101 protein-coding genes, 1 tRNA gene and 2 pseudogenes (1 of these 104 cut by a window edge) are annotated in these 109,213 nt (G+C 71.5%); 46 read left to right on the forward strand and 58 right to left on the reverse strand.

All coding sequences use genetic code 11. The features are described 5' to 3' along the window. A protein-coding gene (locus tag ACWD3I_RS20020) for a S8/S53 family peptidase (protein ID WP_365405086.1) crosses the window boundary here: on the reverse strand, positions 1-515 show its beginning. Its footprint begins 904 nt before the window's first position; the window shows 515 of its 1,419 coding nt (coding positions 1-515); its start codon is at positions 513-515; its stop codon lies beyond the left edge, outside the window. Between the two features lie 147 nt (positions 516-662). Between ACWD3I_RS20020 and ACWD3I_RS20025 the strand changes: the two genes are divergently transcribed. Further along, entirely contained in the window at positions 663-3,227 is a 2,565-nt protein-coding gene (locus ACWD3I_RS20025) for a CHAT domain-containing protein (RefSeq protein WP_365405205.1), read from the forward strand. A gap of 89 nt (positions 3,228-3,316) precedes the next feature. On the opposite strand, the gene ACWD3I_RS20030 is transcribed toward ACWD3I_RS20025, so the two are convergent. After that, complete coding sequence (locus ACWD3I_RS20030) at positions 3,317-5,110, reverse strand: LuxR family transcriptional regulator AbsR2 (protein ID WP_365405089.1); 1,794 nt, start codon at positions 5,108-5,110, stop codon at positions 3,317-3,319. Positions 5,111-5,204: 94 nt separating this feature from the next. Here ACWD3I_RS20030 and absR1 point away from each other — a divergent pair, with 94 nt between their 5' ends. Beyond that, on the forward strand, positions 5,205-6,290 hold the full coding sequence (absR1, locus tag ACWD3I_RS20035) for a beta-glucuronidase AbsR1 (RefSeq protein WP_365405092.1): 1,086 nt from the start codon (positions 5,205-5,207) through the stop codon (positions 6,288-6,290). A 184-nt stretch (positions 6,291-6,474) separates the two neighbouring features. Then, on the forward strand, positions 6,475-6,723 hold the full coding sequence (locus ACWD3I_RS20040; protein WP_365405095.1) for a hypothetical protein: 249 nt from the start codon (positions 6,475-6,477) through the stop codon (positions 6,721-6,723). Here the strand turns inward: ACWD3I_RS20040 and ACWD3I_RS20045 are convergent. Beyond that, positions 6,717-7,667: a helix-turn-helix transcriptional regulator gene (locus ACWD3I_RS20045; RefSeq protein ID WP_365405098.1), complete on the reverse strand. Its 951-nt coding sequence runs from the start codon at positions 7,665-7,667 to the stop codon at positions 6,717-6,719. The genes ACWD3I_RS20040 and ACWD3I_RS20045 overlap by 7 nt on opposite strands. A gap of 97 nt (positions 7,668-7,764) precedes the next feature. Between ACWD3I_RS20045 and ACWD3I_RS20050 the strand changes: the two genes are divergently transcribed. After that, complete coding sequence (locus ACWD3I_RS20050) at positions 7,765-8,136, forward strand: hypothetical protein (protein ID WP_365405101.1); 372 nt, start codon at positions 7,765-7,767, stop codon at positions 8,134-8,136. Here the strand turns inward: ACWD3I_RS20050 and ACWD3I_RS20055 are convergent. The 11 genes from ACWD3I_RS20055 to ACWD3I_RS20105 all read right to left on the reverse strand — a co-directional run bounded on the left by ACWD3I_RS20055 (position 8,115) and on the right by ACWD3I_RS20105 (position 18,308). Then, positions 8,115-9,251 (reverse strand): LLM class flavin-dependent oxidoreductase, encoded by a 1,137-nt coding sequence (locus ACWD3I_RS20055; RefSeq protein WP_365405104.1) that lies wholly within the window; start codon positions 9,249-9,251, stop codon positions 8,115-8,117. The two genes, ACWD3I_RS20050 and ACWD3I_RS20055, sit on opposite strands and share 22 nt — an antisense overlap. Next, positions 9,244-10,317, reverse strand: a complete 1,074-nt coding sequence (locus ACWD3I_RS20060) for an LLM class flavin-dependent oxidoreductase (protein ID WP_365405107.1) — start codon at positions 10,315-10,317, stop codon at positions 9,244-9,246. The genes ACWD3I_RS20055 and ACWD3I_RS20060 overlap by 8 nt, the downstream gene beginning before the upstream one ends. Continuing rightward, positions 10,314-11,690, reverse strand: a complete 1,377-nt coding sequence (locus tag ACWD3I_RS20065) for an NtaA/DmoA family FMN-dependent monooxygenase (RefSeq protein WP_365405109.1) — start codon at positions 11,688-11,690, stop codon at positions 10,314-10,316. The genes ACWD3I_RS20060 and ACWD3I_RS20065 overlap by 4 nt, the downstream gene beginning before the upstream one ends. A 21-nt stretch (positions 11,691-11,711) precedes the next feature. Beyond that, positions 11,712-12,959: an LLM class flavin-dependent oxidoreductase gene (locus tag ACWD3I_RS20070; protein WP_365405112.1), complete on the reverse strand. Its 1,248-nt coding sequence runs from the start codon at positions 12,957-12,959 to the stop codon at positions 11,712-11,714. A 33-nt stretch (positions 12,960-12,992) separates the two neighbouring features. Next, positions 12,993-13,121: a putative leader peptide gene (locus tag ACWD3I_RS20075; protein WP_365405115.1), complete on the reverse strand. Its 129-nt coding sequence runs from the start codon at positions 13,119-13,121 to the stop codon at positions 12,993-12,995. After that, positions 13,118-13,834, reverse strand: a complete 717-nt coding sequence (locus ACWD3I_RS20080; protein ID WP_365405118.1) for a GNAT family N-acetyltransferase — start codon at positions 13,832-13,834, stop codon at positions 13,118-13,120. The genes ACWD3I_RS20075 and ACWD3I_RS20080 overlap by 4 nt, the downstream gene beginning before the upstream one ends. A gap of 35 nt (positions 13,835-13,869) precedes the next feature. Then, positions 13,870-14,892: an ABC transporter substrate-binding protein gene (locus ACWD3I_RS20085; RefSeq protein WP_365405121.1), complete on the reverse strand. Its 1,023-nt coding sequence runs from the start codon at positions 14,890-14,892 to the stop codon at positions 13,870-13,872. A gap of 111 nt (positions 14,893-15,003) precedes the next feature. After that, the gene (locus ACWD3I_RS20090; RefSeq protein ID WP_365405124.1) at positions 15,004-15,789 is read right to left on the reverse strand and encodes an amino acid ABC transporter ATP-binding protein; all 786 of its coding nucleotides are present in this window, start codon (positions 15,787-15,789) and stop codon (positions 15,004-15,006) included. Next, complete coding sequence (locus tag ACWD3I_RS20095) at positions 15,786-16,769, reverse strand: amino acid ABC transporter permease (protein ID WP_365405127.1); 984 nt, start codon at positions 16,767-16,769, stop codon at positions 15,786-15,788. Before ACWD3I_RS20095 ends, ACWD3I_RS20090 begins: the two co-directional genes overlap by 4 nt. A gap of 436 nt (positions 16,770-17,205) precedes the next feature. Beyond that, positions 17,206-18,075 (reverse strand): glutathione S-transferase C-terminal domain-containing protein, encoded by an 870-nt coding sequence (locus ACWD3I_RS20100; protein ID WP_365405130.1) that lies wholly within the window; start codon positions 18,073-18,075, stop codon positions 17,206-17,208. A gap of 110 nt (positions 18,076-18,185) precedes the next feature. Then, complete coding sequence (locus ACWD3I_RS20105) at positions 18,186-18,308, reverse strand: putative leader peptide (protein WP_323185116.1); 123 nt, start codon at positions 18,306-18,308, stop codon at positions 18,186-18,188. Between the two features lie 175 nt (positions 18,309-18,483). On the opposite strand from ACWD3I_RS20105, the gene ACWD3I_RS20110 reads away from it, so the two are divergent. The 5 genes from ACWD3I_RS20110 (at position 18,484) to ACWD3I_RS20130 (ending at position 23,790) form a co-directional block, all read left to right on the forward strand. After that, positions 18,484-19,287, forward strand: a complete 804-nt coding sequence (locus tag ACWD3I_RS20110; RefSeq protein ID WP_365405133.1) for a tetratricopeptide repeat protein — start codon at positions 18,484-18,486, stop codon at positions 19,285-19,287. A gap of 4 nt (positions 19,288-19,291) precedes the next feature. Next, positions 19,292-19,579, forward strand: coding sequence for a DUF1905 domain-containing protein (locus tag ACWD3I_RS20115; protein ID WP_365405136.1), 288 nt, complete (start codon positions 19,292-19,294; stop codon positions 19,577-19,579). A 206-nt stretch (positions 19,580-19,785) separates the two neighbouring features. Then, on the forward strand, positions 19,786-20,910 hold the full coding sequence (locus ACWD3I_RS20120) for a glycoside hydrolase family 19 protein (RefSeq protein ID WP_365405139.1): 1,125 nt from the start codon (positions 19,786-19,788) through the stop codon (positions 20,908-20,910). Positions 20,911-20,925: 15 nt separating this feature from the next. Then, positions 20,926-21,705 carry an NPP1 family protein gene (locus tag ACWD3I_RS20125; RefSeq protein WP_365405142.1) on the forward strand — a complete coding sequence of 260 codons (780 nt, stop codon included), beginning with the start codon at positions 20,926-20,928 and terminating at the stop codon, positions 21,703-21,705. A 162-nt stretch (positions 21,706-21,867) separates the two neighbouring features. Further along, positions 21,868-23,790: a right-handed parallel beta-helix repeat-containing protein gene (locus tag ACWD3I_RS20130; protein ID WP_365405145.1), complete on the forward strand. Its 1,923-nt coding sequence runs from the start codon at positions 21,868-21,870 to the stop codon at positions 23,788-23,790. 120 nt (positions 23,791-23,910) lie between these two features. Here the strand turns inward: ACWD3I_RS20130 and ACWD3I_RS20135 are convergent, their stop codons facing one another. Next, positions 23,911-24,807 (reverse strand): hypothetical protein, encoded by an 897-nt coding sequence (locus ACWD3I_RS20135; RefSeq protein ID WP_365405148.1) that lies wholly within the window; start codon positions 24,805-24,807, stop codon positions 23,911-23,913. Between the two features lie 184 nt (positions 24,808-24,991). Between ACWD3I_RS20135 and ACWD3I_RS20140 the strand changes: the two genes are divergently transcribed. From ACWD3I_RS20140 to ACWD3I_RS20235, 20 genes are read left to right on the forward strand one after another with little or no spacing between them, the layout of a single operon-like run. After that, positions 24,992-25,591: a DUF4255 domain-containing protein gene (locus ACWD3I_RS20140; protein ID WP_365405151.1), complete on the forward strand. Its 600-nt coding sequence runs from the start codon at positions 24,992-24,994 to the stop codon at positions 25,589-25,591. Further along, positions 25,588-26,466 carry a hypothetical protein gene (locus ACWD3I_RS20145; RefSeq protein ID WP_365405154.1) on the forward strand — a complete coding sequence of 293 codons (879 nt, stop codon included), beginning with the start codon at positions 25,588-25,590 and terminating at the stop codon, positions 26,464-26,466. The genes ACWD3I_RS20140 and ACWD3I_RS20145 overlap by 4 nt, the downstream gene beginning before the upstream one ends. A gap of 22 nt (positions 26,467-26,488) precedes the next feature. Further along, on the forward strand, positions 26,489-28,366 hold the full coding sequence (locus ACWD3I_RS20150) for a phage tail sheath family protein (protein ID WP_365405157.1): 1,878 nt from the start codon (positions 26,489-26,491) through the stop codon (positions 28,364-28,366). A gap of 36 nt (positions 28,367-28,402) precedes the next feature. Continuing rightward, positions 28,403-28,864: a phage tail protein gene (locus ACWD3I_RS20155; RefSeq protein WP_365405160.1), complete on the forward strand. Its 462-nt coding sequence runs from the start codon at positions 28,403-28,405 to the stop codon at positions 28,862-28,864. Then, the gene (locus ACWD3I_RS20160) at positions 28,861-30,813 is read left to right on the forward strand and encodes a phage tail sheath family protein (protein ID WP_365405163.1); all 1,953 of its coding nucleotides are present in this window, start codon (positions 28,861-28,863) and stop codon (positions 30,811-30,813) included. The genes ACWD3I_RS20155 and ACWD3I_RS20160 overlap by 4 nt, the downstream gene beginning before the upstream one ends. After that, positions 30,800-31,318 carry a phage tail protein gene (locus ACWD3I_RS20165; protein ID WP_365405166.1) on the forward strand — a complete coding sequence of 173 codons (519 nt, stop codon included), beginning with the start codon at positions 30,800-30,802 and terminating at the stop codon, positions 31,316-31,318. Before ACWD3I_RS20160 ends, ACWD3I_RS20165 begins: the two co-directional genes overlap by 14 nt. Then, entirely contained in the window at positions 31,315-32,664 is a 1,350-nt protein-coding gene (locus ACWD3I_RS20170) for a CIS tube protein (protein WP_365405169.1), read from the forward strand. Before ACWD3I_RS20165 ends, ACWD3I_RS20170 begins: the two co-directional genes overlap by 4 nt. Next, positions 32,661-32,834 carry a hypothetical protein gene (locus ACWD3I_RS20175; RefSeq protein ID WP_365405172.1) on the forward strand — a complete coding sequence of 58 codons (174 nt, stop codon included), beginning with the start codon at positions 32,661-32,663 and terminating at the stop codon, positions 32,832-32,834. Before ACWD3I_RS20170 ends, ACWD3I_RS20175 begins: the two co-directional genes overlap by 4 nt. Next, positions 32,827-33,915 carry a phage late control D family protein gene (locus ACWD3I_RS20180; RefSeq protein ID WP_365405174.1) on the forward strand — a complete coding sequence of 363 codons (1,089 nt, stop codon included), beginning with the start codon at positions 32,827-32,829 and terminating at the stop codon, positions 33,913-33,915. The genes ACWD3I_RS20175 and ACWD3I_RS20180 overlap by 8 nt, the downstream gene beginning before the upstream one ends. Then, a complete protein-coding gene (locus tag ACWD3I_RS20185) occupies positions 33,912-34,589 on the forward strand; it encodes a phage baseplate assembly protein V (protein WP_365405177.1) in 678 nt (225 codons plus the stop codon). The genes ACWD3I_RS20180 and ACWD3I_RS20185 overlap by 4 nt, the downstream gene beginning before the upstream one ends. Before the next feature lie 7 nt (positions 34,590-34,596). Next, positions 34,597-36,153, forward strand: a complete 1,557-nt coding sequence (locus ACWD3I_RS20190) for a hypothetical protein (protein ID WP_365405180.1) — start codon at positions 34,597-34,599, stop codon at positions 36,151-36,153. 12 nt (positions 36,154-36,165) lie between these two features. Next, on the forward strand, positions 36,166-39,663 hold the full coding sequence (locus ACWD3I_RS20195) for an eCIS core domain-containing protein (RefSeq protein WP_365405182.1): 3,498 nt from the start codon (positions 36,166-36,168) through the stop codon (positions 39,661-39,663). Between the two features lie 39 nt (positions 39,664-39,702). Then, entirely contained in the window at positions 39,703-40,599 is an 897-nt protein-coding gene (locus ACWD3I_RS20200) for a tetratricopeptide repeat protein (protein ID WP_365405185.1), read from the forward strand. A 23-nt stretch (positions 40,600-40,622) separates the two neighbouring features. Next, on the forward strand, positions 40,623-41,009 hold the full coding sequence (locus ACWD3I_RS20205; RefSeq protein ID WP_365405187.1) for a GPW/gp25 family protein: 387 nt from the start codon (positions 40,623-40,625) through the stop codon (positions 41,007-41,009). Between the two features lie 18 nt (positions 41,010-41,027). After that, on the forward strand, positions 41,028-43,226 hold the full coding sequence (locus ACWD3I_RS20210; RefSeq protein WP_365405190.1) for a putative baseplate assembly protein: 2,199 nt from the start codon (positions 41,028-41,030) through the stop codon (positions 43,224-43,226). Continuing rightward, the gene (locus ACWD3I_RS20215) at positions 43,226-45,319 is read left to right on the forward strand and encodes a phage tail protein (RefSeq protein ID WP_365405193.1); all 2,094 of its coding nucleotides are present in this window, start codon (positions 43,226-43,228) and stop codon (positions 45,317-45,319) included. Before ACWD3I_RS20210 ends, ACWD3I_RS20215 begins: the two co-directional genes overlap by 1 nt. Continuing rightward, positions 45,316-46,896, forward strand: coding sequence for a hypothetical protein (locus ACWD3I_RS20220; protein ID WP_365405196.1), 1,581 nt, complete (start codon positions 45,316-45,318; stop codon positions 46,894-46,896). The genes ACWD3I_RS20215 and ACWD3I_RS20220 overlap by 4 nt, the downstream gene beginning before the upstream one ends. Next, positions 46,889-48,865 (forward strand): ATP-binding protein, encoded by a 1,977-nt coding sequence (locus ACWD3I_RS20225; protein ID WP_451084127.1) that lies wholly within the window; start codon positions 46,889-46,891, stop codon positions 48,863-48,865. The genes ACWD3I_RS20220 and ACWD3I_RS20225 overlap by 8 nt, the downstream gene beginning before the upstream one ends. Positions 48,866-48,876: 11 nt before the next feature. Beyond that, positions 48,877-50,112: a hypothetical protein gene (locus tag ACWD3I_RS20230; protein WP_365404373.1), complete on the forward strand. Its 1,236-nt coding sequence runs from the start codon at positions 48,877-48,879 to the stop codon at positions 50,110-50,112. After that, the gene (locus tag ACWD3I_RS20235; RefSeq protein WP_365404370.1) at positions 50,109-51,812 is read left to right on the forward strand and encodes a hypothetical protein; all 1,704 of its coding nucleotides are present in this window, start codon (positions 50,109-50,111) and stop codon (positions 51,810-51,812) included. Before ACWD3I_RS20230 ends, ACWD3I_RS20235 begins: the two co-directional genes overlap by 4 nt. 54 nt (positions 51,813-51,866) lie before the next feature. On the opposite strand, the gene ACWD3I_RS20240 is transcribed toward ACWD3I_RS20235, so the two are convergent. The 4 genes from ACWD3I_RS20240 to ACWD3I_RS20255 all read right to left on the reverse strand — a co-directional run bounded on the left by ACWD3I_RS20240 (position 51,867) and on the right by ACWD3I_RS20255 (position 54,318). Beyond that, positions 51,867-52,655: an AfsR/SARP family transcriptional regulator gene (locus ACWD3I_RS20240; RefSeq protein ID WP_365404367.1), complete on the reverse strand. Its 789-nt coding sequence runs from the start codon at positions 52,653-52,655 to the stop codon at positions 51,867-51,869. 80 nt (positions 52,656-52,735) lie between these two features. Beyond that, the gene (locus ACWD3I_RS20245) at positions 52,736-52,939 is read right to left on the reverse strand and encodes a hypothetical protein (protein WP_365404365.1); all 204 of its coding nucleotides are present in this window, start codon (positions 52,937-52,939) and stop codon (positions 52,736-52,738) included. A 24-nt stretch (positions 52,940-52,963) separates the two neighbouring features. Then, positions 52,964-53,728: an AfsR/SARP family transcriptional regulator gene (locus ACWD3I_RS20250; RefSeq protein ID WP_365404363.1), complete on the reverse strand. Its 765-nt coding sequence runs from the start codon at positions 53,726-53,728 to the stop codon at positions 52,964-52,966. Next, on the reverse strand, positions 53,725-54,318 hold the full coding sequence (locus tag ACWD3I_RS20255) for a hypothetical protein (RefSeq protein ID WP_365404361.1): 594 nt from the start codon (positions 54,316-54,318) through the stop codon (positions 53,725-53,727). Before ACWD3I_RS20255 ends, ACWD3I_RS20250 begins: the two co-directional genes overlap by 4 nt. Positions 54,319-54,730: 412 nt before the next feature. On the opposite strand from ACWD3I_RS20255, the gene ACWD3I_RS20260 reads away from it, so the two are divergent. After that, on the forward strand, positions 54,731-57,505 hold the full coding sequence (locus ACWD3I_RS20260; protein ID WP_451084128.1) for an AAA family ATPase: 2,775 nt from the start codon (positions 54,731-54,733) through the stop codon (positions 57,503-57,505). A 121-nt stretch (positions 57,506-57,626) separates the two neighbouring features. On the opposite strand, the gene ACWD3I_RS20265 is transcribed toward ACWD3I_RS20260, so the two are convergent. Together ACWD3I_RS20265 and ACWD3I_RS20270 are read right to left on the reverse strand one after the other, a co-directional pair. Then, a tRNA-Pro gene (locus ACWD3I_RS20265) sits at positions 57,627-57,700 on the reverse strand. Positions 57,701-57,772: 72 nt separating this feature from the next. Further along, the gene (locus ACWD3I_RS20270) at positions 57,773-59,233 is read right to left on the reverse strand and encodes an MFS transporter (protein WP_365404355.1); all 1,461 of its coding nucleotides are present in this window, start codon (positions 59,231-59,233) and stop codon (positions 57,773-57,775) included. A gap of 174 nt (positions 59,234-59,407) precedes the next feature. Here ACWD3I_RS20270 and ACWD3I_RS20275 point away from each other — a divergent pair, with 174 nt between their 5' ends. After that, positions 59,408-59,986: a TetR/AcrR family transcriptional regulator gene (locus tag ACWD3I_RS20275; RefSeq protein WP_365404352.1), complete on the forward strand. Its 579-nt coding sequence runs from the start codon at positions 59,408-59,410 to the stop codon at positions 59,984-59,986. Positions 59,987-60,020: 34 nt separating this feature from the next. Continuing rightward, positions 60,021-60,938: an alpha/beta hydrolase gene (locus ACWD3I_RS20280; RefSeq protein WP_365404349.1), complete on the forward strand. Its 918-nt coding sequence runs from the start codon at positions 60,021-60,023 to the stop codon at positions 60,936-60,938. 54 nt (positions 60,939-60,992) lie between these two features. Here the strand turns inward: ACWD3I_RS20280 and ACWD3I_RS20285 are convergent, their stop codons facing one another. The 5 genes from ACWD3I_RS20285 to ACWD3I_RS20305 all read right to left on the reverse strand — a co-directional run bounded on the left by ACWD3I_RS20285 (position 60,993) and on the right by ACWD3I_RS20305 (position 67,440). Then, positions 60,993-62,051 (reverse strand): Ldh family oxidoreductase, encoded by a 1,059-nt coding sequence (locus ACWD3I_RS20285; RefSeq protein ID WP_365404346.1) that lies wholly within the window; start codon positions 62,049-62,051, stop codon positions 60,993-60,995. A 14-nt stretch (positions 62,052-62,065) separates the two neighbouring features. Further along, complete coding sequence (locus tag ACWD3I_RS20290; protein WP_365404343.1) at positions 62,066-63,775, reverse strand: thiamine pyrophosphate-dependent enzyme; 1,710 nt, start codon at positions 63,773-63,775, stop codon at positions 62,066-62,068. Between the two features lie 13 nt (positions 63,776-63,788). Then, positions 63,789-64,649: an amidohydrolase family protein gene (locus ACWD3I_RS20295; protein ID WP_365404340.1), complete on the reverse strand. Its 861-nt coding sequence runs from the start codon at positions 64,647-64,649 to the stop codon at positions 63,789-63,791. A gap of 135 nt (positions 64,650-64,784) precedes the next feature. Beyond that, a complete protein-coding gene (gene lhgO, locus ACWD3I_RS20300; protein ID WP_365404337.1) occupies positions 64,785-65,981 on the reverse strand; it encodes an L-2-hydroxyglutarate oxidase in 1,197 nt (398 codons plus the stop codon). Then, positions 65,974-67,440, reverse strand: a complete 1,467-nt coding sequence (locus tag ACWD3I_RS20305) for an aldehyde dehydrogenase family protein (RefSeq protein ID WP_365404334.1) — start codon at positions 67,438-67,440, stop codon at positions 65,974-65,976. Before ACWD3I_RS20305 ends, lhgO begins: the two co-directional genes overlap by 8 nt. A 135-nt stretch (positions 67,441-67,575) precedes the next feature. On the opposite strand from ACWD3I_RS20305, the gene ACWD3I_RS20310 reads away from it, so the two are divergent. After that, positions 67,576-67,863: a putative quinol monooxygenase gene (locus tag ACWD3I_RS20310; RefSeq protein WP_365404331.1), complete on the forward strand. Its 288-nt coding sequence runs from the start codon at positions 67,576-67,578 to the stop codon at positions 67,861-67,863. 80 nt (positions 67,864-67,943) lie between these two features. Here ACWD3I_RS20310 and ACWD3I_RS20315 read toward each other — a convergent pair whose 3' ends face one another. The 12 genes from ACWD3I_RS20315 to ACWD3I_RS20370 form a co-directional block, all read right to left on the reverse strand. Further along, complete coding sequence (locus ACWD3I_RS20315) at positions 67,944-68,930, reverse strand: methionine synthase II (cobalamin-independent)-like protein (RefSeq protein WP_365404328.1); 987 nt, start codon at positions 68,928-68,930, stop codon at positions 67,944-67,946. Between the two features lie 3 nt (positions 68,931-68,933). Next, positions 68,934-69,410 (reverse strand): GlcG/HbpS family heme-binding protein, encoded by a 477-nt coding sequence (locus ACWD3I_RS20320; RefSeq protein WP_365404325.1) that lies wholly within the window; start codon positions 69,408-69,410, stop codon positions 68,934-68,936. Continuing rightward, positions 69,407-70,210 (reverse strand): alpha/beta fold hydrolase, encoded by an 804-nt coding sequence (locus ACWD3I_RS20325; RefSeq protein ID WP_365404322.1) that lies wholly within the window; start codon positions 70,208-70,210, stop codon positions 69,407-69,409. Before ACWD3I_RS20325 ends, ACWD3I_RS20320 begins: the two co-directional genes overlap by 4 nt. Positions 70,211-70,236: 26 nt before the next feature. Beyond that, complete coding sequence (locus tag ACWD3I_RS20330; RefSeq protein WP_365404319.1) at positions 70,237-70,608, reverse strand: VOC family protein; 372 nt, start codon at positions 70,606-70,608, stop codon at positions 70,237-70,239. Beyond that, on the reverse strand, positions 70,605-71,375 hold the full coding sequence (locus ACWD3I_RS20335; protein WP_365404316.1) for a fumarylacetoacetate hydrolase family protein: 771 nt from the start codon (positions 71,373-71,375) through the stop codon (positions 70,605-70,607). Before ACWD3I_RS20335 ends, ACWD3I_RS20330 begins: the two co-directional genes overlap by 4 nt. Then, positions 71,372-72,820 (reverse strand): NAD-dependent succinate-semialdehyde dehydrogenase, encoded by a 1,449-nt coding sequence (locus ACWD3I_RS20340; RefSeq protein ID WP_365404313.1) that lies wholly within the window; start codon positions 72,818-72,820, stop codon positions 71,372-71,374. Before ACWD3I_RS20340 ends, ACWD3I_RS20335 begins: the two co-directional genes overlap by 4 nt. 62 nt (positions 72,821-72,882) lie before the next feature. Further along, positions 72,883-73,800, reverse strand: a complete 918-nt coding sequence (locus ACWD3I_RS20345; protein ID WP_365404310.1) for a VOC family protein — start codon at positions 73,798-73,800, stop codon at positions 72,883-72,885. 112 nt (positions 73,801-73,912) lie between these two features. Continuing rightward, positions 73,913-74,824, reverse strand: a complete 912-nt coding sequence (locus ACWD3I_RS20350) for a LysR family transcriptional regulator (RefSeq protein ID WP_365404307.1) — start codon at positions 74,822-74,824, stop codon at positions 73,913-73,915. A gap of 50 nt (positions 74,825-74,874) precedes the next feature. Continuing rightward, positions 74,875-75,828, reverse strand: coding sequence for a sugar ABC transporter substrate-binding protein (locus ACWD3I_RS20355; RefSeq protein ID WP_365404304.1), 954 nt, complete (start codon positions 75,826-75,828; stop codon positions 74,875-74,877). A gap of 28 nt (positions 75,829-75,856) precedes the next feature. Next, a complete protein-coding gene (locus ACWD3I_RS20360; RefSeq protein WP_365404302.1) occupies positions 75,857-76,849 on the reverse strand; it encodes an ABC transporter permease in 993 nt (330 codons plus the stop codon). Further along, complete coding sequence (locus ACWD3I_RS20365; protein WP_365404299.1) at positions 76,846-78,354, reverse strand: sugar ABC transporter ATP-binding protein; 1,509 nt, start codon at positions 78,352-78,354, stop codon at positions 76,846-76,848. The genes ACWD3I_RS20360 and ACWD3I_RS20365 overlap by 4 nt, the downstream gene beginning before the upstream one ends. A 20-nt stretch (positions 78,355-78,374) precedes the next feature. Beyond that, positions 78,375-78,938, reverse strand: coding sequence for a carboxymuconolactone decarboxylase family protein (locus ACWD3I_RS20370; protein WP_365404296.1), 564 nt, complete (start codon positions 78,936-78,938; stop codon positions 78,375-78,377). A gap of 234 nt (positions 78,939-79,172) precedes the next feature. Between ACWD3I_RS20370 and ACWD3I_RS20375 the strand changes: the two genes are divergently transcribed. Together ACWD3I_RS20375 and ACWD3I_RS20380 are read left to right on the forward strand one after the other, a co-directional pair. Then, positions 79,173-79,583, forward strand: a complete 411-nt coding sequence (locus tag ACWD3I_RS20375) for a cupin domain-containing protein (protein WP_365404293.1) — start codon at positions 79,173-79,175, stop codon at positions 79,581-79,583. A gap of 21 nt (positions 79,584-79,604) precedes the next feature. Beyond that, positions 79,605-80,348 carry an MBL fold metallo-hydrolase gene (locus ACWD3I_RS20380; RefSeq protein WP_365404290.1) on the forward strand — a complete coding sequence of 248 codons (744 nt, stop codon included), beginning with the start codon at positions 79,605-79,607 and terminating at the stop codon, positions 80,346-80,348. A 64-nt stretch (positions 80,349-80,412) separates the two neighbouring features. Here the strand turns inward: ACWD3I_RS20380 and ACWD3I_RS20385 are convergent, their stop codons facing one another. The 7 genes from ACWD3I_RS20385 to ACWD3I_RS20415 form a co-directional block, all read right to left on the reverse strand. Further along, positions 80,413-81,747 (reverse strand): MFS transporter, encoded by a 1,335-nt coding sequence (locus ACWD3I_RS20385; protein ID WP_365404287.1) that lies wholly within the window; start codon positions 81,745-81,747, stop codon positions 80,413-80,415. Between the two features lie 114 nt (positions 81,748-81,861). After that, a complete protein-coding gene (locus ACWD3I_RS20390; RefSeq protein ID WP_365404284.1) occupies positions 81,862-82,812 on the reverse strand; it encodes a catechol 2,3-dioxygenase in 951 nt (316 codons plus the stop codon). Next, complete coding sequence (locus ACWD3I_RS20395) at positions 82,809-83,867, reverse strand: 4-oxalomesaconate tautomerase (RefSeq protein WP_365404382.1); 1,059 nt, start codon at positions 83,865-83,867, stop codon at positions 82,809-82,811. Before ACWD3I_RS20395 ends, ACWD3I_RS20390 begins: the two co-directional genes overlap by 4 nt. A gap of 32 nt (positions 83,868-83,899) precedes the next feature. Then, the gene (locus ACWD3I_RS20400; protein ID WP_365404281.1) at positions 83,900-84,604 is read right to left on the reverse strand and encodes a 4-carboxy-4-hydroxy-2-oxoadipate aldolase/oxaloacetate decarboxylase; all 705 of its coding nucleotides are present in this window, start codon (positions 84,602-84,604) and stop codon (positions 83,900-83,902) included. 2 nt (positions 84,605-84,606) lie between these two features. Continuing rightward, positions 84,607-85,356: a PIG-L deacetylase family protein gene (locus ACWD3I_RS20405; RefSeq protein ID WP_365404278.1), complete on the reverse strand. Its 750-nt coding sequence runs from the start codon at positions 85,354-85,356 to the stop codon at positions 84,607-84,609. A 49-nt stretch (positions 85,357-85,405) separates the two neighbouring features. Beyond that, positions 85,406-86,056 carry a GntR family transcriptional regulator gene (locus ACWD3I_RS20410; RefSeq protein ID WP_365404276.1) on the reverse strand — a complete coding sequence of 217 codons (651 nt, stop codon included), beginning with the start codon at positions 86,054-86,056 and terminating at the stop codon, positions 85,406-85,408. A gap of 108 nt (positions 86,057-86,164) precedes the next feature. Further along, positions 86,165-87,019: a LysR family transcriptional regulator gene (locus ACWD3I_RS20415; protein ID WP_365404273.1), complete on the reverse strand. Its 855-nt coding sequence runs from the start codon at positions 87,017-87,019 to the stop codon at positions 86,165-86,167. A 68-nt stretch (positions 87,020-87,087) separates the two neighbouring features. On the opposite strand from ACWD3I_RS20415, the gene ACWD3I_RS20420 reads away from it, so the two are divergent. Beyond that, complete coding sequence (locus tag ACWD3I_RS20420) at positions 87,088-88,116, forward strand: EamA family transporter (RefSeq protein WP_451084129.1); 1,029 nt, start codon at positions 87,088-87,090, stop codon at positions 88,114-88,116. A 146-nt stretch (positions 88,117-88,262) separates the two neighbouring features. On the opposite strand, the gene ACWD3I_RS20425 is transcribed toward ACWD3I_RS20420, so the two are convergent. Together ACWD3I_RS20425 and ACWD3I_RS20430 are read right to left on the reverse strand one after the other, a co-directional pair. Continuing rightward, positions 88,263-88,970 carry a response regulator transcription factor gene (locus tag ACWD3I_RS20425; RefSeq protein ID WP_365404270.1) on the reverse strand — a complete coding sequence of 236 codons (708 nt, stop codon included), beginning with the start codon at positions 88,968-88,970 and terminating at the stop codon, positions 88,263-88,265. 36 nt (positions 88,971-89,006) lie between these two features. Further along, positions 89,007-89,498, reverse strand: coding sequence for a MarR family winged helix-turn-helix transcriptional regulator (locus ACWD3I_RS20430; protein WP_365404267.1), 492 nt, complete (start codon positions 89,496-89,498; stop codon positions 89,007-89,009). A 364-nt stretch (positions 89,499-89,862) separates the two neighbouring features. Here ACWD3I_RS20430 and ACWD3I_RS20435 point away from each other — a divergent pair, with 364 nt between their 5' ends. From ACWD3I_RS20435 to ACWD3I_RS20445, 3 genes are all read left to right on the forward strand, one after another. Further along, a complete protein-coding gene (locus tag ACWD3I_RS20435) occupies positions 89,863-90,903 on the forward strand; it encodes a zinc-dependent alcohol dehydrogenase (RefSeq protein ID WP_365404264.1) in 1,041 nt (346 codons plus the stop codon). Positions 90,904-91,058: 155 nt separating this feature from the next. Continuing rightward, on the forward strand, positions 91,059-92,246 hold the full coding sequence (locus ACWD3I_RS20440) for a sensor histidine kinase (RefSeq protein ID WP_365404262.1): 1,188 nt from the start codon (positions 91,059-91,061) through the stop codon (positions 92,244-92,246). Between the two features lie 35 nt (positions 92,247-92,281). Next, positions 92,282-93,763 carry an MFS transporter gene (locus ACWD3I_RS20445; RefSeq protein WP_365404259.1) on the forward strand — a complete coding sequence of 494 codons (1,482 nt, stop codon included), beginning with the start codon at positions 92,282-92,284 and terminating at the stop codon, positions 93,761-93,763. A gap of 73 nt (positions 93,764-93,836) precedes the next feature. Here ACWD3I_RS20445 and ACWD3I_RS20450 read toward each other — a convergent pair whose 3' ends face one another. The 3 genes from ACWD3I_RS20450 to ACWD3I_RS20460 form a co-directional block, all read right to left on the reverse strand. Further along, positions 93,837-94,895 (reverse strand): maleylacetate reductase, encoded by a 1,059-nt coding sequence (locus tag ACWD3I_RS20450; protein ID WP_365404256.1) that lies wholly within the window; start codon positions 94,893-94,895, stop codon positions 93,837-93,839. Then, a complete protein-coding gene (locus tag ACWD3I_RS20455; RefSeq protein ID WP_365404253.1) occupies positions 94,892-95,734 on the reverse strand; it encodes a dioxygenase family protein in 843 nt (280 codons plus the stop codon). The genes ACWD3I_RS20450 and ACWD3I_RS20455 overlap by 4 nt, the downstream gene beginning before the upstream one ends. Before the next feature lie 255 nt (positions 95,735-95,989). Then, positions 95,990-96,505: a hypothetical protein gene (locus ACWD3I_RS20460; protein ID WP_365404250.1), complete on the reverse strand. Its 516-nt coding sequence runs from the start codon at positions 96,503-96,505 to the stop codon at positions 95,990-95,992. 132 nt (positions 96,506-96,637) lie between these two features. Here ACWD3I_RS20460 and ACWD3I_RS20465 point away from each other — a divergent pair, with 132 nt between their 5' ends. Continuing rightward, a complete protein-coding gene (locus tag ACWD3I_RS20465; RefSeq protein WP_365404247.1) occupies positions 96,638-96,982 on the forward strand; it encodes a cupin domain-containing protein in 345 nt (114 codons plus the stop codon). Here ACWD3I_RS20465 and ACWD3I_RS20470 read toward each other — a convergent pair. Further along, a complete protein-coding gene (locus tag ACWD3I_RS20470) occupies positions 96,972-97,973 on the reverse strand; it encodes a LacI family DNA-binding transcriptional regulator (protein ID WP_365404244.1) in 1,002 nt (333 codons plus the stop codon). The genes ACWD3I_RS20465 and ACWD3I_RS20470 overlap by 11 nt on opposite strands. A 110-nt stretch (positions 97,974-98,083) precedes the next feature. On the opposite strand from ACWD3I_RS20470, the gene ACWD3I_RS20475 reads away from it, so the two are divergent. Beyond that, a complete protein-coding gene (locus ACWD3I_RS20475) occupies positions 98,084-99,235 on the forward strand; it encodes a Gfo/Idh/MocA family protein (protein WP_365404241.1) in 1,152 nt (383 codons plus the stop codon). On the opposite strand, the gene ACWD3I_RS20480 is transcribed toward ACWD3I_RS20475, so the two are convergent. After that, positions 99,225-100,256 carry a LacI family DNA-binding transcriptional regulator gene (locus ACWD3I_RS20480; protein WP_361491305.1) on the reverse strand — a complete coding sequence of 344 codons (1,032 nt, stop codon included), beginning with the start codon at positions 100,254-100,256 and terminating at the stop codon, positions 99,225-99,227. The genes ACWD3I_RS20475 and ACWD3I_RS20480 overlap by 11 nt on opposite strands. Positions 100,257-100,363: 107 nt before the next feature. On the opposite strand from ACWD3I_RS20480, the gene ACWD3I_RS20485 reads away from it, so the two are divergent. The 4 genes from ACWD3I_RS20485 (at position 100,364) to ACWD3I_RS20500 (ending at position 104,476) form a co-directional block, all read left to right on the forward strand. Next, entirely contained in the window at positions 100,364-101,530 is a 1,167-nt protein-coding gene (locus tag ACWD3I_RS20485) for a phytanoyl-CoA dioxygenase family protein (protein WP_365404237.1), read from the forward strand. A gap of 15 nt (positions 101,531-101,545) precedes the next feature. Continuing rightward, entirely contained in the window at positions 101,546-102,322 is a 777-nt protein-coding gene (locus tag ACWD3I_RS20490; RefSeq protein ID WP_365404234.1) for an SDR family oxidoreductase, read from the forward strand. Positions 102,323-102,452: 130 nt separating this feature from the next. Then, positions 102,453-103,457 carry a Gfo/Idh/MocA family protein gene (locus ACWD3I_RS20495; protein ID WP_365404231.1) on the forward strand — a complete coding sequence of 335 codons (1,005 nt, stop codon included), beginning with the start codon at positions 102,453-102,455 and terminating at the stop codon, positions 103,455-103,457. Then, the gene (locus ACWD3I_RS20500) at positions 103,454-104,476 is read left to right on the forward strand and encodes a Gfo/Idh/MocA family protein (RefSeq protein ID WP_365404228.1); all 1,023 of its coding nucleotides are present in this window, start codon (positions 103,454-103,456) and stop codon (positions 104,474-104,476) included. The genes ACWD3I_RS20495 and ACWD3I_RS20500 overlap by 4 nt, the downstream gene beginning before the upstream one ends. Here ACWD3I_RS20500 and ACWD3I_RS20505 read toward each other — a convergent pair. Both ACWD3I_RS20505 and ACWD3I_RS20510 read right to left on the reverse strand, forming a co-directional pair. Continuing rightward, the gene (locus ACWD3I_RS20505) at positions 104,425-105,567 is read right to left on the reverse strand and encodes a hypothetical protein (protein ID WP_451084130.1); all 1,143 of its coding nucleotides are present in this window, start codon (positions 105,565-105,567) and stop codon (positions 104,425-104,427) included. The genes ACWD3I_RS20500 and ACWD3I_RS20505 overlap by 52 nt on opposite strands. Continuing rightward, the gene (locus ACWD3I_RS20510; protein WP_365414013.1) at positions 105,456-106,094 is read right to left on the reverse strand and encodes a hypothetical protein; all 639 of its coding nucleotides are present in this window, start codon (positions 106,092-106,094) and stop codon (positions 105,456-105,458) included. Before ACWD3I_RS20510 ends, ACWD3I_RS20505 begins: the two co-directional genes overlap by 112 nt. A gap of 74 nt (positions 106,095-106,168) precedes the next feature. Between ACWD3I_RS20510 and ACWD3I_RS20515 the strand changes: the two genes are divergently transcribed. Then, positions 106,169-106,621: a GNAT family N-acetyltransferase gene (locus tag ACWD3I_RS20515; RefSeq protein ID WP_365414015.1), complete on the forward strand. Its 453-nt coding sequence runs from the start codon at positions 106,169-106,171 to the stop codon at positions 106,619-106,621. A gap of 97 nt (positions 106,622-106,718) precedes the next feature. Here the strand turns inward: ACWD3I_RS20515 and ACWD3I_RS20520 are convergent. From ACWD3I_RS20520 to ACWD3I_RS20535, 4 genes and pseudogenes are all read right to left on the reverse strand, one after another. Continuing rightward, a pseudogene (locus ACWD3I_RS20520) lies at positions 106,719-106,877 on the reverse strand (PhzF family phenazine biosynthesis protein); the annotation flags it as partial. A gap of 58 nt (positions 106,878-106,935) precedes the next feature. Then, positions 106,936-107,952, reverse strand: a complete 1,017-nt coding sequence (locus ACWD3I_RS20525) for a Gfo/Idh/MocA family protein (RefSeq protein ID WP_365414017.1) — start codon at positions 107,950-107,952, stop codon at positions 106,936-106,938. Between the two features lie 71 nt (positions 107,953-108,023). Next, positions 108,024-108,923 carry a sugar phosphate isomerase/epimerase family protein gene (locus tag ACWD3I_RS20530; RefSeq protein ID WP_365414019.1) on the reverse strand — a complete coding sequence of 300 codons (900 nt, stop codon included), beginning with the start codon at positions 108,921-108,923 and terminating at the stop codon, positions 108,024-108,026. Next, positions 108,920-109,213: pseudogene (locus ACWD3I_RS20535) on the reverse strand (sugar ABC transporter ATP-binding protein); the annotation flags it as partial. The gene ACWD3I_RS20530 and the pseudogene ACWD3I_RS20535, both read right to left, overlap by 4 nt.

The following is a 109,213-nucleotide window of genomic DNA, read 5'->3' on the forward strand; positions in this document are numbered from 1 at the left end:
TGGGTGAGGCCGTTGTCGATGACGAGGACGCCGACGGCGCTGTCCGCGTCGTAACCCGCCTCGGCGGGGGCCGGGTTGGTGCCCTGGTTGAGCGGGGCGGGCACGGGCTCGTCGCCGGGACAGGAGTTCACCGCGATCGACACCACGTGGTTGCGGCTGACGAGACGGCGTCCGGCGCGTCCCTCCGGCTCGCGCATGGCGCGCAGGGCGTTGGCGACGGCCCGGTCGGCGCGCCGGTCGCCGTGGCCGGGGTCGCCGACCTCGATACGGGTGATGCCGGAGCGGTTGGTCTGCGGCCCGGCCCGGCGCACTTGATCGCCGCTCAGACCGGTCGCGGCGGTGAAGTGGGTGCGCACGGTGTCCTCGACGAGTACCGCCTCCTCACCGTCCCGGGCAAGTACGACACCCTTCTCGTAGATGAACTCGGCCGAATCGTCGGGCCCCAGTGCCAGGGCGACGTCGGGCATCGAACGCTGGATCTGGTCGAACTGCTCGTTGAAACGCTGTGGTGCCATGGCGTGTCCTCCCACTGGGCGGTGGTCGTCAGTCAGAGTCGCGGGGCCGCTGATTGATACAGCGCCAAACCTGTGTGGCGCACTACCCGGAGCACTACCATCCGTTGAGTGACGGCGAGAAGCGACTCGGTTCTCGAACTGCTGCCCATGGTGTTCGCCGCCCCCAACCAGGCGCTGGCGAGGGCGGAAGAGGTACTCGGCTCCGATCCTCTACCGCTGCACGCCTCCGTCGCCCACCAGGTCATCGGTATCTGGCAACGGGACTGGGGCGACCTGAGGATCGCGCTGGAGCATCTGCGGCGTGCCCGCGATCTCGCGGCGCGGGCGGAGTCGGCCGACCGCGAGGCGGATGTGCTGGCCGCCCTCGGTGTGGCGCTGGTGCACGCGGGCCGGACCCGGGAGGGCCTGGACGCGCTGGAGCGGGGTGTCGCGATCGGCAGCGGACACACCCGTGCGCGTGTCCTGTTCCGCCGCGCCTTCGCCTCGTGGGTCCTCGGCCGGCACCGGGAGGCGCTGGAGGACGTACGCCGGGCGATCCCGGTGCTGCGGCAGGCGGACGACGTGATCTGGACCGCTCGGGCGCTCACCCTGCGCGCGACCGTGCATCTGGCGCTGGGCGCGGTGGAGCGGGCGGATGCCGACTTCGCCGCGGCCGAGACGCTGTGGGACACCACCGGGCAGGACCACGACAAGGCCGACGTGGTGGAGAGCCGGGGTCTGGCCGCGTTCCGGTCCGGGGACGTCCCGGTCGCGCTGCGGCTGCTGGACGAGGCCGAGGAGCGGTACGCCAAGCTCGGCACGCCGTCCTTCATGCTCTACATCCGGCGCTGCGAGGTCCTGATGGCCGCCGGGCTCGTCCCGGAGGCGCTGGCCGAGGCGGACGCGGCGATCGGGGTGCTCGACCGGATCGGCGGGCAGTCCACCCGCAAGGCGGAGCTGCTGCTGGCCGCCGCGCGCGCCGCCCGCCTCGCGGGCGATCCCCATACGGCGATCGCGCGTGCCGCGCTCGCCGTGCGGCTGTTCGCCGCGCAGCGGCGACCCTGGTGGGAGACGCATGCCCGGCTGGTGCTGATCGAGGCGCGGGTCATGGCCGGGCGTGGTTCGGGCCGGCTGGTCGCCGACGCGGCCGAAGTGGCCGAGCGGCTGGCCTCGTTCGGCGCACCGGCCGCGCCGGAGGCCTCGTTGCTCGCGGGCCGGATCGCGCTCGGGCTGGGCTGGACGGCCGACGCGGAACGGCATCTGGCCGTCGCGGCCCGCAGCAGGCACAGTGGTCCGCCGCTGGCCCGGATGACGGGCTGGGCGGCACAGGCGCTGCGGGCCCGGGCGGCCGGGTCGGGGCGGGGCGTACTGGAGGCCTGCCGGCGCGGCCTGGACGTGCTCGACGACCACCGGATGACGCTGGGCGCCGCGGAGCTGCGGGCCCGGGCCACCGCCCAGGGTGCCGAACTCGCCGCGCTGGCCCAGCAGGCCAGTCTCGACTCCGGTCCGCGCCGGCTGCTGGTGTGGAGCGAGCGCTGGCGGGCCACCGCGCTGTCCACGCCGCCCACCCGTCCGCCGGCCGATCCGACGCTCCTCGGCGATCTGACCGCGTTCCGCGAGATCGCGGCCCGCGCGGAGGGGGCCCGCATGGAGGGCCGCCCCGTGCCGGCGCTGGATCGCGAACAGCGCCGGCTGGAGCGGGAGATCCGCTCCCGGACCCTGCACATCCGCGGGGACGCACCCGGCTACGGCAGCCGGTTCGACCCGGCGAGGCTGCTGGAGCGGCTGGGGGACGAGATACGTCTGGTCGAACTCGCCGTGCTGGACGGGCGTGTCCAGGTGCTGCTGTGCGGGCAGGGACGCGTGCGGCGGTTCGAGGCGGGGCTGCTGGCGGACGCGGTGACCGAGGCCGAGCATGTGCAGGCGGGGCTGCGGCGGCTGGCCCACCCCGGGGCGGAGGCACGGCTTCCGCTGGTGGCGGAGGCGGGGCGCCGCCTCGAGGAGCTGTTGCTCGGTCCGGCGGCGGCACAGCTCGGGTCCGGCCCGGTCGTCGTCGTCCCCCCGGGCCGGCTGCACCGGGTGCCGTGGGCGCTGTTGCCGTCGTTGCGGGAGCGGGTGCTCAGCGTGTCCCCGTCGGCGAGCGGCTGGCTGCGGGCCCGGGAGACCGAGCCGCCGCCCGGTGGGCGCCAGGTGCTGGTGCGGGGGCCGGGGCTGGCGACCGAGGGCGCCGAGGTGCCCGAACTGGCGGACCGGTACGGCGGGTCGACGGTGCTGGAGGACGACGACGCGCGCGTGCCGCGGGTGCTGGAGGAGCTCGACGGGGCCGCTCTCGCGCATATCGCCGCGCACGGCACGTTCCGGGCCGACAGCCCGCTGTTCTCGTCGCTGCGGATGGCGGACGGCCCGCTCATCGTGCACGACTTCGAGCGGCTGGACCGCAGCCCGTACCGGATCATCCTGTCCTGCTGCGACACCGCCCGCTTCGCGTCGGTCGGCGCCGACGAGCTGCTCGGCCTGGTCACCGCGCTGCTGCCGCTGGGTACCGCGGGCGTGGTGGCGTGCACGGCGCCCGTCAACGACGCGGCGGTGGTGCCGCTGATGCTCGCGCTGCACAAGGGGCTCGACGCGGGGCTGTCCCTCGCGGAGGCGCTGCGCGACGCGCGGGCCGCGCTGCCCGGGGACGCCACGCATCAGGCCACGGGGTGGGCTTTCTCGGCGTTCGGTGCGGCCTGAGGTCCTGCGGGGACAACGTCGCGGCGAGGATGTGGCGGCCTGACCCCTCCCCCGATCACGGGGGTCAGACCGCCGGTCCGTGGGCCGGCTCAGGCCGGCTGTGCGTCGGGCAGTTCCACGAGCCACGGCAGTGCGCCCCGGCCGCCCGCGCCGAGCCGGGCGTACGCGCTGTAGAGGTGGTTGCCGACGGTGCGGATGGACAGGGTCAGCTTCTCGGCGATCTGCCGGTTGCTGAGGCCGGCGGCCGCGAGGGTGACGATCTGCCGCTGGCGGGCGGTGAGTTCACCGAGGACGAGACCGGACAGGGCCGGGGTGCGGGCCCCCTGGCAGCGGCGTGCCAGGGCGACCGCACGGGTGCGTGAGGTGCGGGCGGCCCGGGGGTCGCTGTGGACGTGCACGGCCTGGGCACAGGCCTCGGCGGCGAAGAGCAGGAACCCCCGCTCCTCCAGCCGCTCGGCCGCCCGGTCCAGGGCCGGACCGTCACCACGGGTGAGCGCGTCGGCGTGCAGCGCGAAGACCCCCGCGCCGGGCGACTCGCCGGGGGCTCCCAGGCGTACGGCGTCGTAGGCGTCGGTGACCGTCTCCAGGGCCGCGTCGAGGTCGCCGCGTGCGGCCGCCAGCCAGGGCGCCGTGCGGGGGTCGGTGCGCACCCGGGTGTCCGCGCCGGTGTCCGTCATCTCGCCGGACTGCAGGACGGCCAGGGCGAGTTCGGCACCGCAGGCCGGATCGCCCGCCGTGTCCCGCAGGCCCTCCCTCGCCCAGGCAGCCGCCTCCCGCAGCTCTCCCCGCAGCCGCGCGAACCCCGCGCGCACGGCCGCGTACCAGGACGGCACCGGCTCGCCCTCCGCGACGAGCCACTCCCCCACTGGTGCGTACAAGGTCCGTACGTCGGCCCGTTCCATCCCCCGCGACAGCTCGGCCGCCTCGTCCTCCAGGGCCGCCTTGCACTGCTCCGGCGCACGGGCGAGCCGCCGCGCCCGCAGTCGGCCGGCCGCCGCCCGCAGGACGGGACCGTGCAGGGGGTGGGCCAGGCATACGCCGCCGTGGTCGTCGACCCGCACCAGGCCCTCGGCCTCCAGGTCCTCCAGGACGCGCAGGTCCAGTCCGTCCATGTCCAGCGTCAACGGCTCGGCGAACGCGAGGAGTTCGAGCGTCTCGCGCTCCGGCCGGTCCAGGACGCCGGCCGTCCGTTCCCGCACGGTCGCCGTCACGGGCACCGGCCCCCGCCACGCCCACTCGTCCGAGCCCGGCAGCCGGCCCAGCAGCCCGCCTTCCCGCACGGCGCCGACCACCTCGCGCATCAACCGCAGATCCCCCCGGCACAGACGGTGCAGCCGGTTCACGGTGAGCGGCTCCAGCCCGCCACCGACGCCCGCCGCCAGCAGCTGGGCCGTCTCCTCGTGGGGCAGTGGCTCCAGAGCGAGGCGGGGCAGCAGCTCACCGGTCCACAGCCGGGACACCGCGCCCGGGACGCGGACGCCGTCCGTGGCCACCACCAGGAGCCGGGTGCGGCCGTGCACCGCGAGCTGGTGGACCAGGGCGGCCGAGGCGTCGTCGAGCAGGTGCGCGTCGTCCACCAGCAACAGCCGTACAGCGGAAAGCAGTTGGACGGCCCGGTGCAACGACACCGTCTCGGGCAGCAGATGGGCGAACGCGGCGAAGGGGATGTGCCGGGTCTCGGGCGTCCCGGCCACCCTGGCGCAGTCGGTGCCGCGTACGGCCTCCGAGACGAGCCGGGTCTTGCCGCAGCCCACCGGACCGGTCACCACGATGCCGTGGTGACCTGCGGCCGAGGACCGGCGGATCAGCTCCAGTTCGTCCTCCCGGCCGGTGAACGGCCAGGGCAGTTCCAGGGTCTTCGCATCGCGTTCGAAAGTCGTCACGCAGACAAGAGCCCGAGTACTCACGTCTGATACACAGGGACTTGAGTAGCCCTCGACTCAGGCGCCCACGGAGCACCGACGGCACTCTTGGCGCATGACCTCCCGCTACTGCTCCCTCGCGCAGCAGCCGGCCCCCGCCTTCACACCGGGGCTGGCCGCCGAGAGGCTCAGTGCGCTCATCGGCGGAAGCCGGATGTGGGTCAACAACACCGTGCTGCACTACCACTTCTTCGACGGCGAGTCCGATGCCTCGGTCATCGCCGTACCGGGCAGCGGGGCGACCCGGCGGGTGTCGTGGGTCGGCGCCAAGGAGCAGCGGGACGTGGTGCGCGAGTGCTTCCAGGAGTGGCAGGACCTCGGCGTCGGCGTCACCTTCGCCGAGGTCGGCGACCGCGGCGAGGCGGAACTGCGCATCGGGTTCCAGCTCGGCGACGGCTCCTGGTCGACCGTGGGCAAGGACGCGCTGCGGGTCGGACTGCACGAGCGGACCATGAACTTCGGCTGGGACCTGACCGCGCCCGGGGAGCGCGGGACGGCCCTGCACGAGATCGGGCACGCGCTCGGCATGCACCACGAGCACCAGAACCCGTTCGCCGGGATCCACTGGGACGACGAGGCCGTCTACGCCGACCTGGCGGGCCCGCCGAACTTCTGGACCCGGGACAGGACGTTCTTCAACATCCTGCGCAAGCTCGACGGGCGTGAGGTGAACGGTTCCGTCTGGGACCCGCAGTCGATCATGGAGTATCCGTTCTCGGCGGGGCTGATCCTGGAGCCGGAGCAGTTCCGAGCGGGTCTGAACCCGCCCGGCGCTCTCTCGCCCTCCGACAAGGAGTACGTCCTGCGCTGGTACCCGTCGGCCGGACCGTCGCGGCCGCCCGGACTGGTGCCGTTCCGTTCGGCCCCGCTCGGTCTGGGCCCGGGCGAGCAGGCCGACTTCACCGTCGAGCCGCCGGAGACCCGCGAATACAGCGTGGGCACCTTCGGCGACAGCGACACCGTCGTGGTGGTCTTCGAGGAGCGGGACGGGGAACCCCGCTATCTCGCCGGCCACGACGACGGAGGAACGCCGCACAACGCCACCGTCAAGGCCCGTCTCGTCAAGGGCCGTCGATACTTCGTCCGTGTGCGCCTGTACTCCGCGTGGGGTTCGGGGGAAACCGCGGTCATGTGCTGGTGACAGCACGTACAGGCCGCACACGGGCGATGCCGGCCACTGTCCGGCGCCGGGGGAAGCGGCGGCGACAGTCTCCTTCGGGGGAGGGAGACTGTCGCCGCCCACGCCATGTCCGGAGCACCGGCCTCCGCCGGACGTGCTGCTCGCGGCCGTTGCCGCCGCCGGACCGCCCGCCTAGGATCCGCTCATGCTTGCTTCGGACGGTGGCACGGGCGATGAGCTGCGGGGCTTCCTTCTGATCGTCCTGTGGCTGCTGCCGATCACGGCGGGGCTGTGTGCGGTGTCCTGTGGGGTGTTCTTCGGCGCCGGACGCAGGCTGCGGGCGGCCGGTGAGACGTATGCCGCGACGGCCAAGGCGCGCAACGCCGTGGCGACCGGGATGCTCGCCGTGTTCCTCGCCGCCTGCTGGGGTGCCGCTGCCCTGATGGTTCAGTAGCGGGCGGCTGTCCGGCGTGCCGTGTCCGCCACCGACTCCCTGACCTCCGGCGGTCCGAGGACCTCGGCCTCCGGGCCGAAGCCGAGCAGTCGGCGGCAGGCGGCCTGCGGGTCGTCGAAGTGGAGGTCGAGCCGGTACCCCTCCCCGTCCGGAGTGGCCCGGGCGGCCGCCTCCGCGTCGCCCAGGACCGCCGGCAGAGCGGCCAGGCCCGCCTTCGACAGGCGTACCGTCACCCGGAGTCGGTCCAGGCTCGCCTCGAACTCGGCTGTCCAGCGCGTCCAGAACTGCGCCAGGTCGAATCCGTCCGGGCGCAGGAAGGTCTCCGGGAGTGAGGCGGCGTGGGCGATGCGCGCCGCTCGATGGGCCCGAACTCCCTTGTGGGAAGCGGCGATCAGGTACCAGACGCCCGCCTTGGCGACGAGGCCGAGCGGTTCCACGGTGCGTTCGCTCGTCCGGCCGTCCCGGCCCGCGTAGGTCAGACGCAGGCGGCGGTCCCGACGTACGGCATCCACCAGCACGGGCAACGCCGGGATCGTTTCGGCGGGCCTGAACCAGGCCTGGCTGTCGATGTGGAAGCGGCTCGCGGCCGCGCGGGTGTCCTCGCGGCCGGACGCCGGCAGTGCCGCCAGCAGTTTGAGCCGGGCCTGCGCCAGCGCGTCCCCCAGCGCGATCCGCTCCAGTGGGCCGCCCGCGGAGACGGCCAGCAACGCCGTCGCCTCCTCCGCGCTGATGCCGAGCAGCGGACTGCGCCAGCCGTCCAACAGCCGGCATCCGCCCCCGGGACCGCCTCTCGACACCACCGGGACGCCGGCCGCGCCGAGCGCCTCCAGGTCCCGGTAGACCGTGCGCACCGACACCTCCAGCTCGACGGCGAGTTGACGTGCCGTCACCTGGCCCCGGGACTGCAGGCACAGCAGCAGGGACAGCAGACGGTCCGCTCGCATCCCGTGGTTCCCCTCATCGGCGTATGACTGACAGAGGATGTCAACCATGGGGCCGTAGCGTCTCCTTCGCCCGGCCCTCGACCCAGGGAGACAGCACATGATCACCGGTTACGTCCTCGGCGAGAGCCTGCGTCCCGGCGCCGAGTTCGCCCCGCGGGGCCTGCGCATCCGTGCGGTGAAGCGGCTCGACGTCTCGACGAGCGCCGCGCAGGGGCAGCCCCCTGTGTGGACGCTCGTGGAGTGGGAGGCCGAGGAGAGCGCCGCCCAGGAGATCGCCGACGCGCTCGCCGGGGCGCTGGAGCCGGCGCACGGGTGGTACGCCGACTTCACCGCCGGGGACGAGCGTGTCGTCGTCTTCGCCGGGAGGGTCTTCCGTTACCGGCGCGGGGACGAGGCGGGCCGTGCCGAGGCGATCGCCCACGGCAGGTCCGTGGGCACGCCCGGGCATCAGCTCGACTGGGCGGAGTGACCACGCTTGCGCCACTCCTCGGCGAGCAGTTCGTAGGAGCGCACCCGGTCGGTGTGGCCGTGGGTGATGGTGGTGATGAGCAACTCGTCGGCGTCCGTGGCCTCCTGGAGCTGTTCGAGGCGGTCGGCGACCGCGGCCGGGGAGCCGACGAACTGGGTGTCGACGCGGTCCTGCACCAACTCCCGGTCCTCGTCGGTCCATGTGTGGGCGCGGGCCTCGTCCGGCGTCGGGAACCGGATGGCGCCTTCGGCGGTGCGGATGCTGCGGACCCACGGGCCGTACCCGGTGGCCAGTTCACGGGCGGTCTCGTCGTCCTCGGCGACCACGACGTCGGCCGACACGCTGACGTACGGCTTGTCGAGGATGTCGGAGGGCTCGAAGAAGGACCGGTAGCCGTCCACGGCCTCCAGGACGGTGGCCGGGCTGACGTGGTAGTTCGCCGCGAACCGCAGGCCCCGCGCCCCCGCCGTCTCGGCGCTCGTGCCACCGCTGCTGCCCAGGATCCACAGCTCGACGTCGGCGCCCTCGCCCGGCACCACGTGTGCCTCGATGCCCTCCGGGGAGCGGTAGGTGCCGGCCAGCAGGGCGAGGATGTCGTCGATCTGCTCGGCGTACTCCTGCGACTCGGCACCGGGCAGCAGGAGCAGTTTGCGCTGGAGGCCGATCCGGGGTGAGCCGAGGAGGCGGGCGAAGGAGAAACGGGGCGGGATGAGCAGGCCGTTCGGGGCGCGGCCCTCGACCTCGGAGGAGTCGGCCGGCTTCTCCGCCGGCGGCCGGCCGCCCGAGCGGCCCAGGCCCAGGTCGAAGCGGCCCGGGTGCAGGGCGTCGAGCAGGCCGAACTCCTCGACCGTGTTCAGCGCGGTGCGGTGACCGAGCTGGACGGCGCCGGAGCCGAGCCGGATCGTGGAGGTCGCGGCGGCCGTCAGGGCGAGGACGACCGCCGGGGACGTGCCGGCCACGCCCGGGTTGAGGTGGTGTTCGGCGAACCAGTGGCGGGCGTAGCCGAACCGCTCGGCCTGCTGGGCGAGGTCGATGGAGTTGCGCAGGGCGTCGGCGGCGGTGGAGCCGGTCGAGATGGGGACCAGGTCCAGGACGCCGAGGGGGATCTCAGGCATGGGCGGACTCCTCCCGTACGGGTCCCCAGGGGAACGGCGGGTCCGGGATGTCGCGCCGCAGCACCGGCGTGACCGCGGACTGGAACAGTTCCAGGGAGTCGCGGTGCTGAGTGTCCGTCAGACCACTGGCGTCGGCGTGCAGATGAAGGACTGTGTGCCCGAACTGCTCGTGGTAGCGGTTCACCTTCTCGATGACCTGCTGCGGGCTGCCGATCAGGGCGGAGCTGCGTTCGACGAACTCCTCCACGGTCTCGAAGACCACCGGCAGGCCGAACTGCTTCTGGAACGCCAGGGTCGACTCGAAGATCGGCCGGTAGATCCTCAGCGCCTCCTGGGAGGTGGGCGTCACCAGGAGCCCTGCCGTACCGGCGCCGACCGCGATCCGCGCCGGGTCGTGCCCGTAGTGCTCCCAGCGCTCGCGGTAGTGGCGGATCAACTCGGCGTACGGCTCGATGGGGTTGGTGACGTTGGCGGAGAACAGCGGGTCGCCGTAGCGGGCGGCGAGGTCCACCGACTCCTTGCTGGTGGCGCTGCCGTGCCAGACCCGGATCGGCCGCTGGTAGGGCCTCGGCCACACCTCGGCGTCCGTCAGCTCCGGCCGGAAGCGGGTCTTGGCGGTGACCTTGTCCTGTCGCCAGATCTTCCGGAAGACCTCGTAGCTCTCGGCGTTGCGGTCCCACTGGTCCTCGGGCGTGACCTGGAACAGCTCACGCTGGGCGGAGCCGTTGCCCTTGCCGATGATGAGGTCGAGGCGGCCCTCGGAGAGGTGGTCGAGGGTGGCGTAGTCCTCGTAGGCGCGCACCGGGTCGAGCAGGCTCAGGGTCGTGACCGCCGTGAAGAGCCTGATGCGCTTGGTCAGGGCGGCGATGTGGCTGAGCACGACGGTCGGCGAGGAGGAGATGAACGGCCGCTCGTGCCGCTCCCCCGCACCGAAGCCGTCGAAGCCCAGCTCCTCGGCCAGCACGGCGTTGTCGAGCACCTCGCGGAACCGGTCGTGGGTCGACTTCTGGATGCCGGTGACCGGGTCCGGGCGGTGCACGATCAGCGTGATGGCGAGGAACTTCACGACGCCACCCGCTGCTCGTCCCGTGTCTCGTCCGGGTGGGCCAGGCCGAGGTGGTCGCGCAGGGTCGGGCCCTCGTACTCGGTGCGGAACACGCCCTGTTCCTGGAGCAGCGGGACGACTTTGTCGGCGAAGACGTCGAGGCCGGTCGGGGTGATGTGCGGGACGAGGATGAAGCCGTCGCCGGCGTCGGCCTGGACGTAGTCGTTGATGGTCTTCGCGACCGTCGCCGGGGAGCCGACGAAGTTCTGCCGGTTGCCCGACTCGATCACGAGGTCACGGATGGACCAGTTGTTGGCGGCGGCGAGCTCGCGCCATTCGCGGGCGGTGGCCAGCGGGTCGCGGTACATACGGACCTGAGCGCGGCCCTTGGCGATGTGGTCGCCGCTGACGTCCGGGTCGATGTCGGGGAGCGGGCCCTCCGGGCCGTAGGAGGACAGGTCCCGGTTCCAGACGAACTCCAGGTGCTTGAGGGCGGTGGCCCCGCTGACCTGCTGGCGGCGGACCTCCTTGGCGAGTTCCTCGGCCTCCTCGTCGGTGTCGCCGAGGACGAAGCTCGCGGCGGGCAGGATCAGCAACTGGTCGTGGCGGCGGCCGTACTTGGCGAGGCGCTTCTTGACGTCCGTGTAGAAGGCCTGGCCGCCGTCCAGCGTGGCGTACCGGCTGAAGATGGCGTCGGCGCTCGACGCGGCGAACTCGCGGCCCTCCTCCGAGTCGCCCGCCTGGAAGACGACCGGGCGGCCCTGCGGGGAGCGGGGGACGTTGAACTGGCCGTGGATGTCGAAGTGTTGGCCGGTGTGGACGAAGGAGCCGGCCTTGGCGTCCCGCAGGAACTCACCCGAGGCCTGGTCGGCGAGGATCTCGTCGCCGTGCCACGAGTCGAAGAGCTCGTTCGTGGTGGCGAGGAACTCCTTCGCGCGGGAGTAGCGCTCCTCCTGCGGGAGGAAGCCGCCGCGGCGGAAGTTCTCGCCGGTGAAGGCGTCCCAGGAGGTCACCACGTTCCACGCGGCGCGGCCGCCGGAGAGGTGGTCGAGGCTGGCGAACTGGCGGGCCACCTCGTAGGGCTCGTTGAAGGTGGAGTTGATGGTGCCGGTCAGACCGAGGTGCTCGGTGACGGCGGCGAGCGCGGCGAGGATCGTGAAGGTGTCGGGTCGGCCGACGACGTCCAGGTCGTAGATCTGGCCGCCCTGTTCGCGCAGCCGCAGGCCCTCGGCGAGGAACAGGAAGTCGAACTTGGCGCGTTCGGCGGTCCGCGCGAAGTGGGCGAAGGAGCTGAACTCGATGTGGCTGCCGGCCTCGGGGTCGCTCCACACGGTGGTGTTGTTGACGCCCGGGAAGTGGGCGGCCAGGTGGATCTGCTTCAGCGGCTTGGTCATGGCTCTGACGGTCCTTCCGGCTCAGGCGGCGTAGCGGTTGGCGGGGCGGGCGAGGCCCAGCAGACCGCGCAGGGTGTCGGCCTCGTAGGCGTCGCGGAAGGCGCCGCGGCGCTGGAGTTCGGGGACCAGGCCCCGGGTGACGGCCGGGAGGTCGTGGCCGAGGACGGCGGGGCGCAGCCGGAAGCCGGTCAGCCCGGCGGACCGCAACTCCTCCAACAGATCGGCGAGTTGGGCCGGGGTGCCGGTGAAGATGCGGGCGTCGCTCTCGTACGGCTCTCCTGCCGCGGCGTCGAGGCGCGCACGGCGTGCCGCGGCGGCCGCGGGGTCGTCGTCGAGGAAGACCACCAGGTCCCCGAAGATGTGCAGGGGTTGGCCGGCGCGGCCGGCCGTCTCCTGCTCGGCACGGATCTCGGCGACGATCGCCCCGGCCTGGTCGGCGTCGTGCGGGGTGACGTAGCCGACGTCGGCCTGCCGGGCCACCAGCCGGTAGGGAACGGTCTGGTGCGCGAGGGCGGTGACCAGGGGCTGGCCCTGCGGCGGGCGCGGGGTGATGGAGGGGCCCTTGACGCTGAAGTGCCTGCCCTCGAAGTCGATGTAGTGCAGCTTGTCGCGGTCGATGAAGCGGCCGGTGGCGACGTCCCGGATCTCCGCGTCGTCCTCCCAGCTGTCCCAGAGCCGGCGGACGGCCTCGACGTGGTCGGCGGCCTCGTCGAAGAGGTCGCTGACGAGTTCCTGTCCGGCGGGGCTCTGGAGCTCGGCCAGGCTCAGCGCCGGGACGGTGCGGCGCCCGAAGTGCTCGGCCTCGTCCGGGCGGGGCGAGATCTGCACGCGCAGCCCGGCCCGGCCGGTGCTGACGTAGTCCAGGGTGGCGATCGCCTTGGAGATGTGGAACGGCTCGGTGTGGGTGGCGATCACGGTCGGCACCAGCCCGATGTGCCGGGTCAGGGGCGCGACGCGGGAGGCGATCAGTACGGCGTCCAGGCGGCCGCGGACCTGGTCGGTGCGGCCGTCCAGCTCACCGAAGACCGAGGACTGCAGGCCGAGGCCGTCCTCGAAGGTCACGAAGTCGAGCAGGCCGCGCTCGGCCTCGGCGACCAGGTCGGCCCAGTAGCCGGCGGTGAACACGTCCCGGGGGCGGGCGGCCGGCTCGCGCCAGGAGGCCGGGTGCCAGCCGGTGCCGTCGAGGGCCACGGCGAGGTGCAGGGAGGAAGAAGGGGACACGAGTGGGTGCCTTCCTGGAGATCCGTACGAGATCACCGGCCCGGGCATGCGGCACTCAGGGCACGGTGGCGGAGAAGGAGGTCAGGGGCGACAGAGGGCGCCGGCGACACGCTGGAGGTCGATGTAGGGCCGGGAGTGCAGAAGGAGTCGGTCGATGTGCCGCACGTCCCTGCCTCCCGCCCTGGTGGTGCGTGTCGCGTCGCCAGTCACAACGCCCTCGCCCGGGCATCTGTTCCTGGCGTGCGTACCTGGAGGATGGTCGTCCGGCGGCGCAGGGTGAAGCCGATCGACTCGTACAGCCGGATCGCGGTGGCGTTGTTCGCGGCGGCGTGCAGGAACGGGGTCTCCCCACGCTCCCTGATGCCCGCCGCGACCGCGCGCACCAGCCGGGTGCCCAGTCCCCGGCCGCGGTGTGCCGGGTCGGTGCAGACGGCGCTGATCTCGGTCCAGCCGGGCAGGTGGAGCCGTTCGCCGGCGAGGGCGACGAGCCGGCCGTGGTGCCGGATGCCGAGGTAGGTACCGAGGTGGACGGTGCGGGCGAGGAAGGGCCCGGGTCTGGTGCGGGCGACCAGGTCCAGGATGTCGGGTACGTCGCCGGGGCCGAGCCGTACGGCCTCCGGGGTGGGTTCGGCCCGCAGCCGGGTGTCGACGAGCTGGACGCCCTGGCCGCCGCCGACGACGTCCCATCCGTCGGGGACGCTCTCGACTGCCTTGACCCGGGCGGTGGTTGCCGGGCCCAGGAGGGTGTGCAGGTCGTTCCAGGCGGCCGGGTCCGCCGGGTCGGCGAGCGCGGCGAACGCGTACACGTCCGCCGGGTAGCGCGCCGCCCGGCCGATCCGTTCGGCGAATCCGTCGTGAGGTCCGTCCAGTGCAGCCCAGACGGGATTGTCCAGAGGGTGGGTATCGATGCTCTGCCGGACCACGACGGCCCTTTCTCACAAGAGGTGTTGACGGATGATCAGGAGTTGGTCAGGGGCAGCCCGGGCGGGTTCACCTCGGACTTGGCGACGGCCTCGCCCGAGAGGTTCCAGGCCTTGAGCCACTTCGCGTACTGACCGTTCTCGATCAGATGGTTGATCGCGGCGGCCAGCGGCTTCGCGAGGCCGCTGTCCTTCTTGGCCGTCGCGGCGATCAGGCCCTGAAGGGTCTCACCGGCACCCGAGAACTGGCCCGCGACTCGGGTCGCCTGGGGCGTTTTCGCGGTCTGCGTCGTGTGGTACGAGAGGTTCGGGCTGGGGCCGAAGTAGGCGTCGATCTTGCCGCTGTTCAGCGCCAGATAGAGGCTGTTGGTCTCCTGGAAGTACTTGACGGTGAGCTTCTTGCCCTCCTTCTCCAGCTTCGCCTTCCACTCCAGGAGGAGCTTCTCCTGGTTGGTTCCGTTGCCGACGGAGACGGTCTTGCCGGCGAGGTTCTCGTAGTTGTTGTCGAAGTTCCAGGTGTTGTCCTTCTTCACCTCGAACGCGAGATCGTCCTTGCGGTAGGAGGCGAACTCGTACTTCTGCTTGCGCTCCTCGGTGTCGGTGACGTTGGAGAAGGCCACGTCGACCTTGCCGCTGTCGAGTCCGATGAACAGGTTCTCCCACGTCGAGCGCTGCACCTGGGCGTCGAGTCCGAGGACGGCGGAGACCAGGCGGGCGAGGTCGATCTCCGAGCCGGTGAGCGTCTTCTGGTCGCTGCCGACGAAGCCGAGCGGCGGGCTGCCGGAGGGCAGGGTGCCGGACCCGATGACCAGCTTGCCGCTCTTCTTGATGTCGTCGGGCAGCAGGGAGCTGATGGACTTCACCTCGGCGACCTTCAGGGCGGTCTCGGTGGCCGCGCCGTTGGAGAGTCGGCCCACGGTCACCGTGCCGGCGGTGTCGGAGGTCGTGGTCGCGGCGTCACTCTCGCCCCCGCAGGCGGCGAGCCCGGTGGCGAGGGTGACGACGGCGGTGGCCGCGGTGATGCCCCGTATCAGGCTGCGTCGGGAGAACTGGGTAGGCATGGCTGTCCTTTGTGGCTGGGAGAGGGTGGTGAGGGTGATGCCGTGGGGGAAGTCGTGGGGGGGAAGTCGTGGGCGGTGCCCGGAACACCGCGTGTCAGAACCCCTCGCGGGTCAGAGCACCTTGCTGAGGAAGTCCCGGGTCCGCTCGTGCCGCGGCCTGTCCAGGACCTCGGCGGGCGGGCCCTGTTCGACGATCCGGCCGCCGTCGATGAAGACGACCCGGTCGGCGATCTCCCGGGCGAAGCCGATCTCGTGCGTGACGATCACCAGGGTGGTGCCGCTCTTCGCGAGGTCCTTGATGACGGCGAGTACCTCGCCGACGAGTTCGGGGTCGAGGGCGGAGGTGGGCTCGTCGAAGAGGATGACGCCGGGCCGCAGCGCGAGGGCACGGGCGATGGCCACGCGCTGTTGCTGTCCGCCGGACAACTGCCGCGGATAGGCGGCCGCCTTGTCGGCGAGGCCTACCCGGTCCAGGAGTTCACGGGCGAGTCGCTGGGCCGCGGTCCGGTCGAGCTGTCCGGTGGCCGCCGGGGCCGCGGCGACATTCTCCAGCACGGTCAGATGCGGGAAGAGGTTGAAGTTCTGGAAGACGAACCCGATCCTGCTGCGCTGAGCGAGGATGGCACGCTCGCTCAGCTCCTTGAGCCGATCGCCGTGCCGGCGTACGCCGATCAGTTCGCCGTTGATGCTGACGTGGCCGATCTCCGGCTTCTCCAGGTGGTTGACGACCCGGAGCAGGGTGGACTTGCCGGAGCCGGACGGGCCGAGGATCACGGTGACCTCGCCGGGCCGCACGGTCAGGTCGACGCCGTCCAGGACCCGATGGGTCCCGTACCACTTGTGCACGTCATGGACCTCGACGGCGGCGGGCACGGCCTTGACGGTCGCGGTGGTCATACGGCGGCCTCCCTGCGGATACGGGCGCGCAGGTCGGTGAGGGCGGTGCGCAGCTTCTGCAACGGGGTCGGCGGCAGGGTGCGGGTGGCGCCCCGGGCGAAGTACCGCTCGACGTAGAACTGGATGACGGAGACGACCGTGGTCAGGATGAGGTACCAGACGGTGACGACCAGCAGCAGCGGCACGATGTCGCCGGGGTAGGTGGCGCCCATCGTCTGGGCGGCGCCGAACAGGTCGAGCAGCGAGACGTAGAACACCAGCGAGGTGGCCTTGACCAGGTCGATCAGCTGGTTGACGTAGTTCGGTGTGATGGAGCGCAGGGCCTGCGGGAAGACGACCTTGCGGAACTGGTAGCCCTTCGGCAGCCCGAGTGCGGCGGCCGCCTCGTGCTGGCCCTGGTCGACGGAGAGGATGCCGCCGCGGACCGCCTCGGCGGCGTACGCCGCCTGGTTCAGGCTCAGACCGACGACGGCGACGGCGATGTCGGTGGCGAGCCGGGACTCGTCGAAGGTGAAGAAGGCCGGCCCGAAGGGGACACCCACGCTGAGCGTCTGGTACAGGGCGCTGAAGTTGTAGAGGAAGAGCAGGATGACGATCAGCGGGATGGAGCGGAACGTCCAGATGTAGATCCAGCTGACCGCCCGCAGGACGGGGCTCTTCGAGAGCCGGGCCAGTGCGAGGACGATGCCGCCGAGGAGACCCAGCACCGCGCTGTATGCGGTGACTTCGAGAGTGATCAGCAGTCCGTCGAGGATCGTCGGCCGCAGGAACCAGTAGCCGAACCGGTCCCACTGGTAGAAGGGGTTGGACACCAGGCCGTGCACGAACTGGGCCGCGAGGACCAGGACGACGGCGGTGGCGATCCAGCGTCCGGGCCGCCGCAACGGCAGAACTCGCTGCGCGGTCAGCTGTTGTGACGGGGTGTCGGAGATCGGCGGTGGCTCCGTGACGGAGACAGCGGCGCCTGGGGGTTCACTCATGAGGGGCTCCGGCGGGATCGGATCCCCGGACACGGCGCACGGGACGTGGCTACGACGGCCGTTCTGGGGCAGGTCGTGGCACACGGGGACGCACGGGAACCGGGGGCTGGGCGGACAACGGCGCACCGCGCGGGCGGTGTTCGTCGGGAACGCGGGGGCTGCGGAGGGGGACGTCAGCCCCGACAGCGGGCTCGGCCCGGTGCGGTACACAGTGCGCTGTTCACGCGCAGGAGGTCGACGGAGCGATCGGCGACAAGGAGGTTCGCGTACGGCGGTACGCAGCTCGAGGCACGGCGCGTGGCCGTCCTGGGAGCTGCGTACATGTCCGTCACCGTCATCGTTCTCAGGGGCCTCGAAGGCCCTTCTGCGTCAAGAGTGCCGTAAGTGAAGCCAGTTGTCCGAGCGTCTGTCAACGCCGGTCCACCAGGTGGAACGCCTAGCGGGTCCGCGCGGTGTGCGCCGCCCAGTCCAGGATCTGCACGGCCGATCCCGCGGCCTCCAGGCCGCGGCAGTGGGCATGGTGGCGGCGGGCGATGCCGTCGAGGTCGAGGCGCGCGCCGAAGGCGGGATGGGCGGCCAGCCGGCGGGCGTACGCCCACAGTGCGGGGTGGGCGGCGATCCGCTGGACGGCGGAGGCGTCGAGGTGATGGCGGTGCACGGTGTCGAGCTGGACCAGAGTGACCCACAACTCGACGTCGGCGGCGGTGATCTGATCCCGGATCAGAAACTCTCGTCCGGTGAGCCAGCGCTCCAGCGAGCCCAGCGTCTCCAGCAGCCTGTCGAGCGCCACGGTACGCGCGTCCGGGTCGGTGCCCGCCGTGCCGGCCTCCTGCGCGGCTCCCTCGATGCCCTGGGCACACAGCCGCTCCACGGCCTCGGTCTCCGACTCCGCGCCGCACGGGTACAGCGCCGGGCGGTCGCCGCCGAAGCGTCGGGCCAGGTCACGTGTGATGTCCGGGGCATGGGTGCTGACGATGCGGCCCGACCAGTCGTCGCTGAGCACGGGGCCGACGGCGGCGCCCTTGTACCGGTGCGCGCTGGCCTCGTAGAGCGGGCGCAGCGCCGTGTGGCCGCCGTCGGGACAGTCGGGGATCGCGTCGAGGAACGTCACGGGACAGGCGTCGTCGAGGCCGAGCAGACCGTGGACGACGGCGATGCGCAGTCCGTCCGGACAGGCGGGCGACAGATGCAGTCGGTAGCGGCGCGGCACGGCGTAGTGCCCACTGCGCGCGTCCCGACCGATCCGGCCCCGGAACGCGGCGGTGGACTGCGCGGTCGAGGCGGGCGCGAGCGGTGTGACGGACATGGATCTCCCCGGGTATGGGCGCGCGGACGTACGCGCGGCGGAAGCGACGTCGGGCCAGGACAGGGGGGTGCGCCGGTGCGCGACGGCAGCGGGCGCGGGGACGAGCCGGCTCAGCCGAGCCGGCGGATCGCGCTGCAGACGCGCTGCAGGTCGATGTGGCGGCGGGAGGTCAGAAGAGGCGACGGCCGAGAGGTACGGCTCACTCGGCCGACTGCCGACTCAAGGCGCCTCATGTTTCCCTACCTGTTCACTAGGATTCCCATCTGGAGTGTCGATCGGCCGCGCGAGGACGTCAAGAGGGCGTCCACGAGGCGGTCACCGAGGCCGGGACGGACCACCGTCTTCTGGGGCGCGTCGACGCTGGCTACTCTGGGAGCGCGGCCGACGATCCAGGCGGGGGCGGGCTCCATGGCATTGCTGCGCGAGCGCCATCTGGGCGCGTCCACGATCGGCGCCACCGGCAACGCCGCCGCCGCGTTGCAGTTGCTCACCCGGCTGGAGGCGGACTGCCGCACCCGGCTCGGGGACCACGCCTGGTTCACACTCGTCGTACGGCACGGTGTCGCGTACTGGACGGGCGTGTGCGGCCGGGCCCCGCAGGCCAGGCAGCAGACCCAGGACCTGCTGGACGTGTACCGGGAGCGGCTGGACGACCACGACCACCGGGCCCTGCGCCTGCTGCGCGACGACCTCGCCCGCTGGACCGGAGAGACCGGCGACGCCCAGGACGCCGTGCGGCGGTACGCCGAGCTCCATCGCGACACCGAACGGATCCTGGGCCGTGCGGCTCCGGAAACCCTCCTGGCCCGCCACAACACGGCCTACTGGACGGCGGCCCAGGGTGCCCGCACCCGGGCCCTGGCCGACTGCCGCGCCCTCCTCGACGACGAGCACCGGGTCAACGGTCCGGCTCACCCGCACACCCTCGCCGTACGCCACAACATCGCGGGCTGGACCGAGGCCGAGGGCGAACCCCGGGAATCGCTGCGCCTGTTCACCACCCTGCTCGACGACCGCACCGGCGCCCTCGGCGACGAACACCCGCACACCCTCCTCAACGCCTTCCACGTGGGCCGGCTGACCCGGCACCACCGGAACGCGCAGGCAGGGGACGCCCGACTCGCCGGGCTCCTGCCCGTCTTCACCCGCGTTCTCGGCGCGGACCACCCTTGGACACGACGGCTGCGCCGAGAACTCCAGGGCGGACAATGACCTGATGGAGCTCTCCTTCACCAGCCGTGTCATCGAATGGCGTGGTCCGGCGCCCTATTACTTCCTCCCCGTTCCGGACGAGGAGTGCGCGGACATCCACGAGGTCGCCGCGACGGCCACGTACGGCTGGGGTGTGATCCCGGTCCGGGTCCTGATCGGTGAGGTGGACTTCGAGACCTCGCTGTTCCCCAAGGACGGCGGCTATCTGCTGCCCCTCAAGAACGCCGTGCGCACTCCGCGGGGCATCACGGCCGGCGACGACGTGACCGTGCGGATGACCGTCGTGCTCTGACGCGGCAGCGGAGACGAGTTCGTCGCAGCCGCCGGCCGCGAACGTGTCGACTCAGGACTTCGCCACCTGACCGAAGGCTCCAACCCGCTTACTTCAATACTTACTTCAACTCTTGACGGGCATGGTCCATACCTTTAGCTTCACGGGTCAGCAACGCCACGTGTGACGCACTCACCCCCCGACACACTCCAGGAGCGTCCTCAGCCATGCCCTTCTCCGAACGCATACGGTCCCGTACCCGGCTCACGGTCCTCGCCGCACTCTCCGCCGTCCTCGCCGCCCTGTTCACCGCGACGCCCGCCCGGGCGGCCACCGGCTCGATCACCGGTCTCGCGGGCAAGTGCGTCGACGTCGCGGGCGCGAGCAGCGCCAACGGCACCGCCGTACAGCTCTACGACTGCAACGGAACAGGTGCCCAGACCTGGTCCAACTCCGGTGACGGAACCCTGCGCGCGCTCGGCAAGTGTCTGGACGTCGTCGAGCGCGGCACCGCCGACGGCGCGGCGGTCCAGCTGTGGGACTGCTCGGGCGGCGCCAACCAACAGTGGGTGGTCACCGCGGCGCGCGACATCGTCAATCCGGCCGCGAACAAGTGCCTGGACGTCCGGGAGAACAGCAGCGCCAACGGCACCCGGCTGCAGATCTGGACCTGCTCCGGCGGGGCGAACCAGAAGTGGAACGCGCCCGCGAGCGGAGGGGGCACCACCCCGTCCGGGTTCGTCGTCTCCGAGGCCCAGTTCAACCAGATGTTCCCGAACCGGAATTCCTTCTACACCTACGGCGGTCTCACCGCGGCCCTCAGCGCCTACCCCGGCTTCGCGGGCACCGGCAGTGACACGGTGAGGAAGCAGGAGGCGGCCGCCTTCCTGGCCAACGTCAACCACGAGACCGGCGGACTGGTCCACATCGTCGAGCAGAACACCGCCAACTACCCCACCTACTGCGACTGGAGCCGCCCGTACGGCTGCCCGGCGGGCCAGGCCGCCTACTACGGCCGCGGGCCGATCCAGCTCAGCTGGAACTTCAACTACAAGGCCGCGGGCGACGCACTCGGCATCGATCTCCTGGGCAACCCCTGGCTGGTGCAGAACGATTCGGCCGTGGCCTGGAAGACGGGCCTGTGGTACTGGAACACCCAGACCGGCCCCGGCACGATGACCCCGCACAACGCCATGGTCAACCAGGCCGGCTTCGGGCAGACGATCCGCAGCATCAACGGCTCCCTGGAGTGCGACGGCAAGAACCCGGCGCAGGTGCAGAGCCGTGTCGACGCCTACAACCGGTTCACCTCGATCCTCGGCGTCGCGCCGGGTGCCAACCTCTACTGCTGACAAGGCGGCCCGCTGATGCCCAAGTCAAGATTCCGGTTCAGACCCCTCGCCCAGGCGTTCCTCGGCGCGTTCGGCGCGCTGACGTTCGTCGTGGCGGTCCCGACCACCGCCCACGCGGACGTCCTGACCCTGCTCCCCCAGAACGCCGACGGCCTGGAGCAGACCTTCTCGCCCGCGTACGACTACGACGGCGACGGCTGCTACGCCACCGCGGCGATCGGCGCCGACGGCACCCTCAACCCCGGCCTCAAGCTCGGCGGCGCCGTCAACGGCAAGTGCCACGACCCCGCCCAGCTGGCCAACGCCAACACCTACTCGCGCGCGAAGTGCAACAACGGCTGGTGCGCCGTCATGTACGCCAGCTACTTCGAGAAGGACCAGGCGACACTCGGCCCGGCGGCCATCGGGCACCGGCACGACTGGGAGCACGTCGTGGTGTGGGTCAACAACGACCAGGTCCAGTACGTGTCGGTGTCCCAGCACAGCGGCTACCAGGTGGCCGCCCGCTCGTCGGTCCGCTTCGACGGCACCCACCCGAAGATCGTCTACCACAAGGACGGTGTCTCGACCCACTGCTTCCGCTTCGCCAACGGCAATGACGAACCGGCGGAGAACGCCACCGGCACCTGGTTCTTCCCCCGGCTCGTCGGCTGGAACGGCTATCCGGCCGGCTACCGCGACAAGCTGATCGGCGCGGACTTCGGCTCGGCGACCCTCAAGATCGACGACGGCGACTTCCCGTACCACCTCGCCGCATCGAAGCCGTCGGGCATCGCGTTCGACCCGTACGCATGACAGGCACGGCAGCGGTCCGCCTACTTTGGTAGCCGCCCGTGCCATCCGAGGATGACGGTTCCTTCGACGATCGCCCGATGCCCGCCGTCTCCCGCTTCCCCCAGGGTGGAAAACACGACCCACCCTGGGGGAAGCATGGTGAACTCGCACAATCGGAAGAACGTGGTCGCACTGACCGCGGCGGCGCTGGCGATGACGGCTCTGCCGATCACGACGTCGGCCGAACAGCCCACACCCGCACCGCAGTTGTACGTCGCCCCGTGGGGCAGGGACTCCTGGCCGGGCACCCCGGACCGCCCCTTCGCCACCCCGGCACGCGCGCAACAGGCCGCACGCGCCCGGGCACCGGAGAGGACGTCCGCCCTGGTGGTGAACCTGCGCGGCGGAACGTACACCCTCAAGGAGCCGCTGCGGCTGTCGGAGGCCGCCGGCGACTCCGGGGTGATCTACCAGGCGTACGGCTACGGGACCCCGCGGCAGGAGCGGGTCACCCTCAGCGGCGGCCGACGGATCTCCGGCTGGCGACCGGACCCGGGGCCGCGCGGGTTCTGGCGCGCGGACGTGGGCGGTCTGGAGACCCGGCAGCTCTACGTCGACGGGCGCCGCGCCGAGCGGCTGTCCCGTGAGGGCGCCGGTTTCGAGGGCACGTTGAAGGTGACGAAGAGCGGCTACGTCACCACCAGTGCCGTTCCCCGCAGTTGGAGGAACCCCGCCGACATCGAGTTCGTCTACCGCGCCGGGTATGTCGAGGGCCGCTGCGGGGTCGCCGGCGTCTCCGGCACAGCGATCACGATGGACCAGCCGTGCTGGGATCTGGCCCAAGCCCTCTACGAGGGGCCGGAGTTGCTCACGTCACCAGCGGCCGTCGAGAACTCCCCCAGCTTCGAGGCCGAGCCCGGCAGCTGGTACCTCGACCGCTCCCGCCCCGGACACCACGAGCTGCTGTACTTCCCCCGCCCCGGTCAGGACATGCGCCGCGCCGAGGTGATCGCCCCGGTCCTGGAGAACCTGGTCACCGGCACCGGCCGACCGGGCCGCCCCCTGCACGACATCGGCCTGCGCGGCCTGACCATCGCGTACGCCACCTGGCTGGCGCCCAGTGAGCCCGCCGGGTTCCCCTCCGCGTGGAGCATGTATCTGCGGCCGGGCGAGGACGAGGACGCGAAGCTGCTGACGGTGCCCGGCACGGTCGCCTTCCGTACCGCCGAACGGATCACCCTGGAGGGCAACCGGTTCACCCATCTCGGCGCCCAGGCCGTGGAATTGTCGCGGAACAGCTCGTACAACACCATCGACGGCAACGTCATCGAGGACGTCTCCGACGGCGGAATCCTGCTGGGAGTGGTCCCGCCGGACCAGAAGGGCACCAACCGCGGCAACCGGATCACCAACAACTGGATCCACCACATCGGCGCGGAGTACCACGCGGCCTCCGCCGTCTGGGACACCGCGACCCAGGACACCACCATCGCGCACAACCAGGTCGACCACGTGCCCTACACCGGCATCCTGTCCGGCCCCGCCGACGACCTGCGCGGCCTCATGCACGGCAACCGCATCCTCGGCAACCGCGTCTTCGCCACGAACCGGCTCCTGGCCGACGGCGGCGGCATCTACCTGCGGGGCGAACAGGGCACCTCGTTCGCCGACGGCGCCGTCATCAGCGGCAACGCGGTGACGAGCAGCAAATACGGCGAGTGGAACGTCGGCATCTACACCGACGACAGCACCAACTGGACCACCGTGGAGGGCAACGCCGTCTACGACTACGTCGCCGCCATCGGCGGATGCAGCGAGGAGTGGGGCGACCGCCCCGTGCGCAACGTGCGCTACCGCGGCAACTTCTGGGACGACGCGGTGCCCTCGTGGCTGGAGCGGCGGGACTTCCCCGGGGCCTGGCCGCCGGCCGACGAGGCACACCCCGACGAGGGGTGCGGGGACCCGCACGACCTCGAGTTCACCGGCAACACCCTGTTGTCGCCGCAGGGTCCGGCGGGGGCGTGCGCGGCCGACGCCGACTGCGCCGCGGTGCTGGCTGACGCCGGGCCGCTGCCGCGGTATCGGCAGGGGTTGGGCCTGCGGTGACGGCACGAACCTGCGACCCCTTGCCCCCTGGAAGGCGCGTCGGCATGACCTCGGCTGCTTCGCCAGGTCGGCTCACCGGATGTGCGGATGTCGACCGGGCCGACGGTGGAGGCGAGAACTTCACGCGGAGGCGGTGACGGTGGCCTTGCGGTCGGTGCCCTGCTTGTCGAACTCGGCCAGGAGTTCTTCGACGAGGTTCTCCTCAAGGGTCTGACAGCGCTCTTCCTCCGCCTTGCTGCGGCACTCCGCCACGGCAATGGCCGCTTCGAAGACGGCTCGCGCCTGCCAGGCCCTGAGCTCGCAGGTGAGGGCCCGACAGAGGCAGTCCATGTACTCGTTGGGGCCGGCGAAACCCCGCCAAGCATCGTCGAGTTGCTGCTTCGCAATCAGCAGGCGCGCGTACAGGCGTTCCAGGGCTGTGCCCTTCGGGTCCTTGCCCATCTCCTCGCCTATCTTGGCGAGTTCGCTCTTGGCGTCGGTGACCCTCTTGGTGAGCTGCTCCGGCTCGATGACGAGGTCGTCGAAGCACTTCTCGGCCTGGGTGATGTGATGTTGGGCGTCGGCGAGCCGCGCATGCAGCTCACCGAGCGGCACTTCGGCGACATCCGTGTCGAACTCGCAGTCGTCATCGACGCAACAACCCGTGCTGCGACCGCAGTCCTCGACCTTCTCCCGTACGACCTGGTGCGCGTCCTTCATTCGCTGCACGACGCGAGCGTCGTCGATCATGCACTTCAGCCGGTCCACCAGTTGCTCCGCGAGGGCCCGGGACGCGTCCACGGACTTGGCCGCGTCCTCACGCGCATGGGTGTACAGGTTGCGAGCCGCGTCGTACTTCGTCCGGCGCTGTCCGACAGCGGTTGCCGCAGCGGCCGTGACCTCCGCCTGCTTCTTGATGCCTTCGGCTTCGCACTTGAGCGCGTCCAGCCCGCTGGTGTCGCAGCCCACGCACGGTAGCGTCTTCGACTTGTCACCGGATTGGCCGGGCCTGCGTGGATCCCGATGGGTGGTGGCCATCACTCCTCCTTCGACCGGTCAGGCGCAGTGTGGGACCGGCCGCGTCACCTGAGCGTCGCCGGACGCGCCACGGACTGCGTGCGGCGGTGCGGTACCGCCGTGGTACCGACGGCGACTGCCTCGCCGCATCACCGATGCCCCGGTGGCGACGCTGCGGTGACGACGGACACGGAGCATCGGCGGCATGGCCGGATACCAGGCGCTCGCCGCCGTGGGGCGCAGCGTCGTCGCACTGCTCAACCGCCGTTTCTCGGCGGAACCGCCCGGGCCGCGACGGCCCACCGCCGTACTGGTGGGCACGGGCGATCTGGACAGGTACAACGAGCCCGGCGCGATGATCCAGTTCCCGGCGGTGTCCGTGTACTGCTACCGGCTCTCGGTCGATCGGGAGACCCGCCCGGGATGGTCCGCGGTCTCCGGCTCCGACGGTGTGCCGAGACTGCCGCTACGGATGCACCTGCTGGTCTCCGCCTGGGACACGACGGCTGAGTCCGAACTCGAGTCGCTCGGCCTGGCGGTGAGCGCCCTGACCGCCGAACCCGTCCTGACCGTCCCGCAGTTGGACGGCAGCAGGCAGTGGCACGCCGGTGACTCGATCCAGGTGGTGCCCGACGAACTCGCTCTGGACTCCATGAGCGAGGCGTTCCAGGCACTGACCGCAAAATTCCGGCTCTGTCTGCCGTACGTGGCGAGGTCCGTCCTCATCGAGGGCCCGCGGGCGCAGGACGGTGGGGAGCCGGTCGCCACGGTGGTCACGGGGCAGGCACCCCCGGAGACGCCATGACGACGGCTCCCGTGCACCGGCTGGCACTCGGCGTGGAAACCCTGGACGCCGTCACCGGACGCGTCACCGCGACAGCGCTTCGGGTCGGCCGTGAACGGCCACGCGGGCCGGGCCGACGGCGCTCCGGTCGGACGCGGCCGCTGGATCCGCTGCTGCAACGGGCCGACACACCACTGGAGTCGAACGGTACCGGCCGTCACCTGCTCCTCCACGACCTGCGCCGGGCATCGGCCGACCGGGCCGGGGAGAGCGCGGTCGTACGCATCGACGACCCCTGGCGGCGATACGTTCCGCGGCGGCTGACGGTACCGCTGTGGACGCTCGCCGAGGTCGAGGCCGCGGAAGCGGCCGGCGGTCACATCCCCGTACGGTCCCGTCTGCTGCGCCCGTGGTTGTGGCCGGGCAGCGCGTACCTTCTGCCGTCGGGGGCCACCGGTCTGCGCGGAATCGTGTACGACGCCGAGGGTGCCCTCCCCTGGCCGCGGGTCGAGGCCCGTCTGGATGCGACCGGGGCCCTCGTGGGGCGGGCGCACGGCGACGAGCGCGGCGAGTTCCTGCTGGTCGCGACCTACCTCGGTGTCCGCGACCTCAACACCGCCTCGACCCGGATCGCGGTACGGATCTCCGTCTTCGGCCCCCGTCCCGCGCCCGAGCCCGCCGGTCCCGAGGGGGACCCCCTGGCGCGGCTGTCCGTCGAGCAGGTGCCCCGGACCCCGGACAGACCACCACCGATCGACGCAGCGCTCGACACGCCGCTGATGCGCGGGGAGACCCTGCCGCAGGGCTACCGGCAGTCGACGTCCGGCAGCGTCCTTGTCCGCCTCCCGCCCGGCCGTGTCCTGTCCGAACCCGTTCCGTTCCCGTTCCGCCCGTGACCGCGACCGAGGAGGTCCGCGCATGCCCGAGTATCTGACCCCCGGGGTGTACGTCGAGGAGACCAGCTTCCGCTCCAAGACGATCGAGGGCGTGTCCACGAGCACCTTCGGAATGGCGGGCCTGACCCGTTACGGGCCGGTGGCGCACACGCTGACGTTCACGTCCACCGACGGCGAGGACGTCGTGCGGCCGGTTCCCGTGGAACCCCCGCTGCTGACCAGCTTCGCTGATTTCGAGCGGGCGTTCGGTGGAGTGGAGGAGCTGGAGAGCGGTCCGGGCTATCTCGCGCTCGCGGCGCGGGCGTTCTTCGCCAACGGCGGCCGCAGGCTGTATGTCGCCCGGGTCTTCCCCTGGTTCCGGTCCGGCGGCGAGGTCGACGTCGGCCGGATGGACGAGTGCTTCGCGAGCCGGGCCGTCGGTTCGGGCACCCCGCCGGCGGCGCAGTGGCGGGCCCGGTGGCCGGGCAGGGCCGGACGCGGGATCAAGATCGACAGCGACTTCCAGCGGGGCAAGAACGTGCTGGTGCGGACGGGAGCTCCGGCAGTTCCTAGGCTCACCGGAGTGCGAGTGGGCTCTCTCGTGGAGCTGGCCCCGCTGGGCGGCGAGGCACCCGACGACACCGTCCTTCCGATGGCGGCCAACCTCCGCGTCGTGGTGCGCGACCCGGCGGACGGCGAGCTGAAGCTCCAGGGGACGAACGCGCTGGAACTGCCCGCGGACCAGTCGGCCTTCCCCATCCGGTTGTCGGTCACCGCGACACTGGGGTCGCGCCGGATCGACGTGTACAACGACCTCGCCGTCGACGAGCGCAGCGCCCGCTATGTCTGCCGGGTGCTGGACCAGGTCGATCCGGCCGACGAGTTCTCCCTCGTATGGCTGCGCATCACCGGGAACCCCACGCCGGCACAGCTCCTCGAAGCCCTGCTGCTGCCAGCGAGCAGCGGATTCCTGACCGGTGGCGGCGACGGCGACACGGATCTGCGGCCGGACGACTTCAGGGGCCAGGAAGCCGACCCCGCCAACGCGTCGACGGCGGCCACCGGGCTGGAGGCCCTCGCCGGGATCGAGGACATCGCGGTCGTGGCCATGCCCGACACGGTGCGCTGGGAGGACCTGGCCCGGAGCAAGGTGGCGGTGGACCATCTCATCGGCCACTGCGCGAGGCTGAGGTACCGGATCGCCGTCGTGGACCCTCCGAAGGAGAGTTCTCTCTCGCAAGTACGGGAATTCCGGGCCCTGTTCGACACGACGTACGGCGCGCTCTACTACCCGTGGGTCAAGATCCTCGACCCGAACACGGTGCCCGAGCCCGGAACGCCGGCGGCGACACTGACGCTGCCCCCGTCCGGATTCGTCGCCGGCATCTACGCCCGCAGCGACATCCAGCGCGGGGTGTACAAGGCGCCGGCCAACGAAGTGGTGCGCGGCATCACCGAGTTCGAGCTCAAGGTCAACCACGACCAGCAGGCGGTCCTCAACCCGGAGGGGATCAACGCGCTGCGCTTCTTCGAGGGCCGGAGCAACCGCGTGTGGGGTGCGCGGACCATGGCCTCGGACCCGGAGTGGAAGTACGTCAACGTCCGACGGCTGTTCATCTACCTGGAGCACTCGATCGAGAAGGCCACCCAGTGGGCCGTGTTCGAACCGAACAACCAGCGGCTGTGGGCCTCCGTCCGGCAGTCGATCGAGGACTTCCTGCTGGTGGTGTGGCGCGAGGGAGCCCTGATGGGCACCCGGCCCGAGGAGGCGTACTTCGTGCGCTGCGACCGCACCACCATGTCCCAGAACGACCTCGACAACGGCCGGCTGATCTGCCTGGTCGGCGTGGCGCCGACCTATCCGGCCGAGTTCGTCATCTTCCGCATCGGCCAGTGGACCGCCGATGCCCAGCGCAGTTGACCGCAGTGAAGTGACCGGACGGATCGGAGACAGACGATGGCGTTGCGCGCGGAAAGCCCGTACGGGGCGTTCAACTTCCTGGTGAAGCTGGGCGACAGCTGGGACGAGGCCCAGCTGATCGGAGGCTTCTCCGACGTGAGCGGGCTGGGCAACGAGGTGAAGTACTCCGAGTACCGGGGCGGCAACGACTCGGCGAATCACGTCCGCAAGGTGGCCAACACCAACACGACGGACGACGTGACGCTCAAGCGCGGACTCATCGGCGACATCCGGCTGTTCGAGTGGCTCAAGGCGACGAGGGACGGCCGCTTCGAACCGCGCACGGTGATCATCGCCCTGCAGGACGAGTCCCGCACCTCCACCGTCTGCCAGTGGAAGCTGGAGGCCGCCCAGCCCAAGAAGTGGGTGGGTCCCACCCTGGCCGGCAAGGGCGGGGGCGAGGTGGCCATGGAGGAGTTCCAGCTCGTCGCCGAGAGCATCGAGTTCACCTCGCCATGACGGCCGGCCTGCGGCTCGGCGCGCCAGGCGTCCACCAGGTGACCGCCCGCTCCGACGACCGGTCTCTGCGGCCGGTCCGGCTGGACGTCGCGGGCTTCGCCGGGGTCGCGCCGCGAGGGCCGGTCGACCAGCCGGTGCTGGTGCGCAACTGGAACGACTACCGGCGGCGGTTCGGCGGCTACGAGGGTCCCGGGCTGCTGCCCTACGCCGTCTCGGTCTTCTTCGAGCAGGGTGGCGAACAGGCCTATGTGGTCCGGGTCGGCCCCCGGGACACCCGCGAGGACGACGGCCGGGCACGCTTCGTCCTGAAGTCGGACGCGGCGACAGTACGCTTCGCGGCCAAGGACTGCGGCAGGTGGGGCGACCGCCTCACCCTGCGGGTGGAGCTTGCCGTGACACGGCGCTTCCGCCCGGCCGTCGACACCACCGACGCGCTGGTGGAGACGGACGACCGTGATCTGCCCCTGCCCCAGGGCACGGACCTCCCGCAGGGCACGCTGCTGCGCCTGCGCGGTCCCGGGCTCGCGGCCGCCGGGGAGTTCCGCTGGGTGAGGGACACGGATCGGCGACCGACCCTCGCCGGCCGCCGACGCGGGATCGTGGTCCTGGACCGGCCGCTGCCCGCAGGCGCGGACGGCATCGTGACCGCGGACGTGGTCACGGCCGTCTTCACCGCCGACGACGCAGACCTCGCGTTCCCGCGCCGCGAGCGGTTCGCCGGGCTCGGGCTGCATCCCGATCATCCGCGCTTCCTCGGCCGGGTCGTGCGGGACGAGTCCCTGCTCGTGTCGTACGAGGGCCCGGACACACCCCTGTCCCCGCCCGGCCCGCTGCTGCCCGCGGTGACCGCCCTGCTGGAGCTGGGCGGCCGGGACCGGTACGCCGAGGTGACCGGCGACGCCTTCTTCGACGACCGCCCGGGCGACCCGCCCGACGGCGACCCCCTGGACGAGCGGCCCCACCACGGGGTCGACCTGCTCGCCCGGACCGCGGAGATCGGCCTGCTGGCCGTCCCCGACCTCTTCTGGTCATGGGCCGCACCGGGAGCGGCCCCGGATTCCTGGCCCGACTCGGCCCCCGACCCCTGCACGCCCGTGCTCCCCACCCGCTACGTACGCCCGGACCCCCGGATGACCCTGCTGGACCCCCGCGACCACGCGGAGCTGGCAGCCTGCACCGAGCGGCAGCGGCACCTGGCCGAACTGGCCGAACGCCACCGCCGGTTCACCGTCCTGCTGGACGTCCCGCCGGGCCTGGACAGTCAGGGCATCGCCCGCTGGCGGACCGGCTTCGACACCGCGTACGCGGCCGCGTACCACCCCTGGCTCGACGTCATGGGGCCCGGCGGGGTGCGACAGCCGGTCCCACCGTCCGCCTTCGCCGCCGGCATCATCGCCTCCCGCGAACGCCGCCTCGGCCTGTCGTGGGGCCCGGCGAACGAGCTGACGCGCGGCGCGGTCCTCGCCGGGGTCCGGGTGAGCGACGCAGAGCACGACGCGCTCTTCGCCCAGGGCGTCAACGTCTGTCTCGGCGAACGCGACGGCATCCGGCTCACCTCCGCACGCACGCTCTCCTCCTCCCCCGAGTACCGGCAGCTCAGCGTCCGCCGGCTGATGACCATGCTGCGGCTCGCGCTCGAACGGCAGTCACAGTGGATCGTGTTCGAGCCGAGCACCGCCGGGCTGCGGGAGCGGCTGCGGCACACCCTGGAGGTGTTCCTGCTGGACCTCTTCCGGCGCGGTGCGTTCGCCGGAGCCACCGAGCAGGACGCATTCTTCGTGCGCACCGGTGACGACCTCAACCCGCGCCACTCCCTGGAGCTGGGCCGGCTGGTCGCGGAGGTCGGCGTGGCACCCGCCGAGCCGCTGGAGTTCCTGGTGCTGCGGATCTCCGGTGACGGCGACGGCGGTGTACGCGTAGAGGAGGCGGGCGGCGATGACGACTCCTGAGGTGCGCCCCGATCCGTTCCACGCCCGGATCCTGCAGACCTTCCGGTTCGACGTCACGCTCACGCGCAGCGGCTCCGTCGGTGCCGTCGGCGTACCCGAACGGTTCACCGACGGCTCGTTCCAGGAGTGCTCCGGCCTTGAACTCGAGGCGGACGTCAAGGACTACCTGGAAGGCGGTCGCAACGACGGGGTCATCCGCAGGGTCGGCCGGGTCAAGCTCCAGCCGATCGTCCTGAAACGAGGGCTGTTCACCATGGACGGCACGGCCGACGCCGCGCTGTGGAACTGGATCCAGGGCATGGTCGCGGGCACCCTGCCGATCCCCCGCTACGACGGGGTCATCGCGGTCAAGGACGCGGCCAAGGCAGAGACCCGGGCCACATGGCGCTTCGTCCGCGGACTGCCCGTCAAGGTCACCGGGCCCGCCCTCAACGCGAAGTCCGGGGACATCGCGATCGAGGAGCTGCACATCGTCCACGAAGGACTGCGGATGGTACGAGGATGACCGATCTGGCGAAGGCCGTACTCCACCGGCTGGTCAAGCAGCACGACGCGAAGGGACCGGCGCCGGGCTACGCGCCCGCGCAGAACGAGACCCCCTTCACCGTGCAGTTCAACCCGACGACGCTGCGGCTCCAGTACCAGAACAACACGGACAGCGGCGGGAAGACCGCCCGGGCCCAGAAGCGCCAGTACTTCGCCGCCCACCCCGCCACCCTGAGCTTCGACCTGGAATTCGACACGGCCGAGGAGACGTCGGGCGAACGGAGCGCGACCGGCGCCATCGGTGCGGCGGATGTCCGTGACATGACGGCGAAGGTACGGCGGTTCGTCGAACCGCAGGCCGCCGACGGCGGGCAGCCCCCGGTGCTCCGCTTCGTCTGGGGCCGCTTCGTCTTCAACGGCATCGTCACCCAGATCTCGGAGGAACTGGACTACTTCGCGCCCGACGGCACACCGCTGCGCGCGAAACTCGGTGTCAGCATCACCGAGCAGAACCTCAAGTACGAGGGCAAGGCGGAGGGTGCCGGAGCCCGGAACGACAAGGCGGCGTCCGTCCCCGGCGCGGGGCAGCCCGACCGGCTCCACGATGACACCGGTGCGGCGCCGGGCCGCAGCGGTACGCGCGATCCCGAGAGGGTGGAGACCGCCCAGGGCGACGAGAGCGTCCAGCAGTTGGCCGCCCGGATCGGCGGCGACCCGGCGGCCTGGCGCTCGCTCATGAACGGGCTGGGGAGTCCGCTCGGGCTCCCGCCCGGCACGCCCGTCGAGGTCGGCCCCGAGCTGACCGGTTCCGGGGGTGTCGGCCGGGCCGCCGGGTTCGCGGCGGGGAGTGGCTCGTCGATCACCGAGGGGCTGGCACAGGCCCTGGGCCGGGCGGCACCAGAACCGTCCGGCCCGGCCCCGGCGGGAGCGTCCGACCCGTTGGAGGCCGTGGGTTTCGCCCTGTCGCAGGCCGGTGGCACGGCGGAAGCCGTCGCCCGGGTCGCCGCCGAGGCCGCCGACCGGGCCACCGCGGCTGCCCGCGCCGCCTTCGCCGTCCCTTTACGAACGCCGACGGACCGGCCGGCCGCGGTGGACGCACGCGCCCTGACGTACGGCTGGGGCCTTCCCCTGCGCGCCCAGGCGCATCCGGACACGCTCGCCGACCTGGCCGAGGGCGGCCGTCGCAGCCTTGCCGGCCGCGCCCGCCCGGCCGAGATCAGCGCCCTCGCGACCGGCGCCGGCCTCGCCCCCTGGCGGCAACTGCCCCCCTCGGTGCCCGCCCGCGCCGAGGCGGACCGGGAGCAACGCCGCCGTGACACCCGGCCGAGCACCCTGCGATGGAAGCCTGGAGGGGTGGTCAAGTGAGCGTCCATGTCGACGAGTTGCACTCGGAGGTGGTCCCAGCCGGATCCGCCGCCGCAGGGGGCGCACGAGAGCCGCAGAACCCGTGGGCCGCCGAGGAGCGCCGGCAGGAGATGTGCGGTCGCGCCGCGTGGTTGGCGGCACGTGTCCGCGCGGAGGACTTCGATGACTGAACCGGACTACTCACTGGTCTCCCCCGTCTTCTCCGTCGACGGTGAACCGGCTCGCGACATGGCGCGCGACTGCGTCCGGCTGGAGATCAGCGAGGGCGTCGACGGCCTGCGTACCCTGCGCGCCCATCTGTTGGCGGTGATCGGAGGCGCCGCCGGTCCGCCCGGGCCACTGCTGCATCTCGACGGCTCCACCGTCGACTTCGGCCGGTCGCTACGCGTCAGCATCGGGCCGGTGGGCGTACAGCGCTATGTCTTCGAGGGCACCTTCTCGGCGATCGAAGCCGTCTTCGGCGACGGCGAGCCGCCCCTGGTCGTCGTCCACGCCGAGGACGCGTTGATGCGGTTGCGCATGACCCGCCGTATGCGGACCTACCGTTCGGTGACCGACGCCGACATCGCGGCCGAGATCGCCGCCGCGCACCGACTCAAGTCCGACACCGTCGCCCACGGGCCTCGCTACGACGTCGTCCAGCAGCTCAACCAGAGCGATCTGGCCTTCCTGCGCGAGCGCGCCCGGCTGGTACAGGCCGAGTTGTGGTGCACCGGCGACGAGCTTCACTTCCGCGACCGCGCGAGCCGCACCGGTACCGAACTCACCCTCGTCCAGGGCCCCGACCTCCTCTCGCTGCGCGCCTGCGCCGACCTCGCCCACCAGCGCAGCGCCGTCGTCGTCACCGGATACGACGCCCGACGCGAGGCCGTCATCCATGAACAGGCCGGCCCCGAGGCCCTCGACGCCGAGGTGGCCGGCGGTCGCACCGGTCCCCGGCTCGTCGCCCGCGCCCTGGGCGGCGGCACCTCGTACCGCGTCCGCGAAGCCGCCCTCACCTCCGCCGAGGCCGCCGCCTGGGCCCGCGCCGAAATGCTGCGCCGCGGCCGCCGCTTCGTGACCGTCTCCGGCGTCACCCGCGGCTCCCCCGACATGATCGTCGGCAGCCGCCTCGACCTGCGCCGCATCGGCGCTCCCTTCGACGGCGGCGGCTACTACGTCACCCATCTCACGCACACCTTCGACCATTTCCACGGCTTCCGCACCCACTTCGACGCGGAGCGCCCAACCCTCAACGAGGCGGCCCGATGACACCCCCGCACCTGGGGCTCCCCGCCCCGGCCGACGGCTCCGCACCGGCCTACTTCGGCGTGTACCCCGCCCTGGTCACCGCTCTCGTCGACCCCGACCGCCTAGGACGTGTCGAGGTCCGGTTCCCCTGGCTGGGCACCGACGGCGATCGCGACGTCCGGGCCTGGGCCACGCTGTGCAGCCCGTACGCCGACAACCGCCAGGGCCTGCAGATCCTCCCCGAGGTGGGCAGCCAGGTCGTCGTGGCCTTCGAGGCGGGCAACCTCCGCCGCCCGTACATCGTGGGCTCGACGTGGAACGGCCGCGCGAGCCTCCCCGCGGCCGCGACCCGCGCCAACGACCTGCGGGTGCTGCGGTCCCGCAGCAACAGCCGACTGGAGTTCGACGACTCCGCCCAGCCGAAGGTCCGTATCACCACGGACTCCGGCCACCAGGTCGTCCTCGACACCGCCACGAACGAGGTGACGATACGTCACTCAGCGGGCTGCACCGTCAAGTTGACCTCCACCGCAGTCGAGATCAAGGCCAACATCTCCCTGGACATCACGGCGGCGAAGGTGAATGTCACAGCCCCCGTCGCCACGTTCAGCGGCATCGTGAAGTGCTCGATGCTCGCCGCCGACGCCCTCGTCACGTCTCCCGCGTACACGCCCGGCGCGGGCAACATCCTGTGAGCGCCGCATGACCCACGCATTCGTCCTGCGCACCCCCTGGTACGTCCTGGCACGCGACCCCGATCGGGACCCCTTCGCCTCCGACGCCGACTCCCCTTGCGTCCAGAAGTACGGGACCGTCGACTACGTCGACCGACTCCTCGCGGACCCCCGCGACTCCCTGGTGTTCGGCGACGAGGACGAGTGGTCGTACCCCCTCGTCACAGTCCCGCGCCCGCTCCCGCGCCTGAGCAAGACGCGCTCCTACCGCATGGTCCGGGCGGGCATGCGCAAGCTCTACCAGCCGAGCCACGACCGCTTCTACGCCGTCGTCGTCGAGCTCTTTTGCGACGAGCCCGGCCTGCCCCGTCCGGGAGACGTCTCCGGGCTGGAACTCGGCTTCGTCGTACGGCGCGAAGTCATGACGGTCGAGGGCGACACGACCGCGTTGCGGAAGCTGGCGGCCGACCTGGTCAAGCGACTCGACTGCGAACAGCACCAGCGGGAGCAGGACGCCCCGGAGCCCCTGGACACGGCGGATCTCGACCAGGTGGCCTGGGCGGCCCGCGACCGAGAGCTCACACCTGTGCAGGCGTCCCTGCTGGCCGCCGCCAAGCCCGCCTGGGTGACCGAGGCGTGGACGGTCGGCGCCGACGGGCGCGGGCAGTGGAGCAGGACGGATCCAAACGCGGGCCCTCAACTCCTGCCCGGTGAAGAGGAGTTGCCGATGTGGCGGCTCCCGCCCTCCGCGGGGTCCTGCGAGGCCGCCCGGACCCGGGTGCTCTGGTTCGGTGCCGTCCCCACCATGTCCGCCGACATCGACACCACCGGCCGTCCCAAGCTCGACGACCAGTACGTCTACCACCTGCGCTGCTTCGCCCGCCGCCGTCCCCCACCGGGCCACGAGCACTGTCCGGACCGCTACTGGTGGAGCGCCCCCACCTCCCCCTACCGCCTCGCCTCCTTCTTCGACCCCGCCGGCACCAGGAACCGCCGCGTCTCGATCACCACGCCAGACTTCCGCGCCCTCGCCGCCCGCGCGCGTGAGCCGAAGGGCCCAGGCGGCGTCGAACTCGTCCAACCCCCGGGGTCCCAGCTCCAGTTCACCAAGGGCAAGACCATCCCGGGCAGCGGAACGGCGGGCGGCGACGGGGTGGAACGCTGCACCTACGCCCTGGAACTGTTCACCATCGTCGCGATGTTCCTCTTCACCCTCTTCCTCCCCATCGTCACGCTGCTCTTCCAGCTCTGGTGGATGCTCCTGCTCCGCTTCTGCCGGCCCTCGACCGGCGCGGCACTCGAACTCGTCACCGACTACCTCGCCAAGAACAACCCGGTGAACGCGATGGACCCCGCCCAACGAGCCGCCCTGGACGAGGTCCTGGGAGCCGAGGGGGCGACCGACCTGTTCGTGTCGGCCGACCCGGAGTTCGGTACGAAGAGCAAGGTCGCGGCGGAAATCGTCGACGCTCTGCACCCGGACGCCGTTCCGACGCCGCAGCCACCCGAGACCGAGCCGGGCGTCGGAGACCCCCTCTGCGGAACAGCCATGTCCACACCGCCCCGTGCGGGCCGGAAGGCTTGAGGGGGTGGCCAGGTGATCGGCCGTCTGAAACGCACCCCTGACACGGCCGTCGCCCGGGCACCGAGCCCGGGGCCGGACCGCCGCGAGAAGGCCGCCGACCGCACGCCGGACACCGCTGAGGTCCTGCGCGAGGCATCCGTGGCACCGGTTTCCCCGGCAGACCGCCACGAGAGCGCACGTCCTGCGGACGGCCGCGGCCTCCTGGCCCAGGAGTTGACACGCGTCGTGGCTCGGATGGCGGACGGTGGGACTCAGGAACCGAGCGAGCGAGAGGCGGAACGGATCGCCGACCAGGTCGCGCGCGGCCACCGGGTCGACCCGCCCCGCGAGTCACCGGAAACCGGCCCGGACGCCGAGCGCCATCCCACCTCCCTGACCGAGGTCCTGTCCGACCCCGAGCCCGGCCGTCCGTTGCCCCCGGCGACCCGCGAGGTCCTGGAGTCCCGCATGGGCGCCGACCTGGGCGACGTCCGGATACACACCGAGCACCGCGCCGACACCGCCGCCGCCGACCTGGACGCCCACGCGTTCACATACGGCACGGACGTCTACCTGGCGGCCGGTTCCTCTGCCCACGACATCCGGCTCATGGCTCATGAGGCGACTCATGTGCTGCAGCAGCGGGGCGGGGAGCCTCGGGTGCACCGGGCGGAGAAGGGCTCGTCGGCGCCGCCCACCGGACCTGACAAGCCCAAGAAGGCCACGGAGCCGACCGCTTACGAGAAGGACGACCAGAGCGTGGTCACCGGCACCGACACCGTCGAGATCATGCCGCTGACCCTGCCCGCCTGGAAGATCACGTGGCCGGGCGAGCCCGCCAGAAAACTCGGTGCCGACAGTCTGAACGTCCGCAAGCACCCTGATGTCCCCGTCGACGCCACGGGCAAGCGCAATACCAAGCAGACCGGAAACTGGGACAACGAGGTCAAGGGAAGAGCCGAGGGTGCGGTAAGAAAGAAGTTTGAGGGCAAGAAACCGCTCTCCATCGACTCCACGGAGATCTACGCACTCAAGTACCGCAACGGGCAAGGCTACGTCATCGGCACTCTGGAAGACGTGGCGCAGCGTGTGGGGCGTCCCGGATGGGACCGACATGGGACGCCCCGCGTCTTCAACGTCGATCACTTCCAGGAGATCCAGTTGGGAGGCCTGGACAAACCCTCGAACTACATACTCCTTGAAGCCGGTCCGAATCAGACCGCCGGTGCGCTCATCAACACCCAGATCAACCGGCGCATCCAGTTGGCCTACTCCAAGGCCAGCCCGCCGCGGCCCGACATCGACCCGCAGAAGATCCGCGCCCAGGAGAAGTCCACGGTCAAGGAGATCAGGGCGGGCCAACTGGGAGGACTCCCGCCCCAGTCTCCGCACTGGAGGCTGGAGGAGATCGGCGACCTGCACAGGGGGCCGATAGCGGCACTCACCTTCCCGGAAGCGAACGATCCTGTGGTGGCCGAATTGTTCGGGTTGCCCGGGGCGGCCAAGGACCGGCTGTGGATCGTCACGAGCAAAACCGTCGGAAGCGCGATCAGTGTGCCCTGGGAATCCAGCGGAAAGCCCAAGAAGATCGGAGCAGTGCACACGTTTCCATGGTTCGCCCTGACGAACCTGGAATATGACCCGGAGAAAAAAGAAGGCCAGTTGGACGCGAACGTCGGCCCGCAGGGAAAGGAGGGGAAGACCGAGGGACCCGCGATCCTCCCGCAGGAGATAGCCGATCTGAAGCTGAAACCGGTCCCGGGTCTCCCAGGAGCCGTCCAGCTTCGAGAGGGCGATCTCGAAGCGAAGATGCGCAGCCTCAAACTCTGGGGATTCAGCCCGATCGACGTCACCTCCGTCGAACTGGACGACACGATCGGACTGCGGCTGCGCGGGGTTCTGCGTCCCACCATCCCCCTGTTCCAGGGAACCGCGGTCGACTTCCGCATGGAAGGCAAGCACATCGCCTTCGAGAAGACCTTCGACATCGCGAGCCTCACCCTGCCACCCCCGCTGCGGGTCACACAGAGTTCGTTCACCGTGAGCCTGGGCACCGACGGACTCGGAGTCGACGGAGTTCTGCTCTTCTCCGTCGACCATCTCGGCAGCGGCAGGCTCGGCGCCGGGGCGTCCCTCGCCGAGGGATTCGACCTTGCCGGGTCCTTCGACTTCGACTCGGACCTGTTCGAGCCGGCCCGCTTCGGTGTCCACTACCGCCGCAAGAGCGAGGACGACTTCTCCTTCGGCGGCACGGCCGAGCTGGGCATCCCCGCCAACAAGGTGCGCGGCATCCGCAGGGCCTCCGTCAAGGCCGCCTTAGAGAACGACGCCTTCACCGCCTCCGGTACCGCCGAACTGGACATACCCGGTGTCAAGAGCGGCAGCTTCGAGGTGCGTCAGGACCCGAAGGAGGGTTTCGCGGCCACCGGAACCTTCCAACTCGCCGACAACATCCCCGGCATCCGCAGCGGCGAGCTGTCCGCCTCGGTCGTGAAGAGCCCCGAGGACAACCGCTGGAAGATCTCGGCCCGGGGTACCGCCGTGCCCGCCATTCCCGGCGTCGACGCACAGATCACGGCCCAGTACGACGACGGGGCGTTCACCCTGGAGGGCAGCGCCGCCTACGCGAAGGGAATGCTCAGCGGCTCGCTGCTCATCGGCGTCACCAACCGCCCGGTCACCCCGGAGGGCCAACCGGCGGGCCCGCCCGGCAAGGACCTCACCGCGTACGGCGGGGGCAGCGTCACCGCGCGCCTCGCCCCGTGGCTCCAGGGCACCGTCGGCATACGGATCCTGCGCAAGGGCGAGGTCGAACTCGCCGGATCGATCGCCCTGCCCGACACGCTGAAGCTCTTCGAGGCCAGGACACTGGAGCGCAACATCCTGCGCATCGGCCTGGACATCCCCATCGTCGGGGTTGCGGTCCTCGGACACCGGGTCGGCATCTTCGCGACGATCAGCGGTGCCCTCGACGCCGACGCGGGCGTCGGTCCCGGTGAACTCCGCCAACTGGCCCTGGCGATCACCTACAACCCGGCGCACGAGGACCAGACCAAGGTCACCGGCGACGCCCGGCTGTTCATCCCCGCCCATGCCGGTCTACGGCTGTCCGTACGCGGCGCGCTCGGCGCCGGCATCTCGCTGGTCAGTGCCGAGGCCGGGCTGGAGATCGGCGGGCGGCTGGGCGTCGAGGGCGCGGTCGAGGCCGGACTGCATGTCGACTGGACTCCGGCGAAGGGCCTGGTGCTCAACGCCGAGGTCAAGGTGTCCGCGGAGCCCGTCTTCACCTTCGACATCGCCGGCTATGTGCTGGTCGAGGCCGATCTGCCGTTCCGCACGGTCGAGTTGTACAGCAAACGCTGGGAGCTCGCGAAGGTCTCCTACGGTTCGGGGCTGCGGATCGGGCTCACCTTCCCCCTGCACTACGAGGAGGGAAAACCGTTCGAACCCTCGCTCGCCGACGCCCGGCTGGAACTCCCCGAGATCGACCCCCGGCAGATCATCGGCGACCTTGTCCGACGCATCGCCTGACGCAACGCCCGACAGCGACCCGCAGGAGGTTCCCGCGCCATGAACGACACCCTGGAGCTCGCCGTGCTCCGCCATCTGCGCGGAGACCTGGAGGGGGCGGCCGCCTACTACCGGGAACTCATCGACGCCGACCCGCTGCACGCCACCGCGCTGAACAACCTGGGCTTCGCCCTGGCGCAGCAGGGCCGCCACGCCGAGGCCGTCGCGCTGTACGAGCAGGCCGTCGAGGCGGCCCCCGACGGTCCCACCGCCCATCTGAACCTGGGCAACACCCTCGCCGCCACCGGTGACCTGGGCGGCGCCGCGGCGGCGCTGCGCCGGGCGGTCGAGCTGGCTCCGGAGGATCCGACACCGAGCGACAACCTCGCCCAGGTGCTGTTGCTCACCGGCCGGACCGCCGAAGCGGAGTCCCTGTGGCGGGCCGCGGTGGCCCTCGCCCCGGAGGACGTACGACTGCGCATCTCGCTGGGCACTGCGGTGGCCGCACAGCAGCGCCTGTCCGAGGCGGCGGCCCTGCTCGGCGACGCCGTCGCTCTGGACCCCTCGAACGCCTCGGCATGGTCACAACTGGGCGCCGTGCTCATGCTGCGTGGTGACCTGGGATCCGCCGTGGACGCCCTGCGGCAGGCCTGTGCGCTGCAGCCGTACGACGCCACCGCACGCCACCATCTCGCCTTGGCCCTGCTGGCATTGGGTGATCGCGCGGGCGCCACAGTGGAGTTGGAGGAAGCCGTACGGGCAGCGCCCGACCGGATCGGTCTGCGGGCCGACCTTGCCGCCGTGCACCTGTCGGAGCGCCGCTGGGCCGAGGCCCTGGCGCATGTGGACGCCGCCGAGGCCGCTGCCGAGGCGCCCGAGGAGACGGTCCGGGGGCGGCTTCGCGCCTACCGGGCCGCCGCGGCGCAAGGACTTGCCGGCACGGCGACGGACCAGTGACGTCCGTCCCGAACGATGGGGGCATGACCACCGAGTCATGGACCGGCAAGGGCCCGCGGTTCCCCCTGCGCCCGGGCAGCGACGGCAGGTTGGCGTACGCCACCGGCGACGAGCTCGTCCGGCAGGCCATCGCCACGATCCTCGACACCGAACCCGGCGAGCGGGTGATGCTGCCCGGGTTCGGGTGCGGGCTGCGGCGTTACCTCATGGAGCCGAACACGACCGCGACACGGGCGGGGATGCGGCGGGACATCGAGGACGCGCTCGCGCGGTGGGAGCCGCGGGTCGGCGTCACCAACGTTGCGGTGACGCCCGGCGAGGAGCCTTCGCTGGTGTGGATCGACATCTCTTATGTGCGGCTGGTGGACCGGCGCGGGGACAACGTGGTCTATCCGTTCTATCTGCGGTGAGGGCGGGGTGAGCGGCCGATGGCGCTGATGGGTCCCATCCTCGACGACCGCACGTACGAACAGCTGCGGACGGAGCTGATCCGGCGGATCCCCGTCCACACGCCGGAGTGGACCGACCACAACGAGAGCGACCCCGGGATCGCCTTGCTGGACCTGTTCGCCTATCTCGGCGAGTCGCTGCTGTACCGCTTCAACCAGATCCCCGACGCCACCAAGGTCGCCTTTCTGCGGTTGCTGGACGTACAGCCGCGGCCCGCCCGGCCGGCCCAAGTCCTGGTCGTGGCGCGGACGGAGGCCCCGGAGGGTGTGCAACTGCTCGCCGGACGGGAGGTGAAGGCCGGTCCGGTGTCGTTCGAGACCGGCGGCGAGGTGTACGTATGGCCGCTGGAGGCGCTCGGCGCGGGCAAGGCGGAGGCCCCGCGGCTCGGTGACGACGACTCGTACGAGAAGGCGCGCCGGGAAGAGGCCGTGCGTCGTGTGAAGAAGGAGAAGGGCCAGGACACAGAGGTCGAGTTCTACGACACCGCCGTGCTGCCGACGGATCCGACCGCGCCGGACGCCGTACCCCTGGACGTGGACGGGACGCTGGACCAGGCGTTGTGGGTGGCGCTGCTGGAAGACCCCACCACGGACGTGCGCCGGATCGAGGGGCATACCGTCTTCCTCGGCATCGCACTGGACGAAAGCGTCGACAGGCCGTTCAGCATGGACACGGCCGACGCGGAGGACTACCGATCCACCGGACTCGACCGGAGCGGGCCCGGGATGCGATGGGAGCTGTGGCAGCACGTCGAGAACACCGAGACCACCGCGGACGCCGCGGACGAACCGTCCTTCGTACGGCTGGAGGTCGTCCGGGACAGCACAGCGGGGCTCACCACGAGCGGGGTCGTCGCGCTCACCCTGCCCCGCCCGCTGCCGCCCCGGCCGCCAGAGCAGCCCACGTCGGCCGTGACCTCACCGCCCCGCCTCGACGATCCCGAGCAGGCGCGTCGGGTGATCGGCTGGCTGCGGGCGACCCGGCCGCCGGAGAGCGGGGCGGGACTTCACCGGGTCCGCTGGATCGGCGCGAACGCGGTGGAGGCGGTACAGGCGCGGACGAGCGCCGGCGCGGAACTGCTGGGGGTCGGCACCGGTGACGGCGGCCAGGTCTACCGGCTCACCCAGACGAACGTACTGCCCGGGACCGTTCTGCTCGAGGTGGAGGAGGACGGCGTCTGGCAGACCTGGGCCGAGACCGAGGACCTCTCCCTCGGCGGGCCGGGCGACCGGCTCTTCGCGGTGGAACCGGCCGACGGGCTGGTGCGCTTCGGCCCGGGTGGGCAGCAGGGCCGGGTGCCGCAGATCGGCCAGCGGATCCGGGTGCGTTCGTACCGCTACGGCGGAGGCGCGGCCGGCAATGTCCCGGCCGGTGCGGTGACCGCCGTCACCGGTGTCGGGGGCGTCACCGTCACCAACCCGCTGCCTGCGGACGGAGGGCGCGAGCCGGAGGCACTGGACGCGGCGCTGGACCGTATCCCGGCCGAGGTGCACCGCCGCGAACGGGCCGTGGTCGCCGACGACTTCCGCGAGCTGGCGCTGCGACTTCCCGGGGTGGCACGGGCGGAGACCCTGCCGCTGTTCCATCCCGACACACCCGCGCAACCCGCCGCCGGCGTCGTCAGCGTCGTCGTCTTCCCGACCGATGACGTACGCGACCCGGGCGCACCGCTGCCGGACCGCGCCCTGCTGCGCCGGGTGGCCCGGTATCTGGACGAACGGCGCCTGCTCACCACCGAGTTGTACGTCCTGCCGCCCGAGTACCGGAAGGTGTCGGTCGCGGTGGGGTTGGCGGTGACGGACGGCCACCAGGTCGACGCCGTGCGCCGCTGGGTGGAGTTGATCATCCGTCAGTTTCTGGCGCCCGTACCGCCGTACGGGCCGAACGGCGGCGGCTGGCCGCTGGGGCGGGTGGTCCGCGGGGCCGAACTGGAAGCGGTCGCCGTCCAGGTGGAGGGCGTGGACTACCTCCAAGGGCTCTCCCTTGCAGAGGAGAGCGGCGACCGGGATCACCCGTGGCGCACGGTGACCCAGGTGGTCCTGCGGCCGTGGGAGGTGGCGGAGTTGGCGGACATCACCGTCGTCGCCGGACCGCCCCTGGAGCCGGGCGCGGGCTACCGGCCGCCGCCCGGGCCCGGTGACGTCGTGCAGGTGCCGCTGCCCCGCGAGGTGTGCTGATGGAAGGCGACCGTGCGCTGTGCCTGCTGGCCGATTCCGACCAGTGGGCCCGTTGCCGGCACGAGAACACCGCGCTGATGCCCTGCGGGGGCGTTCAGCTCACCTGGGACGAGGACACCCCGATCCGGCCGGCCGACAGCGCCACCGGGCTGGCCTTCGACCGCTGGGGGCGCGCCTACCGCTCCCGGCCAGCGGCGGGCCGCGTGGATGTGATCCGTGCGGAGCGCACGGATCCGCTCGGCGGCACCCCTGGTCTGTTCACGTGGCCGCGCGGGCTGGCCGTGGACGGCGAACAGCGCTTGTACGTCGTGGAGTCGGGCGTGGAGCGGGACGCGGTCACCGTGTACGACATCTGGGCGGATCGTGTGCTGCGCCGCGTTCCCGTGGCACGTCCGGTCGATGTCACGGCCGTCGGCGGGCGTGCGTACGTACTCGTGCACCACCCTGACGCCGTCGTCGTCCTGCTCGGCCGACGGGATCCGACGCCCGGCCCGACGCCCCGTCCACCACGCTGCCGCGGCCGTATGACGCCGTACCGGATCGCGGCCCGGCCGGACGGGTCGCTGCTCGTGCTCTGGCGGGAACAGAACACGGCCCACGCGGTGGTGGCGACGCTGACCGGCGAGATCGTCGTGGCGGCGCCGGAAGCCTCGGACTTCGCGGTGACGGCCGAGAACCTGCTGGTCGTGGCGCGGGCGCCCGGTCGGCCGTTCCAGCGTTTCGGGCAGTGCGGGGGCGGCCGGTGGCAGGAGCTCGAGCCGGTCGCCGCCGACGGCTACGACGGCGGGGCCGTCGCGGCGGCACCCGATGGCACCGTCGCGTTCACCACCGACACGGACATCGGCCGGACGGGCGGCGCGCGGGCAGCACACCGCAGTGCCGGGCGGGTCGTGACGTACCGGCTCGACAGCGGGGCCCCCCGCACCCGTTGGGGGCGGCTGTTCCTGGACGCGTGTATTCCGCCGCGCACCGACGTACGGGTCGGCTTCGTCACGAGCGACGACGACGAGCCGCCCGGCGACCCCCTGCCGTGGCTGCCCGCCGACCGCGGCTCCGGCACGATCCGCCGCCCCGACCTCACGCCGCCGCTGCCCTCCGGCATCCTGCTGGACGCGGCCCGCGCACCGGGCGGCCGAACCCTGCTGCGCCGCCCCACCGGACGCGAAGGGCCCTGGGCGCAGATCCCCGCGGGTGACCGCTACGAGACGTACGAGACGCCGGTCATCGCCGACCCGGGACGCTATCTCTGGGTCGTCCTCGAGCTGTCGTCCGGCACCGCGGCCCTCACGCCCCGGGTCCGCGCCCTGCGCGTGGAACGGCCGGGCCATCAACTGCTGCGGCAACTGCCCCGCACCTGGTCCCGGGACGACGGGGACGCCGACTTCCTGCAGCGCTTCCTCGCTCCGGCCGAGGGGATGCTGCACGAACTGGACGAGCGTGCGGCCCGGCGCGAACTCCTCGTCGACCCTTCTGCCGTGCCCCAGGAGGCGCTGCAGTGGCTGGCCTCCTTCGCCGGGCTCACTCTGGACCGACGCTGGCCCGAGAACGCCCGGCGCACGCTGATCGCGTCGGCGTACCGTCTCTTCCGGCGTCGTGGGACGCTCGCCTCGCTGACCGAGATGCTGGGCATCTACCTGGGCCGGGAGCCCGTGATCATGGAGCGGTGGCGGCTGCGCGGCGTCCCCGGCGGAGTGCTGGGGGGCACACCGGGCGGCGGGGCGGTGGCCCCGGTGCTGGGCCGGATCCGCGTCGGCGGCACAGGGCCGGGTGAGGACGGCTACCGCACCGCCGCCCACCGCTTCACCGTCCTCGTGCACACCGCTCTGTCCGCGGAACAGCTCTCGGTGGTCCGTACGATCCTCGACCTCGACAAGCCGGCCCACACCCTGTACGACATCTGCGAACTGGGCTGCGGCATGCGGGTGGGACGGCAGGCGCACCTCGGGCTCACCGCCGTCGTCGGCCCCGGCGCGGGGTGGGGTCCCGCGATCGTCGGCCAGGTCGCGGTCGGCGGAGACGGGATCGTGGGCATACCCGCGGCGGGGGCTCGGGTACATCAGACCTCCAGGGTCGGGGAGGTACGGGTCGGATGACCGAACTGACCGTCCGTCGACTGTCCGTCGCCGCCCGCACGGATGAGGGGACCGATGAGGGGACTTGGGGCCCCGGGCGGCTCGGCCGGCTGTTGCGCGGCGTGGCCGAGCACCGTCTGGAGCACGTCGTCCGCGCGGCCGGGCTGCCTGGAGGAATCTGGTGCCTGCGCCGCCTCGACGTGCCCGTGCGGCTCGACCCGGCTCGGCCGGACTCCGCTCTGGAGGAGGCCTGGGCCGAGGCGTTGGTGGCCGCGTTGCGTACGGCACTGGCGTCGGGGTCGGCGGACGCGGTGCGCTACGCGGGCGCGTGGGACGGCCTGCTCGACCTGATCTGCTCTGTCACCACCGGCCGCACCGCGCGCAGTTGGGCATGGCGCCAGGTCGGTCTGCTGCGTGCCGGGGACCCGGAACCCGACCGTGCGCCCCGGGCGCTGCTCCTCGCCCTGCTGCACCGGTACGCACGCCAGGCACCCGCCCTAGTCGCGGACGCGGCCGAACGGGTCGGCCTGCCCGCCCTGCACCGCGCCCTGGGCACGGACGGATGGCAGACCGTCGCTGAGTCGGTACGGGCGGCGGCGTGCGGCGGCGTGATCTCCGGCGGCGGCCACTCGGGGCACGGCGGTCCGCTCTTCGCCGGCAGTCGTGCGGTGGCGCGAACCCATGCGGAGGCCGCTCCGGTCGTCGCGCTCGCCAAGGCGCTGGTCGCCGCGTCCCGGTTCGCCACGCGGGCCGGGCGTCCGGGGCTGCGGCCGGCTTCCGGCACGGTCGAGGCATGGGCTGTCCTGGTCGTCGCCGAGGCCGACCCCTCGGTGCTACGACGGTCCCAGGCCCCCGAAGTCGTCGCGGCCGTGACCCACTTGCTCGGAGGGACACCCGCGTCCGTCGTGGGCCGGCGTACCTCCGGTGGGGCACGGCCGACGGAGCGGACCCCTGCCAAGGACGGCGCCGACGCTGTGCTCTCCGGCGGGTCCCGGCACCAGGACCCTGACGGCGGGCTCGCCCCGCCCTCCGTGCCGGCTGCCCCGCCCGCACCCCTGGTGACGCCCCTGCCGGACGACGATCCGGAAGATCCTGGGCGGCCGACGTCCTGGGCCGGGCTACTGTTCCTGCTGGCGACGGCTTCCGCCGCCGGAATCCCCGACACGGTCCTGGCGGATCCGGTGTTCGCGGGCCGCACGCTGCCCTGGGTGCTGCAGGGCGTCGCCCTGTCCCTGGTGCCGACAGGGTGCGCGGACCCTGCCGTCGCCGCATTCGCGGGCACGGACCCCGACGCGCGACCGCCATGGGAGCGGGAACCCACGGCGACCGCGGTGGAACGGGAGCGGATCGACGGGATCGCCGGTGCCTGGGCGGCGGTGACCGCCGCGGTGCTGGAGCCGGCCGAGGCCGGGCGGGAACCGTGGGAGGCCGTCGGCGCACTCGTCCGCCGCACCGGCCACATCCGACACACGCCGGGGTGGACCGACGTCAGGCTGCGGGTCGACGAGATCGACGTCCGCGCCCGGCGCGCCGGGCTCGACCTGGATCCGGGCTGGGTGCCTTGGCTCGGCACGGTGGTGAGGTTCGTCTATGTCTGAACGGACCGAGCAGGTGAGCCGGGCCCTGTCCGCGCGGGCCGCGACGCTGGCGCAGCGACTGGCCGGGCTGCTGGACGCCACATGCAGCGCCGAGTCGGGGGCGCCGCAGGCGGCGGCGTTCCTGCGGGACTGGGCCACGGCGGCGATCGCGGCCGGACCCGGTGCCGGTCTCCGCGGCGACCCGCTGGCGGCGCTCGTCGAGCGGTTCGGGCTCTGCGACGACGAGCGTGATCTGCTCCTGCTCGCTGGACTGCCCGAGGAACACGAGGGCCTGGCCGGTACGTTCCGCTCGCTCCACCCGCGCTCCGAGCCCCGCCCGACCGTGGGTCTGGCCGCACTGCTGCTCGGCGACCCGCGGGGGGACCGGTCGGGACTGCGACGGCTGTTGGCGGAGGGGGCGGCCGTACGGCACGGACTGCTCAGGGTCGAGGGCGGCAGGGCCGAGACCTGCTACGAGCGCGCCTTGGCCCCCGCCGAACAGCTCTGGGACGCGCTGCACGGCCATGACGCCTGGCCCGGTGGCATCCAGCGGGTGGCCGTGGACGAACCGCCGGCCGGGCTCGACGGCTGGCTCGCGCTGCCCTCCGTACGGTGGGCCGTCGACGCCCTGCGTTCCGCGGATCCCCGTACGCTGCTGCTGTCCACCGGCGACGAGGTGATCGCCGCGAGCCGGTGCGCGGCACTGGGGACCGCCGCCGGCCGGTCGTTGACCGGAGCCCGCGTGAGCACGGCGGACAGTGCCTCGATCGCCCTGGTCGCCGCGCATGCCGCCGCCCGGGACGCGGTACCTGTGCTCTTCCTCGACGCGCCGGCCCAGGACGGCCGCCCGGTTCCCGCGCTGGACGTCGAGGACCTGCCCGGACCGGTCGTGGTGTGCGCCCCGCCGGGGACCATGCGCCCCGTCGGGCGCCGCCCGGTGCTCGGTGTGCCCTCGGGTCCGGTCGGCACCGACGGCCAGCGCCGGACCTGGCGGGCCGAGCTGCCCGAACTGGCCGACCGCGCATCACAATTGATGTCCCGTCACCCCATGGACCCGGCCGTGATCACCGAGGTCGCGGCGGACGTCCGAAGCATGCGCCGGCTGTCGGTTGTCGCCGACGATCCGGTGTGTCCGGCGCGCGGGGTCTCCGACGTGATCCGGGGTCGGGCAGGCATCGTTCTACCGCCCGGGGTCGGGCTGCTGACCCCCGATCTGTCGTGGCGGCGGCTCGTTCTGCCGGACGAGACGGTCGGCCAACTGCGGGACGCGGTGGCGCGGTTGGAACATGCTTCGCTGGTCCTCGACGAGTGGGATCTGCTCGCCGTGGCGCGCGCCGGCCGTGGGGTGCGGCTGATGTTCACCGGCCCGCCCGGCACCGGCAAGTCCCTGGCCGCCGAGGTCGTCGCCACCGCCCTCGGCACCGATCTGCTCGTCGTCGATGTGTCCCAAGTGGTGTCGAAGTGGCTGGGCGAGACGGAGAAGAACCTGGCCGGCGTCTTCGACGCGGCCGAACGCACCCGTGCCGTACTGCTGTTGGACGAGGCGGACGCCCTCTTCGCCACCCGTACCGGGATCACGGACGCGCACGACCGCTATGCCAACCTGGAGACGGCCTACTTGTTGCAGCGCATGGACCGCTTCGACGGCCTCGCGGTGCTCACCACGAACCTGCGGCAGAACATCGACGCGGCCTTCCTGCGCCGCATGGACTTCGTCGTCGACTTCCCGCTGCCCGACGAGCACCACCGCCGGCTTTTGTGGGAGCTGCACCTGCCCGAAGCCGCCCTGGCGGACGGTGTCGACCTCGGTCTGCTCTCCACCCTCTACCCCGTGCCGGGCGGCTGGATCCGCAACGCCGCCATCGCGGCGGCCTTCCTCGCCGCGCCCCGGGGCGGGCCGATCCACCAGCACCACCTTGTCCATGCGATGGCCCGGGAGTACGCGAAGGCCGCCAGGCCGTTCCCCGGCAGCCCGGTCCCGGCCAGTTAAGGAGACAGCGCATGCCCGCAACACGTGAGTACGGGTCGGAGGGGTCCGCACCCGCACAGGATCTGCCGGTCAATCCCTTCGTGGCGCTCCGGGTCTCCTACGGGATGCTGCTCGGCGAGGACGATTTCGGTGCGCTCCTGGGCAATCCGCGCGGCAAGCACATGCTGCACAGCTCCTGGCTGCACGGCTCCGGCGTGGTCTGGGGATTCCCGGTGACGGTCCCGGACGACCCGAAGGGGCTCCGGGTGGGCGCGGGCCTCGCCGTGGACGGTCTGGGCCGGGAACTCTCGCTGGGGGCCCAGGAGTGCGTGTCCGTCAAGGCCCTGCTGGAGGACTTCACGAAGCGGGGCGGGAAGATCACCGGTCCGGGTCCGCACACATACCGGCTGGTCGCCGTGTTCGACACCTGCCCGGCGGCCCCCGTTCCGGCTCTCGGCTCCCCGTGCGACCTCTCCCGCGAGCAGAACGAGTACTCCCGCACCGTCGAGCGGGTCCGGTTCGAACTCCGCCCGCAAGCGACCCCGGATCTTCCGGTCCCGTACCCGCGGCTGCGGAAGCTGTTCGCCTCCGGTCCGCCTCAGGACCCGGCGAGTGCGACCGACCGGTTGCACGCCTTCCGCGAACTCGCCGCCCTGGACGCCACCGACCTCGGTCCGGCCGTGGGGCCGGACTCCCGTCCGACACTGTTCCCGGTACCCGGTTCGGACGCACCGGTCACGCTCGCCGGCGTGGAGATCCGCGGCACCGGGGAGGCGGCCGAGGCCGGCGCCGTGGACCAGCTGGTGCGCCGCGTCCTGCTGCCCACGAATCTGCTGCAGGATCTTCTCGGTGCCCTGCGGCCCCCGCAGGGGGACCACGCCGCACCACCCGCTCCGCAAGTACGCGAGCCCGTCGACTGGGCTCCCGGCCATACGGGGTTCAGCTTCACCGTCACACGGCCCCTGCACCCGGGGTCGATCGGCCGGGGCTCGCTGGAGGTCGCCTCGCTCGGCGAGCGCGCGTGGGCCACCGCGAGCGTCCAGGAAGTGACGTACCGTCAGGAAGGGGGTGCGGGCGTCGTCATCGTCACCCTCGGCGACTCCCCCCAGCACGATCTCGTCCGGGTCGTCGTCCACGGCACCGGACCCACCCCGGTTCTCGGCGCCGACCTCATCCCGCTGGCCGGCCTCGACGGTGGGCCGGCCGGCAGCAGGACGGACGGCCGTGATGCCGTGATCATGCAGAACCTGGGGAGGGCCTCGTCATGACCATCGCCCGGCTCAATGCCTTCGACGGGCTGTTCCTGCGGTCCGCGCACCTGGAACGCATGCAGGAGTACACCCGGTCGCTGGCCTACGCACTCGGCAGGGCGGGCGGTCCCGGCGTGGTCCACGGATACAGCACCAGGCTCTCCGCCGACCGGCTCCACGTGGAGGTGGAACCGGGGCTGGCCATCGGCGCGACCGGGCGGCCCTTCCTCCTGGAACAGAGCGCCACCCTGGATCTGAGGGACCCCGAGGTGATCCGGGACCAGCCGGGCGCCGGCACCCTGAAGCTGATCGTCGCGACCGGACACGACGTCCCCTTCGGCCAGGAGAACGTCTACGGCGAACTCTGCGCGGGAAGCGCGCTCGGCAGCACCGAGGCATACGTCCGCGAGGACGTGGCCGTCAAGGTCGTGGACTGGCCGCTGTCCGGTCCCACGAACAAGGCGGACTCGACTTTGCGGTCGCGCGTCGCGAAACTGTGGTTCGAGCAGGAACGCACCGCCGGCGTCCCCTGGATCGCCGACGACGACCCCACGGACTCCACCGACCTCCTCCGGCCCGACTGGGGCTCCGGACTCGCCCCGCGGACGCCGCACGGCCGGGAGGACGTACCGCTCGGGGTGCTGCTGCACACATCGAAGAAGTGGGTGCTCGACGTCTGGACCGTCCGGCGCGAACGTATGGACTCACCCGCCCGGCGGGCCCGGCAGCAGCAGATCGGGCTGCGCCCCTGGGACGTCTTCGTCGCACAGGTCCTGCAGTTCCAGGACATGCTGGCCGACGCCTGGGCCGGGGCGACGCCGGTCGTGCTGTCCACCGCCGGCGACACCAACCGGGAGGTGCGCGAGAAGGTGCAGGCCGCCAGGGACGTCATCGTCTCCGCCCGGGCCCGCGCGAGCCTCGACGCGGTGCTGAAACTGGTGCCGGAATCGGCGGAAGGAGAGACCACGCCGACAGCCCTGCCTCCCCTCGTCCGCGGTCTCGGCATCGAGGAACTCCCGCCCGCGGGCTTCCTGCCGCTCGGTGCGGGCTCGGATACCTCGGTGCAGGAACGGATCAGGGCGATGTTCCCGGGGTCGGTCGAACTGGCCTTCCACGCCTGCCCGGTGGACGCCGTCCTCACCGCCGTCGAGGCCGCGCAGCACCTGCGCCGCATCCCCCTGCCGACTGCGGACAGGGAGAGCCGGGTCGCGGTCGACATCCTGGTGCCCGACGGTACGGAGAGCGTCGGCGGCCTGGTCACCGACCGCCCCTGGGTCGCCTTCCGCCGGCACGCCGAATGCGGCGACGGGCTGGAGAGCGTGGACCTCTACCTCTGCAAGGCCGAGACGGCCGATACGGCGAAGACCCTGCTCGACGACCTCGCCACCGGGAAGCTGCCCCCCGCGAAGCTCAAGGGCGCACAACGGAGCGTCCTCCACTACCCCGTCGGCGGGTGGGCGCTGCCGGCGGAGCAGCCGACCGTGGAGCAGTGGAAGGCCGACGGAGGGCTGGTGACCGCTCTCGCACTCGCCCGGTCGGTCGAGCGGCAGGCCCTGATCGCGGGACGCGCGGCCATGCTGCTGGATGTGTTCCCGGCACCGGCCGGCGGGGCTCCCCGGACCGGTGGGGTGTTCGCCGCCCTGGGGAAGGAGCCCGCCCGGGACGCGATCGTCCTCATCGGCCACCCCGCGCCGCGGGACGGGGACAGTCCTCGGTAGCCGGAGCGGGACGGGGGCCGATCCCTGGTAGCCGGACGCGGCCCCCGGCCGCCGTCACGAGATGGCGGTCAGGCGCCCGTCGGCGCGTGCCAGCCCCCGCATCGCGCACCCGGACAACAGGGCGGTGATCTCTGCTCCGGGCGGCACGCCCAGCTCACGGTCGAGCAGCTCGGCGTAGAGGTCCAGACTGCGGCGCGCCTCCAGCCAGTTGCCCTCCGCAAGGTGCGCCTCGATCAGCACGCGCTGGGCGCTCTCCCTGAGCGGGTCGGCGCCGACGGCCTGCATCGCGGCCTCCACGGCCTGGGCGTGGCACCTCCGTCGGGCCAGCTGCCGACTCTGCGCCTCCAGCGCGTGCAGCAGCCGTTGGCGTATGCGCTCGCGTTCCATCAGAGCCCAGTCCTCGTACCAACCGGGCAGCAGATCGAGCGCGTCCATCGCGGTCGGCATCGCCCGGAGGTCTACGGCACTCGCCGCGGCGTTCACCATCCGCGCCGCCCAGTCCGCGACGAGCCGGACATCGAGGAGCACGTCCCTGTGCAGGGTCAGCCCGTACTTGTCCACGTGCAGCAGTTCCACCCCCACCTTGTTCAGGCGCCACAGGGCCGACCGCAGGTTCCCGGCGGCGCGGGCGTCGTCCCCGACGGGCCAGAGGGCACCCGCGGCGTACCGTCGCTCGACCCGCCCCTGTCGTAACGCGACAAACACCAGCAGCCGCTTACTGCCTTCAGGTATGTCGATCCGCCGTCCGCCGAAGGCCACGAACGGGCCGCCGAACAGATGCAGTGCCGGCAGAGGGGCACGGGTCTCCTGGGCAATGAGCTGCTGTACGAAGTCGGACGGCATCGCACCCCCTGGTGACAGTGCGCACGCTCGGGCGGCGCGACCGGCGGCGTCACCGTAGCGTCGAGGCCGTCACCGCTCTGTCACAGCCGGCCCGCGTCGTCGGCGAAGTGGCCGAGGAACTCCCGGACCGCTGCGACGGCCGACTCGACGTCCGGGAACGTCAACACCCGCTCGGTGCTGACCTGTTCGATGTCCGGGTTCTGACGCACGGTGACCAGCACACCACCTCGCTGAACCTCGATGCGTATCAGGCAGACACCGGTTCTGTTCGGCTCGTGCCTCATGGACGCCACGGTGCCAGCCCGCTGTCACCGCACCGTGGCAACGGGGTTCTGGCCGCCCTCGACCGCGAACGGCTCCTGCGCGAGGGCGGGGGCGAGCATCGAGGAGAACAGCGGTGAGGGCAGGAGGCCGTGCCGGTCACGGACCAGCTCCCTGAACGCGTTGTAGTGCCGGACCGCTTCCGCCGGGTCGTCTCGGGCCAGGTACACGGACACGACCGTCCTGTGGGCGCTTTCACGCAGGGGCGCGCTGCGCGCGCTCGCCAGAGCGGCCTCCAGGGCGAGCGTGTGGCGGCCCCGGGTGGCGAGGCGCTCGGCCAGGGAGTCCAAGGCATGGAGACGCAGCTGGCGGAGGTGTTCCCGTTCGAATCCGACCCAGTCCTCCTCCCATCCGGGGAGCAGGTCGGCTTCGGGCAGCAGGAGACGGAGCAGTTCGTCGTCGTACGCGTCGCAGGCGGGCGAGTTCGCGGGGCGCAGCACCGACCGGACGAAGGCGCGCGTGTCGACGTCCACCGATTCCGCGAGCGAGAGGTCGCCCCGATCGCTGAGCACGAGTGGTCGGTTCACACGGCCCAGCCGCCACAGGGTGGTCCGCAGACACCCCTGTGCACGCTCCTCGGTGGCGTCCGGCCACAGGGTGCCCGCCAGCGCCACGCGGGTGGCACGGCGGTGCAGGCCGAGGTAGGCGAGCAGGCGCCGGGCGCCCGCGCAGACCTCGGCCGGGGCCGCGTCGCAGTCGAGCCGGAAGGACCCGCGCAGACACAGACGAGTGAGGGATTTCCCGGTGGTCATCGCTCGGCCGCTTCCTGCCTGGCGTTGCTGAGCCACTCGGCGTCACCGGCGCGTTCTGCTTTGTCGCGCCGGTGGTGGATGCGGCAGAACCGGTAGCCGGCCTGCAGGAGCACGAGGAACAGACTCGCCGAGGCGACGACAGCCACAGTTTCGGAGCAGCGCGCCAGCGCCACGTACATCCAGCCGGCCAGGACTGCCGGATAGACCAGCATGGCGGCGAACGGCTCGTTCATGAAGCCCGCCAGCGCATGCGGGCGCCGCACGAACTGGCCTTCGACGATCCACCCCAACTCGATGTGCCTGCCCGCATGGATCAAGCTCCCGCACTTCTCGATCCCGTACAGCTCGTAGGCGAACAGCCCCAGTGACACCACGAAGCCGAAGAGCCCGATCGGCAGCCAGACCGGTTTCGGATCGCCCGGATCTCTGCCGATCAGCAAGCCGACACTCGCCCCGCTCACCACCGGCAGAAGGCTCAGCAGCTTGGCGCGGAAGTCGTCGATCGCCCGGTAGCTCAGGCAGATCTCCTGGTAGACGGCCCTGAGCTGATCGTCCGTGGCGGGTTCGGGGTTCGCGGGACGCCCGGTCATGGTCGTTGCCCGCGCAGCCCTGCACGGCCGCTCCACACTGCGTCGTGGGTGCTCATCCGTGGTCCCCCTCCACGCGAACGTCGTCCGAGGCCACCAGCGGAGCGCACCGCGGCGGCGGACGGTACCGGGGAATGTCCTCCGGCGAGCGCCGCCCTGCCGTCGTCGCTTCACGCCCCGGTGGCGCATGGGTCGGGCGCCACAGCACAGGCCTCCCACGAGAGCCACATCGCCACGCGATGCCATACGACGGGAATCCGCCGCAACGGGGAACTCCCTTGTCCCCAACGGAATGTGACGGATCGACGGGAAGAAGAGCAGATGCGGCAACTGTCCTCCGGGATCATCCGCCGCGGTGCACCCTGGGGAACGGCGGAGGGCACCACCAGGCGGGGGCATGGGGTACGGGGGCACCATGGACGAGCCGGCGGCACGGGAGTGGGAGACACCTGTCGGGCGCCGTCGGGAGTGCGGGGCGCTCGACGAGTTGCTGAACTCGCTGGCCGAGCGCGGGGCGGCGCTGCTGCTGCGCGGCGACCCGGGTATCGGGAAGAGCACCCTCCTCGACTACACCGCCCGGCGCAGCCCGTACCGGGTGCTGCGGATCAGGGGAATCGAGTCCGAGGCGGTTCTTCCGTACACGGTCCTCGCCGATCTGCTGCTGCCGTTGCGGGAGCACTTTCGCGAGGTGGCCGCGGCCCAGCGCCGCGCCCTCGAGGGGTGCCTCGCGCTGGCCGATGTCACCGATCCGAATCCCTACGCGGTCTGTGCCGGGGCGTTGAGTGTGCTCGCCGCAGCGGGCGAGGCGGAGCCGCTGGTCGTGCTCGTCGACGACCTGCACCGGGCGGATCCCTCGTCCCGGCGGGTGCTGCAGTTCGTCGCGCGACGCCTGTCCACCGAGCGGGTGGCTCTGGTGATGGCGGTACGGGCCGACGGCCGTGAGGACCTCGTCTGGGAAGGCGTACCCGAGCTCCGGCTCGCCCCGCTGGACGACGAGGAGTGCCGACAGCTCCTGCGGCGCTGCCGACTGGACCCCGCGGGACCGGCGGCGGCGCAACTGATCCCGCTCAGCTCGGGGAACCCGCTGGTCCTGGTCGAGTACGCGGAGACATTGGCCCGGACCGGGGCACAGGGTGACGGACTCGGCGGCCAGGACTGGCAGACCCCCGGCCCGCTGGTGGAACGAACCTGGCGGGGCCGGATGCGCGCGCTTCCCCGGGACACCCAGGACGCGCTGGTGTTCGTCGCGGCTTCCCACGCCCCCGAGTTCGCCGAGCTGGAGCGGGCGCTGAACGCCGTCGGCCTCTCGCTGGACGCCCTGGAGGCGGCCGAGGAGGCCGGACTGGTGCGGGCCGAGGACGCGGGTTTCGAGCTACGGCATCCCGTACTGCGCCCGCTCGTCCTGGCCGGCTGTCCGGTGACCCAGCAGTTGCGCGCCTACCGGGTGCTCGCCGATGTGTCGGACGGTGAACTGCGTACCTGGTACCTCGCCTGTGCGACGCCCGGCCCGGACGAAAAGGTGGCCGGGGCACTGGCCGCCGCGGCCGAACAGGCCCGGCAGCGCGGGGCCTTCGACTCCGCCGCCCGCGCCTGGCACCGTGCCGCCGAACTGTCACCGGCGGCGGCGGACAGAGCCGTTCGGCTGCTCCGGGCAGCTGAGGACGCGTTCCGCAGCGGGCTTTCCCTCGACGCCGCCCGCTGGTGCGAACAGGCGCTGCGCCACTCGGCCGAGCCGTGGCTGACCGCCGACATCGAGCTGTTGCGCGGGCAGATCCGCAGTTGGGCAGGCGATCCGGTCGGGGCGTACCGACTACTGGTGGCGGCGGCGGCCGCGGCCGAGCCTGCCGACCGGGCCCGGGCCTGCGCCCTGTACGGCGCCGCCGTCATGCCGGCGGCGATGGGCGGGCGCCTCGGCCAGGCCGTCGAGGCGGCCGCCCACTGCCGCGAACTCGCCGATGCCCAGGCCACCCGACCGGAGCAGCAACTGGCCGGAGTGATGCAGGGCCACGCCCTGGCACTGACCGGCCACGTACAACGCAGCCGTCGGCTGCTGCTGGACCGGGAGGCACTCCACGGGGCGTGGGCCCTGGAAGAGCGGCAGTCCGCGGCGCTGATCGGCCAGGCGCTCTCCTGGGTGGACGAGGAGGAAGCCGCGCGCGAGGTGCTCGGCGTGGTGATCGACCGGGCCAGGCGTGAGGGGAATCCGGGGCTGCTGCCCTTCGCACTCGTGGCGCGGTGCGAGGTGGAGTCGTGGAACCGGTGGGCTGCCGCCCGCGCCGACGGAAGCGAAGCACTGCGCTGGGCCCAGGAGTTCGGCCACAAGGCGATGACCGGATACGCGCTGACATCGCTGGCCCGCCTTGAAGGGCTGCGCGGCGACCGCGCGGCCTGCGAAGAACGTATCGCCCGCTACGAGGCGCACTGCGGTGAGGGCATCCCCGGCCTGGACGTGTTCGCGCACTCCGCACTGGGCTCGGCGGCCCTGGCCGCCGGGGATCCACAGCCGTGCCGCTCCCATCTGGAACGGGCGTTGGCGACGGCGGAGCGGATGGGTCTGGGCAATCCGCACCTGATGCCGTTCGTGGCGGACCTCGCCGAGGCGCACAGCCGTACCGGGAACCGCGAGCGCGCCCTGGAGATCACCCTCTGGCTCGACGAGCGTGCCCGGTCGACCGGCTTGGCCTGGCCCGCGATGGCGCACGCACGCTGCCGGTCGATGCTGGCCCGGTCCGCGGACACGGCTCTGAGCTGGCTGGCGGTCGCCGAACAGGCACACACCCGCCGGGCGATGCCCTACGAGCTGGCTCGCACCCGGCTTGTCTGCGGCGAGGCCCTGCGTCGTCTGCGTCGCCCCGCCGCAGCTCGCGAGCCCCTGCAGGCTGCCCAGCGGACTTTCCGGGCCATGGGTGCCACGTCCTGGGCCGACCGCGCCACGGCGGAACTCGCCGCGGCCGGACAGCGCTCGCACCCCGGAGACAACCCGCTACCGCAGGTGGACCTCCTCACGGCACAGGAATTCCAGGTGGCCCGGGCGATCGGCGAGGGCCTCAGCAACGTGGAGGCCGCCGGCGCGCTGTTCCTCTCCCGCAAGACTGTGGAAGCCCACCTCACCCGCGTCTACCGCAAGCTGGGCATCCGTTCCCGCTCCGACCTGGCGCGCTGCCTGACCCAAGCCGGCGTCGTCGGCTGATGCGTCGTCACCACGTCAACCGAATCGCCCCAGCCCCGGCCTGCGACCACCAGCCTCCAGGCACACGAAAAGCCGCCCTCCCATGAACGGGAGAGCGGCTTCCGACCTGCCGAAAGCAGAGTCGGGACGACAGGATTTGAACCTGCGACCCCTTGACCCCCAGTCAAGTGCGCTACCAAGCTGCGCCACGTCCCGGTGCGACTCCCCCGGACGAACCGCGGGAACACGCAGGTAAACCCTACCGCATGGACGTGACGACGGCGGACGTCAGCCGCGTACGGCGGTCGGTCGCCCGGCCTCCGACGGTTCGCCGGTCGCCCGCGCAGTCCCGGTCGTCGGCGCCGTCCCGTTCGCACCGGACGCCCGGCGGACCGGTACCAACAGCGCGGCCAGGGCGGCGGCGAGGCACAGGACCGCGAGCAGGGTGAAACCGTGGGTGTAGCCGGAGCCGTAGGGAAGGCCGGAGGGCTGGAGCCGGCCGGTGACCAGGACGCTCGTGACCGCGGCGCCGATGGAGCCGCCGATGGTGCGGATGTTGGCGTTCATGCCGGTGGCGGCGCCGGTCTGCTCGGGCGGCACGCTGCCGACGATCAGGTTGGCCATCGAGGCGAAGGCCAGTCCGATGCCGAGGCCGAACACGCCCGCGACGACGGCGATCTGCCACTGGGCGGCGTGCCAGAGGACGAGGAGGCCGAGGGCCAGCGCGCCGAGCGCGGCGCCGGTCGTGAGCAGCGCCTTCGCGCCGACCACGGGTTCCAGCCGGCCGCTCAGGATGCCGGAGCAGAACATCGCGAGGAGCATCGGCAGCATCAGCAGCCCGGAGGTCGTGACGCTCGCGCCGAAGCCGTACCCGGCGGAGCTGGGCGTCTGCACGAAGGCCGGCAGGAAGGACCAGAGCGCGTACATGCCCGCGCCGAAGAGCAGGGCGACGGTGTTGGTGGTCCACACCGCGGGCAGCCGCATGATCCGCAGGTCGATCAGCGGGGAGCGCGAGCGGGCCTCGGCCAGCAGCCACAGCACGAACAGGACGACGGCCACGGCGAGCAGTCCGAGCACCCGGGGCGATCCCCAGCCCCACTTGCCCGCCTGGCTCAGCGGCAGCAGCAGGGCCACCAGCCACGCCGACAGCAGCACGGCGCCGATCCAACTGACCTTGCCCTCGGCCAGGTTGGGCGACTCGGGGACGTAACGCAGGGCGATGAGCGTGGTGACGGCGACGACCGCGACCGGAATCCAGAACAGCCAGCGGTAGTCGAGCGCGGAGACGATGGGTCCGGCCGCGACGATGCCGACGCCGCCGCCCGCGGCGATCACGGCGGACAGGTTGCTGATGCTGCCGGGGACCTCGGACGGGGCGAACTCGTCGCGGATGATGCCGAAGGAGAGCGGGAACAGGGCGCCGCCGACGCCCTGGACTACCCGGGCGACGATGAGCATGCCGATGTTCGGCGCCAGGGCGGCGAGCAGACAGCCGGCCAGGACGACGAGCAGGACGGCGACGAGGGTGCGCTTCTTGCCGATCAGGTCGCCGACGCGGCCGAGGATCGGGGTGAAGACCGAGGCGGACAGCAGATACGCCGTCATCACCCAGGTCGCGGTGGCCTGCGAGGTGTGCAGCGCGTGCTGCACGGTCGGCAGGGCCGGTGCGATCAGCGACTGGAGCATGGCGAACACGCCGGCACCGGTCGCGAGGACCGCGAAGGTCAGACGGGTGGACTTGCGGGGCATGGAGAGCCTCTCCGAACACAGAGTGCGGCCGAAGCCTCGTGGGAAGCGGTCGCGGAAAGGGCAGGGAAGCGCCTCGACTGATAAAGTGGAGGCAGGCCTCCACTCTAGCGGAGGCACGCCTCCGCTTCAACCCGGAACGGAGGCAGACCTCCGTTTCAGCCCCGGGAGGCGTCCGTGACCGCCCAGTCGTTCCCCGTCAGCGAGATCGTCGCGACCCGCCGACCGACCCGGAAGGACGCCGCCCGCAACTACGACGCCCTGCTGGCCGCGGCCCGGGAGGCCTTCGCGGAGCACGGGGCGGAGGCGTCGCTGGAGGACATCGCACGGCGGGCGGGTGTCGGCATCGGCACGCTGTACCGGAACTTCCCCACCAGACGCCATCTCTTCGAGACCGTGTACGCGGACGAGGTGAACACCCTGGTGCGGGTGGCCGAGGAGGTCGCCGACCGGGAGCCCTGGGACGCCCTGACCGCATGGCTCGACCGGTTCGCGGACTACATGGTGACCAAGCGGGCCGTCCGCGAGGCCCTCAATGACGAGACGGAGATCTTCGCCGCCTGCCGCACGTCGATGTACGGCGCCGGCACGCCCCTGCTCGAACGGGCCCAGCGGGCGGGCGAGGCGCGCACCGACATGGACTTCACCGACCTGCTGCGCATGGTCGCGGGCATCACCGCCACCGCTTTCGACGACGACGCCCAGCGCAGGCGGGTCATGTCGATCGCCCTGGACGGCGTGCGCACGAAGGTCTAGCGTCTCATTGCCTGACTCAAGTAAGTTCGGCCGCATGTCCCTCTTGGCTCGACCCTCGATCGCCCCCCTCGTGGCCAAGGCGATGCAGCGAGCGACCCGGCTGGCCGGCGGTCGCCTGGCCACCTCCTCGTACGCCCGCTTTCCCGAACACCCGCGCAAGGTACGGGAGTTGACGATCCCGACGTCGGTCGCCCCGGCCCGGGCGACGGTCTATCTGCCCGCCGCGAGCGAGGACACGGCGCCTGCCGTGCACGTCAACTTCCACGGCGGCGGATACGTCATGACGCTGACCGAGCTGGACGACCCGCTGTGCCGGTTCCTCGCCGCGGAGGCGGGCGTGGTCGTGATCAACGTGGACTACGCGGTCGCCCCGCAGCACCCGTTCCCGGCACCGCCCCGGCAGGCCTACGAGGTCGTCCGCTGGGTCGCCGAGCACGGCACCGAGCAGGGCTGGGACGGCGGCCGGCTCACCGTGGGCGGGCAGAGCGCCGGTGGCGGGCTCGCGGCGGCCGTGGCCCGGCAGGCGCTGGAGGAGACCGGGCCGGAGATCGCCCTCCAGGTGCTGCACTATCCGCCGCTCGACCTGGCGACCGGCATCCGGAACAAGCGGGCGGCCATCGCCCGGCCGATGCTGCGGCCCTGGATGGGCGATGTCTTCGACACCTCGTACATCCCTGACGTACGACTGCGCGGCGACCGGCTCGCCTCACCCGCGCACCCGTCGGACACCGCCGACCTGAAGGGCATCGCCCCGGCGCTGATCGTCACGGCCGAGTTCGACATCCTCAGGGCGGAGGCCCAGAGCTACGCCGACCGGCTGCGGACCGCCGGCGCGCTGGTCGGGCATCACGACGTGGCGGGTGTCGACCACGGCTACGACGGCAAGGACGACGTGAAGGCGCGGGAGACATACGCACTGATCGCCCGACACCTACGAGACGCCGCCGCCTGAGAACGAGAAGGTCGCCGGCCGCCCCCCGAAACAGCCGGCGACCCACGACGAGAGCTACGCGACCGTCGGCGGGGTGACCCCCGACTTCTCGGCGCTCTCGGTCAGTTCACGCCACACCTTCGGCGCCACCGGCACACCCTGCTCGCCCCGCCGGGCAGCGACGGAGGCGCTGCGCTCGCCCGGGTAGAACACGCCCTCGGCACCGTCCGCGGCGGGGAGGCCCTTCAGGGTGCCCAGGGTGGTGTCGACAGCCGCGGTGAAGGCGTCCGGGTCACCGAAGGCCGCCGGGTCGATCGCGATGAGCAGGGCGTTCTGGCGGTGCTTGCGGCCCTGCGGGTCGTCCGAGTGGAACGAGGCGAAGATCGGCGCCCCGACCAGCACACTGGTCAGCAGCTCGAACGCGAGCGACATCCCCGACCCCTTGGCGCCACCGAGCGGCAGCGGCATGACCGCCTTCTCGGGGTCGGTCGTGGGGGTGCCGTCCTCGGTGGCCGCGGCGCCCTCGGGCAGCGGGGTACCGCTCGCCTTGGCCTGGCGGATCTTGCCGAGGGCGATCGTGGCGGTGGCCATGTCGAGGAGCAGCGGGTCGCGCTCGGCGGCCGGTACGGCGATGGCGAGCGGGCTGGTCGCGACGGCGGCGCCCTTGACCCCGGTGTAGCCCATGTTGGGCATGCCGGCGACGAACCCGAGGCCGACCAGGCCCTGTTCGGCGATCTTCGAGACGTAGTAGCCGATGGCGCCGGTGTGCACGGTCCGGCGTACGCCGACGGAGGCGATGCCGGTGGTCCGGGCCCGTCGTACGGCCTCGTCGGCGGCGGCACTCAGCGCCACGGGACCGGGCGCCCGGTCGGCGTCCAGGACAGCCGCGGCCGGGATGGTCGACTCGATCCTGATGTCGGGGTTCGCGTTGGCGACACCCTTGGCGAGCAGCTCCAGGTACGCCGGGACGCGCGCGGTGCCGTGGGAGTCGACACCGCGCAGCGCGGCCCACACGAACACGTCGGCGGTGGTCCGGGCGTGCTCGGGGCTCAGGCCGCCCTTCTCCAGGAGGGCGGCGGCGAAGGTGCGCAGGTCGTCTGCGGGGACCAGGACCTTGGAAGGAGCGTTGGACATGGGGGTCTCCTGGATCAACGGGTGACGAGGATGTCGACGACTGCCGTGGTGCCCTCGGCCACGGCCTTCAGAGCGCGCTCCAGCGCCGGCACAAGAACATCAACCGTGTCGACGGTCTCGGTGTGCATGCCGAACGGCTCGGCGAACGCGGCCAGTCGGGGCAGCCGGTGGAGGTCGGTGCCGAGCCACTCCCCCGTCTCGGCGGCCGCGCCCTCGGGGTAGAAGCGACGGTGGTTGAGATTCATCGACTTGTAGACACGGTTGTTGAACACCACGATCAGCAGCGGGAGTTCGTAGGCCTTGGATGCGTCGTACGACTGGATGACCGGGTTGTAGGCGAACGCGCCGTCGCCGATCGTGAGCACCACCGGCCGTTCCCGCGCGGCGAGTTTGACGCCGAGCGCGACAGCGATGCCCTGGCCGAGGCCGCCCTGTACATAGAAGTACGAGTCGGGTTCGGACGTCTGGACGTGCCGCTTCACGATCCGGCTGTGCGTGATGGTCTCGTCGACGACGACCCCGTCCGTGCCGTCCAGCAGCTTGCGCAGGGTCGCGGCGACCAGCACCGGGTCGATGCCGGTGGTTTCGGCGGCCTTTGCCTCCGCGCCGGCGATGGCGGCCTGCTCGGCGGCGTGCCGCTCCTCCTGCGCAGCCCGACGCAGAGCCACCGCACCCTCGTCGAGATCTTTCGCCCGCTTGGCCAGCTGGCGCAGGGTGTTGGCGACGTTGCCCTCCAAGTACCGGTCCGCGAAGAGGACTTGGTAGGCGACGTGCGGCCTCTGCGGCACCTCGTCGATCACGACGATCTGCGCCTTCGAGGGCTTCCGCGACGGCGGATAGAAGGGGGCTCGGCAGTTGACGAGCAGGATCAGGTCCGCCTCGTCCATCCACGGGCCGATGTCGCTGCCGGCGTGCAGCGGGTGGGTGCGCGGGAAGTTGCCGCACACCGCCGAGTCCGGCTCGACCACGGGGATGTCCCACGCCTCCGCGAAGGCGACCAGAGCCTCGAAGCCGCCGGCCTCACGGCCCGCCGTCTCCGTCACGATCACGGGGTTGCGGGCCTCGTGGATCATCTGGGCGACGGGGTCGACCTCTTCCGGCGAGCTGTGCGTGGAGCCGGGCGGGACGATCGGCTTGGCCTCGCGGCCGTCCCAGTCCTCCAGGAGGATCTCCAGCGGGACGTTGAGGTACGCCGGTCCCGCCGGGGCCCGCCATGCCAGCTCCGCGGCGCGGGCGACCATGGTGGGCAGGGTGTGGACACTCGCGGCCTCGTTGGACCACTTGGTGAAAGGCTGAGCCATTCCATGGGGTCCGCCCACGATCGACAGGTTGCGGTACCACTGGCCGCCCGGGTCCTGGCCCGGGCCGTCGCCGTACGTGGTCGACTCGGAGGAGCTGACCACCATCGGGACGCCCGCGAGGAGCGCGCCGTGGACGGCCATCGAGCCCTGGAGCAGACCGGGCGCCGCGTGCAGCAGCACACCCTGCGGGCGGCGCTCGACCAGGCCGTAGCCGGTGGCCATGCCGACGGCCACCGTCTCGTGCGTCAGGTCCAGGTACCGCGGACAGGGCAACCCGTCCCTGTGGCGCCGGGCGAGGGACTCCCACACAGGGGCCCATTCGGACCCCGACGAGCAGAAGAGGTAGTCGGCGCCGACGGCGTTGAAGGCGGTGACGAGAGCGTCGCCGCCGTCGGCGCCCGGGGAGTTGGGGATGTCGTTCATCTCTCGTGGTTCCTCAGCCCTCGATCGGCCAGTTCAGGACCTCGGAGATACCGCGGCCCATGATCCATTCAAGCTCCTCGGGCGTGAAGTCCCAGTGCTTGGTGAACTGCTCGATCGTGTCGGTGTAGGTGATGCCGTGGCCGAGCAGGCGGGTGATGTCGGTGCCGTAGAAGCAGCGCTGCGGGCCCATCTTGTCGACCATCTCGCGCACGTACTTCTGGATGTTGCTGTTCGGGAAGGGCTGTGTCGAGTAGCCGGGAAGGGCCGACACCTTGACGTAGATGTTGGGGTGGGCGGCCAGGTCGGCCGTCTCCGAGACCCAGTAGCCGATCGCGTCGTCGACGCAGCGGGCCATGATGCCCATGTGGTCGATGATGATCTTCAGTTCGGGGTGCTTGGCGGCGATCTCGCCGAGCTCACGCTTCCAGATGGGGGCGTGGACCATGGTGGGGACGCGCAGCTCCTCGGCGATCGGCCAGTACCAGTCGTTGGTGCCGTCGATCATCCAGTTGCGGTCCTGCGGCCGGTGGAAGGTCAGGCGCGTGCCCTTCACATGCGGATTCTGGGCGAAGTCCTTCAGCATGGCCTTGCCCTCTTCGGGCTTGTTCTGCGGAATGCGGGCCATGATGCCGAAGCGGTCCGGGTACGCCTCGCAGGCTTCCAGCGCGTAGTCGATCCGGTCGCCCTCCCAGGACGGCGGCAGGATCAGCGCACGGTTGACGCCGGCCTCGTCCATCAGCTCCAGGGCCTCCTCGTACGAGAAGGGGTCCTCGCGGTGGCCGTTGAGGCGGATGCGCTCCCGCGCGCCGGGGACCCAGGGGCGGTCCGCGGACTCTTCCAGCCAGATGTGGATCTGCGTGTCGACAACGAACATCGTTCGGCTCTTTCTCTTCGAAGGAGGGGGTGACGCTGTGGTGCGATGGGAACGCTAGGCGGGTTCCGAGGCCTTGCGGAGCCCCTGGGAGCGCAAGCACTTGTTGCGCTCAAGTGCCCTCTCAGCAGGGCACTTTCATTGTGCGAAGACGGCATCGACGATGTGCTCCGCGATCGCCATGGAGGCCGTCGCCGCGGGCGAGGGCGCGTTGCGTACGGCGGTGATCCGGCCGGCGCCGTGGATGCGGAAGTCGTCGACGAGGGTGCCGTCCCGGTCCAGCGCCTGGGCGCGCACGCCCGCCCCGCCGCGCACGACGTCCTTGGCGCCGACGCCGGGGACGTAGAGCTTCGCGTCCTTCATGAAGGACGCCGCGGACAGGGCGCCGCGGTACTCCCTGATGCCGGTTCGCCAGTGCCGGGCGGCCATCCGCCAGGTGCCCGAGTAGGCGGCGATGCCCAGGAGGTCCCTCGGGGAGATCCTCCCCAGGGTGTAGCCCTCCCTGGCCAGGGCCAGGACGGCGTTGGGGCCGACCTCGACCGAGCCGTCGACGCGCGGGGTGAAGTGCACACCGAGGAACGGGTAACGCGGGTCCGGGACCGGGTAGACGAGGCCGCGTACGAGGTGCGTCCGGTCCGGCCTGAGGAGCATGTACTCGCCGCGGAAGGGGATGATCTTCGGTTCCCGCCTGTCCTGGGCGAGCTTGGCGACGGCGTCCGACTGGAGCCCCGCGCACAGGATCAGCCGGTCGACCTTGATCCGTTCCTGACCGGAGGCGACCTCGATGCCGCCCGGCACACCGGTGATCGAGGTGACGGGGAAGCCGAGCCGTATCTCGCCGCCGGATGCCTCGATGTCCTTCGCGAACTCCCGGGCGATCGCCCTGTAGTCGGTGATCGCGGTGCGCGGCGAGTGCAGGGCCGCGATGCCGCCGGCGTTCGGCTCGATCTCCCTGATCTCGTCCCGGGAGGCCCTGCGCAGGTCGGGCACGTGGTTGTTCTTCGCCCGCTCGTAGAGGTCGTCCATCCGGCCGAGCTCGTCCTCGCGGACCGCCATGACGAGCTTGCCGATCTCCTCGTACGGCAAGGACCGTTCCTGGCAGTACTCGCGCAGGAGGCCTACGCCCCGTACGCACAGGTCCGCCTTCAGGCTGCCCGGCGCGTAGTAGATGCCGGCGTGCACGACGCCCGAGTTGTGGCCGGTCTGGTGGACGGCGACGTCCTGTTCCTTCTCCAGCACCACGATCCGCGTCCCCGGACGGCGCAGCGCGATGTCCCGGCCGGTGGCCAGGCCGACGATGCCGGCACCGACGATGCCGACGGTCTCGTCAGCCATGGGCCCGCTCCGGGGCGCCGATGTTGACGGCCACCGTCTTGACGCGGGTGGAGAAGCGGAGCACCTCGTCGCCCTGCTCCTTGTAGGCCGTACCGGAGTCGCGGAAGCCACCGAAGGGCAGGTGGACGTCCCAGCCGGTGGTGGTCGTGTTGACGGCGATCTGGCCGCACTCGGCCTCGTCGGCGAAGCGGTGTGCCTTGCTCAGGTCCTGGGTGAAGACCGCGGCCGCGAGGCCGAAGTCGGAGTCGTTGACCGCGTCGACGGCCTCGGCGAAGCCGTCGACCGCGCGGACGACGAGGACCGGGCCGAAGACCTCCTCGCGCCAGATCGCCGTCTCGGGGGTGACATCGGCGAGGACGGTCGGCTGGACGAAGCAGCCGTGTTGACGGTCGCCGTCGGTGTCGGCCTTGCCGCCGGTGAGGACGACCGCGCCCTGCGCGACGGCCTCGGCGAGATCGGCGAGCACGCTGTCGCGCTGCTTCGGGCTCGACAGCGGACACAAAGTCGTCGCCGGGTCGCTGCCGGGGCCGGCCTTGAGCGTTTCGACCTCCAGGACCAGCAGGCGGGTGAACTCCTCCTGGACCGGCCGCTCGACGACGACCCGGCTGGTGGCCGTGCAACGCTGTCCGGCCTGGCCGAAGGAGGCGGCGACGACGGCCTTCGCGGCGGCGGGAAGATCGGCGTCCCGCAGGACCACGGACGCGTTCTTGCCGCCGAGTTCGCCCTGGAAGCGGACGTTGCGGTCGGCGAGGCGGCGGCGGATGCGGTTGCCCACGGCGTTGGAGCCGGTGAAGGTGATGCCGACGATCCGGGGGTCGTCGAGGAGGGCCTCCTCGATCTCCGCTGTGCGCCCGGTGACGACGTTCAGGACACCGGGCGGCAGACCGGCGTCGTGCAGGGCGCGGGCGAAGTGCAGGCCGGAGAGCGGGGTCTCGGTCGCCGGCTTGAACACCGCCGTGTTCCCGGCCGCGAGCAACGGGGCGAGCTTGCGGGCCGGGGTGATCAGCGGGTCGTTCCAGGGGCTGATCACGAGGATCGTGCCGATGGGCTCGCGCTGGGTGTGGGTGCGGTGGTTCGGGCGTACGTCGTGCAGGAGGGTGCCGTAGCCCTGCCGGGCCAGACCGGCGTAGTAGTCGAGGAAGTCGGCGGCCTTGAGGGTCTCGCCGCGGGCCTCGGCCTGTGTCTTGCCGTTCTCGGCGGTGACGTCGGCGGCGATCCCGTCGACCCGCTCGCGGATCAGTCTGGCCGCGTCGGTGAAGACCCGCGCCCGTTCGAAGGGGCTGGTGCGCTTCCAGACGGCGAAGGCACGCTCGGCGTGGTCGTAGGCGCGGGTGACGTCCTTGGCGGTGAGGGCGGGGATGCGGGCGATCGGGGCACGGACGTCGGCCGGGTCGTGGACGTCGATCCACTCGCCGGTCGTCACCCACTCCCCGCCGGAGAGGGTTTCCAGAGTACGCATGCCGTTCACGACACCTCACTGGGTGATGGCGGGACCAGTCCCGGGGCGGCAGACATTGGTTGCGCTCTGCGCGAGCCGCTGATCAGGGCGTTCATGGTGGAATCGGCGGGCCGGACGGACCATGAGGAGGACACGATGGCCTACGCAGTCATCGCCCGATACCACTGCGACCCCGCCGACGAGGCGACCGTGCGGGGTGCGTTGCTGAAGGTGCGCGAGCGTACCCGTGCCGAGCCCGCGAACCTGGCGTACGAGGTGCACGCGGAGGTGGGCGCGCCCGGGAGTTTCGTGTTGTACGAGCGGTACGTGGACCAGGCGGGGTTCGAGGCGCACAGGGTCGCCGATCACTTCAGGGAGTTGATCGTGGAGACGGTGTGGCCGTTGCTGGTTGACCGTTCGGTCACTTTTGCCGAAGTGCTCTAGCGTCTGCCTGGCTTGTGTTTCGTGCAGGGGCGCGGGTGATCTGTGGCTTGTCGCGCAGTTCCCCGCGCCCCTGGGGCGTTTCAGAACTCGTTGCCCCATACGTACCGGGCGAGTGTCTCGACCAGGACCAGCTTCCTGCGCTGTTGCTCTGTGGTCAGCAGGGGGGTGCTTGCCGCGTCGGCGAAGCCTCTCGACGGGGACAGGGCCGCGTCCTCCAGGTCCTTCAGTTCGCCTGCCGCGTCGATGCGGGCCAGGACCGTGTCGAGGTCCTCCAGGTCGGGTGCCGTCGCGTCCACCACGCCCAGGCACACGTCCCGGTCCTCCGGGAGCGCCCTGACCAGGTCGAGTTCGGCGTCGGTGCCCTGGTCGAAGGGGAGGATCCAACGGTCGGCCGGGATCTCGGCGTACAAGTGCTCGGCCGCCGCCCGGTCCACCTCGGCCGGCGCCGCCCAGCCGGGGCAGATACCGATGCGGACACCCTCGGGGCGCTCGTCGAGGCACACCGCCAGCGCGTCGACGGCGAGTGCGTCGTCGAAGGACAGCGCGCCCGGGGCGTCGGCCAACTGGTCCAGCAGCAGCGGGTTGTTGAGCTGGATCAGGCGTACGCCCTTCGACACCAGCAGCGCGATCTCCGTCTGGACGATCTCCGCGAGCGCCTCACCCAATTCACGGGCGGAAGCCACCCCGAGTCCGGGTCGGAAGGTGGTGGCCGCGAGGTAGGCCGGGGAGGGCAGCGACACCTTGGGAGCGATCACTGTCAGTTCGGAGAGCCTGGCTGCCCAGTCCGCGACCAGCGGGCCGCTGGCCTTGGGCAGGGACTCGGCGACCCAGCGGACCAGTCCGTCGGGGCCCACTTCGTCGGTACGACGGAGCCCCGACACCCCGTCAAGGACCGCGCTGCGGAAGTCCTCCCGGGGGAAGTCGCCGTCGGTGACGACCGTGGAGCGCAGCTTGCGCTGGAGGACCACCGCGTCCTCGACCGCCTGCCGCGCGCCGATCGTCTCGAGGTCGGAGGGTCGGACCAGGCTGCCGTGGTGGTCGATGCGGTAGTTGAAGGTATCCGCCATGACTCACGCGTCCTTTCCGGACGAGGCCGGCCCGCCCGCGACGCCCCAGGCGGCGAACTCGAGCTCGTAGCCCAGGGATTGCAGGACGTCCTCGGCGATCCGCTGGTCCTCGTCGGCGGTGCCGCCGGCGATGCCGAGGCCGCCGATGATCTCGCCGTCCTTCTTGATGGTGACGCTGCCCTCGGTGGCCATGATCGGCATGGCGGCTCCGGGGAGTTGGGAGAGCTGGGAGAAGAAGACGGGCTGGCTCTCCTGCCACTTCTTCAGCATCTTGCCGGGGCGCTGCATGATCGCCGCGGTGTAGGCCTTGGCGCGGGCGATGTCCGGGGTCAGCGGGCGGGCGCCGTCGGGGCGGCGGATGGCGATCGGGAAGCCGCCCGCGTCCACCACGGCGACGCTCACCGCCTTGCCGATCTCCTGGGCACGCTGGTGGGCGGCGACGATGATCTTCTCGGCGGCGTCCAGGGTGAGGCTGCTCATACGGTGTCCTTCTGTGCGGTCAGGGTGCGGCGCAGACGGGCGACGGCCGCGTTGTAGGCGCCGGGCGTCTCCCAGTACATGGAGTGCGGGGCGCCCTCGACGATCTCCAGGTGCGAGCCGGGCAGCAGTTCATGGGCGCGGGTCACGGTCTTCACACTGAGCACCGCGTCCTTCTCGCCTGCGAGGAAGGCGACCTTGACGCCCGAGGCCTGGATCCCCTCCAGGGACGGGCCGTTGGTGTCGAGGTTGCGCAGGTCCTGCATCCTGGCGACGTTGAACGTGCCCATCTGCTGGAACAGGAAGGTGAGATCGGCGCGCTCCTGCTGGAAGGGCTTGGTGAGCAGCCGGTCGATGACGGGCAGCTTGACGGCCTCGGCACGGTCGGCGGCGGCCAGCTCCTTGAGCTCGGGGTGGCTGATGCCGCCGAGGGAGTGGCCGAGGACGACGGAGGAGACGCGCTCGGGGCGCAGCAGGCCGGCGCGCAGGGCGGCGACGGAACCGATGGACTGGCCGACGAGCATCACGTCGGTCAGGTCCTCCTGGTCCAGGACGGCGACGACATCGCCGGGAAAGTCCTGGCCGTCGAACTCGGGCTTCGACGAGTGCGGCGAGGTAGGGGCGTCGGACTTGCCGAACCCGCGCAGATCGATGGTGACGACGGTGAACTCGGCGCGCAGCGCGGCCACTTGCTGCCACCACGCGGCATGGTGGCCGCCACTGCCGTGCACGAACGCGATCGCCGGACCGCTGCCGTGGCGCTCGTAGTAGATGGAGGTGCCGTCGGAGTCGGCAATAGGCATGTGAGTGAACTCCCGTGCAGACAGGCTCAGTTGGGGCGCTTGGCGTGGTGCACGAGCTCGATCATGGTGTGGTCGGGGTCGTGGATGTAGCAGAACTTCGACTGGTTCTCGGGGCGCTGGATCGGGCGGGTGTGCCGGATGCCCAGCTCCTTCAGGTGCTCCAGGAAGTCGTCCCAGTCGTCGACCTCGACGGCGAAGTGATAGGGCGCCATGCGCTCCATCTCCTCGACCGGCGTGAAGTGCAGATCGAAGTTGCCCCGGGTCATCAGCACCACACGGGTGTTGGACTTGGGCATGATCCGCTTCATCCCGAAGACCTTGGCGTACCACTCGGCGGTCCGGTCGGGGTCGGTGGTGGGAAAGTTGACGTGGTGGATGTAGCGGGGTTCCGCGGTCATTGCTGATTCCCTTCGAGGAGTACGGAGTTGGAGAGCACGCCGATGCCGCTGATCTCGACGTCCACGGTGTCGCCCGGCTCCAGTCGGCAGGTCGACTCGGCGCCCATCCAGAGCACGTCGCCGGGGTGGACGGTGACGTGCCTGGTCATCTCGACCAGGTAGTCGAAGGGGTCGAACACCATGTCGCCGGTGGGGAAGGAGGCCCGCGTCTCGCCGTTGACGCGCAGGGTCGTCGTCTGGGCGAGGGCGTCGACGTCGGTCTCGATCCAGGGCCCCATCGGCTTGAACGTGTCGCTGTTCTTGCTCCGCCAGAACGTGCGGTCGGCGTGCTGCCAGGCGCGGGCGCTGATGTCGTTGCCGATCGTCCAGCCGAAGACGGACTCGCGCGCCTCGTCGTACGTCGCGTGCCGCAGCGTACGGCCGATGACGGCGACGAGTTCGGGCTCGGCCTCGAAGCGGCCCTCGACCTCGCGCGGCTTGACGACGGGCGAAAGATGGCCGGTCAGCGCGTTGTTGGCGCGGTAGCCGACCTCGGGGCGGTCGGGGGTCGCGGCGCCTGCGTGGGCGATGTGCCGCGGGTAGTTGAAGCCGACGGCGTAGAAGACGGGTGGGACGACGGGCGGCAGCCAGAGCGCGGTCGCGCCGGGAACCGTACCGATGACCTCGGGGTCGCCCTCGATCGGCGAGCCGGAGAGCAGCTCGACGTCCTCCTCCCCCACCCGGCCCCACACCGCCCGGCCGCCGGCCGTGACTCGCGCGTATCTCATGGCGCCAGCAGATGGGAGACGCGCTTGGTGACCAGGTAGGCGTCCAGGGCCTCGGGCCCGCCCTCCCGGCCGTAACCGCTGTCCTTCACCCCGCCGGACGGGGCCTCGTGGACGGAGCCGCCGCAGTGGTTGAGGGAGAGGATGCCGGCCTCCAGCTCCTCGGACAGCTTCTCGGCGGTGGCGGAGGAGCGTGTGAAGCCGTAGGCGGCGAGGCCGTACGGCAGCGCGTTCGCTTGGGCGAGCGCCTCGTCGAGGTCAGCGAAGGGCACGATGGGTGCGAGCGGCCCGAACGGCTCCTCGTGCAGCAGTTCCGCGTCCTCGGGTACGTCGGTCAGGACGGTCGGCGCGAAGAAGTAGCCGGGGCGGTCGAGCCGGGTGCCGCCGGTGAGGAGCTTTGCGCCGCGAGCGAGGGCGTCGGCGGTGAGCCGCTCCATCGACTTCAGCCGGCGCTCGTTGGCGAGGGGCCCCATCGTCGTGTCCTCGGCCAGCCCGTCGCCCACGACCACCTCCTCGGCGGCCTTCACGAACTCGGCGGTGAACTCCTCGATCAGGCTCTCGTGGACCAGGAAGCGGCTCGGCGAGGTGCACACCTGACCGGCGTTGGCGAACTTCGCCTGGGCTGCCTTGCGGGCGGCCCGGACGGGGTCGGCATCGGCGCAGACGATCACCGGGGCATGGCCGCCCAGCTCCATCAGGGAGGGCTTCATGACCTTGCCGGACTCGGCCGCGAGGAGCTTGCCGACGGGGACCGAACCGGTGAAGGCGATCAGGCGGGTGACCGGGGAGGCGATGAGGTGGGCGGAGACCTCGGCGGGCTCGCCGAAGACGAGGTTGAGCACTCCGGCGGGCAGCCCGGCGTCGGCGTAGCAGCGGACCAGTTCCATGGCCGTCGCCGGGGTCTCCTCCGAACCCTTGATGACGATGGAGCAGCCGGCCGACAGTGCCGAGGAGATCTTCCGGTTGGGACCGCCCACCGGGAAGTTCCACGGCACGAAGGCGGCGACCGGGCCGATGGGCTCACGCCGTACGGTCAGCACGGTGCCGGGCGCCGAGGGGATGATGCGGCCGTAGGCGCGGCGGGCGTCGTCGGCGTGCCAGCGCAGGGTCTCGGCGGTGCGGCGGGCCTCGCCGGTCGACTCCGTGAGCGGCTTGCCCTGCTCCAGGGTGCTGATCCGGCCGATCTCGGCGGCCCGCTCGGTGATCAGGCCGGCGGCGGCGTGCAGGATCGCGGTGCGCCGCGCGACGGGCGTCGCGCGCCAGACGCGGAAGCCCTCTTCGGCGGCGGCGAGCGCGCGGTCCAGGTCGGCGGTGGTGGCGAGCGGTACTTCTCCGATCACGTCCTCGGTGGCCGGGTTCACGATCGGGGCGGTCCTTCCGGTTCCGCCCTGGCACCACTCGCCCGCTGTGTACATGCGGACCGTGGGGTAGCCGTGGTCGGTGGTCATGGGTGGGTGCCCTCTCAGGGGAGCGAAGCGAGACGGGGGCCTCGGCGGCCGCGGGCGATGCTTCAGGAGACCGGGGTGTCCTGGTCGCGGTTGGTGCGCAGGGCCCAGATGTGGTGGGGCGGGGTGGTCTCGTGGTGGCGGGTCTCGTAGCCGTCGTCGACCCTGTCCATGTCGGCGGCGTACTCGACACGGCCTCCGCACGGGGCGTGCAGGAACCGGAAGACGTTCGAGCCGACGGTGTGCCGGCCCAGTCGGCGCGCCTCCCGCCACCCCTTGTCGATCATGTAGTTGCCGCCCTCGATGACGTCGTCGAAGCCCGGCACCTCGTAGGCGATGTGGTTGACGCCGGCCCGGTCGGGGCGGTGGCACAGCAGCATGGTGTGCTGGTCGTCGTCGCCGGGGGCCTGCAGGAAGACGCCCATGGGTTCGACGACGTCGGTGGGCCGGAAGCCGAGACGGTCGGTGTAGAAGGCGACGGCCTCCTGTCTGCCCTCCTTGCGGATGTTCAGGGCGACATGGCACATGCGCAGGGGGCGGACCCGCTCGATCGGCCTCAGGGCGCTGTTCCAGCGGTCGACGCTGCCCAGCGTGTTGGACGGGCGGGGTGTGACCGGCGCCGGCCGGGGCCGGGCCAGGGTCAGGCCGACGCCGAAGCCCGTCTCGTCGACGGTGTGGTGGACACCGTCGGCGCTTCTGCGGACCTCGCGGTCCTTGCCGGCCGCGGCCACCAGCCGCTCCAGCTCCTGGGGGGTGTCGACGCCCCACACGACCTCGCGCAGGGTCGGGCCGTTCTCCACCGGGGGCGGCAGCAGCGGGCCGGGGTCGGTGTCCAGGTGGAGGGTCTGCCCGGTGCGGGTCTCGAACACGGCGTGCTCGTCGGTCCGCTCCACCAGGAACAGCCCGAAGTCGTCGAAGAATCGGACGCATTCGTCGAGGTCGTCGATGCTGTAGGTGGCCGATTCGATTCTCTGGATTCCCATGCATTCCTCGTTTCCGGGTCGCCTCGTGAGCGTAGATTTCTCCGCTCGGCGGCCTCAATGGCCCGAGCCGCACGAGGTGCGCAATCGTTTCTTGCGAGGTCGGCCGGATCGTCTACGGCCGGAGCGCGGGAATGGGGTTCTGCGAGAACCACTCGGCGAGGAAGTCCAGGAAGACACTGACCTTGCGCGGGGTGTCCTGCCCGGGGCCGTAGATCGCGTACAGGGGGCGGTCCGGGACCGCCAGCTCCGGCAGCAGGACCTGGAGCGCGCCCAGGACGAGGTCGTCGTAGACCGGGCGCTGCGGCAGCAGGGCGATGCCCCGGCCGTGCACGGCCGCCTTCTGCAGGGCGATGTAGGAGTTGGAGGAGAACGCGATGTTGCGGATCTTGTGCAGGGTGCTCGCATGACCGTGGCCGATGCGCCAGACCGGGTCGTTCACATGGACCAGACAGTCGTGGCCCGCGAGGTCGTTGGGGTGGGCGAGCTCGCCGTGCCGCTCGATGTACGCCTTGGAGGCGCACAGGACGAACGGCAGGGAGGCGATCTTCTTGAGCCGGACGCTGGAGTCGCGCAGATCCCGGGTGTGGAAGGCGACGTCGAATCCGCTGTCGAGGAAGTCGTAGGTGCGGTCGGACATTCCGCCGAGTTCGAAACGGACCTGGATCTTGGGATGCGCCGCGGAAAAGGCGGCTATCGCGTCACCGAGATCCAGGCTGCCTATCCATTTCGGGCAGATGACACTGAGCGTGCCTTCGGCCCGGTCGTGGAGATGGGCGATACCGGCGTCCTCGGCCTCGATCTCCTCCAATATGCGGGCGGAGAATTCCGCGTACCGCTGCCCCGGCTCGGTGAGGCTCACCGAGCGAGCCGTCCGATTGACGAGACGTACTCCGACCTGCCGTTCCAGTTCCGCGACGTGCCGTGACACCAGCGAGCCGGAAGAGCCCAGCTTCTTGGCGGCTCCGCTGAAGCTGCCGATGTGCGCGACGGTGACGAAGCTGTGCATGAGGAGCAAGCGATCCATTTTTCCTCCGGGGCCCTTCCGTTCGCGGCGTCGGGAACGGGGGGTTGCTGTTACTGGGGGCAGTACTGAGGCGCTTCGCTCACGTTGTCCCTGGTGACCAAGACAAGGGGAATGTTGGCAATCTTGTCAACCTTCTTGTCACCGAGCAGACCGACCGTGTTCCGCACCGCCGTCTCGCCGATCGACATGGCCGAGTTGGCCACGGTGGCGGAGAGCGTGCCCGCCTTCACCGCCGCGATGCCGTCCTCGGTGCCGTTGACGGTGACGATCTTGACGTCCTCGGCGCCGGCCGCGTCGAAGGCCTTGCGGACGGCGAAGGCCATCTCCTCGTTAGCGACGAAGGCGTAGTCGAGGTCGGGGTGGGCCTGGATCATGTTCTCGGCGACTTCCTGCGCCTTGGTCGGGTTGAACATGCCGGGCTGGTTCGCGACGACCTTCGCGGTGGCCGGCAGGGCGCCCTTGAAACCGCCGACGAGCAGTTCGGAGGCGGCGCCCGGGGCACCCGCGACAATGCCGACGTTCACCTGCTTGCCGGCCGCGTCCTTCTCGATCCACCCCGCGTCCAGGGCACCGGCCTTCTTGAGGTCGACGACCGCCGCGCCGAGGATGTCGTCCACCTCGCTGGTGGCCACGGAGGTCAGATAGATCGGGATGCCCGCGGCCTTGGCCTTCGCTATGTCGCCCTTGAGCGCGTCGACGTTGACCGTCTGCACGATCAGCGCGCTCACGTTGCGGGAGATCATGTCCTCGATGTTGGACAGCTCGGTCCCGGCGTTCTGGTGGGAGTTGGCCGTGAAGACCTCCGCCCCCTCCGTCTTCGCGGTCGCCTCGACGGACTTCTGCAGACACGAATGGAAGTGCGTGTCACCGCCGTTGACGAAACCGAGGGAGAGTTCTTCAGTGCCTCCCGCACTGTCGTCATCGGTGCCGCAACCGCTCAGCACGAGCGTGCTGGTGGCGACCGCGGCGAACAGGGCCCGGCGGGAACGGGTGGACAGTCTCATGGTGAAGCGCCTTTCTCTACAAGGGAGTTCAGTGCCGTGCGGAGCGGGCCTTCTGCACTTCGTTGGCGACGGCCGCGATCAACAGCACCGCGCCGACCGAGACCGGCTGCCAGTTGGCGGAGATCTGCACGAGGTTGAGGGCGTTGGCCACCACGCCGAGGAGGATCACCCCGAGTGCGGTGCCGAGGATCGTGCCGTGGCCGCCGGCCAGCGAGGTGCCGCCGATGACGACCGCGGCGACGGCGGTGAGCTGGATCGCGAGGCCGCCGGCACCGGGGCTGCTGGAGCCCAGCCGGGACAGCGTCATCAGGCCGGCCAGCCCGGAGAGGGCGCCGGTCATGGCGTACAGCGTGAGTTTGCGGGCGGTGACGTTGATGCCGCTGAGCCGGGCGACGTGCTCGTTGCCGCCGATCGCGAAGGCGTCCCGGCCGAACACGGTGAACCGCATGACCAGGGCCGTCGCGACCATCACGAGGACCGCCACGATCAGCAGATACGGCACCCCGGCGACCTTCTCGTTGCCGAGCGCGAACATCCGGGTGCCGATGGAGACGGTCTGCCCGTCGAGGACCAGCAGACAGACGCCGTCCAGCAGGGTGGCCGTCGCCAGGGTGACCACGAAGGGCGCCACCGTGGTGAACGTCGCCACCACCCCGTTGACCAGCCCGATGAGGATGCCCAGGACGACGGCGGCCACCACCGTGAGCCAGGTCGACCAGCCGTGCGACAGCATCTGGGCCGCCACCGCCGCGGTGACGACGACGATGCTGCCCATGGAGAAGTCCATGCCGCCCGCGGTCATCAGCAGCGTGAGGCCGGCGGCGATCACGGCGTTGATGCTGACCTGGCGCAGGATGTTGATGATGTTGGTGTCGGTGGTGAACGTGTCGGTCTGCAAGGCAGTGGCGACCACGACGATCACCAGGACCGCTGTCAGTCCCGAGTGCGGGATGCCGCGCAGCGAGAACCCGGTCCTCTCCTGCCGCGCCTCGGGGGCATCGGGAAGTGTCTTGACGCTCACTGCGGTTGTCCTCCGAGAGCGGTGGCGACGAGTTCGTCGCGGGTGATGGCGGTGATGTCGTGCTCGGCGACCGTGCGGCCGGCGCTGACGACGACGACCCGGTCGGCGAGCCGCATGACCTCCTCGGCCGAGGAGGAGGCGAGGAGTACGGCCACCCCGCGCGCGGCGAGGTCGTCGACGAGGGTGTGGATGTCGGCCATGGCGGCGACGTCCACTCCGTTGGTGGGGTCCTCCAGGAAGCAGGCGACCGGCTCGGTGTCCAGCCACTTGCCGAGCAGGACCTTCTGCTGGTTGCCGCCCGACAGCGCGCCCACCGGCGGGTTCCCGCTCAGGGCGCGCACCCCGTAGGCCCGGCGCAGCGGTGCCGCGCGGCGGGCCAGGGCGGCGCGCAGGTGCAGGCGCCGGCGGGCGAAGCGGTCGTCGGCCAGCATCAGGTTCTCGTCGACGGTGAGCTCCGGGACCAGGCCGAGGCTGCGGCGGTCGCCGGTGACACAGCGCAGCCCGCTGGAGAGCGAGGCGCCGATGCGGCCGAAGCCGACCCTTCTGCCGTCGACGGCCAGTTCGCCGGTGTCGGGACGCTGCCGCCCGGAGAGCAGGTCGAACAGCCGGGACTGCGCGTCCCCGGCGGGGCCGAGCACGGCGACGATCTCGCCCTTGCGCACCTCGACGGTGAAGTCCTCGATGGCCCGGCCCCGGCTCAGTCCGCGCACGGCGAGGCCGATCTCGTCCTTCGCGGCAGGGCGTTCGGGGCGCTGTGAGACGACGTCCCGTCCGACCATGCTGCGGACCAGGCCGGCCGGGTCCGTCTCGGTCGCCGGGGCGCTGGTGACGACCGCGCCGTCACGCAGGACGGTGAGCCGGTCGGCGACGGCCATGACCTCGTCGATGTAGTGCGAGATGTAGACGACGGCGACGCCCTCGTCCCGCAGGGTGCGCACCAGCGCGCGGATCCGGCCCGCGTCCCTGGCGCTGAGGCAGGCGGTCGGCTCGTCGAGGATCAGGATCCGGCCGCCGCGGCGGACCTCGCGCGCCACCTCGACCATGGTCTGCTCGGCGACGGTGAGCGAGCCCGCGGTCCGCGCCACGTCGATGTCGATGTCGAGCCCTTTCAGGGCCGCGTGCGCCTGGGTCCTGACCGACCCCCAGCGCACGGCGCCGCCCCGGGTGGGCAGGTCGCCGAGCATGATGTTCTCGGCGACCGTCAGTCCCATGGCCAGTTCGCGGCGCTGCGGCACCGAGGCGATGCCGAGGCCCCGCGCCTTGCGCACCGTCAGCCCGTGGTGGCTGTGTCCGTCGACCTCGACGGTGCCGCCGTCGGGCTGGTGGACGCCCGAGAGGACCTGCACCAGCGTGGACTTGCCGGCGCCGTTCATGCCCATCAGCGCGTGGATCTCGCCCGGGTACAGGTCGAGGTCGACGCCTTTGAGGGCGGCCGCTCCGCCGAAGCTCTTGGTGACGCCGCGTACCCGCAGGACGGCGCGGGCCGTGGGAGTCGTAGCGCTCACGGCTGTCTCTCCCGGGGAGGTCACGGCTGCGGCTCGTCGCCGTCGGCGGGCACGCGCCCGTAGCCGCGGATGTCCGGGAACGGGGGCTCCTTGTCGGCCTGGAGGTCCACCTGGAAGGTGTTCAGGCACATGCCGAGCATCGTGAAGTTGCCGAGCGCGCCGATGGTGTCGACCAGACCCTTGGAGCCGAAGTGCCCGAGCGCCCGGGCGAAGGTCTCGTCGGTGACGAAGTGCTCCTCCAGGATCTCCCGGCAGAACTGGTAGAAGGCCTGGTCGGCCTCGTTGTCGAAGACCGCCTCGCGCTTCTCGGCGACGGCCTTCACGGCGGCCTCCGGGATGCCGGCCTCGATCGCCTGGTGCACATGCGCGTTCCAGGAGTACTGGGCGTCCCAGTTCCGGGCGGCCATCAGCAGCGTGAGCTCGCGCAGGTGCCTGGGCAGGGAGCAGTCGAAGCGGGCGAAGGCACCGAGCGATTCGGCCCGTTCGCACATCTCCGGGCTGTGCAGCCAGACCCGGAAGGGACCGCGGACGGCGCCGCGGCGGCCGGCGATACGGGCGGCCAGCTCCTGCTGCCGCTGGTCCATTTCCTCTTCGTGGAGAACGGGGAGCCTCATCTGGCCGATACCTGCCTTTTCTTTCCGGCGCGTTTCCGTCACGGATCCAAGAGCCGTGCGATGCGAGCCGACGGTACAGCCGTGTCCGAGAAGCTCACCCCTCCCGAAACGCAAGGTAAAACTGCACGTTGGAGGGCATCCGTTCACGGGCGCGCGACCTACCGTCGTTCAGCGCATCACCCTGATACGGAGAGGAATTTCCGGATGACCACGATCATCAAGGTCGCGTCCGTACCGCCGCTCGACCGGGGCGGAGCCGTCGTGACGACACCGCTGATCACCACGCCGTCGGCCGGCGGGGAGAACCGGATCACCAGCGGGATGAGCGTCTATCCGGTCGGCTCCGGGGCCCCGTTGCACTCGCACAACTGCGACGAGCACGTGACGGTCCTCGAGGGCGAGGCGGAGGTGTGGGTCGACGGCGAGGTGACCAGGCTGGAGCGGTTCGACACCACCTATGTCCCGTCACCGGTCCCCCATCTGTTCCGCAACATCGGGGACACCCCGCTGCGCATCCTGTGGGTGTACTCGTCCGGCCATGTCACGCGGACGTTCACCGAGACGGGCAGGACGGTGGAGCACCTTTCCGCCGAGGACCGGATGGGCAAGGACTGAGCCGAACTAAGCTCCTGGGCCATGCGATTGACAGTTCTCGGCGGCTGCGGCGCCTGGCCCACCGCCACTCAGGCATGCAGCGGCTACGTGGTCGAGCACGACGGTTTCCGCCTGCTCGTCGACCCCGGATACGCAACGCTGCCGCGCCTGTTGACGCACCTCACCGTCGACGCCGTGGACGCCGTCCTGGTCAGCCACGGCCACCCCGACCACTGCGCCGACCTCAACCCCCTGCTCCGCGCACGGGGGTTGAGCGACGACCCGCCGCCCGCGTTGCCGGTGCACGCCCCCCACGGGGCACTCGACGCCGTCCTCGCCCTCGACAAGCCGGGCATGCTCGCCGCCGCGTACCGTCTCCACGAGTTTCCTCCCGGCGACCGGCTGAGGATCGGCCCCTTCACCGTCGGAACCCGGCTCCTGCCGCACTTCGTGCCCAACGCAGGCCTCCGGATCAGCACTCCGGACGCCGTGCTCGTCTACACCGGCGACACCGGGCCGAGCGAGGACATCCCGCGCCTCGCCGAGGGTGCGGATCTCTTCCTGTCCGAGGCGACGTACGTCCACCGGGTCCCGTCGCCCGGCGACGCCCCGTATCTGCTGACCGCGCGACTGGCGGGCCGGTACGCCCGACAGGCGGGTGCGGCACGGCTGTTGCTCACCCATCTGTGGCCGGGCACCGACACGGGGGCGGCTCTGGAAGCGGCCGGTGAAGCCTTCGCCGGCTCCCTCGGCATCGCCGCCCCGGACCTCGTCGTGGACCTCTGACACGCCGGAAGCCGGCCCCCGCAGCGCATGCGGTGACCGGCTTCCGTCCTCGCCCCCGACCCGGTCAGTGAGCGCCGACCAGCTCCTGGTCCGCACCGCTCTGCGTGGCCTGCTTGGAGCTGCGCAGTGCGGCGATGCCGATGAAGACCATGGACGACAGTCCGGCGATCGCGAAGGCGGTGAAGCCGAACTCCCCGTTGCCCGCGGCGAGCAGCTGGCCGCCGAGCCACGGGCCGAAGACGGCGCCGAAGCGGCCCATGCCGGAGGTCCAGCCGACGGCGGTGGCACGGCTGTCCGGGGTGGAGCGGATGGACACCGTCGCGTAGATCATCGTCTGGGCGCTGTTGAGGAAGACGCCGGTGAAGAAGACGACGACCGTGGTCACGCCCATCGGCATGTGGACGCTGAGCAGGAACACGCCCGCGGCGGTCAGTGCGAACCAGATCGCCGAGATCCGCGGGGCGCCGAAGCGGTCGGCGGCCCGGCCCGCGACGAGCATGCCCACGATGCCACCGAGGTTGAAGACGACGACGAAGGTCAGCGCGTTGGCGAGCTCGTAGCCCTCGGCGCGCATCAGGGTGGGCAGCCACGTGGCGACGCCGTAGACAAGGAGCAGTCCGCCGAAGGAAGCGAGCCAGTACAGCAGGGTCTGGATCCACTCGCCGCCGCGGAACAGGTTGAGCAGGGAGTTCCAGCGGTCGGCCGCGGCCTGCTTGCCGCCCTTGGCGGCGGGCAGTTCGACGTCGTACCGCTCGGCCAGCGTTCGGGCCTCCTCGGTGCGGCCCTTGGCGACGAGGAAGCTCAGCGACTCGGGCAGGAACCTGGCGAGCACCGGCGCGAAGAGCAGCGGGAGCACGCAGACCCAGAAGGCGGCGCGCCAGCCGACGGGGTCGATGAGCCACTTGGCGACGTAGGCGGAGAGGATGCCGCCGGCGTGGTGGGCGGTCATCAGCATGCCGATGACGATGGCGCCGCGGCCGCGTGGCGCGTAGTCGGAGACCATGCTGATCGCGGTGGGCAGCAGACCGCCGAGGCCGATGCCCGCCAGGGTGCGGCCGAGGCCGAAGACCTCGACGCTGCCGGCCATGGCGCAGACGCCGGAGGCCAGCGAGAAGAGGGTCACGCAGGCGACCATCAGCTTCTTGCGGCCGATGCGGTCGGCGACGGTGCCGGCGGTGAGCGCGCCGATCAGCATCCCGAAGGTGGCGTAGGAGCCGAGGTCGCCGGCCTGGTCGGCGGTGAGGCCGAAGGTCTTCGTCTCCAGCAGGTGCGGCAGCACCGAGCCGTAGATGAACATGTCGAGGCCGTCGAAGAGCACGGCCAGCCAGCACAGGCCGACGACCAGGAAGGCCAGTCTGCTGCCGCGAGCGGACAGGGAGGGGGAGGGGGAGGAAGACATCGTTGGTTACCTCTCGTGCTTGGTGCGCTAGACGCTAAGGAGCCGCCCGCCAAGAGTCAACGTTTTTGTCAACAATCTCATCGACAATCGCTGGCGTGCGGCCCTTTGCCCAGCTCAGGCCACTGGTGGCGTCCCATGGGTGTGGAACGACTCAATGGTCTGCAGACCCCAGGCCTGCCCCTTCTTGCGCTCCTCCTCGGTCCAGGTGATCAGCGGCCAGTCAGGCGCGAGGACGAGCCGCGTGAGCGGGTTGCACAGCTCGATGCGATTGCCGCCCGGCTCGTAGACGTAGAGGAAGAACGTCTGCTGGATGGCGTGCTTGTGCGGGCCCGTCTCGATGAACACACCGCTGTCGATGGCGAGATCGGCCGCGCGCAGGATGTCCTCGCGGGTGTCGGTCGCGAAGGCGATGTGGTGCAGCCGTCCGGCGCTGCCGGTCCAGTCCGAGGTGTAGACGACGTCGTACGACTTGTTCGTGTACGTCAGCCAGCGCGCCGCGATCTTCCCGCTGTCCAGCCGGATCTGCTCGGTGGGCCGGGCGCCGAGGACGTCCTGCTGGAACTCGGCGTTGGCGAGCACATCGGCGGCGAGGAAGTTGATGTGGTCCAACCGCCGTACGCCCACACCCCGGTTGGGTTTGGCCTGCGGCTGGTTCTTCAGCGCGGGCCTGAGCCCCTCGGGGGCCCGGTAGTGCTCGCTCTCCCAGTACAGGGCGTGTTCATGGCCGTCCGGGTCCGTCGTGACGTAGAGCTTGCCGATACCCGGTTCGTCCTCGACCCACTTGCCGGTACGGCCCGCTGCCTCGATCGCTTCGACACGGCGATGGAGAGCCTCCTCGCTGGAGGTGCGCAGGGCGAGCCGGCCGAGGCCGGGCTGTTCGCGGGCGGTGAGGACCAGGCTGTGGTGCTCGTAGTCGTCGAAGGTCCGCAGATGGACGGTGTCGCCGTCCTGTCCGTTGACCGTGAGGCCCAGGTAGTCGGTGAAGAAGCCGACGCTGGCGTCCAGGTCCGGGGTGAACAGCTGGGCGTGGCCGATGTGCGCGATGTCGCCGAGCGGCGGAGTCATCGGTGACCTCCTTGGGGTCGTGCGGCAGCCCTGGGGAAGACGGTGCCGTCGAAGATCTTGCGGGCCGTGCGGACCACGGCCGTGCGGCGGGCGGTGGGAAGGCCTTCGGGGGTGGACCCGAGGCTGCTTTCGATGTCGAGGAATCCGGTGGGATGTTCCATGCGAATCCGGTCGCTGTCGGGATCGAGCTCCGCGAGATCCGCCCCCACACTGCCGTCGATCCGCAGCCCTGCGGCCACACTGGCCGCGCCGAGCACACCGATCGAGGTGTGGCAGCGCACCGGTATGAAGGTGCGGGTGGTGACCGCGCCGCCTTCGCGCGGCGGGGCGAGAAGGGTGAGCTTGGGGACAGTGGTGTCCGAGACGTCGCCGAGGCCCATCAGCCGGCCCGCCGCCAGGCGGATCCGGTGCAGCCGGTCGGCGAGCGTCCGGTCCTCCTCCAGGTCCTTGGGCGACTCGTACCCGGTGACCTTCAGCGAGGTGGCGGCGATCAGCACGGTCGGCATGCCGTTGTCCACGCAGGTCACCTGGACGCCGTCGATCTCGTCGCGGACGCTTCCCGTGGGCAGCAGCTCGCCCGCCCCGGCCGGGAACTCGATGACCACCGGAGCGGCCGTCCCCGGCACTCCGGAGATCTGCGCGTCGCCGGCGTAGTCCACCCGGCCGCCCGGAGTGGGAAAGGTCGCCGTGGCGTGGTCGCCGGAGTTGACCATGCGGATCCGGACGCGGGTGCGTTCCTCCCCCGCCGGGACCAGTCCGCGCTCGACGGCGAAGGGGCCGACACCCGCGAGGATGTTCCCGCAGTTCTGACGGTCGCTCACCTCGGGCCGGTCGACGGCGACCTGGAGGAAGAGATAGTCGACGTCGGCCTGCGGATCGGCGGACGGCGAGACGACGGCCACCTTGCTGGTGAGCGGGTGCGCGCCGCCCAGACCGTCGATCTGCCGCTCGTCGGGACTGCCCATGACGCGCAGCAACAGGTCGTCGCGCAGGGCGGGTTCGGCAGGGAGGTCGGCGGCGAGGAAGTAGGCGCCCCTGGAGGTGCCGCCCCGCATCAGCAGACAGGGCACCTCCTCGGGCACGGAGCTCACGACGACTCCCCCGCGCACTCCTCGTACGACCGGTACTCGACGCCGAGCCGCTTGAGCGTGTCCCGCAACCCGTAGCGGTCCAGGCCGAGTTGGCCGTCGATGAAGGCGGCCCGGGTGGCGGCCTCCTTGGCCTCGCGGGCCTCGGACCGCACAGCCGTCTCCCGGGCGCTCTCACGCGGAACGACCACGACACCGTCGTCGTCGGCGAGGATCACGTCGCCGGGGCGGATCACCTGACCGTCGATGGCGATCGGCACGTTGACCGAGCCTCCGGTGGCCTTGACCGTGCCTTGCGAGGAGACCGCGCGGGACCAGGCGGCGAAGCCCATGTCGCGCAGCTCCTGGGTGTCGCGGATTCCGGTGTTGGTGACGACGCCGCGCACCCCACGCTGCTTCAGGGCGGTCGCGAACAGCTCGCCGAACAGGCCGTCCGTGCACGGCGAGGTGGTGGTGACGACCAGGATGTCGCCCTCGCCGCACTGCTCGACGGCGGCGTGGATCATGAGGTTGTCGCCGGGCCAGCTGAGCACGGTGACGGCCGTACCGGCGACCCGCACACCCTGCTGGACGGGGCGGATCCCCGGACCCAGCAAGCCGGTTCGGCCCATCGCCTCGCTCACCGTCGCCACGCCGTAGCCGGCCAGCGCGTCGACGTCCTTCAGCTCCGCCTTCGGCGGGTTGGTGACAATGACACCGCCCATGGTTATGCCAGCTCCTTCGCGATCTGCGGGTAGGGACGCATGTACGCCTCGGCCATGGTCTTGTGGGCCAGGCCCAGGTTCGGACCGGCGTTGCGCTTGAGCTGGACGCCGCGGCGGACGGCGAGGTCGGTGTAGTAGTCCCACAGGTGCTGCTGGGCCGCGAGGCACTCCATGGCCTTGCGCTTGGTGTCCCAGACCTCGGTGATGTCGAGGAGGACCTCGGGCTTGAAGCCGCTCATCTCGGGCTGATGCGGCTCGAAGAAGAAGACCGGCGGGGCGCCGATGATCTCGCCGGGGCCGGGGTAGCCGATGGCCTGCGCGAGGACACGGGCCTCCAGGGCCATGCGGTTGGCGGCCGGGTGGTCGCCGTTGTAGGGGTCCTCTACGGGGTGGGTGAGCACGACGTCGGGCTGGGTGTCGCGGTAGACCTCGACCAGCCGGTCGGTCAACTCCGGGGTGACCAGCAGCGGGTAGTCGCCGGCGTCGAAGAAGCGGACCTCGGCGCCGAGGGTGGCGGCGGCCCGCTCCGCCTCCTCCCGGCGTATCGCCTTGATCTCGTCCAGCTTCTTGCCCGCACGCCACGCCTTGGCGGACTCGCCGCGCTCACCGAAGGTCAGACAGGCGACGGTGACCTTCTCGCCGCGGGACACCGCCAGGGCGATGGCGCCACCCGCACGCCACACGAAGTCGCCGGCGTGCGCGGTGATGACAAGTGTCGATCGTGGGCTGGCGGGCGCGTTGGCCTCGGACATGCTGAAATCTCCTTGGTGACAGGTGTGCGCCCGCCCCGCGCCACCGTGATCAGTCGCGCAGCGCCTCGATCACGCTGGTGAGGTGGGCGCGGACGGCCGTCTCGGCCGCCTGCGGGTCCCTGGCCCTGATCGCCTCGATCATGGTCAGATGCTCGTTCAGGGATTGCTGCGGGCGCCCCGGACGCAGCGCCAACTGAAAGCGGTGCCGCACCAGTTGGGCGTTGAGCCGCTCCAGCAGTTCCTGCGCGGTCTCCTGGCCGGAGAACTCCCGGATACGGACGTGCAGTTCGTGGTTGAGCTCGGAGTAGGTGACCGGCTCGCCGTCGGCGACGGCCTTGGACATGGCCGTACCGAGGTCGGTGAGTTCGCCCAGCTGCTTGTCGCTCGCCGCGAGCGACGCCTTCGCCGCGCACAGCCCTTCGAGGACCATGCGGCACTCGGTGATGGCGACCGCTTCGTCCACGGTCACCACCCGCACCCGTGAACCACGGTTGCGGATCCGCTCCACGAGCCCCTGGGACTCCAGATCGATGAGTGCCGCGCGGATGCTCGCCCGCGTCACACCGAACTGCTCGGCGAGCTCGTTCTCCACCAGCCGCTGCGCCGGTGCCATCTCGCCGTGCAGGATCGCCTGCCGCAGCTGCGCGAACGCATGCTGTTTGGCCTGCTCCCCGGTGCTCGGACGGGCTTCTTTCGGCATCGTTGCCCTCCCTGAGTGAGTGCCTGTCGAACCTAAATCTAGCCAAACAAGATTGTCAACAATTTTGTCTGCCGTATTGCAGGCATGCTTGTCGTCCATGGTCGCAGCTCAGCCCTCGCGATACAGCGACGTGAGCAGTTCCATCACGGCCTGGGTGGCGGGATGCGGGTCGTCCCGCCACCACGCGAGCCGCACGGCGATCGGCTCGCCGTCGCGCACCGGCCGGTAGACGACACCCGGCCGCGGGTACTGGTTGGCCGTCGATTCCGGCGTCATGCCGACACAGCGACCGGTGGCGATGACGTTCAGCCAGTCGTCGACGTCATGCGTCTCCTCGGTGGCCGGGCGGACCTCCGGCGGCCACAGGTCGGCGGTCGCGGTACCGGTACGCCGGTCGACGAGGAGGACACGTCCCGCCAGGTCGGCCAGCCGGACGGACCGGCGCCGGGCCAGCGGATCGTCGGCGGCCATCGCGCACAGCCGCCGCTCCAGACCGACGATGACCGACTCGAACCGCCGCTCGTCCACGGGCCGGCGCACGACGGCCAGGTCACAGGCGCCCTCCGCGAGACCGGCCGTGGCCGAGTTGACCCGCACCAGGTGCAGATCGGTCTCCGGACGCTCCCGGCTCCAGCGGCGCTGAAAGGCGAGGGTGTGCCGGCCGAGCGCCGACCAGGCGTAGCCCATGCGCAGATGGGCGTGGCCCGAGATGGCGTCCCGGACCAGATCGTCGACCTCGGCGAGCACCCGCCGGGCGTGCGCGAGGACCCGCAGTCCGGTCGGGGTCGGGGTCACCTCGCGCGAGGTGCGCCTCAACAGCCGTACGCCCAGAGCCCGTTCGAAGGAGGCCAGGGTGCGGGAGACGGCCGCCTGGGAGACCCCGAGGGCCAGGGCGGCGTCGGTGAAGGTGCCCTCGTCGACGATCGCGACGAGACAGCGCAGCTGCCGCAGGTCCACATCCATGACTCAAGCGTATAGATCGATCGGGACATGCATTTTGTGCAAACGCCGAGGGCGCGCAGCCTCGACCCATGCAAGAGGCACCCGCACGCCCCGCGGCCACTCCCCTGCCGACCGCCGGGCCGTCCCGGACGAGCCCGACCGGGATCGCCACCATGGTGGGCAGCGGCCTGTCCAACCAGGTCGGTGCCGCGATCGGTTCGCTCGCCTTCCCCGTCATCGGCCCCGTCGGGGTCGTCGCGGTCCGCCAGTACGTCGCGGCGGCCGTCCTCCTCGCCGTCGGCCGGCCCCGGTTCCGGTCGTTCACCTGGAGTCAGTGGTGGCCGGTGCTGCTGCTGGCCGCGGTGTTCGGGACGATGAACCTCTCCCTCTACACCGCCGTCGACCGCGTCGGCCTGGGGCTCGCGGTGACCCTGGAGTTCCTCGGCCCGCTGGCCATCGCCCTTTCGGCCACCCGGCGGCGCGTGGACGTGTGCTGTGCGCTGCTCGCGGTGGCGGGTGTCGTCACGCTGATGCGCCCGCGGCCCTCCAGCGACCATGTCGGCATGGGCCTCGGCCTGCTGGCCGCCGGGTGCTGGGCGGCGTACATCCTCCTCAACCGCACCGTCGGCCGCCGTATCCCCGGAGCGCAGGGCTCGGGTGCCGCGGCGGCGCTGTCCGCACTGACGTTCCTGCCGGTCGGGATCGTCGTCGCCGTGCAGCATCCGCCGACGGCGTGGGCGGTCGGCTGCGCGGTGGTCGCCGGCGTGCTGTCCTCGGCGGTGCCCTGCCTCGCCGACCTGTTCACGCTGCGCCGGGTGCCGGCCCCGGCGTTCGGCCTGTTCATGAGCGTCAACCCGGTCCTGGCGGCCGTGGTCGGGTGGGTCGTCCTGGGACAGCGGCTGGGTTGGCCGGAGTGGGCGGGCATCGCAGCCGTCGTCATGGCGAACGCGCTGAGCATCGGCACATCCCGCAGGACGGCCCCGCGCCCCGTCGGCAGTGCCCCGATCCGCGCCGCCGGTCGCCCGCGGCCCCGTCGCGACCGCCCCCGCCTGCTCGGTGAAGCGGCGTGCCGGCGGGGCCTCTCACCCGTTGGGGACGCCCCGGAAGACGCACCCTGAGCGGCCTTGGCGACATCCGGCGCGACACCGCGCCCCAGAAGGAGCGCGGGGCTCCGTCGAAACGCCGCTCCGCCTCGCGGGCCCGACCAGCCCCACCGGCCCGCAGGTCCGTCCCCGTCCCCGTCCCCGTCCTTCCAGCGGAGCGCTCAGCCTCCGAGCCAGTACCCGAACCCCCGGCGCGTATGGATCAGCGCGGGCCCTTCCTCGTCCACCTTGTGCCGCAGCCGGGAGACGAGCTTCTCGATCGCCTGGTGTCCCCGGAACTCCCCCCACACATGCCGGCTGATCTGCTCCTTCGACAGCACGCGCCCCGCGTTGGCCAGCAGATGGCGCAGCAGCCGGTACTCGGCGGGCGTGAGGTCGAGCGGCCTGGGCCCGCGGCGGGCGCGGCACGTCGTGTCGTCCAGGACCAGATCGCCGTATCCGGGCATCCCGGGACGCGGCGCGGGACATCGGCGGCGCAGCAGTACCTGCGCCCGCGCCAGCACCTCGGGGACGCGTACGGGTTTGATGACGTAGTCCTCCGCGCCCAGGCCGAGTTCGGGCAGGAGCCGGTGCAGGGAGTCGCAGGAGGCCAGGAAGAGCAGTGGGGGCCGGTCCGCGGGGGCCATACGGCGGCCATGGGCGAGGTCCGGCAGGTCGGGCAGGGCGGCGTCCAGGACCACCAGGTCGAACCGCTGCCGGGTGAGCCGTGCCATGCCCTCGGCACCGCTCTCCGCGGTGCCGACCTGGTAGCCGGCCAACTCCAGGGTGGTGGTGAGCAGTTCGGCGTCGCCGGGATCGCCCACGACGACCAGGACGTGCTGTCCGTCGCCGCGGGGTGGTGACGGTTTCTCCAGGAGATGCGCGTACATGGCAAGACCAATCGTGGGGTCCGGACGGCGGTACGGTCAGGCGGAGAGCGGTGGGCCGACAGGGTCCTCGGCATGGTCGGCGAAGTCGTCGACGAGCCGGTGGAAGAGGGCGGCCAGCTGTCGCAGGTCGTCCTCGGACCAGTCGCCCAGGGCCAGTTCGAGATAGCGGCGGCCGACCTCGCGGACACGGCCGACCGCGGCCAGGCCCTCGTCGGTGAGCTGGACGCGCTGGGCCCGGCGGTCCTCCGGGTCCGCGACGCGGATCACATACCCGCCCCGCTCCAACTGCCGCAGTTGGCGGGTGACATGGGAGGCCTCCACGGAGAGCCGGACCGCCAGCACCCCGGGGCGCAGGGGCTCGCTCTCCGCGATGTGCCGCAGAATCGCCACGGCCGCGCGGTCGAGCGGCACCCCGGCCATCGCCATGAGGCGCTCATGCCGTCGGCTCCGCCCGGCCAGGTATGCGACCCGGCTGAGCACTCGCTCGATCTCGGCCAGGGGCGCCGGGGCCGGCGCTTCTGCGGTCATGACGCCACCCTAGAGGTACTTGCCTAACTTAAGCAATGTGAAGTTGGTTGCTTGACTTAAGTAATGCAGCCGTGCTTGCCTAACTCAAGTAAACCGGTCCGCGTGGGACGGAGATGCTCGACCGCTCCCGACCACGCACACCCGGACCGGGGCCGCATTGAGCGGATGCGGCCCCTTGCGCCCGACCCGTGGGGACGGGGTACGGCGCGGTCACCGGGTCCGGCGGACGGGCCACTCCCCCTGCCCGCCGCCGGGCCCGGTGACATCCACGACTCCGGTCGGGTCACCCTTCCGCCCGACCTGTCAGGACTCGCCCGAGTCCGGCAACACCTCTTCGCAGCACCTCCAGAAAGCGAGACTCTCCATGGCCACGATGAAGTCCGTCCTCACCGCCAAGGACAAGGTCGACGTGCGGGACGTCGAGCGCCCCGCCCCCGGCCCCACGGACGCGCTCGTCAGGATGCGCGCCTGCGGGATCTGCGGCACCGACACCTTCTTCCTCCATCTCGGCGGCATGCCGGCCGGTACCGACGGCTCGATGCGGGCGATCCCGCTGGGCCACGAGCCCGCCGGTGAGATCGTCGAGGTCGGCGCCGAGGTCACCGGCGTCAAGGTCGGCGACCGGGTCGTGGTGAACCCGCAGGGCGTGCCCTCGGGGATCATCGGCTGCGGCGGCGCGCACGGCGCCATGAGCCAGTACCTGCTGGTCGAGGGCGTCGAAACTGGCAAGAACGTCACGGTCTTCCCCGACACGGTGCCCTTCGAGGTCGCCTCGCTGAACGAGCCGCTGGCGGTCGCCCGGCACGCCGTCAACCGCTCCGAGGCGAAGCCCGCGGACAAGGTCGTCGTCTTCGGCGCCGGGCCCATCGGACTGGGCGCCGCCATCTGGCTGAAGCTGCGGGGCGTGGGGCACGTCGTGGTCGTCGACATCATCCCCGAGCGCCTGGAGACGGCCCTCGCGGTCGGCGCCGACGCCGTCATCGACTCGGCCACGGAGAACGTCACCGAACGGCTGACGGAGCTGCACGGCCAGGCCGCCAACGCCCTCGGCCAGCCCCGCCCCGGCACCGACATCTACTTCGACGCCGCCGGCGCACCCGCCGTCTTCCAGGCCGTCGTCGACAACGCCAAGTGGCACGCCAAGCTGGTCATGGTCGCCGTACAGAAGAAGTCCGACGCCATCGACCTCGGCGGGATGCTGCGCAGCGAGCTGACACTGATCGCCTCGCAGGGCTATCCGACCGAGATCTTCGAGGTCACGCCCGAACTCGTCGAGCACCACGAGCGATTCGCCCGGCTGATCAGCCACCGGGTGCCGTTCGGCGAGGTCGAGCGGGCCTTCGAGCTGGCGCTGACGCCGGGGGCCGCGGAGAAGGTTGTCGTCACGTTCGACGACGAGGCCTGAACGCTCCGTCGGTAGCGCCGAAACAGGCCGTCGCCAACCGCGGCGCCGTCGTGGCTGGTCGCGCAGTTCCCCGCGCCCTTTCGGGGCGCGGTCGTCGCCCTACGGGGTTCCCACCGACCACGGGAACCCCGTAACCCGGACTGGAACCCCCCACCATGACCGACACCCTCCGCCCTCGCCCCTTCGACGCGGCCCAGGCCGTCGCGCTGTTCGCCTGCGCCTTCCCCGGCAGCGTCGTCACCCTGCCGGGCCACGACCTCCGGGTCTCCTGGTGGCCCGGAGTGCTGCTGGCCGGCGTCGCGTGTCTCGCGTTGCTCTGGCACCGCGGCCACCCCCGTACGACGGTCGCGGTGACCCTGGTCTGTGCCACGGCCTCGTCCGCGCTCGGGTATCTCCTCACGGTTCTGCTGCTGGGGCCGCTGATGCTCGCGCTGTACTCGCTGGCCGTACGCACCGACCGCAGGACAGCCAACACCGCCGCCGGCGCGGCCATCACCGCCCTCGTGATCACCTCACTGATCGCCGGTCCCACGGACGAACCTCTGGTGCTCAAGCTGCTCGGCCCCACCGCGTGGCTGCTGCTGCCCACCTCTCTCGGGACGGTGGCCCGGCTGCGCACCGCCTACCTCGACGCGGTGCGGGCCCGGGCCGAGGACGCGGAGCGGACCCGGGAGGAGGAGGCGCGGCGCCGGGTCGCCGAGGAGCGGGTACGCATCGCCCGGGACCTGCACGACGTGGTCGCCCATCACCTCGTTCTCGCGAACCTCCAGGCCGGCGCGGTCGCCAGGCATCTGCCCGCGCGGCCCGAGGAGGCCGGGCGGCTGGCCCTCGACCTGAGCGGTACGACCGCGGCCGCGATGCGCGAACTCAAGGCGACCGTGGGCTTGTTGAGACACGCCGCCGACGAGGGGAGCCCGCCGGTCGGACTCGCCCGACTGCCCGATCTCGCCGCCTCGTTCCGGCACGCCGGCCTCACGGTGAACGTCGTCAGCGAAGGCGAGCCACAGCCGCTCCCCGCCGGTGCGGACCTCACCGCATACCGCATCGTGCAGGAGGCGCTCACCAACGTCACCAAGCACGCCGACACCCACTCCGCCGAGGTACGGCTCACCTACTCCCCCGGGCTTCTCGGCATCACGGTCACCAATGAGGGCAACGCCCCCGCCGCTGCGACCCAGGGCGGATACGGCCTGGTCGGGATGGGTGAGCGCGCCCTTTCGGTCGGCGGCAGCGTCCGTGCGGGGCGTCGTCCGCAGGGCGGCTTCGAGGTCGTCGCCGAACTGCCCGTGCAACCCCTCAGCACCCACTTGCTTAAGTCAAGCAATACATTTATGGTTGAGTAACTCAAGCAATCCTTCTTGTCCACGGAGGCCCTGCCATGTCCGACGCCCTTGCCCGACCCATCGCAGCGGGGTCCGCCCCGTCGCGGTCGAACGCCGTCGTGGCGGTGCTGGCCTTCGCCGGGATCGTCGTCGCGCTGATGCAGACGCTCGTCATCCCGATCGTCCCCGAACTGCCGAAGCTTCTTGACGCCTCGGCGTCGAACACCGCCTGGGCGGTCACCGCCACCCTGCTCGCCGCCGCCGTCGCCACCCCCGTGGTCGGCCGCCTCGGCGACATGTACGGCAAGCGCCGCATGCTCCTGGTCAGCATCGTCCTGCTGATCTCCGGCTCGGTCGTCTGCGCACTCGCCGACTCCGTGATCCCGATGATCGCCGGACGCGCCCTGCAGGGCCTGGCCGCCGGTGTCATCCCGCTCGGCATCAGCATCATGCGCGACGTACTGCCCGCCGAGCGGCTCGCCGGGTCCACCGCCATGATGAGCGCCTCGCTCGGTGTCGGCGGCGCCCTCGGCCTGCCCTCCGCCGCCTTCATCGCCGACAACTTCGACTGGCACATCCTCTTCTGGACCTCCGCCGTCCTGGGCGCCGTCTCCCTCCTGCTCGTGCTGCTGATCGTGCCCGAGTCCACCGTGCGGGCCGGCGGCCGCTTCGACCTGGTCGGTTCGCTGGGCCTGTCCGCCGGACTGGTGACCCTGCTGCTGGCCGTCTCCAAGGGCGGCGACTGGGGCTGGACGTCCGCCGGCACCCTGGGCCTCGGCATTGCCTCGGTGGTGATCCTGCTCGCCTGGGGCCTCTACGAGCTGCGCAGCAGCGAGCCCCTGGTCGACCTGCGCACCACCGCCAAGCCCCAGGTGCTGTTCACCAACCTCGCCTCGATCGCGCTCGGCTTCTCGATGTTCGCGATGTCCCTGGTCCTGCCGCAGCTGCTCCAGCTCCCCGAAGCCACCGGCTACGGCCTCGGCAAGTCCATGCTCACCGTCGGCCTGGTCCTCGCCCCCCAGGGCCTCGTCATGATGGTCATGTCCGGCGTCTCCGCCGCCATCACCAAGGCCAAGGGCCCCAAGCTCACCCTGATGATCGGCGCCCTGATCGTGGCCGCCGGCTACGGCCTCAACATCGTGCTGATGTCGGAGGTCTGGCACCTCGTCCTGGTCTCCTGCATCATCGGCGGCGGCATCGGCTTCACCTACGGCGCCCTGCCCGCCCTGATCATGGGCGCGGTCGACCCCACCCAGACCGGTGCCGCCAACAGCCTCAACACCCTGATGCGCTCCCTGGGCACCAGCTTCGCCAGCGCCATCGCGGGTGTCATCCTCGCCCAGATGACCACCGACTTCGGCGGCTACGCACTGCCCTCGGAGAACGGCTTCAAGGTCGTCATGGCCCTCGGCGCCGGAGCAGCCCTCCTCGCCTTCCTCATCGCCACCTTCATCCCGGCGAAGCGCGCCGCCGTCCCGGCCCGGACGCCGCAGGACAGCCCCAGCGAGGCGGCGGAGGTCACGGGCGCCAAGGCCTGAGGCACGTCGACAGCCACGGGTCCGCCCCCGGAGTTCCGTACTCCGGGGGCGGACCCGTGTTCTGCCACGACGGTCAGGGCGGTCCGCCCTCGTACGCCGCCCGCAGCACCGCCAGCGCCCCGTCCACCGTGACCTCCCTGGGGTTGGCGTACGCCTGGCCCGCCACCTGCTCGGCCGCCACCGCCAAGTCGGCCTCCTTCAGGCCGAGTTCAGCCAGGGACCGCGGAGCGCCGAGGCTCCCGGCCAGCTGCCGCAGGGCTGTCGGGGCCTCGTCCGCGTCCAGGGCCCGGGCCACGGCGGCCACCGCGTCCGGGACCGCGGGCGCGTTGTACGCGAGGGCGTACGGAAGGACCACCGTGTGGGTCTCCGAGTGCGGCAGGCCGAAGGTGCCCCCGAGGACGTGGCACAGCTTGTGGTGCAGGCCCATCGTGGTGGCGCCCAGGCAGCAGCCACAGAGCCAGGCGCCGTACAGGGCACGGCCGCGGGCGTCCAGGGAGGCCGGGTCGCCGGCCACGTCGGGGAGGGCTCGGGCCATCGCGCGTACCCCCTCCTCGGCCATCAGCGCGATCAGGGGCGAGGCGTCCGGGGCGTACAGCGCCTCGACGCCGTGCGCGAGGGCGTTGACGCCGCTGGTCACGGAGAGCGGTACGGGGAGGGAGAGGGTCAGTTCGGGGTCGTAGACGATGCTGCGGGGCAGGACGCAGGGGTCGCGCCCCGTGCGTTTGGCGCCGTGTTCGGTCAGGCCCCAGACCGGGGTCGCCTCGGAGCCGGAGTAGGTGGTGGGTACGGCGATCAGCGGCAGGCCGGTGCGCAGGGCGATCGCCTTGCCGAGGCCGATGGACGAACCGCCGCCGACCGCGACGCATCCGTCGGCGCCCGCTCTCCGCGCCACCTCGACGGCCCGGTCGGCGACCTCCACGGGGACATGCATCCGGGCCCCGGTGTGCAGGCCCGCACAGGCCTGGCCGAGGGAGTCGGCGACCGACTGGGCCGTGTCCGCACCGCGTGTGCCGGAGACGACCAACAGCCGCCGCAGGCCGAGGCGTCGGGCCTCGTCGGGGGTCGCCGTCGTGGCGGCGCCGGGGCGCAGGACGACCCTCACGGGCGGGGACTCGTGGACGAACTCCGTCATGAGCGGTCCAGTACGAGGTCGATGCGCGCGTGCCGGAACGGGTTCGGGACGCCGAACTCCTCGGCGAGGGAAGGGTCGTCGGTCGGGGTGAAGTCGCGGACGAGGCTCTGTTTGACGGCGAACACCGCGTCGGATGCCAGGTAGGGGTCGCCGGCCACGAAGATGTGCGTGGTGAGGGGGTCGTGTCCGGCGGCCGAGGCGATGAAGTGGATGTGTGCGGGGCGGTAGGGGTGACGGCCGGTGGCGCGCAGGATGTCGCCGACCGGGCCGTCCGTGGGGATGGGGTACGAGCTGGGCACACAGGTGCGGAAGCGGAAGCCGCCCTCGGTGTCCGTGGTGAAAAGACCCCGGCCGTTGCCCGGCGGCTGGATCCCGGGCTGCTGGACGTCGTAGTAGCCCTGGTCGTTCGCCTGCCAGACGTCGACCGTCGCGCCGGGCAGCGGAGTTCCGTCCGTCGAGAGCACCCGGCCGCTCACCACGCACGGCTCGCCGCCGCCCATGAGGTCGATGTCCGCCCCGAGTTCACGCTCCGGCGACTCGGTCATGTGGAAGGGGCCCAGGACCGTGCTCTCGGTGCCGTGACCGTCGCTGTGGATCGTCTCGACGAGCATCGACAGTCCCAGCACGTCCGACAGGAGGATGAACTCCTGCCGGGTGTCCGTGCAGGACTGTCCGGTCGCCGTGAGGAAGCGGATCGCGGCTTCCCACTCGTCCTGGGTGAGCCGGGTCTCGTGCGCGAAGGCGTGCAGATGGCGGACGAGGGCCGTGAGCAGTTCGCGGAGGCGGGGGTCGGCGGTGGCGTGCAGGCTGTGGATCGCCTCGTCGGTGACGTCGGTCATGTCGGCTCCTTCCCCTGTGCGCCGGTCGGCCGAACCGGACGGTCAGGCGCACATTCTGGTCCCCGCCCTCGGACGCGAGGTCCCGCACCGCGCGCCGGACCGTCCGGCCGCCACTCGGACGGGGCAAGCGGCAGATGTCCGCCGAAGGTCTCGGCGGCGGGCTCGTCGAGGTCCGGCGTCGCCGGTACGACCCGGGATCCGTCGGACGACCGCGCCGTCGTCGTCCGTCCCCCTGGGCGCCTGACCTGCGCGCTCTCACTTGATGACCGCGTTGGCCACCACGACCCCCACGCCGAGCAGCGCGTCCACGAGGCCGATCAGCAGGGCGTAGGGCCAGGAGCGGTGCGACCAGCGGGCCGTCACGACGCCCAGGGTGAACAGCAGGGTGATGTTCAGGGTGAACGCCGGGTACTCCACACCCTTCGCGGGCCACCAGCCCCAGCCCGCGCCCGCGAGGATGAAGACCGTGGGCAGGACCGCCGTGACCAGCGGCCACTCGTTGATGAGAGTGCGCAGGGCGTCGCCGCGGCGGTGCGGGGTGCGTTCCGCGATGTAGTGGGCGTACCCGTGGGCGAGAGCGGAGGCCAGGGCCGTGACCACGAGCCAGACGGCGTCGTAACGGCGGGTCTCCTGGTCGGTGTGGCCGTACTGGGTGAGCGCGGCGACCATCGAGCAGGCCAGGACCGCGCCGTAGACGCCGCCGAACAGGAGACTCTCGCGTGTGTCGTGCGCGTGCCGCTCGGCCGCGGCAGCAGCCCGGGTGTCCGCCATGCCCACCACGATCACCCGGGGCCGGGCACCCCGCCAGTCCGCCTGGTCCCCGACGGAGTCTCCTTTCGCCTGGGCCGATACCCCACATGCTGTCCACGGCCGCCATCGGTTCCCCGAGGCTAAGGTCGTCGCATGACCCACAGTTTCGTTGTCCACATCCCCGACGCCGAGCTCGATGCCGAGCCCCTCGCCCCGGAGCAGATCGTCTCCGGCACGCCCGAGGTGACCGGGAAGGTGGTCTGGGAGTCGGAGGACGGCAAGCAGATCCGCGGGATCTGGCAGATCACGCCCGGCGTGGTCACGGACACCGAGGCGGACGAGCTGTTCGTGGTGATCAGCGGGTCGGCGACCATCGAGGTCGAGGGCGGGGCGACGCTCACGGTCGGGCCCGGTGACATGGCCGTACTGCGTGCGGGCGACCGTACGACGTGGACGGTGCACGAGACGCTGCGGAAGGCGTACTCGATCAATCTGTAGGCGGTGGCGCCGCCGTCGTGCCCCGGATCTCCAGCGTGGGCGCCGCCAGCTGCACCTGGCCCGCTCCCCCGCCGCCCTCGAAGCGGTCCAGGAGGCAGCGGGCCGCGCGGCGGCCGACCTCGTGGTTGGCGCTGTCGACGGTGGTGAGCCAGACGTGGCGCAGGCTCGCGATGCGTGTGTTGTCGTAGCCGACGACGGACAGGTCCCGCGGGACACGCAGACCCAGTTCCTCGGCCGCCGACAGGACACCGACCGAGGCGATGTCGTTGACGCCGAAGACGGCGGTGGGCCGGTCGGGGCGGCTCAGCAGGCGGACGGTGGTGCGGTAGCCGCCCTCCTCCGTCATGTCGCTGGCCTCCACCACCCCTGCCAGGCCATGCGCCCGCATCGTCTCCTCGAAGCTGCGCCGGCGCAGCTCGCCGACGGCGCCGTATCCCGCGATGTGCGCGATCCGCCGGTGGCCGAGGCCGATGAGGTGTTCGGTGACCAGGCGGGCGCCCTGTTCGTCGTCGTTGGCGACCATGTCCACGCCTGGCAGGACCGGCTCACGGGCACCCGCGACGACGACCGGGATGCGCTCGGCGATCGCTCCGAGCGCGGCCGGGTCGGGCAGGGTGCCGATGACGACCAGGCCGTCGGCGCGCAGGTCGAGGAAGGGGCCGGTCACATCCTGGCCGATGCGGCGGTTGAGGCGGGTGTCGGCCATCAGCATGTGCAGGCCGTTGTCGTGCAGCAGTGAGTTGAGGCCGTCGAGCAGGTCGACGAACCAGGGGTTGCGCAGATCGTTGAGGAGCACGCCGACCGTGCGGGTGCGCTGCTCGCTGAGGCTGCGGGCGGCGGCGTTGGGCCGGTAGCCGAGCTCCTCCATGGCTCGCGTCACCGCCTCGCGCTTCTCGGGGCGCACCTGCTCGGAACCGCGCAGCACCAGGGAGACCAGGGACTTGGAGACGCCGGCCCGGTCGGCGACGTCGCGGATCGTCGGAGGTCTCATGGTATGGACCGTTCCATGAGGTCCATTGTCCTGTCAAAGGGTTGACACCTTGGGGAATGCGACTCAGGGTGGCCTGGACAGATTGTGGACCGGTCCAAAGAGGGGCTGTCATGGTGGATTCGCTCGGGGTCGCCGTCGTCGGGTTCGGCTGGATGGGCCGGGTGCACACCCAGGCGTACTCCCGCGTCCTGCACCACTACCCGCGGCTGGGCCTGCGTCCGGAGCTCGTGATGGTCGCCGAGGAGGTGCCGGGGCGGGCCGAGGAGGCCGCCACCCAGTTCGGGTTCGCCTCGACGACCCGCGACTGGCGGGACGTGGCCGCCGATCCGCGGGTGCGGGCCGTCAGCATCACCGCGCCGAACTTCCTGCACCGGGAGATCGGGGTCGCGATGGCCCAGGCCGGCAAGCACATCTGGATCGAGAAGCCGGTGGGGCTGAGCGCCGAGGACGCCCGGGCGGTGGCGGACGCGGCCACGAAGGCGGGCGTGCGGAGCGCGGTCGGCTTCAACTACCGCAACGCGCCCGCCGTCGAGGCAGCCCGCGCGCTGATCTCCTCCGGTGACATCGGCACGGTCACCCATGTCCGCATCCGCCTGTTCAGCGACTACGCGGCCCACCCCGAGGGCGCCCTGACCTGGCGGTACGAGAAGGAGCGCGGCGGCAGCGGAGTGCTGGGCGACCTCGCCTCGCACGGGGCGGACCTGGCGCGGTATCTGCTCGGGGACATCGCGTCGTTGACCGCCGACACGGCGATCTTCGTGCCGGAGCGGGCCCGGCCGACCGGTGCCACCGCGGGCCATTCCCGGGCTTCCGGCGGGGAGCTGGGCCCGGTGGAGAACGAGGACTACGTCAGCTGCCTGCTGAGGTTCGCCTCCGGCGCCCGCGGTGTCCTGGAGGCCTGCCGGGTCTCGGTCGGTGAGCAGAACAACTACGGCTTCGAGGTGCACGGCACCAAGGGCGCGGTGTTCTGGGACTTCCGCCGGATGAACGAGCTCGGTGTCAGCCGCGGCACGTCGTACCAGGACCAGCCGGTCAGCACGGTCTACGTCGGTCCGGGCGACGGCGAGTTCGGCGCGTTCCAGCCGGGCGCCGCGAACGCCATGGGCTACGACGACCTCAAGGTGGTCGAGGCGCACCGCTTCCTGCGCTCGATCGCGGAGGACACCTCGTACGGGGCCACGCTGGCGGACGCCGTGCACAGCGCCGTCGTACTCGATGCGATGGCGCGGTCGGCGGAGACCGGCGCGTGGGTCAGCCTGTGAGCACTGTCGGCATGTTGTAGGGCGTCACGACCTGTATCGCGGACGGCACCGTCGGTCCCGCGGGCGGCAGCGCGCCGTGCTCGCGCATGACCAGGTGGCAGGCCTCGCGCATGTCCTGGCGCAGGTCGTGGTGGAGGACGGCGGAGAGCCGGTGCTCGCGCAGCAGCCGGTCGTTGTCGTGGTCGAGGTCGTGGGCGATGAACACCGCGCACTTTCGGCCGAGGTCCTCGAAGGCCTTCAGCGTGGCGATGTTGCCGCCGCCGATCGAGTAGACCGCGCGGATGTCCGGGTCGCGTTCCAGGGCGGCCCGGACGAGGTCGTACTGGGTGGCGTCCAGGCCCTGGCCCTCGGCGATCTCGACCAGGGTGCGGTCGGGGTGGCGGGCGCGCATGGCGCTGCGGAAGCCCATCTCGCGTTCCTCCTCGTTGCGGAAGAAACCACTGCTCAGGCTGGTGAGGACGTTGCCGGGGCGGTCGCCGAGCCACTGGCCCATGAGGTACGCGGCGGTCGCGCCGGCGGCACGGTTGTCGATGCCGACGTAGCCGAGGCGTGGCGTGGCGGGCAGGTCGGTGACCAGGGTGACCACGGGGATGCCCGCCCGGTCGAGGCGGCCGACGGCGGCGGCGACCTCGGGGACGTCCGGCGCCTTGAGGATCACGCCCTGTGAGCCGCGGCGGGCTATCCGGTCCAGGATTCTGACCTGCTCCTGGGCCGGCCCGGTCTCGCGGAAGTGGAAGCGGGAGCGCACGACGGCCGGGTGCAGGGCGGGCAGTTCCGTCTCCAGGGCCGCCCGGACGGCGGTGGAGAAGCGCTCCGGCGCCTGCATCACGATGTCGATCATGAAGGTGCGGCCGACCAGCCTGACCTGGGTGCGCTGCCGGTCCAGGTCGGCGATGGCCTGCCGGACCTCGCGGACCGTGCTCTCCCGGACCCCTCCCCTGCCGTTCAGGACCCGGTCGACGGTCGCCTCGCTCAGGCCCGCCTGACGTGCGATCTCCCGGATCGGGAAGGGGTGACCCATTCAGTGGCTCCTTGAGGGGTTTTTGATGGCCGCCTGCTGGTTGTTCGACGGGTTTGTACTGACAAGAATGGCAGCGCTGAGTCGCCCCTGTCACCGAGAGGACGCAGATGTCCTTCACCGCCGTACATCACCGTGCCTGGCTGTCCGAGCAGGACTGCGACCTCGACTCGTTCCGCGCGCTCGTCGAGCGGACCGTCGACCCCGCCGAGTACCCGCACGCCGCCGGCGTGGAGCGGAACGTCCTGCTGTACGACGCCGAGCGCCTCCAAGGCGCCGGGCATCGCCGGGACGTCCAGGAGGAGCTCGTCAGAGCCCTCTGCGACGGGCCCGGAGTGGTGGTCTTCAAGGGCGCCTTCCGCGATCGCGAGATCGTCGACCGCGCCACCAAGGTGTTCGACTCACTGATCCGCGAGCAGGACGCGGCGGGCGCCACGGCCGGCGACCACTTCGCCAAGCCCGGCGCGAACGAGCGGGTGTGGAACGCGCTGGAGAAGGCGGCCCTCTACGACCCGTCGACCTTCGCCGACTACTACGCCAACCCCGTCCTCGCGCTGGTCTCCGAGGCCTGGCTCGGCCCCGGCTACCAGGTGACCTCCCAGATCAACGTGGTCAACCCGGGCGGCCTCGCCCAGACCGTGCACCGCGACTACCACCTCGGTTTCCTCTCCGCCGAGGTCGCCGCGGCCTACCCGGCGCATGTCCACCGCCTCTCCCCCGTGCTCACCCTCCAGGGCGCGGTCGCGCACTGCGACATGCCGGTGGAGTCCGGGCCGACCCTGTACCTGCCGTTCTCGCAGGCGTACGAGCCGGGCTATCTGGCCTGGCGGCGGCCGGAGTTCCAGAAGTACTTCAAGAAGCACCACGTCCAGCTCCCGCTCGCCCAGGGCGACGCCGTCTTCTTCAACCCGGCGCTGTTCCACGCGGCCGGCACCAACCGCACCACGGACGTGCGCCGCATGGTCAACCTGCTCCAGGTGTCCTCGGCCTTCGGACGCGCCATGGAGACCGTGGACCGGGAGACGGTGACCAACGCGGTCTACCCCGTGCTGCTGCGGCGCGCGTCGGAGGGCGTCGGCGAGGAGTGGCTGGACAACGTGATCGCCGCGAGCGCCGAGGGCTACCCCTTCCCCACCAACCTCGACAGCGACCCGCCGGTCGACGGCATGGCCCCGCCCTCGCAGGCGGATCTGGTACGGCGGGCGCTGTGTGAGCGATGGACGCCGCGCACTCTGCGGGACGAGCTGCGGGCGAGCGCCGAGCGGCGCGAGAGCTGAAAAGGACCGGACTTCATGGGACTTCTCGACGACAAGGTCGTCCTCGTCAACGGCGGCAGCCAGGGCGTGGGCGCCGCGATCGCGCGGGCCGCGGTGCGTGAGGGCGCGGTGGTCGCCGTGTCCGGGCGGCGTCCGGAGCCGGGCGAGGCGCTGGTCGCCGAGCTGACGGAGGCCGGCGGCAAGGCGTTGTTCGTGCGCGCCGACCTCGCGGACGCGGAGCAGGCCAAGGCGTCCGTGGCCGAGGTCGTCGCCGCGTACGGCCGCGTCGACTGCCTGGTGAACTCCGCGGGGCTGACCTCCCGGGGCACGCTCCTCGACACCACACAGGAGCTGTTCGACCAGCACGTCGCGATCAACCTCAAGGCGCCGTTCTTCGCGATGCAGGCCGCGGTCGCCGACATGGTCGGCCGCAAGGCCCCCGGCACGATCGTCAACATCATCACCTCCTCGGCGCACGGCGGACAGCCGTTCCTCGCGCCCTACGTCGCCGCCAAGGCCGGGCTCATCGGGCTGACCCGCAACGCGGCGCACGCCCATCGCTGGGACCGGGTGCGGATCAACGGCCTCAACATCGGCTGGACCGCGACCGAGGGCGAGGACGCCACGCAGAAGGCGTTCCACGGCGCCGGGGACGACTGGTTGGAGCAGGCCGCCGAGAAGCTGCCGATGGGCAAGCTCGGCCAACCTGACGAGATCGCTGACTTCGTGGTGTTGCTGCTGTCGGAGCGGTCGGGCGTGGTGACCGGGTCCGTGATCGACTGGGATCAGAACGTTCTGGGGGGTCTCGACTAAGGATTTGCCACGGTTTGTCGGTGGTCGGCCGCGGGTTGTTCGTGGCTGGTCGCGCCCACGCGGCGGAGCCGCATATCGATACAGCCCCGCGCCCCTTCGGGGCGCAACCCCTCTCAAGGAGTCACCCCCCATGCGCATCGGAATCCTCGGCCTCGGCCGCATCGGCGCCTTCCACGCCGAGACCCTCTCCGGACTCGACGTGGTCGAGTCGCTCGTGCTCACCGACCCGTTCGCGGACGCGGCGAAGACCGCCGCGGAGAAGTTCGGCGGCGAGGTCGTGGACTCGCCCGAGGCCCTGCTGGCCGCCGGCGTGGACGGCATCGTCGTCGCGGCCGCGACCGACGCCCACCCCGCGCTGATCCTGGCCGGCGTCGAGGCCGGCATCCCCGTCTTCTGCGAGAAGCCCGTCGCCAAGCACATGAGCGAGGGCGTCGAGGTCCTCAAGGCGATCCAGGGCAAGGACGTGCCGATCCAGATCGGCTACAACCGCCGCTTCGACGCCGGTTTCGTCGCCGCGCGCGCCGCCGTGCAGGCCGGTGAGCTGGGCAAGCTGCACACCGTACGGTCGACCACGCTGGACCCGGCACCCCCGCCGGCCGGGTACGTCGCCGCCTCCGGTGGCATCTTCCGGGACTGTTCGGTGCACGACTTCGACATCATCCGCTGGGTGACCGGCCGCGAGGTCGTCGAGGTGTACGCCGTCGGCGGCAACCGGGGTGCCGACTACATCAAGGAGGCGGGCGACGCCGACACCACCGGCGCGCTCCTCACCCTCGACGACGGCACCATCGCGGTGATCTCCAACTCCCGTCACAACGCCCGGGGTTACGACGTCCGCATGGAGATCCACGGCTTCACGGACTCCATCGCGGTCGGCCTGGAGGACAAGCTGCCGCTGCGCTCGGTCGAGCCCGGTGTGACGTTCCCGGCCGGGACGCCGCACGACTTCTTCATGGACCGCTTCACCGAGGCCTACCGCGCCGAACTCACCGCGTTCACCGAGGTCGTCGCGGGCAACCGGCCCTCCCCGTGCACGGTGGAGGACGCCCTGGAGGCCGGCTGGATCGCCGAGGCGTGCACACTGTCGTTCAAGGAGCACCGTCCTGTCACCATCGAGGAGGTACGGCAGGCATGAGCGAACCGGGCCGGGAACCACTGCGCATCGGAGTACTGGGCGCCGCACGCATCACCAAGAACTCCCTCGTCGACCCGGCCCGCATCACCGGCCACCGCCTCGTCGCGGTGGCCGCCCGCGACCGCTCCCGCGCCGAGGCGTTCGCGAGCGAGCACGGTGTGGAGCGGGTCGTGGACTCCTACGCCGACCTGCTCGCCGACCCCGAGATCGACGTCGTCTACAACCCCCTCGCCAACGGTCTGCACGGGCCGTGGAACCTCGCCGCCCTCGCGGCGGGCAAGCATGTGCTGAGCGAGAAGCCGTCGGCGAGCAACGCCGAGGAGGCCGCCGAGGTGCGGGAGGCTGCGGCGAAGTCGGGGACCGTCTTCATGGAGGCGTTCCACTACCTCTTCCACCCGGTCACCCGCCGCCTGCACGAGATCCTGGCGAGCGGCGAGATCGGCGACCCGGAGCGGGTGGAGGCCATGGTCGCGATCGCCGCACCGCCCGACACCGACCCGCGCTGGTCCCTGCCGCTGGCCGGCGGCGCCGTGATGGACCTGGGCTGCTACAGCCTGCACGCGCTGCGCATGCTCGCCCCCTTCGCGGGCGGCGCCCCACGGCTCGTCTCCGCGCGGGGCGGGGAGCGTGCGGGCGCGCCGGGCGTCGACGAATGGCTGGACACCGAGCTGGAGTTCCCCGGTGGGGCGACCGGTTCGGCGCGCTGTCACATGGCGTACGACGGGCTGGACATGAGCATCCGGATCATCGGCGGCCGGGGCGAGGTGAGCGCCCCGAACTTCGTGCTGCCGCACCTGGACGACCGGGTCGTGGTCCGCACGGACAAGGGCGAGCGGACCGAGCGGCTCGGCACGCGGTCGTCGTACACCTACCAGCTGGAGGCGTTCGCGGCGCGGGTGCGTGCGGGGGCGGCGGTGCCGCTCGACGCGGACGACGCGGTGGCGACGATGACGCTGATCGACGAGAGCTACCGTGCGGCGGGGTTCGAGCCGCGGCCGCGGTCGGTCGTCGGCCGGTAGACGAACGTCGGGTACGGCTCCCCCGTCGCCGTCTCCCACGCCTGCACGGTGCGGTCCGTCCGGGCCTCGGCGAAGGCCCGGACGCAGGTGGCGTGGACGCCCGTGGCGTCCACGCGGCGGGCGAGGTCGAACAGGGAGCGCAGGGCGGTGACCTGTTCGTCGAGGTCGCCGACGGCGGCACTGGCGCGCAGGGCGTCGGCGAGTACGGAACGGGTCGTGGCGAGCTCGGCCTCGACGCCCTGCCGGTGCCGGTGTTCCCCCAGGACGGCCTCCGCCTCCTCGTGGCAGGACACGGTTCCCGCGAGGTCGTCGGCGCTCTGGAGGGCCTGGCCGAGGACACGGAGGCGGCGGGCGGTGAGCGGGTGGTACGTCTCCCAGTCCGACTCGGCCGGCCTCCGGGTGAGGGTGAGCGCCTCGCGGGCGCTCTCGACCGCCGACTCCACGTCACCCACGTCGTCCTGACGAAGGCTCAGATTCGCCAGCACACGGGCCAGTTCGGGCTCGTGCGCCGCGTCGCGGGCCACCGCGCGCCGGTATGCGGCGATGCCGCGTTCCGTGACCGCGACGGCTTCGCGGTGGCGGCCGGCCCGTCGGTGACAGCGGGCCAGGTCGTCCAGGGTCTTCGCGAGCAGCGGGTCGGTGTCCCGCGACTCCTCGCAGTACAGGTCGGTCAGCTCCTGGAGGGTGCTCGACTCCTCGTCGGGCGCGTCGACTTCGGCGAGCGTGTCGGCCAGACACCGCAGCGCGACGGGCAGCCATGCCGCACCCGCGGGGGTCCGCATCTCGGCCACCGCCTCCTCGGCCGTCGTGCGTGCCGCCTTCCAGTCGCCCTCGGCTCCGTGGCAGCCGGCCAGGTCCACGAGCAGCTGTACGCGCAACGGCAGAATGATCCCGGGGTACGCGAGGAAGACCCCGCCGCGCAGCGACTCCCTCGCCTCAAGACCGAGCGCCAGCGCCTCCTCGTGGCGCCCGAGGGCCTTCAACCCTCCGACGAGCTCCACGAACACGCGCGACATGACGAGCAGAACCCTGCTGGACTCCCGCAACGACATGGACCGCAGCAGCCCGGCGCACTCCTCGTACACGAGCACGGACTGTTCCGTGTGCCCGAGCACACCGAGCACCAGCGCATAGCTGCGCAGGGCGCCCGGCAGGGAGCCCAGGGAGCGGTCCCGGCCGGCCGGAGCCGGGCCCCGTGACGGTACGTCTCGACGCAGCGTCGGGCCGCCTCCAGCGCCTCCTCGGCTCTGCCGCTGCCCAGGAGTGCCTGCGTCCGGACGTGCAGCAGGTACGCGGTCTCCGCCGGCGACGGCCGCGCCCCTGGTACGGCGTCCGCGACGGCCACCACCGCGCACGCCTCCTCGTGCCGTTCCATCGCGTCCAGCGCGTGCGCGTGCAGGGCCAGGGCCCGGGCCAGCCGGACCGGGCGGCTCGGGTGGGCGCGGTGCAGCACGGCGACCGCCTCCTCGGCCCAGGCGAGCAGGCGCGCGGGCGGACTGGGCCGCAGCAGTACCCAGCCGGGGGTGAGACAGCGCAGCAGCAGGGCCCCGAGCAGCGGCTCGCCCACCCCGGGCGCCAGCCTGGCCAGCCCGCGCGCCACCGGCAGCAGGACCCTCATGCACACCTCCGTCGCCCTCACACCAAGGACTGCCGCGAGGGCACCCCGGTTGCACACCTGCCATGATCGACCCCATGTCCGTGCACATCGCCCCCGCCCAAGTCACCGACATCCAGCAGGTCTTGGCGGACCACCCCCGCTACTGGGGCGAGCGCGATCTGCGCTCGCTCCATCTCCTCGCCCTGGTGCAGGAGTTCGGCTCGACCTGCCTGGTCGCCCGTGCCGACGACGGCATCCGCGGCTACCTCATCGGCTTCGTCACGCCCGACGGCACGGGGTACGTCCACCTGATCGCCACCCGCGACGACACCCGCGGCACCGGTCTCGGCCGCGATCTGTACGCCGCGTTCGTCGAGGCCGCCCGTGAGCAGGGCGCCGTCCGGCTGAAGGCGATCACGTCGGTCGCCAACGAGGGCTCGGTCGCCTTCCATCGCAGCCTGGGGTTCGAGGCGCGTTTCGAGGCGGAGTACAACGGCCCTGGTCGGCCGATGGTCGTCTTCACACGAGCTCTCCCCGGCGCACCGTGACCGCGTCCCCGGTCAGATGGACGTGGTCTCCGCGCACCTCGGTGCGGCCCAGGCCCGTCCGCGGGGAGGCCCGGAGGCCGAGCAGCCTGTCGCGGCCCGGAAGGGCGAACGCGGTCTCCGAGTGGCACAGTTCGGCGGCCACCCGATGCGTCCGGACCTCGTCGGGCCGGTCTCCGGCGGGCAGCGGACAGACGCCCGCCGGGTTTCCGGCGAAGGGACGGTCGGTGAAGGCGTCGACCACATGGATGGGGAGCATGGCCGGACCCTGGCGACGCCGGCCCCCGTCGGGACAAGTCCGGTCCCGAAGAAGTGGATCAGTACAGGGGTGGCCGTTCCACCAACTCCACCTCCACACGGCCGCCTTCGTCCAAGGCCCGCACGCCCGCCTCGCACACGGCGGCAGCCGCATAGCCGTCCCAGGTGCTGGGCCCGGTGACCTCGCCCCGCCGTGTCGCGTCGACCCACACCTGGAGCTCGCGGTCGTAGGCGCCGGCGAAGCGGTCGATGAAGTCCTGGGAGATGGTGCCGCCCCAACGTCCTGCCATGTTGGTGACCATGGCGTGGCCGTCGCCGATGCGGGCGGTGCCGCGTTCGCAGACCACCTCCGCCTGGACCTGGTAGCCGAAGCCGCAGTTGACGAAGATCTCCACGTCGACGACCGCGCCGCCGTCCGTCTCGAACACCACGAACTGCGGGTCCTGGAGGTCCTCCGGCGCGTTCGCGGACGGTCTCGGCCGCAGCACGGTGACGGCGGTGATCTCCTGGCCGAGCAGCCAGCGGGTCACGTCCGTCTCGTGCGCCACCGAGTCGCTGACGAGCATGTCGCTGGTGAAGAAGGGCGGGCTGGCCGCGTTGCGGTGCCGGTTGTGCACCATCAGCGGTCGGCCCAGCTGGCCTGTCTCCAGCAGGGACTTGAGCTTCATGTACTCGGCGTCGTAGCGCCGCATGAAGCCGACCTGGATCCGGCGGTGGCCCAGCTTCCGCTCGGCCTCCAGCACCCTCAGCGCCGACGCCGAGTCCGGGGTGAGCGGCTTCTCGCACAGGACCGGGAGATCGCGTTCGAGGGCGGCGAGCAGTGCCGCCTCGTGGGCCGGCCCCGACGAGGCGATCAGTACGGCGTCGACGTCGGGTGCCGCGAGTGCCGTCGCCGCGTCGGTGTAGGCGGTGCAGCCGTCGACGCGGGCCGCGACGGCCTTGGCCCGCTCCGCGTCGACGTCCACGACGGCGCTCACCCGTGCGCCGCTGATGACCTCTTCGAGACGGCGCACATGGTCGGCGCCCATCTTTCCCGTACCGATGACCGCGACTTGGAGGGGTGCACGCTGGGTCATGACCGTCCTCTCGGACTTCGCAGGATCAGGCTCCGCAGGATCGGACTGCGAAGGATCGGCAGCCGCGGGGATCAAGCTCCGCAGGACCGCAGGAACTTGCGGGTGCGCACGGCGATCGGCAGCGGCTTGTCCGGCTCGCACGGGTACATGTCCTGCTCGACGATCGCGAACAGCTCCACGCCGAGTTTCTGCGCGGCCACCAGTACCGGTTCCAACTCCGGCACACCGGAGGGCGGTTCGCACATCACTCCGCGCTGCACCGCCGGTCCGAACGGCACCTCGTTCGCCACGACGTCGGCGAGGATCGCCGGGTCGACCTGCTTGAGATGGAGGTAGCCGATGCGTTCGCCGTACGTCTCGATCAGCTTGACGCTGTCGCCGCCGCAATAGGCGTAGTGACCGGTGTCCAGGCAGAGGTTGACGAGTTCGGAGTCGGTCGAGTCCAGGAAGTGCTCGACGTGGTCCTCGGTGTCGAGATGGGTGTCGGCGTGCGGGTGCACGACGATGTCGAGGCCGTACGCCTCCTTCACCTCATGGCCGAGCCGCTCCATGCCCTTGGTGAGGTGGGCCCACTGCTCGTGGGTCAGCTCCGGGGGTTCGAGGATCTCGGCGGTCTTGTCGTCGCGCCAGAACGACGGGATGACGACGAGGTGCTGTGCGCCCATGGCCTGGGTGAGGGCGGCCACCTGGCTGACGTGCTCCCAGGTCGACTCCCACACGGAGGGGCCGCGGTGCAGGCCGGTGAAGACGGTGCCGGCCGACACCTTGAGGTCCCGCCTGGCCACCTCGTCCGTCAGCCGGGCGGGGTCGGTGGGCAGATAGCCGTAGGGGCCCAACTCGATCCAGGAGTAGCCCGCTTCGGCGACCTCGTCCAGGAAGCGTTCCCAGGGGACCTGCTGGGGGTCGTCCGGGAACCAGACGCCCCAGGAGTCGGGGGCGGAGCCGACCCGGATGCGGTCCAGGGCGGTCACGACGCGTCTTCCTTGGTCGTCGCCACCGGCGCCTTGAGATCCTGCTCCTCGGGGAGCTCTTCGACGTCGACGCCGCGGACCTGGGACAACTCGTGCTTGAGGGCGGCGAGTTCGGAGCCGCCGGCCATGTGGTTGGTGAGCTCTTCGAGGCTGACCTCGTCGCGGGAGGCGTTGAGTTCCATGGTGCCCAGGCGCAGGACGCTGAAGTGGTCGCCGACCATGTAGGCGTGGTGGGGGTTGTGGGTGATGAAGATGACGCCGAGGCCGCGGTCGCGGGCGGCGGCGATGTA

It is taken from the genome of Streptomyces sp. NPDC002817, assembly GCF_053592055.1.

Coding starts and splice junctions, on each gene's coding strand:
- ACWD3I_RS20025 (WP_365405205.1), top strand. CDS start 663: ATGGTGTTCGCCGCCCCCAACCAGGCGCTGGCGAGGGCGGAAGAGGTA.
- absR1 (WP_365405092.1), top strand. CDS start 5,205: ATGACCTCCCGCTACTGCTCCCTCGCGCAGCAGCCGGCCCCCGCCTTC.
- ACWD3I_RS20040 (WP_365405095.1), top strand. CDS start 6,475: ATGCTTGCTTCGGACGGTGGCACGGGCGATGAGCTGCGGGGCTTCCTT.
- ACWD3I_RS20045 (WP_365405098.1), bottom strand. CDS start 7,667: ATGCGAGCGGACCGTCTGCTGTCCCTGCTGCTGTGCCTGCAGTCCCGG.
- ACWD3I_RS20050 (WP_365405101.1), top strand. CDS start 7,765: ATGATCACCGGTTACGTCCTCGGCGAGAGCCTGCGTCCCGGCGCCGAG.
- ACWD3I_RS20055 (WP_365405104.1), bottom strand. CDS start 9,251: ATGCCTGAGATCCCCCTCGGCGTCCTGGACCTGGTCCCCATCTCGACC.
- ACWD3I_RS20065 (WP_365405109.1), bottom strand. CDS start 11,690: ATGACCAAGCCGCTGAAGCAGATCCACCTGGCCGCCCACTTCCCGGGC.
- ACWD3I_RS20070 (WP_365405112.1), bottom strand. CDS start 12,959: ATGCCCGGGCCGGTGATCTCGTACGGATCTCCAGGAAGGCACCCACTC.
- ACWD3I_RS20085 (WP_365405121.1), bottom strand. CDS start 14,892: ATGCCTACCCAGTTCTCCCGACGCAGCCTGATACGGGGCATCACCGCG.
- ACWD3I_RS20090 (WP_365405124.1), bottom strand. CDS start 15,789: ATGACCACCGCGACCGTCAAGGCCGTGCCCGCCGCCGTCGAGGTCCAT.
- ACWD3I_RS20095 (WP_365405127.1), bottom strand. CDS start 16,769: ATGAGTGAACCCCCAGGCGCCGCTGTCTCCGTCACGGAGCCACCGCCG.
- ACWD3I_RS20100 (WP_365405130.1), bottom strand. CDS start 18,075: ATGTCCGTCACACCGCTCGCGCCCGCCTCGACCGCGCAGTCCACCGCC.
- ACWD3I_RS20105 (WP_323185116.1), bottom strand. CDS start 18,308: ATGAGGCGCCTTGAGTCGGCAGTCGGCCGAGTGAGCCGTACCTCTCGG.
- ACWD3I_RS20110 (WP_365405133.1), top strand. CDS start 18,484: ATGGCATTGCTGCGCGAGCGCCATCTGGGCGCGTCCACGATCGGCGCC.
- ACWD3I_RS20115 (WP_365405136.1), top strand. CDS start 19,292: ATGGAGCTCTCCTTCACCAGCCGTGTCATCGAATGGCGTGGTCCGGCG.
- ACWD3I_RS20120 (WP_365405139.1), top strand. CDS start 19,786: ATGCCCTTCTCCGAACGCATACGGTCCCGTACCCGGCTCACGGTCCTC.
- ACWD3I_RS20125 (WP_365405142.1), top strand. CDS start 20,926: ATGCCCAAGTCAAGATTCCGGTTCAGACCCCTCGCCCAGGCGTTCCTC.
- ACWD3I_RS20135 (WP_365405148.1), bottom strand. CDS start 24,807: ATGGCCACCACCCATCGGGATCCACGCAGGCCCGGCCAATCCGGTGAC.
- ACWD3I_RS20140 (WP_365405151.1), top strand. CDS start 24,992: ATGGCCGGATACCAGGCGCTCGCCGCCGTGGGGCGCAGCGTCGTCGCA.
- ACWD3I_RS20145 (WP_365405154.1), top strand. CDS start 25,588: ATGACGACGGCTCCCGTGCACCGGCTGGCACTCGGCGTGGAAACCCTG.
- ACWD3I_RS20150 (WP_365405157.1), top strand. CDS start 26,489: ATGCCCGAGTATCTGACCCCCGGGGTGTACGTCGAGGAGACCAGCTTC.
- ACWD3I_RS20155 (WP_365405160.1), top strand. CDS start 28,403: ATGGCGTTGCGCGCGGAAAGCCCGTACGGGGCGTTCAACTTCCTGGTG.
- ACWD3I_RS20160 (WP_365405163.1), top strand. CDS start 28,861: ATGACGGCCGGCCTGCGGCTCGGCGCGCCAGGCGTCCACCAGGTGACC.
- ACWD3I_RS20165 (WP_365405166.1), top strand. CDS start 30,800: ATGACGACTCCTGAGGTGCGCCCCGATCCGTTCCACGCCCGGATCCTG.
- ACWD3I_RS20170 (WP_365405169.1), top strand. CDS start 31,315: ATGACCGATCTGGCGAAGGCCGTACTCCACCGGCTGGTCAAGCAGCAC.
- ACWD3I_RS20180 (WP_365405174.1), top strand. CDS start 32,827: ATGACTGAACCGGACTACTCACTGGTCTCCCCCGTCTTCTCCGTCGAC.
- ACWD3I_RS20185 (WP_365405177.1), top strand. CDS start 33,912: ATGACACCCCCGCACCTGGGGCTCCCCGCCCCGGCCGACGGCTCCGCA.
- ACWD3I_RS20190 (WP_365405180.1), top strand. CDS start 34,597: ATGACCCACGCATTCGTCCTGCGCACCCCCTGGTACGTCCTGGCACGC.
- ACWD3I_RS20200 (WP_365405185.1), top strand. CDS start 39,703: ATGAACGACACCCTGGAGCTCGCCGTGCTCCGCCATCTGCGCGGAGAC.
- ACWD3I_RS20205 (WP_365405187.1), top strand. CDS start 40,623: ATGACCACCGAGTCATGGACCGGCAAGGGCCCGCGGTTCCCCCTGCGC.
- ACWD3I_RS20210 (WP_365405190.1), top strand. CDS start 41,028: ATGGCGCTGATGGGTCCCATCCTCGACGACCGCACGTACGAACAGCTG.
- ACWD3I_RS20215 (WP_365405193.1), top strand. CDS start 43,226: ATGGAAGGCGACCGTGCGCTGTGCCTGCTGGCCGATTCCGACCAGTGG.
- ACWD3I_RS20220 (WP_365405196.1), top strand. CDS start 45,316: ATGACCGAACTGACCGTCCGTCGACTGTCCGTCGCCGCCCGCACGGAT.
- ACWD3I_RS20225 (WP_451084127.1), top strand. CDS start 46,889: ATGTCTGAACGGACCGAGCAGGTGAGCCGGGCCCTGTCCGCGCGGGCC.
- ACWD3I_RS20230 (WP_365404373.1), top strand. CDS start 48,877: ATGCCCGCAACACGTGAGTACGGGTCGGAGGGGTCCGCACCCGCACAG.
- ACWD3I_RS20235 (WP_365404370.1), top strand. CDS start 50,109: ATGACCATCGCCCGGCTCAATGCCTTCGACGGGCTGTTCCTGCGGTCC.
- ACWD3I_RS20240 (WP_365404367.1), bottom strand. CDS start 52,655: ATGCCGTCCGACTTCGTACAGCAGCTCATTGCCCAGGAGACCCGTGCC.
- ACWD3I_RS20245 (WP_365404365.1), bottom strand. CDS start 52,939: ATGAGGCACGAGCCGAACAGAACCGGTGTCTGCCTGATACGCATCGAG.
- ACWD3I_RS20250 (WP_365404363.1), bottom strand. CDS start 53,728: ATGACCACCGGGAAATCCCTCACTCGTCTGTGTCTGCGCGGGTCCTTC.
- ACWD3I_RS20255 (WP_365404361.1), bottom strand. CDS start 54,318: ATGACCGGGCGTCCCGCGAACCCCGAACCCGCCACGGACGATCAGCTC.
- ACWD3I_RS20260 (WP_451084128.1), top strand. CDS start 54,731: ATGGACGAGCCGGCGGCACGGGAGTGGGAGACACCTGTCGGGCGCCGT.
- ACWD3I_RS20270 (WP_365404355.1), bottom strand. CDS start 59,233: ATGCCCCGCAAGTCCACCCGTCTGACCTTCGCGGTCCTCGCGACCGGT.
- ACWD3I_RS20280 (WP_365404349.1), top strand. CDS start 60,021: ATGTCCCTCTTGGCTCGACCCTCGATCGCCCCCCTCGTGGCCAAGGCG.
- ACWD3I_RS20285 (WP_365404346.1), bottom strand. CDS start 62,051: ATGTCCAACGCTCCTTCCAAGGTCCTGGTCCCCGCAGACGACCTGCGC.
- ACWD3I_RS20290 (WP_365404343.1), bottom strand. CDS start 63,775: ATGAACGACATCCCCAACTCCCCGGGCGCCGACGGCGGCGACGCTCTC.
- ACWD3I_RS20295 (WP_365404340.1), bottom strand. CDS start 64,649: ATGTTCGTTGTCGACACGCAGATCCACATCTGGCTGGAAGAGTCCGCG.
- lhgO (WP_365404337.1), bottom strand. CDS start 65,981: ATGGCTGACGAGACCGTCGGCATCGTCGGTGCCGGCATCGTCGGCCTG.
- ACWD3I_RS20305 (WP_365404334.1), bottom strand. CDS start 67,440: ATGCGTACTCTGGAAACCCTCTCCGGCGGGGAGTGGGTGACGACCGGC.
- ACWD3I_RS20310 (WP_365404331.1), top strand. CDS start 67,576: ATGGCCTACGCAGTCATCGCCCGATACCACTGCGACCCCGCCGACGAG.
- ACWD3I_RS20315 (WP_365404328.1), bottom strand. CDS start 68,930: ATGGCGGATACCTTCAACTACCGCATCGACCACCACGGCAGCCTGGTC.
- ACWD3I_RS20320 (WP_365404325.1), bottom strand. CDS start 69,410: ATGAGCAGCCTCACCCTGGACGCCGCCGAGAAGATCATCGTCGCCGCC.
- ACWD3I_RS20325 (WP_365404322.1), bottom strand. CDS start 70,210: ATGCCTATTGCCGACTCCGACGGCACCTCCATCTACTACGAGCGCCAC.
- ACWD3I_RS20330 (WP_365404319.1), bottom strand. CDS start 70,608: ATGACCGCGGAACCCCGCTACATCCACCACGTCAACTTTCCCACCACC.
- ACWD3I_RS20335 (WP_365404316.1), bottom strand. CDS start 71,375: ATGAGATACGCGCGAGTCACGGCCGGCGGCCGGGCGGTGTGGGGCCGG.
- ACWD3I_RS20340 (WP_365404313.1), bottom strand. CDS start 72,820: ATGACCACCGACCACGGCTACCCCACGGTCCGCATGTACACAGCGGGC.
- ACWD3I_RS20345 (WP_365404310.1), bottom strand. CDS start 73,800: ATGGGAATCCAGAGAATCGAATCGGCCACCTACAGCATCGACGACCTC.
- ACWD3I_RS20350 (WP_365404307.1), bottom strand. CDS start 74,824: ATGGATCGCTTGCTCCTCATGCACAGCTTCGTCACCGTCGCGCACATC.
- ACWD3I_RS20355 (WP_365404304.1), bottom strand. CDS start 75,828: ATGAGACTGTCCACCCGTTCCCGCCGGGCCCTGTTCGCCGCGGTCGCC.
- ACWD3I_RS20370 (WP_365404296.1), bottom strand. CDS start 78,938: ATGGACCAGCGGCAGCAGGAGCTGGCCGCCCGTATCGCCGGCCGCCGC.
- ACWD3I_RS20375 (WP_365404293.1), top strand. CDS start 79,173: ATGACCACGATCATCAAGGTCGCGTCCGTACCGCCGCTCGACCGGGGC.
- ACWD3I_RS20380 (WP_365404290.1), top strand. CDS start 79,605: ATGCGATTGACAGTTCTCGGCGGCTGCGGCGCCTGGCCCACCGCCACT.
- ACWD3I_RS20385 (WP_365404287.1), bottom strand. CDS start 81,747: ATGTCTTCCTCCCCCTCCCCCTCCCTGTCCGCTCGCGGCAGCAGACTG.
- ACWD3I_RS20390 (WP_365404284.1), bottom strand. CDS start 82,812: ATGACTCCGCCGCTCGGCGACATCGCGCACATCGGCCACGCCCAGCTG.
- ACWD3I_RS20395 (WP_365404382.1), bottom strand. CDS start 83,867: ATGCGGGGCGGCACCTCCAGGGGCGCCTACTTCCTCGCCGCCGACCTC.
- ACWD3I_RS20400 (WP_365404281.1), bottom strand. CDS start 84,604: ATGGGCGGTGTCATTGTCACCAACCCGCCGAAGGCGGAGCTGAAGGAC.
- ACWD3I_RS20405 (WP_365404278.1), bottom strand. CDS start 85,356: ATGTCCGAGGCCAACGCGCCCGCCAGCCCACGATCGACACTTGTCATC.
- ACWD3I_RS20410 (WP_365404276.1), bottom strand. CDS start 86,056: ATGCCGAAAGAAGCCCGTCCGAGCACCGGGGAGCAGGCCAAACAGCAT.
- ACWD3I_RS20415 (WP_365404273.1), bottom strand. CDS start 87,019: ATGGATGTGGACCTGCGGCAGCTGCGCTGTCTCGTCGCGATCGTCGAC.
- ACWD3I_RS20420 (WP_451084129.1), top strand. CDS start 87,088: ATGCAAGAGGCACCCGCACGCCCCGCGGCCACTCCCCTGCCGACCGCC.
- ACWD3I_RS20425 (WP_365404270.1), bottom strand. CDS start 88,970: ATGTACGCGCATCTCCTGGAGAAACCGTCACCACCCCGCGGCGACGGA.
- ACWD3I_RS20430 (WP_365404267.1), bottom strand. CDS start 89,498: ATGACCGCAGAAGCGCCGGCCCCGGCGCCCCTGGCCGAGATCGAGCGA.
- ACWD3I_RS20435 (WP_365404264.1), top strand. CDS start 89,863: ATGGCCACGATGAAGTCCGTCCTCACCGCCAAGGACAAGGTCGACGTG.
- ACWD3I_RS20440 (WP_365404262.1), top strand. CDS start 91,059: ATGACCGACACCCTCCGCCCTCGCCCCTTCGACGCGGCCCAGGCCGTC.
- ACWD3I_RS20445 (WP_365404259.1), top strand. CDS start 92,282: ATGTCCGACGCCCTTGCCCGACCCATCGCAGCGGGGTCCGCCCCGTCG.
- ACWD3I_RS20450 (WP_365404256.1), bottom strand. CDS start 94,895: ATGACGGAGTTCGTCCACGAGTCCCCGCCCGTGAGGGTCGTCCTGCGC.
- ACWD3I_RS20455 (WP_365404253.1), bottom strand. CDS start 95,734: ATGACCGACGTCACCGACGAGGCGATCCACAGCCTGCACGCCACCGCC.
- ACWD3I_RS20460 (WP_365404250.1), bottom strand. CDS start 96,505: ATGGCGGACACCCGGGCTGCTGCCGCGGCCGAGCGGCACGCGCACGAC.
- ACWD3I_RS20465 (WP_365404247.1), top strand. CDS start 96,638: ATGACCCACAGTTTCGTTGTCCACATCCCCGACGCCGAGCTCGATGCC.
- ACWD3I_RS20470 (WP_365404244.1), bottom strand. CDS start 97,973: ATGAGACCTCCGACGATCCGCGACGTCGCCGACCGGGCCGGCGTCTCC.
- ACWD3I_RS20475 (WP_365404241.1), top strand. CDS start 98,084: ATGGTGGATTCGCTCGGGGTCGCCGTCGTCGGGTTCGGCTGGATGGGC.
- ACWD3I_RS20480 (WP_361491305.1), bottom strand. CDS start 100,256: ATGGGTCACCCCTTCCCGATCCGGGAGATCGCACGTCAGGCGGGCCTG.
- ACWD3I_RS20485 (WP_365404237.1), top strand. CDS start 100,364: ATGTCCTTCACCGCCGTACATCACCGTGCCTGGCTGTCCGAGCAGGAC.
- ACWD3I_RS20490 (WP_365404234.1), top strand. CDS start 101,546: ATGGGACTTCTCGACGACAAGGTCGTCCTCGTCAACGGCGGCAGCCAG.
- ACWD3I_RS20495 (WP_365404231.1), top strand. CDS start 102,453: ATGCGCATCGGAATCCTCGGCCTCGGCCGCATCGGCGCCTTCCACGCC.
- ACWD3I_RS20500 (WP_365404228.1), top strand. CDS start 103,454: ATGAGCGAACCGGGCCGGGAACCACTGCGCATCGGAGTACTGGGCGCC.
- ACWD3I_RS20510 (WP_365414013.1), bottom strand. CDS start 106,094: ATGAGGGTCCTGCTGCCGGTGGCGCGCGGGCTGGCCAGGCTGGCGCCC.
- ACWD3I_RS20515 (WP_365414015.1), top strand. CDS start 106,169: ATGTCCGTGCACATCGCCCCCGCCCAAGTCACCGACATCCAGCAGGTC.
- ACWD3I_RS20525 (WP_365414017.1), bottom strand. CDS start 107,952: ATGACCCAGCGTGCACCCCTCCAAGTCGCGGTCATCGGTACGGGAAAG.